Origin of the sequence: Roseovarius sp. 10, from assembly GCF_033100315.1 — a bacterium.
GTDB lineage: Bacteria > Pseudomonadota > Alphaproteobacteria > Rhodobacterales > Rhodobacteraceae > M30B80.
Genome location: NZ_JAWLVH010000002.1, coordinates 1 through 115,343 on the forward strand (window position 1 = coordinate 1; position 115,343 = coordinate 115,343).

108 protein-coding genes, 1 pseudogene and 2 riboswitches (1 of these 111 running past the window's edge) are annotated in these 115,343 nt (G+C 55.6%); of the genes and pseudogenes, 44 read left to right on the forward strand and 65 right to left on the reverse strand.

What is annotated here, in order from left to right; all coding sequences use genetic code 11:
* Positions 1–281 precede the first annotated feature (281 nt).
* The 7 genes from RYZ18_RS07245 to RYZ18_RS07275 all read left to right on the forward strand — a co-directional run bounded on the left by RYZ18_RS07245 (position 282) and on the right by RYZ18_RS07275 (position 6,378).
* Positions 282–731 (forward strand): phosphohydrolase, encoded by a 450-nt coding sequence (locus tag RYZ18_RS07245; protein ID WP_317655863.1) that lies wholly within the window; start codon positions 282–284, stop codon positions 729–731.
* 261 nt (positions 732–992) lie between these two features.
* Positions 993–1,904: a hypothetical protein gene (locus RYZ18_RS07250; RefSeq protein ID WP_317655865.1), complete on the forward strand. Its 912-nt coding sequence runs from the start codon at positions 993–995 to the stop codon at positions 1,902–1,904.
* A 1-nt stretch (position 1,905) separates the two neighbouring features.
* Positions 1,906–3,411, forward strand: coding sequence for an Hsp70 family protein (locus RYZ18_RS07255; protein WP_317655866.1), 1,506 nt, complete (start codon positions 1,906–1,908; stop codon positions 3,409–3,411).
* Complete coding sequence (locus tag RYZ18_RS07260; protein WP_317655867.1) at positions 3,412–4,656, forward strand: TerB family tellurite resistance protein; 1,245 nt, start codon at positions 3,412–3,414, stop codon at positions 4,654–4,656.
* Entirely contained in the window at positions 4,649–5,716 is a 1,068-nt protein-coding gene (locus RYZ18_RS07265; RefSeq protein WP_317655868.1) for a M48 family metalloprotease, read from the forward strand. The genes RYZ18_RS07260 and RYZ18_RS07265 overlap by 8 nt, the downstream gene beginning before the upstream one ends.
* Complete coding sequence (locus RYZ18_RS07270) at positions 5,717–5,857, forward strand: hypothetical protein (RefSeq protein ID WP_317655869.1); 141 nt, start codon at positions 5,717–5,719, stop codon at positions 5,855–5,857.
* A 50-nt stretch (positions 5,858–5,907) separates the two neighbouring features.
* Positions 5,908–6,378, forward strand: a complete 471-nt coding sequence (locus RYZ18_RS07275) for a hypothetical protein (RefSeq protein WP_317655870.1) — start codon at positions 5,908–5,910, stop codon at positions 6,376–6,378.
* On the opposite strand, the gene RYZ18_RS07280 is transcribed toward RYZ18_RS07275, so the two are convergent.
* The 4 genes and pseudogenes from RYZ18_RS07280 to RYZ18_RS14215 all read right to left on the reverse strand — a co-directional run bounded on the left by RYZ18_RS07280 (position 6,379) and on the right by RYZ18_RS14215 (position 11,965).
* Positions 6,379–6,852 (reverse strand): hypothetical protein, encoded by a 474-nt coding sequence (locus RYZ18_RS07280; protein WP_317655871.1) that lies wholly within the window; start codon positions 6,850–6,852, stop codon positions 6,379–6,381.
* A 31-nt stretch (positions 6,853–6,883) separates the two neighbouring features.
* Positions 6,884–6,984, reverse strand: a riboswitch (SAM-I-IV-variant riboswitch).
* Between the two features lie 97 nt (positions 6,985–7,081).
* Entirely contained in the window at positions 7,082–9,403 is a 2,322-nt protein-coding gene (hsdR, locus tag RYZ18_RS07285; protein ID WP_317655873.1) for an EcoAI/FtnUII family type I restriction enzme subunit R, read from the reverse strand.
* Entirely contained in the window at positions 9,400–10,521 is a 1,122-nt protein-coding gene (locus RYZ18_RS07290; RefSeq protein ID WP_317655875.1) for a restriction endonuclease subunit S, read from the reverse strand. The genes hsdR and RYZ18_RS07290 overlap by 4 nt, the downstream gene beginning before the upstream one ends.
* Positions 10,518–11,965, reverse strand: a pseudogene (locus tag RYZ18_RS14215) (N-6 DNA methylase). The gene RYZ18_RS07290 and the pseudogene RYZ18_RS14215 overlap by 4 nt, the downstream one beginning before the upstream one ends.
* 154 nt (positions 11,966–12,119) lie before the next feature.
* Here RYZ18_RS14215 and RYZ18_RS07305 point away from each other — a divergent pair.
* The 3 genes from RYZ18_RS07305 to RYZ18_RS07315 all read left to right on the forward strand — a co-directional run bounded on the left by RYZ18_RS07305 (position 12,120) and on the right by RYZ18_RS07315 (position 13,730).
* Positions 12,120–12,515 carry a hypothetical protein gene (locus tag RYZ18_RS07305; RefSeq protein WP_317655879.1) on the forward strand — a complete coding sequence of 132 codons (396 nt, stop codon included), beginning with the start codon at positions 12,120–12,122 and terminating at the stop codon, positions 12,513–12,515.
* 78 nt (positions 12,516–12,593) lie between these two features.
* A complete protein-coding gene (locus RYZ18_RS07310) occupies positions 12,594–13,196 on the forward strand; it encodes a hypothetical protein (RefSeq protein ID WP_317655881.1) in 603 nt (200 codons plus the stop codon).
* Entirely contained in the window at positions 13,197–13,730 is a 534-nt protein-coding gene (locus RYZ18_RS07315; RefSeq protein WP_317655883.1) for a hypothetical protein, read from the forward strand.
* Between the two features lie 69 nt (positions 13,731–13,799).
* Here RYZ18_RS07315 and RYZ18_RS07320 read toward each other — a convergent pair whose 3' ends face one another.
* The 9 genes from RYZ18_RS07320 to RYZ18_RS07360 all read right to left on the reverse strand — a co-directional run bounded on the left by RYZ18_RS07320 (position 13,800) and on the right by RYZ18_RS07360 (position 27,107).
* Entirely contained in the window at positions 13,800–14,042 is a 243-nt protein-coding gene (locus RYZ18_RS07320; protein WP_317655885.1) for a hypothetical protein, read from the reverse strand.
* 431 nt (positions 14,043–14,473) lie between these two features.
* Entirely contained in the window at positions 14,474–14,686 is a 213-nt protein-coding gene (locus tag RYZ18_RS07325) for a hypothetical protein (protein ID WP_317655886.1), read from the reverse strand.
* A gap of 475 nt (positions 14,687–15,161) precedes the next feature.
* Entirely contained in the window at positions 15,162–15,383 is a 222-nt protein-coding gene (locus RYZ18_RS07330) for a helix-turn-helix domain-containing protein (RefSeq protein WP_317655887.1), read from the reverse strand.
* Between the two features lie 62 nt (positions 15,384–15,445).
* Positions 15,446–16,012 (reverse strand): hypothetical protein, encoded by a 567-nt coding sequence (locus tag RYZ18_RS07335; protein WP_317655888.1) that lies wholly within the window; start codon positions 16,010–16,012, stop codon positions 15,446–15,448.
* Between the two features lie 11 nt (positions 16,013–16,023).
* Positions 16,024–17,295 carry a tyrosine-type recombinase/integrase gene (locus tag RYZ18_RS07340; RefSeq protein WP_317655890.1) on the reverse strand — a complete coding sequence of 424 codons (1,272 nt, stop codon included), beginning with the start codon at positions 17,293–17,295 and terminating at the stop codon, positions 16,024–16,026.
* Between the two features lie 244 nt (positions 17,296–17,539).
* Positions 17,540–20,530: a calcium-binding protein gene (locus RYZ18_RS07345; RefSeq protein WP_317655892.1), complete on the reverse strand. Its 2,991-nt coding sequence runs from the start codon at positions 20,528–20,530 to the stop codon at positions 17,540–17,542.
* A gap of 127 nt (positions 20,531–20,657) precedes the next feature.
* Positions 20,658–24,998 (reverse strand): autotransporter-associated beta strand repeat-containing protein, encoded by a 4,341-nt coding sequence (locus RYZ18_RS07350; protein ID WP_317655894.1) that lies wholly within the window; start codon positions 24,996–24,998, stop codon positions 20,658–20,660.
* Positions 24,999–25,267: 269 nt separating this feature from the next.
* A complete protein-coding gene (locus tag RYZ18_RS07355; protein ID WP_317655895.1) occupies positions 25,268–26,431 on the reverse strand; it encodes a glycine cleavage T C-terminal barrel domain-containing protein in 1,164 nt (387 codons plus the stop codon).
* A gap of 157 nt (positions 26,432–26,588) precedes the next feature.
* Positions 26,589–27,107 carry an Lrp/AsnC family transcriptional regulator gene (locus tag RYZ18_RS07360; protein ID WP_317655896.1) on the reverse strand — a complete coding sequence of 173 codons (519 nt, stop codon included), beginning with the start codon at positions 27,105–27,107 and terminating at the stop codon, positions 26,589–26,591.
* Positions 27,108–27,236: 129 nt separating this feature from the next.
* Here RYZ18_RS07360 and RYZ18_RS07365 point away from each other — a divergent pair, with 129 nt between their 5' ends.
* The 4 genes from RYZ18_RS07365 to RYZ18_RS07380 all read left to right on the forward strand — a co-directional run bounded on the left by RYZ18_RS07365 (position 27,237) and on the right by RYZ18_RS07380 (position 29,598).
* Positions 27,237–27,638, forward strand: coding sequence for a thiol-disulfide oxidoreductase DCC family protein (locus tag RYZ18_RS07365; protein ID WP_317655898.1), 402 nt, complete (start codon positions 27,237–27,239; stop codon positions 27,636–27,638).
* The gene (locus tag RYZ18_RS07370; protein WP_317655899.1) at positions 27,635–28,015 is read left to right on the forward strand and encodes a hypothetical protein; all 381 of its coding nucleotides are present in this window, start codon (positions 27,635–27,637) and stop codon (positions 28,013–28,015) included. Before RYZ18_RS07365 ends, RYZ18_RS07370 begins: the two co-directional genes overlap by 4 nt.
* A gap of 93 nt (positions 28,016–28,108) precedes the next feature.
* Positions 28,109–28,789 carry a phosphatidylserine decarboxylase gene (locus tag RYZ18_RS07375; RefSeq protein WP_317655900.1) on the forward strand — a complete coding sequence of 227 codons (681 nt, stop codon included), beginning with the start codon at positions 28,109–28,111 and terminating at the stop codon, positions 28,787–28,789.
* An 11-nt stretch (positions 28,790–28,800) separates the two neighbouring features.
* Positions 28,801–29,598: a phosphatidylcholine/phosphatidylserine synthase gene (locus tag RYZ18_RS07380; RefSeq protein ID WP_317655902.1), complete on the forward strand. Its 798-nt coding sequence runs from the start codon at positions 28,801–28,803 to the stop codon at positions 29,596–29,598.
* Here the strand turns inward: RYZ18_RS07380 and RYZ18_RS07385 are convergent, their stop codons facing one another.
* The 6 genes from RYZ18_RS07385 to RYZ18_RS07410 are packed head-to-tail and all read right to left on the reverse strand — an operon-like array spanning position 29,599 to position 35,509.
* On the reverse strand, positions 29,599–29,976 hold the full coding sequence (locus RYZ18_RS07385; RefSeq protein WP_411567095.1) for a Na+/H+ antiporter subunit G: 378 nt from the start codon (positions 29,974–29,976) through the stop codon (positions 29,599–29,601). It abuts the gene before it with no gap.
* Between the two features lie 9 nt (positions 29,977–29,985).
* A complete protein-coding gene (locus RYZ18_RS07390) occupies positions 29,986–30,255 on the reverse strand; it encodes a K+/H+ antiporter subunit F (protein ID WP_317655903.1) in 270 nt (89 codons plus the stop codon).
* Positions 30,252–30,743, reverse strand: coding sequence for a Na+/H+ antiporter subunit E (locus RYZ18_RS07395; RefSeq protein ID WP_317655904.1), 492 nt, complete (start codon positions 30,741–30,743; stop codon positions 30,252–30,254). The genes RYZ18_RS07390 and RYZ18_RS07395 overlap by 4 nt, the downstream gene beginning before the upstream one ends.
* A gap of 5 nt (positions 30,744–30,748) precedes the next feature.
* Positions 30,749–32,272 carry a monovalent cation/H+ antiporter subunit D gene (locus tag RYZ18_RS07400; RefSeq protein WP_317655905.1) on the reverse strand — a complete coding sequence of 508 codons (1,524 nt, stop codon included), beginning with the start codon at positions 32,270–32,272 and terminating at the stop codon, positions 30,749–30,751.
* On the reverse strand, positions 32,269–32,622 hold the full coding sequence (locus RYZ18_RS07405) for a Na+/H+ antiporter subunit C (protein ID WP_317655906.1): 354 nt from the start codon (positions 32,620–32,622) through the stop codon (positions 32,269–32,271). Before RYZ18_RS07405 ends, RYZ18_RS07400 begins: the two co-directional genes overlap by 4 nt.
* 1 nt (position 32,623) lies before the next feature.
* The gene (locus RYZ18_RS07410; protein WP_317655908.1) at positions 32,624–35,509 is read right to left on the reverse strand and encodes a monovalent cation/H+ antiporter subunit A; all 2,886 of its coding nucleotides are present in this window, start codon (positions 35,507–35,509) and stop codon (positions 32,624–32,626) included.
* 428 nt (positions 35,510–35,937) lie between these two features.
* On the opposite strand from RYZ18_RS07410, the gene RYZ18_RS07415 reads away from it, so the two are divergent.
* Positions 35,938–36,966 carry a hypothetical protein gene (locus RYZ18_RS07415; RefSeq protein WP_317655909.1) on the forward strand — a complete coding sequence of 343 codons (1,029 nt, stop codon included), beginning with the start codon at positions 35,938–35,940 and terminating at the stop codon, positions 36,964–36,966.
* Here RYZ18_RS07415 and RYZ18_RS07420 read toward each other — a convergent pair.
* From RYZ18_RS07420 to RYZ18_RS07465, 10 genes are all read right to left on the reverse strand, one after another.
* On the reverse strand, positions 36,954–37,181 hold the full coding sequence (locus tag RYZ18_RS07420) for a formate dehydrogenase subunit delta (RefSeq protein ID WP_317655910.1): 228 nt from the start codon (positions 37,179–37,181) through the stop codon (positions 36,954–36,956). The genes RYZ18_RS07415 and RYZ18_RS07420 overlap by 13 nt on opposite strands.
* Before the next feature lie 6 nt (positions 37,182–37,187).
* Positions 37,188–37,997: a formate dehydrogenase accessory sulfurtransferase FdhD gene (fdhD, locus tag RYZ18_RS07425; RefSeq protein ID WP_317655911.1), complete on the reverse strand. Its 810-nt coding sequence runs from the start codon at positions 37,995–37,997 to the stop codon at positions 37,188–37,190.
* A gap of 2 nt (positions 37,998–37,999) precedes the next feature.
* Positions 38,000–40,897 (reverse strand): formate dehydrogenase subunit alpha, encoded by a 2,898-nt coding sequence (gene fdhF / locus RYZ18_RS07430; protein WP_317655912.1) that lies wholly within the window; start codon positions 40,895–40,897, stop codon positions 38,000–38,002.
* A gap of 14 nt (positions 40,898–40,911) precedes the next feature.
* Positions 40,912–42,438, reverse strand: a complete 1,527-nt coding sequence (locus tag RYZ18_RS07435) for a formate dehydrogenase beta subunit (RefSeq protein ID WP_317655914.1) — start codon at positions 42,436–42,438, stop codon at positions 40,912–40,914.
* On the reverse strand, positions 42,435–42,911 hold the full coding sequence (locus RYZ18_RS07440) for a formate dehydrogenase subunit gamma (protein ID WP_317655915.1): 477 nt from the start codon (positions 42,909–42,911) through the stop codon (positions 42,435–42,437). Before RYZ18_RS07440 ends, RYZ18_RS07435 begins: the two co-directional genes overlap by 4 nt.
* Before the next feature lie 127 nt (positions 42,912–43,038).
* Complete coding sequence (locus RYZ18_RS07445; RefSeq protein WP_317655917.1) at positions 43,039–43,929, reverse strand: LysR family transcriptional regulator; 891 nt, start codon at positions 43,927–43,929, stop codon at positions 43,039–43,041.
* 104 nt (positions 43,930–44,033) lie between these two features.
* Positions 44,034–45,254: an ABC transporter permease gene (locus tag RYZ18_RS07450; protein WP_317655918.1), complete on the reverse strand. Its 1,221-nt coding sequence runs from the start codon at positions 45,252–45,254 to the stop codon at positions 44,034–44,036.
* A gap of 4 nt (positions 45,255–45,258) precedes the next feature.
* Entirely contained in the window at positions 45,259–46,926 is a 1,668-nt protein-coding gene (locus tag RYZ18_RS07455; protein WP_317655920.1) for an ABC transporter permease, read from the reverse strand.
* A gap of 165 nt (positions 46,927–47,091) precedes the next feature.
* Positions 47,092–48,213: an extracellular solute-binding protein gene (locus RYZ18_RS07460; RefSeq protein ID WP_317655922.1), complete on the reverse strand. Its 1,122-nt coding sequence runs from the start codon at positions 48,211–48,213 to the stop codon at positions 47,092–47,094.
* 80 nt (positions 48,214–48,293) lie between these two features.
* A complete protein-coding gene (locus RYZ18_RS07465; protein WP_317655923.1) occupies positions 48,294–49,391 on the reverse strand; it encodes an ABC transporter ATP-binding protein in 1,098 nt (365 codons plus the stop codon).
* Between the two features lie 294 nt (positions 49,392–49,685).
* Here RYZ18_RS07465 and RYZ18_RS07470 point away from each other — a divergent pair, with 294 nt between their 5' ends.
* Positions 49,686–51,482, forward strand: coding sequence for an ABC transporter ATP-binding protein (locus RYZ18_RS07470; RefSeq protein ID WP_317655924.1), 1,797 nt, complete (start codon positions 49,686–49,688; stop codon positions 51,480–51,482).
* Here RYZ18_RS07470 and RYZ18_RS07475 read toward each other — a convergent pair.
* The 4 genes from RYZ18_RS07475 to RYZ18_RS07490 all read right to left on the reverse strand — a co-directional run bounded on the left by RYZ18_RS07475 (position 51,479) and on the right by RYZ18_RS07490 (position 53,494).
* The gene (locus RYZ18_RS07475; protein ID WP_317655925.1) at positions 51,479–51,958 is read right to left on the reverse strand and encodes a periplasmic heavy metal sensor; all 480 of its coding nucleotides are present in this window, start codon (positions 51,956–51,958) and stop codon (positions 51,479–51,481) included. The two genes, RYZ18_RS07470 and RYZ18_RS07475, sit on opposite strands and share 4 nt — an antisense overlap.
* Complete coding sequence (locus RYZ18_RS07480) at positions 51,958–52,323, reverse strand: dihydroorotate dehydrogenase (RefSeq protein WP_317655926.1); 366 nt, start codon at positions 52,321–52,323, stop codon at positions 51,958–51,960. The genes RYZ18_RS07475 and RYZ18_RS07480 overlap by 1 nt, the downstream gene beginning before the upstream one ends.
* Positions 52,313–52,861 carry a sigma-70 family RNA polymerase sigma factor gene (locus RYZ18_RS07485; protein ID WP_317655928.1) on the reverse strand — a complete coding sequence of 183 codons (549 nt, stop codon included), beginning with the start codon at positions 52,859–52,861 and terminating at the stop codon, positions 52,313–52,315. The genes RYZ18_RS07480 and RYZ18_RS07485 overlap by 11 nt, the downstream gene beginning before the upstream one ends.
* A 129-nt stretch (positions 52,862–52,990) precedes the next feature.
* Positions 52,991–53,494, reverse strand: coding sequence for an EF-hand domain-containing protein (locus RYZ18_RS07490; RefSeq protein ID WP_317655929.1), 504 nt, complete (start codon positions 53,492–53,494; stop codon positions 52,991–52,993).
* A gap of 190 nt (positions 53,495–53,684) precedes the next feature.
* Between RYZ18_RS07490 and RYZ18_RS07495 the strand changes: the two genes are divergently transcribed.
* From RYZ18_RS07495 to pepN, 3 genes are all read left to right on the forward strand, one after another.
* Entirely contained in the window at positions 53,685–54,116 is a 432-nt protein-coding gene (locus RYZ18_RS07495; protein WP_317655930.1) for a DUF983 domain-containing protein, read from the forward strand.
* A complete protein-coding gene (locus RYZ18_RS07500; RefSeq protein WP_317655932.1) occupies positions 54,106–54,720 on the forward strand; it encodes an NUDIX hydrolase in 615 nt (204 codons plus the stop codon). Before RYZ18_RS07495 ends, RYZ18_RS07500 begins: the two co-directional genes overlap by 11 nt.
* Positions 54,721–54,799: 79 nt before the next feature.
* Positions 54,800–57,427 carry an aminopeptidase N gene (gene pepN / locus RYZ18_RS07505; RefSeq protein WP_317655934.1) on the forward strand — a complete coding sequence of 876 codons (2,628 nt, stop codon included), beginning with the start codon at positions 54,800–54,802 and terminating at the stop codon, positions 57,425–57,427.
* On the opposite strand, the gene RYZ18_RS07510 is transcribed toward pepN, so the two are convergent.
* Positions 57,415–58,146 (reverse strand): heparan-alpha-glucosaminide N-acetyltransferase, encoded by a 732-nt coding sequence (locus RYZ18_RS07510; RefSeq protein WP_317655935.1) that lies wholly within the window; start codon positions 58,144–58,146, stop codon positions 57,415–57,417. The two genes, pepN and RYZ18_RS07510, sit on opposite strands and share 13 nt — an antisense overlap.
* A complete protein-coding gene (locus RYZ18_RS07515) occupies positions 58,143–58,760 on the reverse strand; it encodes a transglycosylase SLT domain-containing protein (RefSeq protein ID WP_317655936.1) in 618 nt (205 codons plus the stop codon). Before RYZ18_RS07515 ends, RYZ18_RS07510 begins: the two co-directional genes overlap by 4 nt.
* Before the next feature lie 133 nt (positions 58,761–58,893).
* Here RYZ18_RS07515 and gatB point away from each other — a divergent pair, with 133 nt between their 5' ends.
* A complete protein-coding gene (gene gatB / locus RYZ18_RS07520; protein ID WP_317655937.1) occupies positions 58,894–60,408 on the forward strand; it encodes an Asp-tRNA(Asn)/Glu-tRNA(Gln) amidotransferase subunit GatB in 1,515 nt (504 codons plus the stop codon).
* A gap of 6 nt (positions 60,409–60,414) precedes the next feature.
* On the opposite strand, the gene RYZ18_RS07525 is transcribed toward gatB, so the two are convergent.
* A complete protein-coding gene (locus RYZ18_RS07525) occupies positions 60,415–60,687 on the reverse strand; it encodes a BolA family protein (protein WP_317655938.1) in 273 nt (90 codons plus the stop codon).
* A gap of 77 nt (positions 60,688–60,764) precedes the next feature.
* Between RYZ18_RS07525 and RYZ18_RS07530 the strand changes: the two genes are divergently transcribed.
* Together RYZ18_RS07530 and RYZ18_RS07535 are read left to right on the forward strand one after the other, a co-directional pair.
* On the forward strand, positions 60,765–61,400 hold the full coding sequence (locus tag RYZ18_RS07530) for a DnaJ domain-containing protein (RefSeq protein WP_317655940.1): 636 nt from the start codon (positions 60,765–60,767) through the stop codon (positions 61,398–61,400).
* A complete protein-coding gene (locus RYZ18_RS07535; RefSeq protein WP_317655941.1) occupies positions 61,401–62,615 on the forward strand; it encodes an NAD(P)/FAD-dependent oxidoreductase in 1,215 nt (404 codons plus the stop codon).
* Here the strand turns inward: RYZ18_RS07535 and RYZ18_RS07540 are convergent.
* The 3 genes from RYZ18_RS07540 to metZ form a co-directional block, all read right to left on the reverse strand.
* The gene (locus tag RYZ18_RS07540; protein ID WP_317655943.1) at positions 62,590–64,038 is read right to left on the reverse strand and encodes a TrkH family potassium uptake protein; all 1,449 of its coding nucleotides are present in this window, start codon (positions 64,036–64,038) and stop codon (positions 62,590–62,592) included. The two genes, RYZ18_RS07535 and RYZ18_RS07540, sit on opposite strands and share 26 nt — an antisense overlap.
* 227 nt (positions 64,039–64,265) lie before the next feature.
* Positions 64,266–65,363, reverse strand: a complete 1,098-nt coding sequence (gene folE2, locus RYZ18_RS07545; RefSeq protein ID WP_317655944.1) for a GTP cyclohydrolase FolE2 — start codon at positions 65,361–65,363, stop codon at positions 64,266–64,268.
* A 168-nt stretch (positions 65,364–65,531) separates the two neighbouring features.
* Positions 65,532–66,770, reverse strand: a complete 1,239-nt coding sequence (metZ, locus tag RYZ18_RS07550) for an O-succinylhomoserine sulfhydrylase (protein ID WP_411567096.1) — start codon at positions 66,768–66,770, stop codon at positions 65,532–65,534.
* A gap of 37 nt (positions 66,771–66,807) precedes the next feature.
* Positions 66,808–66,886: riboswitch (SAM riboswitch) on the reverse strand.
* A gap of 341 nt (positions 66,887–67,227) precedes the next feature.
* Between metZ and RYZ18_RS07555 the strand changes: the two genes are divergently transcribed.
* From RYZ18_RS07555 to RYZ18_RS07605, 11 genes are all read left to right on the forward strand, one after another.
* Entirely contained in the window at positions 67,228–68,100 is an 873-nt protein-coding gene (locus RYZ18_RS07555) for a 5-bromo-4-chloroindolyl phosphate hydrolysis family protein (protein ID WP_317655946.1), read from the forward strand.
* A gap of 39 nt (positions 68,101–68,139) precedes the next feature.
* A complete protein-coding gene (locus RYZ18_RS07560) occupies positions 68,140–69,303 on the forward strand; it encodes a toxic anion resistance protein (protein WP_317655947.1) in 1,164 nt (387 codons plus the stop codon).
* A 32-nt stretch (positions 69,304–69,335) separates the two neighbouring features.
* Positions 69,336–70,292: a DUF2927 domain-containing protein gene (locus RYZ18_RS07565; RefSeq protein ID WP_317655948.1), complete on the forward strand. Its 957-nt coding sequence runs from the start codon at positions 69,336–69,338 to the stop codon at positions 70,290–70,292.
* Positions 70,293–70,304: 12 nt separating this feature from the next.
* A complete protein-coding gene (locus tag RYZ18_RS07570) occupies positions 70,305–71,420 on the forward strand; it encodes an SPFH domain-containing protein (RefSeq protein WP_317655949.1) in 1,116 nt (371 codons plus the stop codon).
* A 6-nt stretch (positions 71,421–71,426) separates the two neighbouring features.
* Positions 71,427–72,533, forward strand: a complete 1,107-nt coding sequence (locus RYZ18_RS07575; protein WP_317655950.1) for a TFIIB-type zinc finger domain-containing protein — start codon at positions 71,427–71,429, stop codon at positions 72,531–72,533.
* Between the two features lie 98 nt (positions 72,534–72,631).
* The gene (locus RYZ18_RS07580; RefSeq protein WP_317656681.1) at positions 72,632–73,555 is read left to right on the forward strand and encodes a carbohydrate kinase family protein; all 924 of its coding nucleotides are present in this window, start codon (positions 72,632–72,634) and stop codon (positions 73,553–73,555) included.
* 3 nt (positions 73,556–73,558) lie between these two features.
* Positions 73,559–74,017: a D-aminoacyl-tRNA deacylase gene (gene dtd / locus RYZ18_RS07585; protein WP_317655951.1), complete on the forward strand. Its 459-nt coding sequence runs from the start codon at positions 73,559–73,561 to the stop codon at positions 74,015–74,017.
* Between the two features lie 109 nt (positions 74,018–74,126).
* A complete protein-coding gene (locus tag RYZ18_RS07590; protein ID WP_317655953.1) occupies positions 74,127–75,554 on the forward strand; it encodes a circularly permuted type 2 ATP-grasp protein in 1,428 nt (475 codons plus the stop codon).
* 22 nt (positions 75,555–75,576) lie between these two features.
* Complete coding sequence (locus RYZ18_RS07595) at positions 75,577–76,518, forward strand: alpha-E domain-containing protein (protein ID WP_317655954.1); 942 nt, start codon at positions 75,577–75,579, stop codon at positions 76,516–76,518.
* A 7-nt stretch (positions 76,519–76,525) separates the two neighbouring features.
* Positions 76,526–77,329, forward strand: coding sequence for a transglutaminase family protein (locus tag RYZ18_RS07600; RefSeq protein WP_317655956.1), 804 nt, complete (start codon positions 76,526–76,528; stop codon positions 77,327–77,329).
* A 60-nt stretch (positions 77,330–77,389) separates the two neighbouring features.
* On the forward strand, positions 77,390–78,133 hold the full coding sequence (locus RYZ18_RS07605; protein WP_317655958.1) for a proteasome-type protease: 744 nt from the start codon (positions 77,390–77,392) through the stop codon (positions 78,131–78,133).
* Here RYZ18_RS07605 and RYZ18_RS07610 read toward each other — a convergent pair.
* Both RYZ18_RS07610 and dksA read right to left on the reverse strand, forming a co-directional pair.
* Positions 78,123–79,280, reverse strand: coding sequence for an FAD-dependent monooxygenase (locus RYZ18_RS07610; RefSeq protein ID WP_317655959.1), 1,158 nt, complete (start codon positions 79,278–79,280; stop codon positions 78,123–78,125). The two genes, RYZ18_RS07605 and RYZ18_RS07610, sit on opposite strands and share 11 nt — an antisense overlap.
* 78 nt (positions 79,281–79,358) lie before the next feature.
* Positions 79,359–79,781 (reverse strand): RNA polymerase-binding protein DksA, encoded by a 423-nt coding sequence (gene dksA / locus RYZ18_RS07615; RefSeq protein WP_317656682.1) that lies wholly within the window; start codon positions 79,779–79,781, stop codon positions 79,359–79,361.
* Positions 79,782–80,137: 356 nt separating this feature from the next.
* Between dksA and RYZ18_RS07620 the strand changes: the two genes are divergently transcribed.
* From RYZ18_RS07620 to RYZ18_RS07635, 4 genes are read left to right on the forward strand one after another with little or no spacing between them, the layout of a single operon-like run.
* A complete protein-coding gene (locus RYZ18_RS07620) occupies positions 80,138–80,584 on the forward strand; it encodes a GNAT family N-acetyltransferase (protein WP_317655960.1) in 447 nt (148 codons plus the stop codon).
* Entirely contained in the window at positions 80,574–81,977 is a 1,404-nt protein-coding gene (locus RYZ18_RS07625; protein WP_317655962.1) for a DUF2927 domain-containing protein, read from the forward strand. The genes RYZ18_RS07620 and RYZ18_RS07625 overlap by 11 nt, the downstream gene beginning before the upstream one ends.
* A gap of 22 nt (positions 81,978–81,999) precedes the next feature.
* A complete protein-coding gene (locus tag RYZ18_RS07630; protein WP_317655964.1) occupies positions 82,000–82,173 on the forward strand; it encodes a hypothetical protein in 174 nt (57 codons plus the stop codon).
* A 57-nt stretch (positions 82,174–82,230) separates the two neighbouring features.
* Positions 82,231–82,929 (forward strand): M48 family metallopeptidase, encoded by a 699-nt coding sequence (locus RYZ18_RS07635; RefSeq protein WP_317655965.1) that lies wholly within the window; start codon positions 82,231–82,233, stop codon positions 82,927–82,929.
* Here the strand turns inward: RYZ18_RS07635 and RYZ18_RS07640 are convergent.
* The 11 genes from RYZ18_RS07640 to RYZ18_RS07690 form a co-directional block, all read right to left on the reverse strand.
* Positions 82,926–83,471, reverse strand: coding sequence for an RSP_2648 family PIN domain-containing protein (locus tag RYZ18_RS07640; RefSeq protein WP_317655966.1), 546 nt, complete (start codon positions 83,469–83,471; stop codon positions 82,926–82,928). The genes RYZ18_RS07635 and RYZ18_RS07640 overlap by 4 nt on opposite strands.
* Positions 83,468–84,676, reverse strand: a complete 1,209-nt coding sequence (locus tag RYZ18_RS07645; protein ID WP_317655968.1) for an RSP_2647 family RNA methyltransferase — start codon at positions 84,674–84,676, stop codon at positions 83,468–83,470. The genes RYZ18_RS07640 and RYZ18_RS07645 overlap by 4 nt, the downstream gene beginning before the upstream one ends.
* The gene (locus RYZ18_RS07650; protein WP_317655970.1) at positions 84,666–85,397 is read right to left on the reverse strand and encodes a DUF6778 family protein; all 732 of its coding nucleotides are present in this window, start codon (positions 85,395–85,397) and stop codon (positions 84,666–84,668) included. Before RYZ18_RS07650 ends, RYZ18_RS07645 begins: the two co-directional genes overlap by 11 nt.
* A 195-nt stretch (positions 85,398–85,592) precedes the next feature.
* On the reverse strand, positions 85,593–85,766 hold the full coding sequence (locus RYZ18_RS07655) for an RSP_7527 family protein (RefSeq protein ID WP_317655971.1): 174 nt from the start codon (positions 85,764–85,766) through the stop codon (positions 85,593–85,595).
* 126 nt (positions 85,767–85,892) lie between these two features.
* Positions 85,893–86,978, reverse strand: a complete 1,086-nt coding sequence (locus RYZ18_RS07660; protein WP_317655973.1) for a FliM/FliN family flagellar motor switch protein — start codon at positions 86,976–86,978, stop codon at positions 85,893–85,895.
* Between the two features lie 70 nt (positions 86,979–87,048).
* Positions 87,049–89,733, reverse strand: coding sequence for an ATP-binding protein (locus tag RYZ18_RS07665; RefSeq protein WP_317655975.1), 2,685 nt, complete (start codon positions 89,731–89,733; stop codon positions 87,049–87,051).
* Positions 89,733–90,068: a hypothetical protein gene (locus tag RYZ18_RS07670; protein ID WP_317655976.1), complete on the reverse strand. Its 336-nt coding sequence runs from the start codon at positions 90,066–90,068 to the stop codon at positions 89,733–89,735. The genes RYZ18_RS07665 and RYZ18_RS07670 overlap by 1 nt, the downstream gene beginning before the upstream one ends.
* Positions 90,069–90,473, reverse strand: a complete 405-nt coding sequence (locus RYZ18_RS07675; protein WP_317655977.1) for a response regulator transcription factor — start codon at positions 90,471–90,473, stop codon at positions 90,069–90,071. It abuts the gene before it with no gap.
* A 113-nt stretch (positions 90,474–90,586) separates the two neighbouring features.
* A complete protein-coding gene (locus RYZ18_RS07680; protein ID WP_317655978.1) occupies positions 90,587–91,942 on the reverse strand; it encodes an XRE family transcriptional regulator in 1,356 nt (451 codons plus the stop codon).
* Positions 91,943–92,006: 64 nt separating this feature from the next.
* The gene (locus RYZ18_RS07685; RefSeq protein WP_317655979.1) at positions 92,007–92,288 is read right to left on the reverse strand and encodes a hypothetical protein; all 282 of its coding nucleotides are present in this window, start codon (positions 92,286–92,288) and stop codon (positions 92,007–92,009) included.
* A gap of 77 nt (positions 92,289–92,365) precedes the next feature.
* Positions 92,366–93,691, reverse strand: coding sequence for an aspartate aminotransferase family protein (locus RYZ18_RS07690; RefSeq protein WP_317655980.1), 1,326 nt, complete (start codon positions 93,689–93,691; stop codon positions 92,366–92,368).
* Between the two features lie 330 nt (positions 93,692–94,021).
* On the opposite strand from RYZ18_RS07690, the gene accB reads away from it, so the two are divergent.
* From accB to aat, 3 genes are all read left to right on the forward strand, one after another.
* On the forward strand, positions 94,022–94,519 hold the full coding sequence (accB, locus tag RYZ18_RS07695; RefSeq protein WP_317655981.1) for an acetyl-CoA carboxylase biotin carboxyl carrier protein: 498 nt from the start codon (positions 94,022–94,024) through the stop codon (positions 94,517–94,519).
* Positions 94,520–94,532: 13 nt separating this feature from the next.
* Positions 94,533–95,885, forward strand: coding sequence for an acetyl-CoA carboxylase biotin carboxylase subunit (gene accC, locus RYZ18_RS07700; RefSeq protein ID WP_317655983.1), 1,353 nt, complete (start codon positions 94,533–94,535; stop codon positions 95,883–95,885).
* 74 nt (positions 95,886–95,959) lie between these two features.
* Positions 95,960–96,616, forward strand: a complete 657-nt coding sequence (gene aat / locus RYZ18_RS07705) for a leucyl/phenylalanyl-tRNA--protein transferase (protein WP_317655984.1) — start codon at positions 95,960–95,962, stop codon at positions 96,614–96,616.
* Here the strand turns inward: aat and RYZ18_RS07710 are convergent.
* Genes RYZ18_RS07710 through RYZ18_RS07720 form a run of 3 tightly spaced genes read right to left on the reverse strand, consistent with a single transcriptional unit; the run spans position 96,580 to position 98,128 of the window.
* Positions 96,580–97,257, reverse strand: a complete 678-nt coding sequence (locus RYZ18_RS07710) for a DUF2155 domain-containing protein (protein ID WP_317655985.1) — start codon at positions 97,255–97,257, stop codon at positions 96,580–96,582. The two genes, aat and RYZ18_RS07710, sit on opposite strands and share 37 nt — an antisense overlap.
* A gap of 1 nt (position 97,258) precedes the next feature.
* The gene (gene mlaD, locus RYZ18_RS07715; RefSeq protein WP_317655987.1) at positions 97,259–97,711 is read right to left on the reverse strand and encodes an outer membrane lipid asymmetry maintenance protein MlaD; all 453 of its coding nucleotides are present in this window, start codon (positions 97,709–97,711) and stop codon (positions 97,259–97,261) included.
* 39 nt (positions 97,712–97,750) lie between these two features.
* Entirely contained in the window at positions 97,751–98,128 is a 378-nt protein-coding gene (locus tag RYZ18_RS07720) for an NADH:ubiquinone oxidoreductase subunit NDUFA12 (protein ID WP_411567097.1), read from the reverse strand.
* 161 nt (positions 98,129–98,289) lie between these two features.
* Here RYZ18_RS07720 and RYZ18_RS07725 point away from each other — a divergent pair, with 161 nt between their 5' ends.
* The 4 genes from RYZ18_RS07725 (at position 98,290) to RYZ18_RS07740 (ending at position 102,946) form a co-directional block, all read left to right on the forward strand.
* Complete coding sequence (locus tag RYZ18_RS07725; protein WP_317655989.1) at positions 98,290–99,582, forward strand: O-acetylhomoserine aminocarboxypropyltransferase/cysteine synthase family protein; 1,293 nt, start codon at positions 98,290–98,292, stop codon at positions 99,580–99,582.
* Positions 99,583–100,033: 451 nt separating this feature from the next.
* A complete protein-coding gene (locus RYZ18_RS07730) occupies positions 100,034–100,357 on the forward strand; it encodes a hypothetical protein (RefSeq protein WP_317655991.1) in 324 nt (107 codons plus the stop codon).
* 123 nt (positions 100,358–100,480) lie between these two features.
* Positions 100,481–101,074: a hypothetical protein gene (locus tag RYZ18_RS07735; protein WP_317655993.1), complete on the forward strand. Its 594-nt coding sequence runs from the start codon at positions 100,481–100,483 to the stop codon at positions 101,072–101,074.
* A 129-nt stretch (positions 101,075–101,203) separates the two neighbouring features.
* Entirely contained in the window at positions 101,204–102,946 is a 1,743-nt protein-coding gene (locus tag RYZ18_RS07740) for a hypothetical protein (RefSeq protein WP_317655994.1), read from the forward strand.
* Here the strand turns inward: RYZ18_RS07740 and mgtE are convergent.
* The 10 genes from mgtE to RYZ18_RS07790 all read right to left on the reverse strand — a co-directional run.
* A complete protein-coding gene (mgtE, locus tag RYZ18_RS07745; protein WP_317655996.1) occupies positions 102,943–104,331 on the reverse strand; it encodes a magnesium transporter in 1,389 nt (462 codons plus the stop codon). The two genes, RYZ18_RS07740 and mgtE, sit on opposite strands and share 4 nt — an antisense overlap.
* A gap of 108 nt (positions 104,332–104,439) precedes the next feature.
* Entirely contained in the window at positions 104,440–105,783 is a 1,344-nt protein-coding gene (gene glmM, locus RYZ18_RS07750; protein ID WP_317655997.1) for a phosphoglucosamine mutase, read from the reverse strand.
* A 4-nt stretch (positions 105,784–105,787) separates the two neighbouring features.
* Positions 105,788–106,807, reverse strand: coding sequence for a dihydropteroate synthase (gene folP / locus RYZ18_RS07755; RefSeq protein WP_317655998.1), 1,020 nt, complete (start codon positions 106,805–106,807; stop codon positions 105,788–105,790).
* Positions 106,808–106,857: 50 nt separating this feature from the next.
* Positions 106,858–107,784 (reverse strand): dihydroneopterin aldolase, encoded by a 927-nt coding sequence (locus RYZ18_RS07760; RefSeq protein ID WP_317655999.1) that lies wholly within the window; start codon positions 107,782–107,784, stop codon positions 106,858–106,860.
* A gap of 115 nt (positions 107,785–107,899) precedes the next feature.
* Positions 107,900–108,604 carry a cell wall hydrolase gene (locus tag RYZ18_RS07765; protein WP_317656000.1) on the reverse strand — a complete coding sequence of 235 codons (705 nt, stop codon included), beginning with the start codon at positions 108,602–108,604 and terminating at the stop codon, positions 107,900–107,902.
* Between the two features lie 179 nt (positions 108,605–108,783).
* Complete coding sequence (locus RYZ18_RS07770) at positions 108,784–111,315, reverse strand: putative PEP-binding protein (protein WP_317656001.1); 2,532 nt, start codon at positions 111,313–111,315, stop codon at positions 108,784–108,786.
* 83 nt (positions 111,316–111,398) lie between these two features.
* Complete coding sequence (gene glyS / locus RYZ18_RS07775) at positions 111,399–113,477, reverse strand: glycine--tRNA ligase subunit beta (protein ID WP_317656003.1); 2,079 nt, start codon at positions 113,475–113,477, stop codon at positions 111,399–111,401.
* 24 nt (positions 113,478–113,501) lie between these two features.
* Positions 113,502–114,194 carry an FkbM family methyltransferase gene (locus RYZ18_RS07780; RefSeq protein ID WP_317656004.1) on the reverse strand — a complete coding sequence of 231 codons (693 nt, stop codon included), beginning with the start codon at positions 114,192–114,194 and terminating at the stop codon, positions 113,502–113,504.
* A complete protein-coding gene (locus RYZ18_RS07785; RefSeq protein WP_317656005.1) occupies positions 114,191–114,730 on the reverse strand; it encodes a DUF6446 family protein in 540 nt (179 codons plus the stop codon). Before RYZ18_RS07785 ends, RYZ18_RS07780 begins: the two co-directional genes overlap by 4 nt.
* Positions 114,727–115,343 carry the 3' portion of a glycine--tRNA ligase subunit alpha gene (locus RYZ18_RS07790; RefSeq protein ID WP_317656006.1) on the reverse strand. 322 nt of this gene lie beyond the right edge of the window, so 617 of the gene's 939 nt are visible here — the last part of the coding sequence; its start codon lies off the right edge, out of view; it ends in the stop codon at positions 114,727–114,729. Before RYZ18_RS07790 ends, RYZ18_RS07785 begins: the two co-directional genes overlap by 4 nt.

A 115,343-nucleotide genomic window follows, 5' to 3' on the forward strand; every position in this document is an offset into this window, starting at 1 on the left:
TCACACTGAATTATAAAAATAATTCCCAGCAGAAGCGAGTTGTTACCATAATGGCTCCCTAAAGAGAGATGCCATTACCCCCCCCCTCTTTTGAAGAATCTGCTTTCTGCGCTACCCCACCCCGGGGGCACCCCCAGATTTCAGGGTTTGCCTCAGGTTCACCTATGCATGATATTTTGCATTAATAACGGTATCCGATAAATTGACCGAGTGACATTTTTACGGTCGGGCTTTGGGATATCCGTCATATCAATTGGACCATAGAACCTTGGAGACGTGATATGGATTTACAGCGGGCAATTGAAATCGCGGTTGAGGCACACAAAGGTCAATTTGATAAAGCGGGCGCACCTTATATCCTGCATCCTTTGCGTGTTATGCAATCTTTGGACACTGAGAACGAGCGCATAGTAGGCGTTTTGCATGATGTCGTTGAGGATGGGCCGGGCTGGACATTCGAACGACTGGAGGCGGAAGGTTTCTCTCCTGAAGTCATTGCTGCACTAGAGCTGGTGACAAAAAGAGCGGAAGACGAGGGAGGCGACGATGAGACATACCTCCGTTTTGTGCGTCGCGCCCTGACTAACCCTATCGCGCGCCGCGTGAAGGCAGCGGATATCCGTGACAATCTTGATTTGAAGCGGCTCGGTGAGATCACCGATAGAGATGTAAAACGTTTAAAGCGTTATCGCAGGGCACTAGCGGAGCTTGAGGTCTTACAGCTGGTTTAGCGCGCATCGTTTCGTGTTTGGTTGCGCCTGCCGCGACGACTTTAGCAAAGGGAGCATTACGAATACGAGATGTATAGTCTTTCGTAGTCATGTGTACGGCTTGGCCAACCAGCCCTCTGAAGCATGTTTATACTCACGTGTTTTTTCGACAGGGATGAGAACTTTATGCGTAAACGGCCTCAACAAACAGTATAACCTTTGTAGTTGACTCGAATCTCCCGTCCGGCCCACGATTTTCTATGGAGAGATTGTGAGGTTGAGATGAAGATGAACAAGTATTTCGTTGGATTTTTAATCGTTGTGGCTACAGCGATCGCCTTAACAACATTTTACATTATTGAAGCGCGTTCCTCTCAACCAACCGCGGATAATCCATCTGACGTTTCAGCTGTAATATCAGCCGAAACCAGTGTGTCAGCGGAGCAAAGTGATGATGCCTCAGAAAATGTGCCGCAGCAGATTGTTGAGAATGCTGGTGCCACCAACTGGATGCTACTGATCCAAGCCTTGAGCATCGTTTTGTCCATCATCCTTGCGGGCATTTCATTTTTTCTATTCCGCTCCAGAATAAGCTTGGATACGACTGGTGCCCTTGTCCCAGAGCGATGGGGCCAAACCATTGTCGACCTCGCTTCAGTCATCGAGAAACAACAAGAAGCCCTCTTGGACAGCTCTAGCGCTTCGGCTCATGCGGCTCAGCGCGCGGAGGGAGCGTTGCAGCAGATTGGTGAACAAACAACGTCATTGAAAGAAATGCTGCTCAGTTTTCAAGACGCGCTTAACGCGAAGGATGCGGCTATTGCTGAGCTTGAGAAGGGGCGCGATTTTCAGGTTAACAAAAAGCTTTTGGGAGAGTTGGTAGACCTTCACTCTAAAGCGCTGAACTATTGCGCATCGGAGCCAGATAATAAGCTTTTGAACAGCTTCGCGGTGCTTTTGGAGCAGGTTTTGGAGGACAACGAAATCGAAATAGGATGGCCTGAGATCGGGACGCAGTTTCAGGATCACCCTGAGTTATTGGAAGCGATAGGTCATGTCCAGCAAGCAGAAGACGCTTTTAAAACAGGCGATATAGCGGATGTTTTGAGCCCCTACTACAGACATCAGGGCCTTAAGTTCGCAACTGTTATTCGCAAGGCAAAAATTAAATATTACTTAGGTTCGGAGGGTTGAAATGAGTAGTGTTGTTGGCATTGATCTTGGCACGACTTACTCGGCCGTCGCTACTGTCGACACTACTGGGCGGCCTGTCATCATCTCGAATGACGGTAAAAACATTACTCCGTCCTGTGTCATGAAAGAAAATGACCAATTGGTCGTTGGATACATTCCTGAGGCAAGATACGGGAACCCGGGATTTCAAGTGGGTGCACGTTTCAAGCGGCAAATGGGTAGCGAAGCCACCACTCGATTGGGGAGCACAGATTTTACTCCGACGGACTTGAGCGCGGCAGTCCTATCGGAGATGAAACGTGTTGCTTTGGCGGAGATTGGCAACATCACCGAGGCGGTAGTCACCATTCCAGCAAACTTCCAGCAGGAGGCTCGCGATGCAACTATGCTTGCTGCCAAGAAGGCGGGTTTGCCTGTCAAATATATAATCAACGAGCCCACTGCTGCAGCACTCTATTACGCGCATATCAATGGCGCCAATCTCAATGGCAACTATGCAGTGTATGACCTTGGCGGCGGCACTTTCGACGTTTCAATAATACGTGCAGTGGGAAATGACATTGAAGTGATTGCCAGTGAGGGAGTAGCAAAACTCGGAGGCGACGATTTTGATAAAGCGTTACGGGCGCTTGTAATTGAAAAGGCCAATGTTCAATTAAGTCTAAACCTTGATGCTGAAAACAACAATTTACCAGAGCTTGCTCTATCAGAGATGGCAAAACGGAAAATTACTTTGTCCACGCGCGGCAGTGCAAAGTTTTTGGTTGAAGGTGAGATTGTTGAGGTTACGAGAGCGGAATTCGAAGAGGCTATTCGGGCGCTGGTAAACCAAGCAGAGTTACTGTGTGAAACAGTAATGGATGATGCGGGCATAAAGCCGACTGATATTCAAGAAGTGTTTCTTGCTGGGGGCAGTACACGTATCCCGCTTGTGAAAGAGTCGGTGAAAAAAGTGTTTTGCAAGGAGCCAACTGCAACTGCAGATGTTGATGAAGTTGTCGCTCTTGGTGCAGCTCTTTATGCCGCACTCAAATCCGACCCGACCAGCTTAAGTGCAGCCCAAGCTGCGACCATAAGCAAAATGAAAGTGTCCGAGATATCAACGTATTATTTTGGCACCATAAGTATAAACTATAATAAAGCTCGACAGGTCGACGAAAAGCAAAATTCGATAATAATCAGCAAAGGTGAAAAACTGCCTTGCTCAATAACCAAGCAGTTTGAAACCATCGCGGATGGCCAAACATCCATACACTGCCAAGTAACCAAGTCTGGCTCCCCGGAGAGCGATCCGAGATTTGTTACTGTAATTTGGGAGGGTGACTTACAGCTCCCTCCAGATCGTCCAAGGGGGCAAAAAATCGATATTACATATGAGTTCGATGAAAATGGCATGATGAAATGCAGCTTCTTGGATGTCGCAAGCGGTGAGCAAACAAAAGTTGATTTGGATAGCCTTGGTGGAGAACCTGCATCGAGTGCTATTGATAAGTTCTTGGTGGATTAAATGGAAATTTTAGGGGCCATTATCGTCATAGTTCTGTTCAATCTGTTGTTGCGCGGGTTCTTTACGGGCGCGCGTGTTGCAGCGGCCGGAGCGAAGGCTGCAGTTACCGGTAAAGAGTTCGATCTGAACGCGGCTCTTGGCCGTATCCCTCCCTTCGATGCTCGAATAATGTCAAAAAACACCGAAACTGATGGCTCGGGTTTGGAGTATTATGCCATCGAAGTTATGGGCCTCATACCGACAGCCGTAGCACGAGAGCTGACTGTTGCAGTTTCTTTGTTTGATGTCACCGATGGTAAAGATAAGCCGGCAATGGTCTTGAGTTTGGTGGATAGAGCTCGGGAACCGCATTCTCCGGTGTTCTTTCAAAGAGCAGACCTCGGTCTAATTCAGCCAAACCAAGGCTTTACAAAATGGGTTGAAGTCGGACGAATTTTCCCATTGTTCGTTCAGCCTCCCAAATCAGGAAGAAGGACTATTGAAACCTTGGTCAGGGTGATCCCGACTGCTGAGGTTCACGACATCAAATATGGTTTCCAAAGCGGTAAGTATGACAAGCCTCTCTGGGGAAAAGCTATCGATAAAGAGTTCAATTTTATTGCTTCTGGATATGAGGAAGCGTTCGAAAACAGAAAAGAGAGTATGGCTCTGGGTGTCAAACTCGCAATGTCTGTTGCAATGTCCGATGGCACTATAGCGGATGATGAAGGGCATGCCATTAAGCACTGGATGGAATTCAAGGCCATGAGCGTGTCAGAGAAGTCGCAGCCTGAGCTTAAGGAAAAATTAAATGCTGCGATGAAAGAGGCGCACGCTGAATTGACGAGCGGCAAGTTCTCCAACTCCCAGATAATCTCAAAAATAAACGCTATTACTGAGATGCCTGAGAAATACGAAATAATGGAACTTTGCTATGATGTCATGGCTGCTGATGGAGTCGCTGACCCAGAAGAGCTGAAGATTTTGCATCGAATTGGTGAAGCACTTGAGCTTGATACAAAAGAGCTCGAGCGCATAAGGGATACGCGAATGGTGTCCCTAACGAGTGCACTTGAGAACGATGCAAGCAGTGAATCACTTTTGGGTATGGATCCAAGTTGGGATGACCAAAAAAAGCAAAACTACTTAAAAGCAGAATTCAAGAAGTGGAATGCTCGCTTGAATAACGTATCGAATGACGCAGACCGTGAGCATGCCCAAAAAATGCTCGACTTAATTGGTGAGGAACGAAAGAAATATGGCTAATGAACGCACTCTTTTAGAGGCGCGAAATAGGGCAAATATTGTTCGGTATACGGGCGATAAGCACGACAGCCATATCGATTATCAGCCGGAGCGACTCGCAGATATTGTAGCTGAGTTCTCGCGCTCTGCGCTTGAGATAAATGCTGATGTTACACCCGATCTTGATAAATGCGTTGCAATCGCTTGCTTCAGGCTCGGCGTGCCGAGAGAAGCTGTAAACGTCTTCGTCTATAGCTCCCATGAAATACAAGCAGCTTGTTATTACACCTCTACTGAGCAGTGTCTGATACGCCTGTCATCGTCACTCGTGAACTTGCTTTCTCCGGAGGAGATTTGCTTTGTGGTTGGTCATGAGCTGGGCCATTTCCTACTCCAACATTCGCCAGTGGCTACATCATCGAATTCATTCGAATATTTTGTCTTCCAGAGGGCTAAAGAGATTTCTGCGGATCGAATAGGCTATTTTGCAACAATTGATAGAAGTAGCTCACTGAAGGCTTTCATGAAAACAGCAAGTGGACTTCTCGACCATCATCTTGGTGATCTATCTGACCGCTATATCGAACAACTGAAAAATTTAAAAAATTCTAAGTTGAGAGAAAATCCGTTCAGCACCCATCCACCAATGTTGCTACGGGCACATATATTGGACAAATTCATCAGTCACGTTGGAGATTTAGATTTTCAATACATCGAAAACTCGCAAGTCATTGAAGCCAACAATGAGACAGATGCTATCGTCTCGCAATTCCTTGATCAGGATTATAATGAAAAGCTAGCTGAGCTTGATGAGAATTTTAGAATTTGGAGCGCAGCAAAAATTGTTTGTTCCGATGGACGCTTCGACCGCTGCGAGCAAGAGAAGTTCAAGGAGTTGTTTGGAGAAGAGACCCTGAAAAAGCTGATTGCGTTCATTGGAGGTCTTGGCAACGATGATGTGATGGAAAGTATCAGTAAGAAAATCAGATTAGCAGAAGATGCACTGCTGAATTTCTCTCCCGAACGCTCCAACCATTTAAAATCAGAAGCTCTGGCAGATTTGGCAAAGGCGTTTCAATGAATGCGTAATGCTTCATTTTCATCCTTTTTAACTGCGGGTGTAGCCAAGGAAGCAGCTCAAGGTCAGCCACGCATGATATTTGGCGCAGACGCATACAAGCTGCAGATGTTTCAGAACGGTCTGTTTGTATTTTTAATCTGATGGGTAGTGTATTTTCCAAATTCGTTTCGTGTCTTTTCGTGGTGGTAGGCATGTGCCTAACAACCGGCTCTTTGGCGGATGAAAGTTTCGATCCGATAGCAGAATTTGATGAGTGGGCACTATTTCAAGGTGAGGGTGCCTGCTGGGTGACGTCGAATCCAATATTCATCAGCAAGCAGGAGGAAGCAGTAGAGAACTACTATATGTTCGTGTCGTTCTTTTTCGGTTCCGCAGAACCGGAAATTTCCTACTACCTGAACGGCTCAGGCGAGGATGACCTTGTTGCATATGCTGGTGAAGAGGTCTCCGATCTCTTCTTTCACGAGGGCACGTATTACCCCCACTCAGAAGATGACATCACGTTCCTAATGGGCATGCTGAAGTCTGATCGAGTATCCATCCACCAAGTCGGATCAGATGTGCCAGAAGTGAAGTTCTCACTGGATGGCTTTAGAGAGGCATATAACGAGGCTGCACGCGTTTGTGAGTTCAATTCGTTCGATACAGACAACAAGGTATAATCACCCAGTAATGACCGTCTTAACGAGCTCCCCGCGCACGATTGACAGGAATGCCGGTAAAGAGAACCGATAGGCTAGCTTGTCGGCCTCCTGTGATGGCATGTCCCCGATAATGAAGGCATTGCCGTGAAAGTGGCAGCTGTCGCTGCGCAAGATCATCGCGATATCAAAGTTCAATCGTTGCTCTCTGCAATAGTTAGCAAATGCTAGCTCTCGTCCCTTGGCCTCCTGATCGATGAAGAAGAAGGCAGCTGCCGCACTCGTGCTCAGGTAATCGAGTTGTTTCGCGGCACCCTCAGACCACGTTCCGGGGATAATGCTATCTGCCGATCCATCCACTGAAACAGAGAGCCGTAGGCCCGCGTAATCGTCCAGAATGTTACTCATGCCCTCATCAGAGCCCAGTGCCGTTCTGACGGCACCTGCGCGGGTTCTCAGAGCCAGTTGCTGTATGATGGGGTGTAGTTTGTTCACGATGCTCTCCTTTTCCGGAGAGCTGATGCCACTTGCGACCTATAATTGCCTCTTGGCCATATCCCCCAGTGGGAACCACCTTGCCGGTCGGGCAGGTTGGTGTAAGCAACAGCTCAGCTCTTGATGCATCACACTCAATGCCATTCACATCAGGAACAAGCAACGGATTTCGCAGGGCGATTAAAAGCGCATTTGCACTTTGGATATTCCGCTAGCTCTTTTCGAGGCATCACTGTCTGTAAAGTGATGTTTGGATATCAACGAACGCCTTTTTGATCGTCGAAACGTCACCCAGCTTTCGTTTCGCATCCGCTATTGAGCCGTAGCGAGCTGTGAGGAAATGGTTCAGCTTTTGGGTGGCAAGCTCTGTCTCACCACGCTCCTGATACGCTCTCAAGACGCCAATCAGGAACTCACGCATGTCCTCTTGGATGTCCTGCGGCATACTCTCTTTGGTTGCCTCAGCCCGGTCTGTGCGTGTCTTTGGCGGTGTTGTGAAGCGGATGTAAGCAAGCACATCAAACAGGTCGCTCTCGGGAGCATCCACGAGGCGGCGCATGTCCGACAATTTCTCAGCATCATAACCGCGCTGTTCGAGCAAAGAGAGGAATTGTTCTCGGCTGTCTGGGTTGCTCCATTTTTTGCGCAGCTCGTCTTCCTGAGAGATCATTCCTGACAGGTCGCCAAACAAGCGCTCAAGGAACTCCTGAGCGGTCATCGGTTTCCCATCTGGGCCCCAGTAGGTGGTGGCAGAGATGTATCGTATGGATCGTTCTTTGCCGTCAGCCAGCTTTATTATCAGCTTGGATTTTGCGACCTCACCGCCGTCTTCTCCACCCCCATCAATTGGGGCCTCGATATCTGGTTCGTCTGGTTGTGTAGGTGGTTTGGATGGTGGATCACCCACTGGTGCTACCGGCTCTCCATCCCACTCTGGGTCATTGAATTTCTCATGAGCTTTGACAAAGTCGTAGATCGTGAAGAAGTCTTTGCCGTCATACGTGCGCGTGCCTCGCCCAATGATTTGCTTGAATTCAATCATTGAACCGATGGGTCTCATAAGGACGATATTGCGCACATTCCGTGCATCAACGCCGGTTGAAAGCTTTTGCGACGTAGTGAGTATTGTCGGAATCGCTTTTTCGTTGTCTTGGAAATCCCTGAGGTGTTGTTCCCCACGTTCTCCATCGTCAGCTGTGACGCGGTGGCAGTAGTCCGGGTTAGGATCAATTTTTGTCTGATTGATGTAGTCCCGCACCCTTCGCGCGTGGTCTTGATTGGCACAAAATACCAATGTCTTTTGCTTCTGATCAATTTGGCTCATGAACTCAGCTACTCTGCTGCGTTCGCGTTCTTCGATAATAAGGCGCGTGTTGAAATCGGACTCCGTATATTTGTCCTTTACAACCTCACCCTCAACGACCTCATCTGTTCCATCCCAAACATATTCATCGATGGTGCTTGCCATTTGGCGCACCTTGAACGGGGTTAGGAAGCCATCCTCAATACCATCCCGGAGACTGTAGGTGTAAACAGGATCGCCAAAGTAGGCGTAAGTGTCTGCGTTATGCTTACGGCGAGGGGTTGCTGTTAGGCCAAGCTGCACTGCGGGCGCAAAGTATTCCATAACAGCGCGCCAATTGCTTTCGTCGTTGGCTCCACCTCTGTGGCACTCATCGATGATGATGAAATCGAAGAAATCAGTTGGATATTCTTCGTAGCTTGGCTTTTCGTCTCCGGTCATGAATGTCTGGAAGATTGTCAGGAAGATGCTCGCGTTTTTGGGCACGCTGCCCTTCTTGCGAATGGCATCTGGTTTAATGCGCGCAACCGCATCTGATGGGAAGGCAGAGAATGAATTGAAGGCCTGATCCGCCAAAATATTCCGGTCAGCAAGGAACAGGATGCGTGGGCGCCGTGTCGGCTCTCCCGATAGGTTCCAACGCGAGTGGAATAGCTTCCAAGCGATCTGGAAGGCGATAGAGGTTTTCCCTGTGCCAGTGGCCAAGGTCAACAGAACCCGCTTCTCGCCTTTGCTAACGGCCTCCAGAGCCGCAGTAATTGCATTGTGCTGATAGTAACGCAGCTCCCATTTTCCGCCTGCGATTTCAAAGGGCACTTCTCCAAAGCGTTCACGCCAAGTGTTGGCATCACCAAAGCAACGATCCCAAAGCTGATCAGGGGTTGGGAAGGGCTCAACATCACCCTCATTACCTGTCGCCATATCAACTTCATACCAGCCAACGCCGTTGGTCGCGTAAGCCAGCCGAGTATTTAGGCGTTTGGCATATTCCTTGGCTTGAGCAAGCCCCTCAGTGGGCTCAAGTCCCGCTCTCTTCGCCTCGATGACAGCCAGTTTCTGATCGCGGTATATGAGGACGTAATCAGAGTTGAGCCGATCTCCCCGCTTTCCACCGGGCATAATGCGTCCCGGACAGATGACCTCACGGCGAATTTTAGCGCCCGGAGTCGTAGTCCAGCCCGCTGCTGCAAGGGCAGGGTCTATACGCTCGGCACGTGTATCGGCTTCGGTTTCGTCCTGAATGCTCATATGCTTCGATTATTACGTTGTGTTAATTCGCCCGTGAAGGCTTTTTGCAAAAGGGATTGGCGAAGTTCATCAAGGTCACCAATTGTTCGAACATATTGCCTTTCCAAGCGCTGCACACTCTCGGAAAGACGATCCAGTTCTGCAGCAATATTACGTTGCGACTGGATTGAAACGGGGAACACAATCTCACATTTTTTCAAATGACTGAAATGACGCGCATACCCCTTACCCTCCAGATTAATTGTTTTTAAGGCATAATAGTAATACTTGGGATCGAGTCGCTCTATGGGCGCCATTATTTGCGTGCCGTCTGCTCCAACCACAAAATCGAAGTCGACGTATTTCAGAATTCGAGTGTGATCACCAAACACTACAACGGGTCGTTTCACATGGACTACATCACTTTCGTTGTTCCAGTAGCCATTAATTAGCCCTGTTTCTTGGGAAACGATGGGGAATGTGCCCTCCGCTAAGTATGCCTTGCGTTGAATTTTCGATGGAACTTTCGTTCGTGTCATTGTTTCGGCAACTGCTAGTTTTTGCCAATCGGAGTTTCCTGACTGGAGGGCTCTGATCAGAGTGCTGGAAAACAACTCACTTGCACTCTGAAGGTTGGCTTCGGCATAAGAGCGGGCGCGGGCCAGACCCTCGAAGGCTTCGTCCAGAACCGCAACAATCCGCTGTTGTTCTTCGAACGGCGGGAGGGGAATTGAAAGGCCCTCAATACCAGCTTTGTTTATTGAGTCAAAAACCGCCCCAGAACTTCCCCTGATTGTTGGCTGTAGCCATAATAAAGCATACCAGAGAAAATCGCGAATTAGTCCTTCTTTAGCCCGGATTGCTGCCAAGCCGCGACCAATACAGATACGTTGAGTAGCCATATTGATAGGCCCAACCGGGGCACGGACAGACATAAGAATATCTCCGGGCAAGCCCTCTTTAGTGACCACAGAAGTCCATGTGGTGGGTGGGCCAATGAGACGATCACGAAACTCTTTCTTTCCTTGGTAGAATGGCAATCCAACGCCTTGGTCGTTGTATGCTGACCCACTTGGCGATTGCCCTGCAACCACAGTGCAGACATCACCAATCTGTGCTGCCTTCCATCCCACCTTCACAGCATCCCCCGAATATCTTCAAGGATTTGCGCCGTCTCGGCATCCCGCTTCAGCATTTCGGTGATGATCTCTTCAGGGCTGCGCAAGGCCTCAGCCTCAGGCGCGTTGGGGTTCTTGACCGACAGGTCATATGTGCTTTCATCCAGATCGGCGCGGCTCACTATCCAGCTTTTTGGCCCATTTGGGCGAGTGCCCTGAAGTTCGACGAACTCAGCCAGATCATCATCATTGAGCGGATTGGTTTTACCAAGGCTCCGACCGGGGTCGAGTTGATAATACCAAATATCCCGAGTGGGCGCGCCTTTCTTAAAGAACAGCACAACGGTCTTTACGCCGGCGCCCTGAAAGGTGCCCTGAGGGCAGTCGAGAATTGTATGCAGCTCAGTTGTTTCAAGAAGCTCCTTCCGCAGGGCTATGGACGCGGCATCAGTGTTGCTGAGGAAGGTATTTTTAATAACGATTGCAGCACGGCCTCCGGCCCGCAGCCGACGAATGAAATGCTGCATAAAAAGATATGCCATCTCACCCGATTTTATCGGAAAGTTTTGCTGCACTTCGGGGCGCTCACCGCTACCAAAAGGCGGGTTTGCAAGGATGATGTCGTGGCGATCCTTTTCTTGAATATCCATGACATTCTGATTGAGAGTATTGCCCCTGACGATATTAGGCGCCTCTATCCCGTGCAGCACCATATTCATGATGCCAATCACGTATGCGAGGGACTTCTTTTCCTGACCATAAAGTGTGTGGCGCTGCAGTGTCTCATAATCGCTGGCTGATAGGTCGCCGCTGCGCATGTAGTCGTATGCTTCGCACAGGAAGCCTGCCGAGCCCACAGCACCGTCATAGATCGTTTCACCAATTTTGGGTCGATCACTTTAATCATCGCGCGAATTAATGGACGCGGGGTGTAATATTCACCTCCGTTGCGCCCTGCATTACCCATCCGCCTAATACGTGTTTCGTATAGTGATGAAAGCTCGTGCTTATCCGCCTGTGTCTTGAACTCCATGCCATTCACGACTTCCAAGACATCGCGGAGGATGTAACCGGATCGAAACTTTGATCTGAGCTCAGTAAACACCTCACCGATCTTGTATTCGATTGTGTCTGGATCAGTCGCGCGATCACGGAATGATGCCAAATGCGGGAATAGCTCCTGATCCACGAAGCGAACCAGATCATCGCCGCTGAGCGCCGTGTTATAATCTATGCCACCGTTACTCTCGGGTGCGGCCCAGCGATCCCAGCTGTAACGCCCATCGATGATGGGGGCATACTGTTTACCCTCCAGCTCCGCTCGATCGCGCCTTTCGCTCTCAAGGTCATGCAAATACTTGAGGAACAGAACCCAAGAGGTCTGCTCTACGTAGTCTAATTCGTTTGCAATGCCTTCCTCAGCGCGCAGGGTCTTTTCAATCGAATTGAAGGCATTCTCATACATGCGTCGTTCCTCTCAGCAGTCATGATGATCTAAAACCAATCGCTTGGCTTCTGGAAGACTAAATGCCTCCTCAAGAGAGGATTTAATGCGAATAGCACATGCAAATTGCCGTCCGATTAAGTATGTTGGTGATAACTAATTCAGGATGTTATGCATGACACCCAAGCAAGAACTCTTCGCTTTGAGCGTGGCAGGAGGCGCTGATCAGACGGCAGCTTTCTGTGAGGCCTACAATGCCGAAGGCATGAAGCCATCTACGATCTGGTCAGAGGCATCTCGCTTACGCCGGCACCCCAAGGTTGCCGCACGGATTGATCAGCTCAAGGCTGAAGCAGAGATCAGTGCCGCAGAGAAGAGAGAGGGTGTCCGAGAGTTCGTGCTTCATGAGCTCACAGAGATGGCCTGTGAAGCATCCACCCCCTCTGCGCGCCTGAAGGCGCTTGAGCTGCTGGGTAAGTCTGTGGGGCTATTCAGTGACCGTGTGGAGGTCTCCGCGCCTGAACGGTCGATCGAGGAGCTGGAAGCTGCGATCATTTCTCGCTTGAGGTGAGACTTCGGACAATCAGATGTTGCCTTATGAGTTGAGCGTTGCAAGTCTGGGTGCAATTCATCCGTGGGAGTTCGTCCAATGCTTGTCAGAATATTTTTCATTGCCGCTTTAGCAGCGTTAACCGTGCCATCGCCGTCAGGAGCAGAAACGCTATCGGAACTGCTGCGCACGGGGAAGTTGGAAATATTGAGCATGAGCGGCAATGGGAGTTCTTCTGGAGCTGCATTGGAAGGGCAAGTATTCAATCCGACATCAGCGCCATTGTCAGTAGATGTTCACTTATTGGAGCCAATTTACTTCCGCAATCTTGGTCAGGCTCAGAATATGATAGAAACGAGAGTTTACGAGGCTGATGGTGGCTACTTTGTGCTCGGCGACAGAGCGTTCATAGAGGTGCCTGCGGGTGAAGTAATTGAGGTTTTGTTCGTTGCATATTGCGCTGATTTTGAACTGGACAATCCGGGCCGTGACAGCAGGTTTGTGATGGAAGCAATGCCGCCTGAATTACTCGATACAGCTCGAAAGGTGGCGGCTTATGAAGCAAGCCGGCCTGACGAAGATGCTATGGTTGCGTTGCAGTTAGCCGTTTGGCTGGCTCAAGGTGTGTCCCCAGCACGCATCGAGAGGCAATTCACGTTCAGCCCCGCCGACTTATCATTAGCCCGATTGATTTTGCGTTAAGTGAACCACACGTGGATAATCAGCGATTTCAGCAAAAACATGCATCTACAACAGCTCTTGGACAACCGCATTCGCACCCTAGAAAACGAGCTCGCGCTTGCTCGCTGTGGCGCGACAACAGAGAAAACAAATACAATCATTCGAGAAGTTTGCATTGATATTTGGAATATATTTGTTGCCAAAAAAGTTGGCTATCATGCCCCAAGCAAGCCAGACCACGCCTATATGTCCGAGGCCTTTTTCATGCTCTGGGAACAGTCGGGCCGACAATCGAAACTGATGACTAAAATTGGTGTTCTTGAGCATGAGACACCCATGGTGGTTCTCCGAGACAGAATGTTGAGCACGACGGATGCTCATGATTTGTGTAATCTGTTACTGCGGGATTTGAGGCTCGTATGGGTGACTAAACAGGAGGATGTGAAATTGTCACGAGCTGGTTTGGCCTTATCGCTTCCGGCTGATGGTTCCAGTCGATACACCGCTGTGGGCATCCAAATTCTTCCGGACTTGGTGCAATATAAAAACTTATAATGCGACTTGGATAAATCAGCCTTACACCCATTCGGGCTGACACCCCCTACGTCACCTCTTGGCGCCGCTTTATTCGCGCCAGCGCTCCCAACCAAGAATAACTCTCAGCCACATTCTTGAGTTATACTCATCCTGTTCCAGTAACAGGTCAGTCATCTTGGCTAGGTCTTCATCTGAACAAGCATTGACGTTGGTGCAGACGCTGTATTCCTCAGCCATACTGGAAAGGATTATGGTGCCATCATCATATAGCTTGGAGATAAAAAACAAGCATGCTGCGCAGCTCAATATGAGAGTAAGGACGGTTTTCATTGTTTCGTTCTTACTTTTCTATAGGCGGCTATTGCTAACACTAATGGCCACACCCCAGCCCAAATTAATGTGCTCAGCAATATGCCCACAAGATGCGGTCTTCGATCCTGATAAGTGTAAAAAAATGCCATATATAAAAAGAAAACGGGCCAAGCGCAGAAAAGGGCTATTCCCATGTAAAGTTGTTCAGCGTCCATCTTTATTCCATCAAATACGGCTTGGTGAGCATTTAAGCGTAAGAGCAGATTTTACTACGATCCATTAAAAAAACTATTTTGATACCAAAATTTGTTCAGCGCCCATGATGCGATTGACCAAGGCTATTGAGCGATTGATGAACAAATCATCGCAGAGCAATTGAGTGAGCAGATTCCTGATACTATGCCACAATCGAATAGTGTGTGACTGTCGCCCCGAAAGGGCGACACGATTCATTTGCAAGAATAGCGTTTTAACAATGGTTTCAAAATTATTACATCACGCGGGTCTACATCGCCACCGGCACGTAAGCCTTGCAGTTTTTTGTAAAAACTGATCAGCGTTTGCATGTCATCTTCAGCGCGCATGTCGCGCGCTTTGGAATATGCTGTCAGCAGATTTTCAAGCAGACGATCAATCTGTCCGCTCGTCATATTGTAATACATTTTAGCGCTCCTGATCTTGGGTGGAAGTTTGTCAGGAGCCCGTCTCAGCCGAACTCCAGACACACTTAGCCTGTTACGGCTAAGGCGCGTGATCTCCGGAGCCAAGCCGCCGATCACCCGTCTCACTTGGCATCACCCGGATCGGGTAGGGGGCGGTTGCGCGGTCTCCCCTTTACGTGCCGCTCTACAACGCGGAACCATCATCAAGCTAAGTGAACAACCCGATGACTATCTGTGGGTTCTGCCCCCACTCGTGAAGCGTTTGACGCAGTCAACGTCGAGGTCGCTACTTCCTCAGCCGAGATCAACACCACTCCATACGCAGATGCGTAATCTTGGCTCCCTTATACGGCCATTTGTAGAACATTTTCAGAGTAAGCAGGCATTCAAATGGAGTCAATATATGTTTTTTAATTATATACATTTTAGAATCCATTCTAATTTGAGCTGGTAGCACAAGAGCAGCCTTTTTAATTCAAGGTTGATGCGCCACGGAAGATTGTTTCTTGCTCTCCTGAGAAGGCGCGCTCAACAATTTTTTAAGACTTTCGGCCGGTATTACCGTCCGCCCACCCACGCGCACCGCATCGAGCCTTCCAGCTTTGATATGGCCATAAAGGGTGGTTTTGCCCAAGCTACTGACTTCGCAAGCTTCTTTCATGCTATAGGCCAGTCGATCGATAAAACGTTCGTTCATATGCAACCTCTTTCGATTTTGAACGAGGTTGGCTTAGCCGAGCTTCTATGAGGCTAGCCGGGCTAGCGTGAATCTTTTTCCCGTAGCCGTTTTTTTGCATTGCTAACGCGCCCGGCCAGTGCGCGCTCGTTTACAGCAGCGCGATCAGTTTTATGTATGTATTGATCGCGATCATACTCGATCTCACCGGTGCATAGGAGATATTGTCCGACCTGTTTCGCGGACACTTTTGGATTGTCTTCAACGATCTCGTTTATCAGACGCGTGATGCTGTCCTGCCGCGAGGGTCGTTCGTTGCTCGCGCGCTTACTTTGAGCGGCACTTTTGCGTTGAATTGCATCTGCTAAATACTCATAGGCATCTCTCGGGCTTACCTGCCATCGGCGCAAAAAGACCTCAGTCAGCGAAAAATCTCCGTTAAGCCGGTCAGGCGCGGCAATCGCCGCGAGAGTTCGCTTGTCCACTGCACCTGCTTCAGGGCTGCCATCTGTCACTTTGTGCCGTGCCCGCTCCATGCATAGGATAAGGTTTTGGAGACTGGCGAGCAGCTCCTCTGGTGTTTCGTCATCTCTGCCTTGTGTCTCCCACTCGCGTGCAAGACGTGCCGCAATATCCTTGAAGTCTTCCAAGAACTTTTCCCTCAGCTTTTTCTTTTCAACGGCAAGACAGTGGTTTGTTCTTTGTCATCACTTTCGCAGTGCCGAGCCCATGCATTCATGAGCTGCTTTCGTTTTTCAAAAAGGTCTCCGCGCCGATATGCAGCCTCAGTTGCGCTGGCGATCGAGTGAGCCAGTGCCATTTCGCACACTTCGTGCGGATAAGAAGTCGTTTCTGATGCCCAGTCTCTGAAGCTACTTCTGAAGCCATGGACAGTGGCTGCTACCTTCATTCGGCGCATTTGCATTGTCATAGCCATACCTGAGAGCTTATTGCCTCCGCGGCCCGGGAACAGATACGTGTCACTAATTTTTTTCGTTTCCTGCAGAATTTGCAATGCCCGCTTTGACAGTGGCACGCGATGCTCTTTACCGGCTTTCATGCGGCCTGCGGGGATTGTCCAAGTTTCAGTCTTGAAGTTCACCTCATCCCATGTGGCCCCAAGCACTTCACCTGTGCGGCAAACAGTGAGAATAGTGAATTCAAGCGCCAGTGCCGCGATAGATTGCTGCTTTCGGAGTTTTTGCACGAAAGATGGAACTTCATCATGCGGTAATGCCGAGTGATGCCCGCGAGAGAGTTTCTGGCGAGCTGCAAGGGTATGTTCAAGGTGCCCTCGCCACCGGGCGGGGTTCTCACCACTGCGATACCCTTGAACCTTTGCTGAATCCAATATCACCTCAATACGGCCTCTTACTCTGCTTGCCGTTTCTGGCTTGGCCTGCCAGATCGGTGTGAGCACTTCGAGCACTTGCTTGGTCTCAACATCTTGCACTGGCATCATCCCAAGTTTGGGATACACGTAAGTCCTGAGTGTGTTACGCCACTGTTGTCGGTGCTTTGGGTTGCGCCACTGATTACTTTTTGCCGCAACGTAAGCTTCTGCAACCTCTTGGAATGTCACACGGCTGACAGCATCCGCATGCTGCTCTTTGGCAGATTGCTGTGTAGCTTGCTGACGCTCGGTGAGAGGGTCTATGCCGAGTTGCACTTTGTGCCGATATATCGCGGCTACATCACGCGCTTGCGATAGGGTGAGTTCATGAGCCCCAGTCTTCTGCAGCAGAGCGATTGCCTCAGGGCATTTGGATATCCCTACATCACGGGATTTGCCGTTCAGCATGTAGCGAAAGACCCAAGAGCGGGTCCCGCTTTCTTTTACCAGAAGTTGCAGACCTGCGCCGTCTGTGTGTCGTCCGGGCTTGGCATTCTTCACTTGCTGGACAGTCAGAGCGTTGATCAGTTTCTTGGGCATGCTGGGTGCTCATCCACATCGTTACCAAAAACGTTACCATAAAAATACCATGGTTGTGCGCGAACGCAAGCGATCATATTGGAACACTTTTATTAGAAGGAACTCTAATTTATTGAATAAAATCGTGATTTTTTGATCGTATCTGATTGGGGGTGATCAATAGTGAGGCGGACACCTCCTCCGCCATCAGGCTCCAAGCCGCGGCTCTTGGGCCACCGCGCCGTTCTGGTTGCTGGCCTGGCCCTTAAATGATCAAATTATTGGTAAGGAACGTCAGGTCATCTTCGGCAATCACTTGGCCGATGATCACCACCAGATCACTCTGCGCATATGTGCCACCGCCTGCATCACGGTCGATTGATATGGTGGTGTTTCCTGCGCTTGATGTGAAGGTCAGATAATCCCCGATATTGCTGGCATTTTGGTTGCCATCAAGCAGCCCCGAGATGTCAAGGCGATCATCCGCGCCAAAGCCTGTGATCGTATCAAGACCATTGCCGCCCCTATTGTCATCCACGACAACTTGGAAAGAGACAACATCAGCGCCACCATCGCTGAGATTGATTGCATCATTTCCAGCACCGCCCTGAACTGTGTCATCCCCCAGACCACCGATGAGGCTATCATTGCCATCGCCGCCATCAAGCGTGTCATTGCCCAAGCCGCCATCAATCGTGTCGCGGTCAATATTGCCAAACAGGCTGTCATTGCCTGCACCGCCCACAAGGCTGTCATTGCCCGCACCGCCGTCAACGATATCGTTGCCCTCTGCGCCCGTGACAGTGTCATTGCCGATGCCCAAGATAATGCGCTCAATCTCGGTGAAGCTGGCTGTGGGTGTCCCTGCCCGCGCACTGGTGATGTTACCCGCTTCGCTGCCTGTCATGGTGATCGTGACATTCGCCGCAGCTGCATCAAGATCAAGCGTGTCCCCATTGACCTCGTCCGCTTCGCCGCCCGAAATCGTGTTATCGGTGCCAAAGTTGATACTGAGCACAAAACGATCATCGCCCGCGCCGCCCAGCAATTGATCGGTGCCGTCCCCTGCGTTCAAAACATCATTGCCTGCCCCGCCAGATAGGGTGTCATTGCCCGCCCCACCCGTTAGGGCATCGTTGCCTTGCCCCCCGTCTAGGCTGTCATTGTCATCACCCCCTTGCAGGTTATCATTGCCCACCCCGCCAAGCAGCGTGTCATTCCCCGCAGCGCCGCTGATAAAATCATCGCCCGCACCGCCATCAATATTTTCAGAACCCGTATTGCCGTTTGCCGTGTCGTTGCCGCCCCCAAGGAGAATGCGTTCTACCTCGGAAAAGGCCAATGTATCCCCGCCCGCAGCAGCCGAACCTGTTTCAGACCCACCAAAGCTGAGTGTGATTGCGCCTGTCACTGCCGACATATCAAGCGTGTCACCGCTCGTCTCGACCGCCTCACCGCCCAAAATACTGTCATTGCCAAAGCCATCTGTGACAACAAAGAGGTCATCCCCATCGCCGCCCGACACACTGTCATTGCCGATATCTGCAATGATTGTGTCATTATCCGCGCCGCCCGCAATCGTATCATTGCCAGCACCACCGATAATGCGGTCATTGCCCGCCTCGCCATCAATGAGGTCGTCCCCTAGGCCACCATCAACCGTGTCGCGGCCGCCGCCTGAGGTGATTTGGTCATTCCCCTCGCCTCCATCAATTGTATCATTCCCGATGGACGAGACGAGCGTATCATTTCCCACACCACCTGAGATCGTGTTCTGCCCACCGCCTGCATTGATCGTGTCATCTCCCGCACCGCCATCAATCAGATCATCATCTGAGGCGGCCGTGATTGTGTCATTGCCATCGCCCCCATTGACCGTATTATCTCCCAATGCGGCATTGATAAGGTCATCCCCCTCACCCCCCTCAAGACTGTCGGCACCATTGGCAACGATGATCGTATCATTGCCTGTGCCGCCTGAGATACTGTTGTCGCCAAGCGCGCCTTCGATTGAATCATCGCCCGCACCGCCATCTATCGTGTCATCCCCCACTGAGGTGGTGATGGTATCGTTGCCCGCACCGCCAAATATAACGACACTGTCCGTTGGCCCGCTTAGGATGCTGTCATTGCCAGCACCACCATCAAGGGTATCGCGTCCATCCGTCCCAATAATAGTGTCATTTCCGTCACCACCGCGAATGCTGTCAGCGCCGTCCGTGCCACGGATACTGTCATTGCCTGCGCCCGTATCAATCGTGACGGGGTCGGAGAATATATTGATCGTCACGGTATCATTGCCAGAGCCTGTGAAAAACGTCTCAATATCGGAAAAGCTCAGCGTATCCGTGCCGTCTGTCAGGCTGCCTGCGGTCGTGCTCGTGAAGCTGACGGTGATGTCACTGGTGACACCACTGGCATCAAGCGTATCGCCCGCGGTCTCGCCCCCAGAACCACCAAATATGCTATCTGCACCAAAGCCCGTGCTGATGGTGAAAACATCGTCACCATCGCCACCCACTAGACTGTCATTACCCGCTTCCCCCGCAAGCGTGTCATTGCCAGCCTCGCCATCCAAAGTGTCATTCCCTGCGCCACCGCGCAGCAGGTCATTATCGTCATCGCCCAAGATACTGTCATCGCCGCTGCCGCCCTCAATGGTGTCATTCCCCCCATCCCCAGAGAGCGTGTCATCGCCCGATGTGCCGAAAATCGTTTGATTGGGGTTAAAAGGCGCCTCTTTGGTTTCGCCTTTTCGGTCGTCAATGATATTTCCCAAAGCACCCGCCGCTATGATCCCTGAGAGGGCCGATATGGCATTGAGGCTGCCACCGACTGCGCCCTCACCGGTAAAGGCCAATGTCTGTGATGCAAGGATGCTCTGAAGCGCAGAAAACCGTGGTGTCTCAGCCAAAATCGCGGCCGCAAGATCCGCCCGCCCTCCGAAACTCAACAGCGCCGGATCATCCATAAGGCCCATGGGGGGCGCGTTTTGCGGCAGGGCTGTTGCGCCACTCACCCCCTCCAACACAAGGACGGCATCCCCCAAAAAGTAATCAGTTAAGATCACTTGCGTGCCATCGGCATAGATCAGGATGAGACTGTCACCATCGCGCAGCGCGACATAGGCCTGCTCAATCACACCGCCTTGCGCATTGACCAAAGTGAATTGGTCAAGCCCAAAGTAATCTTCCCGCAACAGGCCGATGCTTTGGCCCTGCAACACGGCAATCCGTGCGATTGATGCATCCAACATAGCTGCCCTCCCAATGATTTTGCTTTGTACTCACATCGGCCAATCAAGGAATGGCGTCCCATTAATACGCAACAGTTTCATAATTTGATGCATGAATTTAATGCCAATGAAGGCATTAAAACCCTACTTAGAACCGCATGCCTAAATTCACGCCAATCCGCCGCGTGTTTGTCTCGCCTTGGCGGGTGGTGCCCGCAGTTAGGCTGAGGGTCGCTGCATTGGGCAAGGTGATGTCATAGCCCAGACCCAGATCCACGCTTGTGTCCCGCGCGGCATCGCCCTCAATCGTAAAGGGCGTGGAATTGCCAAGGCGGTAGGTGGCCTGCGCGCCTGCGCCAAAGGATTGGGTCAGCGCAAAATTGGCCGAAAGCGTGCCGATGCCAAGCGCGCGCTCCACCTCCGCGCCAAGGCTCAGCAGGGTTTGGTTGGTGGTCTCAGCCCCCCGCGTCAGGGCGGCCGTGCCGCCCGTCTCCGCAAAGCTGTCATTTTGCAGCCATTGCTGCGTGATCCGCGCAAAGGGCGTGGCAGACCAGACCGCCCCCTCAAAGCGCCGTGCGACCTCGCCAAAGCCCGTCAGCATTCGGGTGGAATAGCGCGCCTGCAACGTCTGGTTCAGCGCCCCCACCGCCAGTGTGCGGGTCGATTGCACATCGCCCCAAGTGGCGATCAGGCCAAGGTTCACATCCATCTCGCCAAAGCTGCGCGCGGCATAGGTGCCAAGGCTGAAACTGTCGGTCTTGGACGTGGTGCGCAAGGTGGTGGTGTCGGTGCGGCTTTGCCCAAAGCCGACCATCACCCCGCCTTGCCATGCGCCGAAATCCAGATCATGGCCGATCATCACGCCGCCATTGCGCAGATCGGTGGTGATGCCATCGACATCGCGGCTGGCGCCTGTGCCATAGAGATTGGCCCAAAGCGGCGCCGCGCCACCCGTGCCACGGCTTGACGCGGTCACAATCCCGCCGCCCGCGCCGCCCATCTGGCCCGACAGCGTGTCGACCATCCCCTGACCTTCGCCCAATTGCCCCGACCCGATCGCAGCCAAACCCGCGCCCGAGAATTGATCCAGCGCATTGCGCGCGGCATCGCCTGAAAGGGTGACAAGGGTGTTATAGGGATCACTGCCCGAGATCGTGCTGATCCCCCGCGAGGTCTCGCGTTGGTTGCGGGTGCGGGCGATGCTTTCAAAGGAGACATCATTGCGCATCAGCCGCAGGTCCACGAAATTCGGCCCATAAATCGCGGTCGGGTCCAAGAAGGTATAATCCGAGGTGACCGTGCCAAATGTGCCGCTGACCGCGCCCGTGGTGGTGACGATCCGCCATGTGCGGGAGGGCACATAAGTGCCTGCCTCCCCCACATGGCGCAGCGTTGCGCCATTGATCGTGAAATCGCCCGTGACATTGATCAGATCGGCGCGGGCCGCATCGCTTGGGTCAACCTCGACCTCCAAGATCGCCCCCGCGTTCAGCGTCACGCTGCTTGTGTTCAAGGTTCCAATGGAATTGCCCGCCGCCAAGCGCCCGCCCGCGTTGACCGTGACCGCCCCTACCGTGCCCGAACCGCCAAGCGTGCCGCCCGAATTGACCGTGCTGGCCGAGGTGATCGACCCGTTCACCGCCAAGCGGCCCGCGTTGATGGTCGTCGTGCCTGTGTAGGTGTTGGTGCCCGATAGGGTCAGCGTGCCCGTGCCTTGTTTGGTCAGGTTGCCGTTGCCACCCGAAATCACGCCCGAAATCTCGGTATCGGTCGTATCGCCAAGGGTCAGGTGGCCAGCCCCCCCCAATACGCCAATGTCAACATTGCCCGCCCCCGATACATTCCCAACGGTTTCAGCCCCGTCTATGCGAAAAGTCCCGCCGCTGTTCACGCGCACCAAGACCGTATCGGCAATCGCGTTGCCATTTCGAACCCAAAGATCACCTTGGTTGATCACAACATCGCCCGTAAAGCTGTTGGTTCCAGTAAGAATAACCCGTCCCGTCCCCGATTTTGTGATGCCGCCTGTTCCAGTGGCAATGTTGCCATTCAGGGAAAAACGGCTGTTGCCGCTGAAAGACAACGTGTGACCTGCGCCTGAAATGCTACCGTTCAGATCCAGACCGCCTGTGATAAAACTTCCCGTGTTATTGTTCAGCAGTGTGTCGCCCATAAGGGTGATCGCGCCGCTCAACACATTGTTACCGCTGATGTTGCGCAGCGCGCCGCCACCGCCAACACCTGTGCCCGATAGGGTGATGTTCTCGGACGTGGTGATGCCGCCTGAGAATTCCAAGCTGGCCCCGCTGGCCACCACCGTGCCGCCCGCCGTTGTGCCAAGGGCCGCGTTATGGGTTGCGCGCAAAATGCCCGCGTTGATCGTGGTCACGCCCCTATAGGTATTGGCCCCCGAAAGGGTCAATGTGCCGCTGCCTTGTTTGGTCAGGTTGCCCTCACTACGCGTGCTATCCGAAATCACCCCCGAAAAACTTTGGTCACTGCCATCGCCGAGGGTCAGCGTGCCATTGGCCAGCTCCAACCCGCCCGCGCCAGAAAGATTGCCGATCGAATTGTTGCCAACCAAATTCAGTTGCGCGCCAGAGGCCACGGTGACAAGCCCTGTCGAGGTAAGATTGCCGCCCGCTACGAACTCAACCCTGCCTTCATTGACGGCGAATGTCCCCGAAAGACTGGTGCTGCCCAATAGATCAAGCTGCCCGCCCCCTGTTTTGATCAGCGACCCCGTGCCAAGTATGATATCGGCTTCGACAATCATCCGGCCCGTTCCGCCGAAGGTGAGGTCGTGATTATTGCCCGTGATGTTATATAGAGCACGGCCGAACGCGTCTCTGTATTCGCCTGAGAAGATCACCGTGCCCGACGCGACACTCACAATAGACGCGTTCGACCCAAGGGAGATGTTTGAGGCGATGTTGCCACCTATCCCCGAAAAGCGCAGCGCGCCGCCGCCCCCAACGCCCGTGCCGTTCAGCGTGATCGTGCCTTCCCGCAAAGGCGCGCTTCCGCCCGTTTCGACCTCAAGCGTTGCGCCATCGGAGACGACCGTATTGCCCGTTATGCCCCCAAGCGCATTGATATTCGTGACGCGCAATGTGCCTGCGGTGATCGTCGTTGCGCCCGTATAGGTGTTCGCCCCTGACAGCGTCAGTGTGCCTGTGCCCGCCTGCGTGATCCCGCCTGTGCCAGAAATCACATTGGTCACCGTCAAATCATCGCTGCGGTTAAAGGTCAGATTGGCGTTATTGACCACATTGCCCGTACCCAAACTGCCCGTTGTGCCGCCATCACCGATTTGCAACGTGCCTGCGTTGATCGTGGTTGCGCTGCCGCTTAATGTGCCGCTGACAACGACACTGCCCGTTACCGATGTGGCCCCCGCCCCGCCCAAAGTGCCCGCAATCGTGCCACCCGACAGAGTTTTCGTGCTGCCCGAATTTACCGTTGCGCCCGAATTGATGCTGCCCCCCGACATGGTGAATGTGCCTGCCGTGATCGTGGCGGTATTGCTCACGGAACCGCCGCTGAGGTTATAAGCCCCCGTAATCGTCAGGTTTTGATTGCCCGCCAATGTGCCAGTGCCACTTTGCGTCAAGCTGGCGATGGTCTGTGTTCTGCTGTTGGAGAAAGTGCCGGTATCCGAGATCGTGAGTGTGAGACCGCTCCCCAGCGTTCCGGAAAGGGTCCCGCCAGAGACGACGGCACTGGTCGATCCATTCGCTCTCAGTAACAGGCTTCCGCCGGTCACACGGACTTCCCCGGTAAAGGTATTGTCGAGACCGCTGGTACCACCAATCAGTTGATGGGTGCCGCCGGTCACCGTTATGCCGCCTGAGCCGGTGATGGCCCCGAAGTATTCGGCGTCAACCCCCGTCCCCGACGTGAGAGTCAGCCTGTGGGTGCCCAACGCGACCGTGCCCAACGCAGGAATGGCCACCTCAGAAAGTGACCCGATCGTCTCGTCCCCCGCAAGTGTGAGGGTCGCACCTGCCGAAAGTATGACCGTTGCATCATCCCGCAGCGAGGCTCCATCCACGCGGAGTTCACCGCGGAAGAGGTTGATGCGAGACGACGCGATGGACCCCGTCACGTCCAGCGTGCCCGCGTGGATCTTGGTGACACCCGTATAGGTATTCGCGCCCGAAAGCGTCAGCGTGCCGCTGCCGCGCTTGTTGACGTCACCCGCGCCCGATACCACGCCCGATTGCGTCGCGGCATCGGCGCCATTCACCGTCAGGTCAACACCGCCTGCGGTGTCCACAGTATCGGTGCGGTTTTGTCCGTCGGTATAGGTCACGCTTTGCGCCGCAGCCCCGCCGCCGATCATGACCGCCGTGCCAAGGGCGGTGATAAAGACCAGCTCGGTCGCCCGGCCAAGGCGGCAATGTTTGCGCAGGCTGCGTTGGCGGATGCCTGTCTGTTTGGCCAATGAAATCGGCGCAGCGCAGACAGCGCGTATTCTGTGTGTCATGCAATCCCAAGCCCGCATCCCCATGCACGCTTGCCCCTAGATGTAACCCCAAAAAGATTTCTGCCCGCGCGGCCAGATTGAGCCTGAGGTGCAGATCGTTTTGTATTTTAATTTAATATATAAAATATAATCAATATAATTATTGTTATCTGGGGCATATTTCTGAGGGAAGACTGCCCTGGCATGACAAAGGCGCATAGAAAAACCCCGCCAAGCGTCATGCTGGCGGGGTTGTTTTTGATAGGATCTTGCGAAAGACGCGCGGGGCTTTATGCGCTGATTGAGGCGGCCTTAGCACCCGCAGCCAATTCTTTGCGGGGATCAAAGAACGGTTTTTCCACAACACGGGCCTGCCGTGGCCCCTCATGCGTTGTGACCTCTAATTCTGTGCCAAGCTCTGCGGCGGCCAGATCGACCATGGCCAATGCGATATTGGCCTGCAACCGTGGCGAATAGACCGCAGAAGTCACTTTGCCCACGGGTTGCCCCTGATGCGACAGCGCCCAGAAACGGGTGTTTGGCGTGGCCAAGGGCGCCCCATCCAAAATCACGCCCACCTGACGGCGGGTGATCCCATTGTCACGGATGCGTTGCAGCGCGAATTTTCCGATGAAATCTGCCTCCATCTCGAGATCGACCAAGCGATCAAGGCCCAATTCGAACGGGTTGGTCTGGATATCTGCATCCGCGTGATAAGACAGCATCCCCCCTTCAATGCGGCGGATTGTGGAGGTGTGACCTGGCTTCAACCCCATCGGCAGACCCGTGGCCATGATCCGTTCCCACAGCGCATCGCCATATTCCGAATTGCGTAGATAAATTTCATAGCCAAGCTCGCTTGACCATCCTGTGCGGGACACGATCAGGGGGATGCCGTCCAACTCCATCTCACGGAACCAGTAATAGCGCAGATCGGCAATCTCATCGCCAAACAGCGCCTTCATGATCTCGCCCGATTTCGGGCCTTGCAGCTGAAGGGGCGACACATCAGGCTCGGTGATGGTGACATCCATCCCCGAATGCACCGCCACGCCCTGCGCCCATAGCAGGATATCGCTATCGGCAAGCGAGAACCAAAAATGGTTTTCACCAAGGCGCAGAAGGATGGGGTCGTTCAAAATCCCGCCCGAGGCATTGGTCATCAAAACATATTTGCACTGGCCCACCGCCATGTTGGACAAATTGCGTGGCGTCAGCATCTGCACGAATGCCGCTGCATCTGGCCCCGTGACCTCAACCTGACGCTCTACCGCCACATCGCACAAGATGGCGTCATTGACGAGGTTCCAGAAATTCGCCTCAGGATCGCCGAAATCGCGGGGGATATACATGTGGTTGTAAACCGAAAACCCCTGCGCGCCCCAGCGCACGGTTGCGTCAAAATAGGGCGATTTGCGAATTTGCGTGCCAAAGCCAAAATCCTGAACCTGCATCTGTGCCTCCCTCAGATGATATGGGCGGGGGGATACCCGTCCCTGATCAGCGGGATTTAAGGCAGGATGGTCGCGCGGCGAGACTAAAAATCGGCCCATTCAAAGACCAGTCAGACTGAAAAAATCGGCATCGCTAGTCTGGCTGGACTAGACCGGCCTAGGGGGTTTTGCGCGCTTGCGTAACAAGCTTGGCCAGATTGGGCTGTTCGGCCTTGACCAAACGCGTTGCAAAATAGGTCATGTAGCGCTCAATCAGCAGATCAGCCTGCAGCATGGTTTCCATCAAATCTTGGAATTCCGCCATGGATGTGGTGACAACTGTCATCACATAGTCAGACCCACCCCCTGTTGAGACGCAGTTGATGATTTCATCGCGGCCAAGCACATAGGCCTCGAAGCGCTCAAAATCCGTTTTGCGGTGGCGTGATAGCGAGAGGGTCACAATCACCCGTGTGGTGTCGAGCACCGCATCAAGAACGATATCTGCGTGATATCCTTTGATATATCCCGCGGCCCGCAACCGTGTGAGGCGCGCCCAACAGGGCGTAGCAGACAGGTTCACCAGTTCCGCCAGTTTTGTTTTGCTTAATTGACCATGCTTCTGCACCGCACTGAGAATGCGGATATCCGTTGCATCAAGGCCTAGTCGATCTCGCAAAACACATCCCCCACTCATCACCCTTCTCCCCTAGCATGGGCGCAGGCGCAGGCAAAGGCCGCGATGATTGCGACCCTTGGGGCGGCCGTGGCGGCAGGATTGGCGCAAAGGCGGTGACAATGCCCAAACACGCCCTATCTTTGGCCCATGACCGAGCATAGCACCCCTTCGACCCCGAAAATCGAACTGCTTTACAATGCCGATTGTCCCATCTGCAATTGGGAGATCAATCAGTATAAGAAACACGCGCCCGACCATCTGCGTTTTGTGCCCATCACCGATGAGGCCGCCGCAGATTGGGGCATCAGCCCTGATACAGCTTTGCGGGCGCTGCATTTACGCGACACAGGCAACCCTGATCTGCATCAAACGGGGGTTGCGGCCTTTTTGGCGCTTTGGCAGGCCATGCCGCGCACAAGATGGATTGCGCGTCTGGTTGGGCTATGGCCGCTGCGCCCCTTAGTGGATTGGGCCTATCGCAAAGTGGCGGCACCCGCCCTTTACCATTTGCACCAACGGCGCAGGGCAAAACGGGGGGACAGATCGTGAAGCCTATCCTTGCCGCATGGGCCCTCTTGGGTTTCACAGTCGCGGGGCTTGCTTTTGCGACCGCCACCCCACCCTATCAGCGTGAGCTGACCTGTCGCGCGGGGGATGTCACGGCCACAGTGCGGGTCGATCAACCGCGGCGCTATTTCGCGTCTCTGCGTGCCACGGCACTGCCACAGGCCGAGATTGATGATGGACGGGCGCGCTTTACCGCGCAATTTGCACATCAACACTCGGATCGGGGCGAGGAAGTTACTTTTTATCTCGAGAGCGGGGCATATTTGGGCGCTTGGACGGATGCAATCAATGAATTATGGCTCTATCGCGATGCCGCGGGCGCAGTTTATGACAACGCCCTTGTCCTGCCCTGCACATAGGGGCAGAATGACGGGCGTCTGTTATTGCCCCTTTACGCATCGGCCTTGGCAGATTAGGCAAGCGCTAACGTAATCCTTTCAGGAATTGCCAAAATGTCGGTTTCGATGCTCTCCACCTTTGTCAAACCCATGCATCCCGAAGGGCGCAAATTCGTGGCCATTGCAGCGGCAATCACGCTTGTCCTCTTCGCGCTATGGGAACCTTTGGGGTGGATTGGCACGGGTCTGACAGTGTGGGTCTATTACTTTTTTCGCGACCCCGAGCGCGTCACCCCAGATCGCGCTGGCGTGATGGTCTCGCCCGCCGATGGTGTGGTGTCCCTGCTTGAACCTGCGACCCCGCCCGCCGAACTTGGCTTGGGCGAGGCGCCGATGACGCGCATCTCGGTTTTCATGTCCGTCTTTAATTGCCATGTGAACCGTATCCCTGCGGCGGGGCGGATCACGGCCGTGGCCTATCATGAGGGCAAATTCCTCAACGCCTCGCTTGACAAAGCCTCGACCGATAATGAGCGCAACGGCATCGCCGTTGAACTGCCCGATGGCCGCAAATACGGCGTGGTGCAGATTGCGGGATTGGTTGCACGCCGCATCCTGTGTTGGAGCGTTGTGGATGAGGCGATGGAGCGCGGTCAACGCTTTGGCCTGATCCGCTTTGGCTCGCGGCTTGATATTTACCTGCCAGAGGGCGCAGAACCTTTGGTCGAGATCGGACAAACCATGGTCGCAGGCGAGACTGTGATCGCCACGCTTGACCCTGACACGCAACACTAAGGCCCGCGGCAATGAAACGTCTGTTTTCGCGCAATTCTGGAAATGAGGGGGTGCCTTTCGCCCTTCTACTGCCCAATCTTGTTACTTTGACAGGCATGTGCTTGGGCCTTACCTCGATCCGTTTTGCGATGGATGGGCGGTTCAAAACGGCGGTGGTGTTAATCCTGCTTGCGGCTGTGATGGACGGGCTGGACGGGCTGATCGCCCGCCGCCTCAACGCCACCTCTCGCCTGGGCGCAGAATTGGACAGCCTGTCAGATTTCCTTTGCTTTGGGGTCGCGCCCGCGCTGCTTGTCTATCATATGATCTTGGATGGCACTGGATCTTTAGGATGGATCGCCGTTTTGACCTTTGCGGGGGCAAGTTGCCTGCGCCTTGCGCGCTTTAACGTCATGCGGGCCGAACCTGAGAAAACCGAGGACAGCACACCTGATCTCGATGATGTCATCGAAGAGGTTGAAAACAGCAAACCCCATTTCGTAGGTGTCCCTGCCCCAGGTGGCGCAATGTTGGGGCTATTGCCGCTTTATCTCATTTTTGCAGGTTGGGATTTCCCAATCATGCACCCGTTCGCTGCCGCGCTTTGGTTGGGGATTGTGGCGATTTTGATGATCTCGACGCTAAAAACCTTTTCGCCAAAGGCGCTGAAAATCCCGCGCTGGTCAATCGCACCTTTGATGATTGTCACAGTGGTCTTTATCGGCTTGATCTTTTCGATGCCTTGGACGCTCTTCGCTGCAATCTGCGCGGGCTATGGCGCGCTGATCGCGGGCAATATCATCACGGCCCGCGGCAGGCTGTTTGGCTGATTAAGCGGTCTTATCGCCCTCAGGCTGTGCGGGTGGATCGTTATAGGCGGCCCAGCCGTAATCCCCACCTGATGGCGGCAATTCCGTTTCGCGCACCCGCCGCGCCATATAGGCCTTGGCAATGAAATGACCCGAAATCGGTGCGGTGAGGAACAAAAACAAGGTGATCAACAGCTCGTGGAAGCTCAGATGCCCCTTGATCAATAGGAAGTAGAGCATCGAGGCCAGAAGCACCCCACCCACGCCTAAAGTTGCGGCCTTGGTCGGCGCGTGCAGCCTTTGCAACGTGTCTTGCAACTTGATCATCCCGAATGACCCAACAAGGCCAAAAATCCCGCCGATGACCAAGAGCGCGCTGATGATAATCTCTGCCAACATCGCTATCCCCTATTCGATAATGTCGCCGCGCAACAAAAAGCGGCAATAAGCAACGGTTGACACAAACCCGACCATTGCAATCAGCATGGAAGCTTCGAAATAAACGCCCGTGCCCTGCCAAATGCCGTAAAGCACGACCAAGGCAATGACATTCAGCACCATTGTATCCAAGGCAAGGATGCGATCCGCAAGATCAGCGCCCGTGGCCAGAATGTAGAGATTGGCCAAGAGGCCGATGCCAAAACAGGCCATCGCGAAAATCAACGCATAGGTGATCATTGGAAAATCTCCTTCAAACGGCGCTCATAGCGGGTTTTGATCTCATCGCGCACGGCATCGGGATCATCCGTGTCCAAAGTGTGAACCAAGATCGCCTTCCCATCCGAGGACAGCATGGTCGAAACCGTGCCTGGGGTCATCGTGATGGTTCCCGCCAAAATCGTGATCGCCTCAGCCGAGGTCAGATCATGCGGCACTACCACCCATTGCGAATGGATATTGGTATTGCGCTTGAACAAGATCACCTTCGCGACTTGAATATTCGCGACAACAATATCCCACAGCACGATCAGCATAAATTCGATCGCCTTGAACGGGTGGCGTAGAATTGGCCGATGCGGCCAGTAGATCGAGGTCATCAATGGCAGAACAAGCCCAAGGAACCCGCCAAGCAAAATATTGCCAAGCGTCACCTTGTTGACGAGGCCCAACCAGACCAATGTCAGCAAAAGCGAAAGATAGGGATGTGGAAAGATGCGTCTGAGCATGGGGGTCATCCTTCGCCATGGGGTGCAAGCACCGCCTCAATATATCCCTGCGGGAAGAACAATTGATCCGCCGCAGCCGCGCCCGCGTCATAAATTGGGCCTGCGAAGAGGGTCAGCCCCACTAAGAGCGCGACAAGCGCACCCATTCCCGCCCCTTGCGATAGGGTGACAGGCGGTGCGGCCTCTACATCGGGGTCTGGTGCGACCGTAACCGATTTCCAGAACAAGATTGATCCCGCGCGCACAAAGCCCAAGATCATCACCAAAGAGCCTATCAAGATGGCCGAAAAGGCCAAAGTGATATGCGGGCCATCGGCCAAGGCCTCGAGGATCAACAACTTGCCCAAGAAGCCGCTCAATGGGGGCATACCCACCATCGCAATCCCTGCGGCAAAAAAGGCAGCCGCAAACAGCCCGTTTTGCGCCAAAGGTGCTGCAAGGATTAGCCTGCCATCTTCGCCGCGCCGTGACAGGTAAATATCTGCAAATAAGAACAGCGCAGCGGCCGCAAGGGTCGAGTTCAGCATGTAATATATCGCCGCAGAGGCCGCCGCAGGGGTCATGGCGGCAACCGCCAACATCATCGTGCCCATTGACCCGATCACCGCATAGGCGATGAGGTGCTCCAAACGTTTGGCGCCAAAGACACCAATCGCCCCAACCGCCAAAGTCAAAGCCGCCATTGGGATCAACCACGCGGTCACCATATCCCCAATCGCGCCCGCCTCAGGGCCAAAGGCGATGGTGTGAATGCGCAAGATTGCATAAGCCCCGACCTTGGTCATGATGGCGAAAAGCGCAGCAACGGGGGCGGGTGCGTTGGAATAGGTTGCAGGCAACCAAAATTGCACAGGGAACAACGCAGCTTTGACCGCAAAGACAAACAGCAACAAAATCCCTGCAACCCGCACAAGGGCTGCATCCTCTACGGGCACCTGCGCAATTTTCACGGCCATATCCGCGATATTTAGCGTGCCAGTCGAGGCGTAAAGCGTGCCAAGCGCGAACAAAAAGAGGGTCGAGCCTGCAAGGTTCATCACCACATATTGCAAGCCTGCCTTCAGACGGATCTTGCCCCCTGCATGGATCATCAACCCATAAGACGCGATCAAGAGAACCTCAAAGAACACAAAGAGGTTGAAGGCGTCCCCCGTCAGGAATGCCCCGACAATCCCCATAAGTTGGAATTGATAGAGCGCGTGGAAATGGCGGCCTCGCTTATCCCAATCGGTTGCGACAACATGATAAAGCACCACCAAGGCCAAAATCGCCGTGAGCAAGACCATCAGCGCCGAAAGGCGATCAAGCACCAAAACAATGCCAAAAGGTGCGGGCCAATCGCCGAGGCGATAGACAAATGTCTCGCCGCCCGAAGCCATTACAAAGAGGCCAATCGCAAGACCCAATAGGCCAAGAACGCCTGCGAATGACCCAACCCGCGCAAGGGTTATGTCGTGCCGCATCACATAGGCGATGATCGGTGCAAGCATCGCGGGCAGAATGACGGGGGCAATGATCCAATGCATCATTTCGTCCCCTCTTCTGCTGCGTCTTCGGCGTCAAGATTGATCTCATCACTTTCGTTCTCGAAAAATGAGCCCAAGGAGATCATCACCAAAACCGCCGTCATCCCGAAGGAAATCACAATCGCCGTCAGAACCAAGGCCTGTGGCAACGGATCCGTGTAGGGCTGATCACCATAGGGGTTGAGGATGGGCGCTGCATTTACCACAAGGCGGCCTGTTGAGAACAAAAACAGGTTCACCGCATAGGATAAAAGGGCAAGACCAAGGATCACGGGAAAGGCCCGCAACCGTAAGATCAGGTAAACGCCCCCAGCGGTCAGAATGCCGACCGCGCTGGCTACAAGAAACTCCATCTCAAACCCCCTTCGCGGTCTGCTCTTGCGCCGTGTCATCGGCGCGGGCGGGATCAAAATCCATTGGTTCGGGATTGGCACGCTCGCCGCTGGTAAAGGCAATACGAGCCAAGGAATAGAGCATCAGCATCACCGCCCCCAGCACCGTCAAGAAGACGCCCAGATCAAAAAGAGCCGCTGTTGCCAGTTCGAATTCCTCAATGGGCGGGAAATGGAAATACCCAAAGGCAGAGGTTAGGAACGGCGTGCCCGAAAGCCACGCGCCCATCCCCGTCATGCCTGCAATCACCACGCCCCAACCAATCAAGCTGTGATATTCGAATTTTTGCCGCTCCTGCGCCCAAGCAAAGCCTGACGCCATATATTGCGTCAAAAGCGCAATCGACACGATCAGCCCCGCAACAAAGCCACCACCCGGTTGGTTATGGCCGCGCAAGAACATGTAGACCCCGACCATCAACACGATAGGCAGCATCACGCGGGTTGCGACAACCATCATCAACGGGTGACGATCACGCGACAAATCCCCACGATCAGGGTTCGCGTTGCGCCGCAACCGCCGCCCCACAGGGCCAGAGAGCAGCGCCTCCATCAATGCATAGATCACCAGACCCGCAATACCCAGAACGATGATCTCGCCATAGGTGTCGTAGCCACGAAAATCGACCAAGATCACGTTTACCACATTGGTGCCGCCGCCGCCGGTTTTGGAATTGGCGAGGTGGTAATGCGAGATTGACGAAAAATCCCGCAAGAGGAACGCCATAGACAAGGCCGCAACCCCAACACCCGCCGCAATCGCAATCGCACCATCGCGCATGCGCAAAGCGGGGCTGCTTTCGGTCGGAGTGTATTTCGGCAAGAAATGTAGCGCGATCAACAACAGCAAGATCGTCACCGTCTCAACCGAGATTTGCGTCAGCGCCAGATCAGGCGCCGAGAGGTAGACAAAGGCACCAGAGACACCCAGGCCGATAATACTGATCAAAATCAGCGACAAGAACCGCTTGCGGTGGTTCAAGACAACAAGCGCCGTTGCGATCACCATGGCCACCCACCCCGCTGCGGCTATCGGGGTGATTGGCAAAGCCTCGCGCGTGACAGGGCCGATACCCGCGCCGCTATATGCGATGTAGCCTGCCGCCAAAATGGCAACCACGAAGATTGCCAAATAGCGACTGATCGCGCCATTGTGCAACGCCCCGTTAAGGGCCGACATGGCCCGCTGAACCGCGCCATAGAGAGCATCAAAAATCACTTTCGCCTCAGGGCGCGGCACCGCGTTCCAAAGACGCTCAAGCTTGTCATGCAGGGCGAGCAGGATCAAACCACCGACCACCGCGCCGATGGACATAAACAAGGCGGGCGTGAAGCCATGCCAAATCTTGAGGGCGTAATAGGGCAACTCTCCGCCGATGACCGCCTGCCCTGCCGTGGCCACCAAAGGCCCCGCAATCAGCGCAGGGAAGAGGCCGATCAAAACAACGAAAACGACCAAGAAGGCGGGCGCGGCCCACATCCCAAATCCTGGATCATGCGGCATATGCGGATAGTCATCCCGCTTTGGCCCAAAAAAGACATGAACGATCAAACGGAATGAATAGGCGACCGAGAATAATGCCCCCAAGGTTGCGAATACTGGCATCACCCAATGCGCCCCCGCCCAAGGGGTATGCACCGCCGCCTCAAGCATCATTTCCTTGGACAAGAATCCGTTGAAAAGCGGGATCCCTGCCATAGACAACGACCCAATCACCGCAATCACCGCGGTGATGGGCATCAGGTGACGCAAACCGCCAAGTCGCTTGATATCGCGGGTATGGGTTTCATGGTCGACAATCCCCACGCTCATGAACAAAGCGGCCTTAAAGGTCAGGTGGTTGAGGATATGAAACACCGCCGCAACAGCGGCAAATTTCGTGCCCATCCCCAAGAGCAAGGTCAAAAGGCCCAAATGGCTGACAGTCGAGAAAGCCAACAATGCCTTTAGGTCATCTTTGAACAGTGCGATTTTCGCGGCCATCACCATCGTGATCAAACCTGTCGTGGCCACGATGTAGAACCACTCAGGCGTGCCTGCCAAAACGGGCCACATCCGCGCCATCAGGAAAATGCCCGCCTTCACCATGGTTGCCGAATGCAGATAGGCTGACACAGGTGTGGGCGCAGCCATCGCGTGGGGCAGCCAGAAATGGAAGGGGAACTGCGCGGATTTTGTAAAGGCGCCAAGCAAGATCAAAATCAGCGCGGGCAAATACCAGTCGGAAGCGCGGATCGCATCGCCTGCCTGCAAAATATCCGTCAGGTTATAGCTGCCTGCAATCTGGCCCAAAATGACCAATCCCCCGATCATGGCCAAACCACCCGCACCCGTGACAGCCAAAGCCATACGCGCGCCTTGGCGACCTTCGGGCAGGTGTTTCCAATAGCCAATCAGCAAGAAGGAGGAGAGCGAGGTCAACTCCCAGAAAATCAGCAAAAGCAGGATATTGTCAGACAAAACGATGCCGAGCATCGCGCCTTGGAACAGCAGAAGATAGGTGTAAAACTGGCCCATCGGGTCTTTGTCCGACAGGTAGAACCGCGCATATAGCGTCATCAACAGGCCCACGCCCAAGATCATGCCCGCAAACATCAGGCCCAAACCATCAAGGAAGAATGCCATCTCCAAACCCATGGCAGGCAGCCAAGGGATGGAATAGGTCAAAACCTCGCCACGAAATACCGCAGGGGCAAGCGTGCCCAACATAATAAGCGCCAAAGCCGTGGGGATCGCGGTAAATGTGGCGCAAGCATTGCGCCCCGCGCGGATCATCAACCCCGGCACCAAGGCGCCCAAAAACGGTAAAATGGCAATGATAGGCAATATCTGGCCTGCGCTGCTCATGTTACTTCCCTGTTCTAGGCGCATCTTGGGTGATGCGCGATTATGCTGTCTCAATCTGCAAAGGCTTTGCGGGAAAGGTCAATATCTGACACCCAATTAACGGCGCATTTTCTGCGTCCGATAGAGAATGCGCGTGAAAAACGCCAAGATATCGCCCCAACCTGCGCCAACCTGCCATGAGCGCATAATGGGAAGGTCACACTGACCGCTGCCCGTTCCTTTTGCCTTCTTCGGTGGTCTCAACTTTCTGTGAGGTGATCTAGAGCCCGAGATATGGTTCTGCAAGAGGTGGGCGGCTCATTTATGTAGGATTTCGGAAGGATTGGCTGCCACAGGGCTTGAGATATTCTGTCCGATATGGTCTGACTTGCCCTGCTAAACTCGGGGATTACCAAAAGGCCAGTGCATCGACCATGCAACCTACAGCTATGAGCGCGAAACACGCAATTTTGACCTGTTGCGATGAAGCTTCGGGATGGAATGCTGCCTTTTTGATGTCGCAGTTGCGTCAGCGCACAGATACGCGCAGCTGCGTCTATTATGTGTTTACCGACCGCGCCCTCTCGGCCAGCACATCCGCTATGATCAAGCGTTACGCCACCTTGATCCGCTGCGAAGATGTCTTTGATTTGGACGAATTTGCCCCCGATGGCCCCGATGGCGCCCCAAACCCCGCGCGGGAAAGTTTCCTTGTTCTCTTCGCGCTTGAGACGTTGACGCGGATTCACAGCAAGGTGCTGTTTGTCGATAAGTTCAGCTTTGCCTCAGGGGATGGGTTTGATGCGCTGTTCTCTTATCCCTTCACCGCCCCAGCGGCAGCTGTGCGCCATATCTCATCATGGACATTGGCAGAGAGCGACAAAATCCCTGCCCCGTTCAAAGATCGCATGCCTGCGGGGTGTGAACGGGCGCTCAGCCCTGCTTTGCTGCTTGTGGATGCCGCGCAATTTTCAGAAACGGGCATCGGGCAAGCCGCAATTGCCGATTTACGCAGCGAGGGCGGCACAAGTTTCAGCGCCTTGAACGTGGCCTTCGCGGATCGTTGGCAAGAGCTTGCGCCAAGATGGAATTGGCCGATGACGGAACAAATGGCCATTATTGGTGCGATGCGACCCTTACAGCTTGTGAATTTCTTGGGCGGGCGGAAACCCGGGCGGAAACCATGGTCAGATAATATCGGCTTTTTTGATGTGAAATATCTGACCGAAATCACCGCCTTTCTCACCTATGAAGAACGCGAACAAGATTTGCAGATGATCCGCAATAATGGGTTTCAACCGCATAGAGAGCGGCGCCGCCTGCGCTTTCTTGAAGGGTGGTCAAGCAATCTGGTGCAAAGCTATGACCAGATCAAAGACTATATTGACCGCGAAGATTTCATTGATGGCGGCTTTTCGCCCGCATCAAAACTTGATCTTACCTCTGACCTCGCAGCAGAGGATGATCAAACGTCTTGAGGCAGACGCAACAATGCCACAGCATCGCGTGCCAACGGATGCAATCGGCCAGCCTGTGACGGGTCACTCACCAGATGCGCGAAATCAGCGCGCATCTCTGGCCCCCAAAAATCGTTCAGATGGGCCGCAACACGTTCGGCCAAGTCATCGCCTTTTTGGCTTTCGAAAAATGTGGCGATCTGGTTCGCCATCGTAATCAGCTTATCCGATGCCATAGTGATCTATCCTTGTTCTATCCGCTCGGGATGCGTGAAAATTTCAAATTGACCTTTGCGCGCCAATGCCGCCACGCACAGACCCGCCTGATCTGCAACATCCAAGGCCAACGCGGTTGGTGCGGAAACCGCGATCAGCACGGGCGCGCCTGCGATAACGGTTTTTTGCACCATCTCAACCGAGACGCGGCTGGTGATCACAATCGCGCCCGCAGTCGGATCAATATGTGCCGCCCCCATCGCGCCGATCAGCTTATCAAGCGCATTGTGCCGCCCGACATCCTCGCGCGCCAAGACAATGCCCTGTGAGGGCTGAAAAAACCCCGCCGCGTGAACCGCATGGGTTTCATCGTGCAAAGGTTGGTGCCCCCGCAAGGCCTCCGCCGCGCCCAAAAGCGGGGTGAGGGGCAAAGGGGCTATATCGTGCGGTAAGGGCGCGATATCCCGCATCGCTTGCGCAAGGCTGTCAATACCACACAGCCCACATCCCACAGGGCCCATCATCGAGCGCCGCCGCGCCTGCAAGGCCTGCGATTGCGCGGCATCAAGCCAAAGCCGCGCTTCAATGCCTTCACCCGCCTCGTGGCGGACAATCTCAATCTCGCGAATATCGGCATCGCTTGCGATAAAGCCTTCGGTCTTGGCAAAGCCCCGCGCGAAATCTTCGAGATCACGCGGGGTGGCCATCATGACCGCTTGCGTGCCCCCATCAAAGACCATGGCCACAGGGCATTCTTCGGCCAAGGCACGATCTTCGGACGTCAGGCCGTCACGGGTGGCTTTTACCACCGCGCGCGCCAAGGGGGCCGCAGCCATGGCTATTCCGCCGCTGGCAGGATACGCCGCGCCGCCTTGGCCTGCGCCTCATAGCTTTCTTGCCATTCAGTCGGGCCATTTGATTGCGACACTTGTACCGCTGTCACCTTATATTCAGGGCAATTCGTGGCCCAATCCGAGAAATCGGTGGTGATCACATTGGCCTGCGTCTGCGGGTGGTGGAAGGTTGTATAGACCACACCTGGGCTGACGCGATCAGTGATCTTGGCGCGCAGGGATGTCTCGCCTGACCGCGAGGCCAGCTTGACGTAATCGCCCTCCTTGATCCCGCGTGTTTCTGCGTCATGGGGATGGATTTCCAACACATCCTCCTCATGCCAGACGGTGTTTTCCGTGCGCCGTGTCTGCGCCCCCACATTATACTGGCTCAAGATACGCCCTGTGGTCAGCAAAAGCGGGAAGCGCGGCCCTGTGCGCTCATCGGTGGCAACATATTCAGTCAGAATAAAGCGCCCCTTGCCACGCACAAACCCATCGACATGCATCAATGGCGTGCCCTCTGGGTTTGCCTCATTGCACGGCCATTGCACGCTGCCTTTTTCCTCAAGCACCGCATAATCAACGCCAGCAAAGCTTGGGGTGGTGGCGGCAATTTCCTCCATGATTTGAGACGGGTGCGTATAGTTCCACCCAGCCCCCATGGCATTGGCCAAGGCTTGCGTTACTTCCCAATCAGCCATCCCTGCCTTTGGCGCCATGACTTCGCGCACGCGGTTGATGCGGCGCTCAGCATTGGTGAAGGTGCCATCTTTCTCAAGGAAGGTTGAGCCAGGCAAGAAAACATGGGCGTAATTCGCAGTTTCGTTCAAGAAAAGATCATGCACGATCACGCAGTCCATCGCGGCCAAGCCTGCCGCGACATGTTTGGTATCTGGGTCAGACTGAAGGATATCTTCGCCTTGGCAGTAAAGCCCTTTAAACTTACCCGCCACTGCCGCATCCAACATATTGGGAATGCGCAGGCCCGGCTCTGGGTCAATCTCAACACCCCAAGCTTGTTCAAAAATAGCGCGCACATCGGCGTTTTTGACATGGCGATAGCCCGGCAATTCATGCGGGAAAGACCCCATATCACACGAGCCTTGCACGTTATTTTGCCCACGCAGCGGGTTCACACCCACCCCTTCGCGGCCCACATTGCCCGTAAGCATCGCCAAATTGGCGATCCCCATCACTGTGGTCGAGCCTTGGGAATGCTCCGTGACACCCAAGCCGTAATAAATCGCCCCATTACCGCCCGTTGCATATAGGCGCGCTGCGGCGCGCAGTTCCGCAGCAGGCACACCCGTCAAGGCCTCAACCGCCTCGGGGCTATGGCGCGGGTCAGAAATAAATTCTGCGTAATCCTCGAACTCATCCCAATCGCAGCGCTCGCGGATATAGGCCTCGTTCGCAAGACCTTCGGTGACAATCACATGGGCCATGGCCGTAACAACCGCCACATTGGTGCCTGGTTTCAACGGCAGGTGATGCGCGGCCTTGATATGGGCGGATTTCACCAGATCAATGCGGCGTGGGTCGATCACGATCAGCTTTGCCCCTTGGCGCAGGCGCTTTTTCAGACGGCTTGCGAAAACGGGGTGGCCATCGGTTGGGTTGGCCCCAATCACGACAACCACATCCGCATGTGCGACCGAGTCAAAATCTTGCGTCCCTGCCGATGTGCCAAAGGTCTGGCCCAAGCCATAACCGGTTGGCGAATGACAGACCCGCGCACAAGTGTCGGTGTTGTTATTGCCGAACACCGCACGCGCCAATTTTTGCACAAGGAAGGTTTCTTCGTTCGTGCAACGGCTTGAGGTGATCACGCCGATGGATTTCTGGCCATACTTCGCCTGAATGCCCCGCAGTTTTTGCGCGGCGAAGCCAAGCGCCTCCTCCCATGACACTTCACGCCATGGCTCGGAGATGTCATCGCGGATCATCGGGTTCAAAATGCGGTCTTTATGGGTGGCATAGCCATAGGCAAAGCGCCCCTTCACGCAAGAATGCCCGCGATTGGCCTTGCCGTGTTTATAGGGCACCATCCGCACCAATTGATCGCCATTCAATTCTGCTTTGAACGAACAGCCCACACCGCAATAGGCGCATGTGGTCACGACCGAGCGTTGCGGCGTGCCCAATTCGATGACAGATTTTTCCTGCAAGGTTGCCGTTGGACAGGCCTGCACGCAAGCACCGCATGACACGCAATCCGAACTGAGGAAATCATCCAACGGGCCGCCCGCAGATACACGGCTGTCAAACCCGCGCCCTTCGATGGTCAGGGCAAACGTGCCTTGCACTTCCTCGCAGGCCCGAACACAGCGGTTGCAAACGATACATTTGGAGGGGTCATAGGTGAAATAAGGATTGCTTTCATCCTTGGGTAAATATTCGGGGTTGAGATCCCCATTGGTGTCACGCGCGGTGAAATGGTTGGCGATAGTCGCCCCTTCGGTCGCACTATAGCGCACATCGCGCAATCCAACCGCGCCCGCCATGTCCTGCAATTCGCAATCGCCATTGGCGGCACATGTCAAACAATCAAGCGGGTGATCGCTGATATACAATTCCATCACCCCGCGGCGCAGTTTGTGCAGCTTGGCGTTTTGGGTATGAACCACCATACCTTCGGCCACGGGTGTCGTGCAGGAGGCGGGCGTGCCGCGCCGCCCCTCAATTTCGACAACGCATAAACGGCAAGAGCCAAAGGCCTCAAGGCTGTCTGTGGCGCAGAGCTTGGGGATCGACAACCCCGCCTCGGCTGCGGCGCGCATAACGCTTGTGCCCTCTGGCACAGTAACCGCCACACCATCAATCGTCAGACTGACAGGCGCGCCCGTCTTAGCGGGCGTTCCCATGTCGCGGTCATCCCAAGGAATGATAAAATCTTTCATGGATCAAAACCCTCCTATTCCGCGGCCTGATTGGCGGGGGTGGCCCCAAATTCATCTGGAAAATTCTGAAGCGCCGACATGACCGGGTAAGGCGTGAACCCGCCAAGCGCGCAGAGCGAGCCGTCTTTCATCGTCTCGCATAGATCGGTCAACAAGGGGATTGCGGTCGCATCCCCCGCGGCAATGCGCTCGATGGTTTCCACCCCGCGTCTTGCCCCAATGCGGCAGGGCGTGCATTTCCCGCAAGATTCCACCGCGCAGAATTCCATCGCAAACCGCGCCATCTGAACCATGTCGGCGCTGTCGTCAAAGACGACCACGCCCGCATGCCCGATTAGCCCACCTTGCCCATCAAATTCCTCATAGGCAAAAGGCGTGTCGAATTTGGACGGGGGCATATAGGCACCCAAGGGGCCGCCCACCTGAACCGCTTTGACGGGCCGCCCCGTAGCGGTGCCGCCTGCAATCTCGTTGACCAATTCGCCCAAAGGCATCCCAAAGGCGGTTTCAAACAACCCGCCACGGGCAACGTTGCCTGCAATCTGGATTGGCATCGTCCCTTTAGATCGACCAAGGCCGAAACTGGCATAATGCGCCGCACCTTTTTCGAAAATCACGGGGATCGTTGCCAAGGACAGGACGTTATTCACAACGGTTGGCCGCCCTAGAAAACCCTCTAAGGCGGGCAGCGGCGGCTTGGCGCGCACAACACCGCGTTTGCCCTCAAGGCTATTCAAAAGCGATGTCTCTTCGCCGCAAACATAGGCCCCTGCCCCCACACGGATCTCAAGATCAAAGGCTTTGCCTGATCCCAACACATCGTCACCCAAAACGCCTTCGGCACGGGCGATGGTGACCGCCTGTTCCATCACTTCAATCGCATCGGGATATTCGGAACGGATATATACAAACCCGCGCGTGGCCCCTGTGGCCAGACCTGCAATCGCCATGCCTTCAATCAAGCAGAAAGGATCCCCTTCCATGATCATCCGATCCGCGAAGGTTCCGCTATCCCCCTCGTCTGCGTTGCAAACGATGTATTTCTGAGGGCCTGCCGCCTCTGAGACAGTTTTCCACTTGATCCCAGTCGGGAAGCCTGCACCACCACGCCCGCGCAATCCAGAGGCGATCACCTCTGCGACAATGTCAGCGGCACACATGGCAGAGGCACGAGACAGTCCCACAAGGCCACCGTGAGCGCGGTAATCCGACAAGCTGAGCGGATCAATCAAACCGCAGCGCGCAAAAGTCAGACGGTTTTGCTTGGCAAAAAACGGAATATCTTCGACAGGGCCGAGCGTCTCGATCTTGCCTGCCAGAAGATCCTCGACTTGATCCGCGGCAATCGGGCCGTAAGCCAAACGGGTGCCATTTTCTTCGATCTCGACCAGAGGTTCTAGCCAGATCATCCCGCGACTTCCGTTGCGGATGATCTGCGCCTCTTCCCCACGCGCCATAAGCGCATCGGCCAAAGCAGCCGCAACCTCATCAGACCCAAGCGCCTTGGCGGCGGCATCGCGGGGGATGTAAATCTTTTTCATAGGCCCGCCTCCGACAAGGTTTTGCTGATTTTTTCTTCGGTGGCGCGACCGATCAATTTGCCATCCAGCATAGCCGCAGGCGCACAGGCGCATAGGCCCAGACAATAGACAGGCTCAACCACCAATTTCCCATCGGCGCGCGCCTGCCCCCAATCCAGTCCAAGCATCGCCAGAATGCGATCAGACAGCGCCTTGCCGCCAACAGCCTGACAGGCCTCAGCGCGGCAGATTTTCAAGCTGTGCCGCGCGGACGGCGCTGTGCGAAAATCATGATAAAAGCTGATCACCCCGTGCAATTCCGCGCCTGTGATGTTGAGCGCATCGCAAATGATCGGGCGGGCCGCTTCAGGAATATACCCAAATTCCTCTTGTAAGGCATGCAGCATGGGCAGCAGAGGCCCCTCCATCCCCATATGGCGCATCACAATCGCCGTGATGTCTTGATCATTCGCATCAGCATGGTCGCGGGGCATGGCCGTCATCCTTTGGTCGTGAGGATCGCGCACATCCACGCTTAAGCGCGCGCGCGATGCCCGACCAATGCCCGAGGTATAATTCCGATTCAATATCAGTATTTCGTCAAACGATAGGCAAAATCTATCAATTAGCCTCGCCCGCCATCTCGCGCGCAACGCGTAAAAGGCTTCGGAAAACGGGGGTATAAGGCTCTTGATGGGGGGCGATCAAACCCACCTCAGGGCGCAGCGCCCCATCTTCCAACGGGATCACCCGCAGATCATGGCCAATGGCAAGGAACTGCGCCATGGGTTGCGGCAAAACTGTCAGCGCACCTGCCTCGATCACATGGCTCACCAGAACAATGGTCGAATTGCTTTCGACAACCGATTTTGGCTCGAGACCATGCGCCGCGAAATTGCGGTTCAAGATCCGCCGATTTTGCATATCAGGGGTCAGGAGGCTCAGGCTCATCCCCTCGAGCGCGGCCCATGCCACTCGGGTCTGTGCCGCAAAAGGGTGATCTGATCGGCACAGAACCGCGTAATTTTCACGATAGAGCCCCGTGCTCACCATGCGTCCCAAAGGCTCATTGTCCAAATAGGTCACACCCGCATCTGCATCGAGATTTTCCAACAGCTTGAGGATTTCGGCGGACGAACGGGACAGAATAGAAAAACTGACATTGGGATGCGCGCGCGAAAAGCGGCTGACCAGACGCGCGGCTTCGGTCAATGCGGTCGGGATCACCGCAAGGCGCAAATGGCCCGATAACCCCTCGCGGCTATAACGCATTTCTTCACGCAATTGGCGGCTATCGCCCACGATACGCCGCGCCCACTCCAATGCGCGTTGCCCCTCAGGGGTCAGACCGCCAAAGCGTGACCCGCGCTGCACCAGCTTCACCCCAAGCTGGTCTTCCAGTTGCTTGATCCCTGAGGACAGGCTTGGCTGAGTAACCCCCAACAATTCAGCCGCACGGCCAAAGTGTTGGGTTTTGGCCAAAGCAAGCAGCATTTCCAATTTTTGGATCATAGGCACGTCCTATCAATTTCCACAAATTCTATCGCAATATCAGATCAAAAAAAAGGCCGCATCGGCATATCCAATGCGGCCTTAATGATGTGATCTTGCGCCAATCAGCTTGGGCTGAGGCCCCTCAGGCGCTCTGATCTGCGGCGCAAAAGTTCGACTGTGGTCAAAAGCAGGATAGAGATGGTCACAAGGATCGTGGCCGCCGCCAAAATCGTTGGCGAGATTTGTTCGCGGAGGCCCGTGAACATCTGCCAAGGCAGGGTCTGCTGCTGCGCTGAACCAACAAACAGCACCACGACAACCTCGTCAAACGAGGTGATAAAGGCGAACAGACCGCCTGAGATAACACCCGGCAAAATCAGCGGCATCTGCACACGGAAGAAGGTGGTCACAGGGTTGGCGCCCATATTCGCCGCCGCCCGCGTCAGCGACCGATCGAAGCCAACAAGCGTGGCGGTCACTGTGATGATCACAAAGGGCACGCCCAAAACGGCATGCGCCAAGATCACTTTCACATATCCCACGAAGGACTTGTTCAGACCCAAGGTCAGTTCCAACCAATTACCAAGAGGGGCGTAGAAAAAGAACATCCCTGTCGCTGAGATGATCAAAGGCACGATCATGGGCGAGATCAAAACCGCCATGATGGTTTGACGCCCAGGCACATGTGATTGCGACAAACCGATGGCCGCCAATGTGCCAAGACTAACCGAGATAACAGTCGCAATCGGCGCAATGATCAGCGAGTTTTTCAGCGGCTGCATCCACTCATCCGTGGTCAGGAAATCGCGGTAATGCTTCAGCGAATACCCCTCGGGGTCAAAGGCCAGCATTTCGGGCGTGAAGGTAAAGAAATCCTGCGCGTTAAACGACAGCCACATCACGGGGAAAAGCGGGGCGATCAGAAAGAAGAAGATCAGCCCACAGATAAACAGGAAACTGTTATGCCAAAGGGTCTGCCCGCCTGTGTAATAAATCGGCACGCCTTTGCGATAATCGCCTGTGTCGATCCAGAAGACGAACCATGACAGAACCGCGCCCACAAGGCCTGCTGCGATCCCGCCTCCCAAATTGGTGGCGAAAAGACCCGCGGCAAAGAAGATCGCAATCACACCAAGGCGCGCCATCATCCGCTTTTCAGCCATAGGGTGCAGCAAGGCTGCCAATACGGCCCCAATGACAGCGCCCGCAACAATTCCCATGAGCGGATTTCCAAAGGATGTGCCTGCGATATAGCCAAAGGCCGCTGACACAGCCGCAGTCAGGGGTGCCGTGAACCCCCAAAGGGAGGGGCGCTTGAGCGTAAGTTTCAGCGATTGAGCCATAATCTCAGCCCCCCAATTTCACGTTATCAATGCCGACAATGCGGTCATAAAGCCAATACAGCGCCAAGACCAAGGCCAGAAGGATCGACCCCAAAGCCGCCGCCAAGCCCCAGTTGAGCGAGGATGAAATATGATAGGCAATGCGGTTTGAGATAAAGACACCATCTGTGCCACCCACGATTTCAGGCGTGATGTAATAGCCAATCGCCAAGATGAACACGAGGATCGACCCCGCCCCAATCCCTGGAACAGATTGTGGGAAATAGACCCGCCAGAACGCTGTCCAATTGGTCGCGCCAAGACTTTTGGCCGCGCGAAGATAAGACGGCGGAATGGTTTTCATCACCGAATAAAGCGGCAAAATCATAAAGGGCAGCAAAATATGCGTCATCGCAATGATCGTGCCTGTCGAGTTATTCATCAAAATCAGGCGGTTTGCATCATCGACAAATCCAAGCCAGACAAGGATTTCATTGATCACGCCTTGCTGTTGCAGCAGCACTTTCCACGCACTGGTGCGCACCAAGAGCGATGTCCAGAACGGCAGAAGAACAAGGATCATCAATACATTGGCGCTGCGCACGGGCAGGTTGGCCAAAAGCCACGCCACGGGATAGCCCAAAAGGATACAGGAACCCGTGATGATCAAGGACATGATCATCGTACGAATGAACAGTTTGATATAAAGCTGCTGGCTTTCAGGGCGGGCATTCACACCCTCAAGCCCCTTTTCCATATCAATCGCGTTGAGGAAATAGCCTGTGGTGTAATCAGGGCTGTAAATCTTGATCGTTTGCCAGTTTTCCGTATCGCCCCATCCATCATTTTCTTCGATGAATGCGGCGCGGAAATCAATTTGCGGCAAGCTTGGCAGGGCTGCAATCGCATTGGCCAATGGGCCTGCGCCCGCCCCTGTGTATGAGGCCAGCGCGGACACTGTATCAGCGCGCGCCAGATCAAGCGCCAAGGCCGCATATACTGCCTCCCATGGGTCTTCTTCGGAAACCACATCCTCATCCGCAATGGCGGTATAGATGGCCCAGTCACTATAGGCGGCGGCGGTTTGGGGCAGAAGTGCTGCCATCTCACCCGATAGGGTAAACCCAATATCGCCTGCAAACCCCTCGCCCACCATATTCGCCCAGAGGGCCCGGCGGGCTTCGATCACATCTTCGCCGCCTGTGCCAGACAGCATCTCATACCATGTGATCCCATCCTTGAAGGCAGGATCTGCATCTTCAAGCCAATCTTGAAAAACCTCGCCAATATCATCAACGCCCCGCCCTGTGGTGCGGAACATCGAGGATAGGCCCGTGCGTTCATAATTTAGGCGCGAGCCAAGTTTGGTATGTTCCTTGGCCTCGGCAGCGCGGAAAATGTCGAAAAATAAGGCTTGGAACACGGTCTCATCTGGCAAGGTGCCGTCTTGGCCGTCCCAAGAGTCAAGCGCTTCAACCGTTTCGGGAAGCGTGCCAGATACAATTTGGTTTTCTACCGATCGAAACAACATCGAGCCGATCGGGACAACAAATGTCAAAACAACAAAGGCCAAAAGGGGCGCAATCAATATCAGCGCACGCAGCTTTTGACGTCTGAGGGCACGGGCGAGGCTCGTCTTGAGGGGGGTTCCATCCGCCGCCAGCATCGGGCCTGAATTGGTGGTGTCGCTCATCCTGTCCCCGTCAGTCGTTTCTATCTTCAATCGTCATGAATTTGGTCGGGCCGTGTCGCGGTTTCACGCGCGTTAGGTCTGACTAGACCCTTGCCCTCATGGGGCTACCCGATGGTTGAGTGGGGGCCGCGTTTGATCGCGGCCCCGCCCCAAATTCAGCTCAGATTACTGAGCCAGCCATGCTTGGAATTTCGCGTCAATATCATCGCGATAATCCGCCCAGAACTCGTAGTTATAGAGGAACGTGTTCTGTGCATTGTTTGGATCGGTTGGCATATGTGGTGCCATTTCGATGCCAAGCTCTGCATGGTTGCCAACCAGTGGCGCAGAGGACAGACGTGCAGGGCCATAGGAGATGTAGGCGGCCTGATCTGCCAGACGCTGCGTGTCGGTTGCGAAATAGACGAAGTCCATCACGCGGGCCAGACGATCTTCGGGCAGACCTGCTGGGATGATCCAACCATCAAGGTCGAATACCTGTGCGTCCCACATCATGCCGATTGGCTGGTTCTGCTCAACGATGGCCGAGAATAGACGGCCATTATAGGTCGAACCGATAAAGACTTCGCCATCCGCCAAAAGCTGTGGCGTATCGGCGCCTGCGTTCCACCAGATCACGCTGTCGCGGATGGTGTCGAGCTTGGCCAATGCCCGCTCTTGACCTTCATCAGTGGCCAGAACGTCATAGACGTCTGCCTTTGCAACGCCGTCACAAAGCAAGGCCCATTCCATGTTGTTGATTGGGCGGCTCTCAAGCGAACGCATGCCAGGATATGTTTCGAGATCGAACACATCACAGATGTCATTTGGAGGCTCTACACCATCAGGCACCATGTCGGTGCGATAGCCGAAGGTGGTGGAGTAAACGATCTGTGGGATGAAGCAATCGCCAACCAAAAGGTCACCGAAATCTTCGCTTGCGGGTGTGCCATCGGGCGCAGGTGCAAGCATCTCATCAGGATCGATTTCCATGGCGAGGCCTTCGTCACACAGACGCAGCGCGTCCGATGCCACAACGTCAACCAAGTCCCATGTCAGGTTGCCCGCTTCGTTCATCGCGCGCAGTTTTGCCACCGCTTCGTTCGAGCTTTCGTCCCAAACGACCTGAACATCAGGGTTATTCGCGGTGTATGGATCCGTGTAAGCGTTGGTTTGGCTGGCCTGATAGGCACCGCCCCAGCTTACGAAGGTAAATGTGCCAGTGGCCATATGGCCGCCCGCATAGGCCAAACCTGCTGCGGCGACGCCGAGTGCAGAAGTTGCCAGAAGTGTTTTTGACAGTTTCATGTCAGTCTCCCGTGTTGTTACCTGGTATAGTCTTATGCATGGCCACCCTCCAGGCGAAGGTGGCAGCTTAGGCCATGCGCTTAAGCATCAAGCGCGCGGCAATCGTCAGGCAGCCATCCTATTTCAATCTGGGTGCCAGGTGTGAGTCGTTTTTGATCGGGGGCGTTGCGGGTCTTGATGATGAAGTCATCCGACCCGGCCACGCGCAGGCGCGTGCGGAAAATATCGCCCATGTAAATAAATTCGAGAACCTCGCCTTTCAGCGTATGCGCGTCAGGCGAAAGGCGGCGCTTGTCCATTTCCACCCGCTCGGGACGGATGGAAACAGTGGTGCGATCCCCCACGGCCGAGACGTTTACAGGACGCGCGTCAATTTCGTCACCGCTGTCCAGCTTCACAACGCAGCGATCGCCTGAGATTTTCGTCACCACACCCGAAAGCGTATTATTTTCGCCAATAAACTGCGCCACAAAGCTGTTTTGCGGCTGTTCATAGAGAACATCAGGCGGATCAAGCTGTTGGATACGGCCATCATCAAACACCGCGACACGATCCGACATGGTCAGGGCTTCGGTCTGGTCATGGGTCACATAAACTGTGGTGATGCCCAACTGATGCGCCAGATTGGTGATTTCAAATTGCATATGTTCGCGCAATTGCTTGTCGAGCGCCCCCAAAGGTTCGTCCATCAAAACAAGCTCAGGCTCGAACACCAAGGCCCGCGCCAAGGCGATACGCTGTTGCTGCCCGCCCGAAAGCTGCGCGGGGCGGCGACCGCCGAAATCCCCCATCTGCACCATATCAAGCGCGCGTTTGATCTTTCCTTCGCGCTCTGATTTGCCCATGCCGCGCACTTCCAAAGGGAAGGCAAGGTTTTCTGCAACCGACATATGCGGGAACAAAGCGTAATTCTGGAACACCATCCCAATGCCGCGCTTATGGGGCGGAATGTTGTTGATCGGACGACCCTGCAACAGAATCTCGCCATGGGTGGCTGTCTCGAAACCTGCAAGCATCATCAGGCAGGTCGTTTTGCCCGATCCCGAAGGCCCAAGCATCGTTAGAAATTCGCCCTGACCGATCTGAAGATTAAGATCTTTTACGACCAGCGTTTCGCCATCGTAACTTTTCTGGACATGCTCAAAAGCGACAAACGCGTCTTTTGCTGTGTCGAACAAAGTGTCGAACTCCCGTTGTGGTTGCGGTGTAGCCCCGCATTCAATTGCCCTAAGCTAAACAGCCTGAGCCTTAGATGACAACCAATTAACAGAAATTAGTGCAAAACCGTCCTGAAAACGCCGCTTTGCACCTCAGAAAAGACATCGGCCCGAAAACAATGGCGGATTCAGGAAATATGACCCCATACATAGCGGGTGCTTGTTTGCAGGGGCGGCATAGCCTAATCAGGGCGGATGATGATTTGCTAAGCATTCTTTAGCAGAATGCGTAATTTTTCGCAGATTTGGAGACGCATGTCAGACCCAAGCCCCGCATCAGATTCGCAGACCAAGGCCCCAAATGGGGTTGACCTGCGCTCGTCTCGACTTGTGATCCGCCTGTGGCGCGAGCATGTCCTCAAATATTGGCCCGCCCTGACATTCGCACTGATCTTGATGAGCCTTGAAGGCGCCGCACTTGGTGCATTTGCATGGATGGTGCGCCCTCTCTTCGATGAACTTTTTGCCGCACAATCCTTGGATGGGCTTTGGAAAGTGGTAACGGTCATCGGGTTTTTGTTCCTGTTCCGCGCCGTTGCGGGCTTTGTGCAGCGCGTCATTATGTCGGCGCTTGGCCTGAAAGTGACAACCGCATTGCAAACACGCCTGGTCGAGCATCTTTTGACGCTTGATGGTGCCGTCTTTACGCGACACCCCCCAGGTGAATTGATCGAACGCGTGCGCGGGGACAGCCAGACGCTGCAATCTGCGGCGACAAGTGTCCTTCTCTCCTTTGGGCGTGATTTAGTTTCGCTTGTGGCTTTGTCCTTTGTGATGTTCTCAAATGATTGGCAATGGTCACTGGTGGCCTTGGTTGGGCTGCCTTTGATGATCGTGCCCATGACCCTGCTGCTCAAGCAAATCCGCCGCACCGCATTTGCCGCGCGCGAGGCTGCCGCGACCCTGACCACGCGGCTGGACGAAATGTTTCACGGCATTCAATCCATCAAGGTCAACCGCCTTGAGGCGCATGAGCGCGGGCGGTTTGAGCGCAGCGTCAAGCAATACCTCAAGCAACAGATCCGCTCGAGTGCAGGCCAATCCGCGAACCCCTCGTTGATCGACCTCATGTCGGGCATTGGGTTTGTTTCGGTCACATTGTTTGGGGCCACCGCCATTGTGACAGGCGATAAATCGGTGGGGGATTTCATGTCCTTTATCACCGCGCTTTCGCTGATGTTCGACCCGCTCAAACGTCTGTCAAATATCGCAGGCAGCCTTCAGGCCGCCGCAGCCTCGCTAGAGCGGATCTATTCCATGCTTGATCTGCGCCCCACCGTTCTTAGCCCTGCCCACCCTGCCCCGCTGAGTTCTGGCGATATCTGCTTTGAGAATGTCGAATTCTCCTATGGCGACATGCCCGTTCTGCATGATCTGACCTTCACCGCCAAAGAGGGGCAGACAACCGCGATTGTGGGGCCATCAGGCGCGGGGAAAACCACGCTGTTTGCCTTGCTAACACGCTTGATTGATCCAGTGGCAGGCAAAGTGCGCATTGGCAGTGTTGCGACCACCGAGGCTGATCTGGCCGCCTTGCGTGACATGATCGCGGTTGTAGGCCAAGACACGGCGCTGTTCGATGAAAGCATCGAAGATAATATCCGCATGGGGCGGCTTAATGCTGACAGCGCCGATGTGGCCAAAGCCGCAGAAAACGCCGCTGTGATGGAATTTGCCAAATCCCTGCCCGCAGGGTTGGAAACGGCTGTTGGCCCGCGCGGCTCGTCCCTGTCGGGCGGCCAACGTCAGCGCGTGGCCATCGCCCGCGCGATGCTGAAAGATGCGCCGATTTTGCTGTTGGATGAACCCACATCGGCCCTCGACACGCAATCTGAAAAATTGGTGCAAACTGCCCTATCGCGCCTGTCGCAAGGGCGCACGACAATTGTAATTGCGCATCGGCTGTCCACCATTCGCGATGCCGATAAGATTGTGGTCATGGATAAAGGCCATGTTGTCGAAGAAGGCACCCATGACAGCCTGATGCAAAGGGGCGGCATTTACGCGCGTCTTGTTGAATTGCAATCCGCAGGGATGAGTGCCGATCTCTAGCGCCTGCGCCCTTCGGCCAATTCATCGGCCAAGGCCGCACGGCGTTCAGGCGGCATATCCGCGATCAAATCAACCAAGGCACGATGCCCGCTTTCCTGCATGGCGCCAAGATAGCCGCGCTGCTCAGACAGGGCCTGCATCAACGCATCAGGCACAAAGGGGGTTGCGCGCAACGCAGCCTCAACCTGCAGATTGGCCGCCCCGATCCCACGGCGCGCGGCGCCCATCCCTTCGCGCCCACCCATGCGCCCGATCAACATCCGCATTTCATCGCGGTTCAATTCACCCGCCAATGGCCCCAAACTGCGCACGGCGTTGATCCGCTCACGCGGGCCTTCGCCGTCTGGGCCGCGATGCAAGACCACCGCCCCTAGAACCGCGCCCGCAATCGCCAAATTAATCGCCAGAGAGACACCAAGAACGATCTTCATGCCCCGCGGCGCTTGGGGTTTCGGGGTTGTCATCATCTCATCCATCACTCACCTCCCAAATCGGCCAAAGCCCAAGGATCCCCAAAATCAGAAACCGATGTGCTGGCCCATCCGCTGGCCTCTTGCAAACTTAAGGTCATATCGGGGTTCAAGGTCGAAAGACCCACCCCAAACAGCAGCCCCGCGATTCCCGCCATCGCCGCACCTGAGACAACCGACCAGCCCCCAAATAGGCGGTCAATCAGATTGGATAGACGCGAGAGCGTATCCTCACGGACGTGGTGGGTTTGTCTTTGCACGTTCTGTGCATCCGCCAAGACCCGCGCCATGAGCGCATCACTTGGCGCATCAGCCGCGCGCGCTTCGGCGAAAAGATCATCCAGATCTAGGTCTGCCTGTTCATTGCGCATAACCCAATGCCTCCTTTTCCTTGGCCAAATGGGCGCTCAATGCCCTTTTGCCGCGTGCGGTCAAACTTTCGACCGCCTCAATCGTAATATCCAGAATTTGGGCAATCTCACCATTTGATAACCCTTCGATGTGGCGCAATACCACCGCCTGCCTTTGGCGCTCGGGCAAAGTGGCAAGCGCCGCATCCAGCGCATCAAGCCGCGCCCTTTGCATCATTTGCGCGGGCACTGACGCCGCATGATCCTCGATTTGTTCAACCGCATCCGTATCAAGGGTGGGCGCGGCGCGGCGGGTCTGCTTGCGCAAGCGATCAATACATAGGTTCGCTGTCACCTGATGCGCCCAAGTGCTCAGTTTTGCGCGGCCTGCGTCCCAGTCAGGGGCAATGCGCCAGATGCGCATCATCACCTCTTGCGCGACATCTTCGGCCTCGGCCTGATCCCCCAAAACACGGCGCGCATGCGACAGAATGCGGGGCAGATGCCGCGCGGCCAAATCCCGCGCCGCTGCCGCATCGCCCTTGGCGAAGCGGGCCATCAGATGATCATCTTCTGATGCTGCCTTTGGTGGTCTTTGCACGCTGCCCTCGCCGCCGCAATCTACTGCAACTATTGCATTCAAGCACGCGACTGCCAAGGGAGAGGGGCAGCCGCGTCTGATTGCGCCTTAGCCGCGATGGCCACGCCCTTCACGGGCACCTGCACCGCGCTCATGGCCGCCGCGCATTTGGGACATGGCCGAGAATTCCTCAAGGCTGATGCTGCCATCCCCATTGCTGTCCATGCGCGACAACATCCGATTAAAATTTGGCTCACCGCGCCCCTCATGTTGGTCGCGGCCACCCATCATTTCAGATTGCGACAAAAGCCCATCGCCATCCAAATCGAGATCGCCAATCATACGATCCACGCGATCCGCCATGCGGGCCTGAAGGGAGGCACTCAATTCTTGGGCGTCCAACATGCCATCCCCGTTGGTGTCTTGGGCCGCAAATCGCGCCTCTGGCATACGCGCCAATTCCTCAGCCGTGACCTGACCATTGCGATCCGCATCTAGGGCGGCAAATATCGCGTCTGCATCGGCCTGCGCCATTGGGGCGGCGGTTACCATTTGCGCAGCAAGACCCAAAGGCAGGGCCAAGCCCAAAGTGAAAAGTTTGAATGTGCTCATCTCAATAACTCCTGATCTTGTGGCAAATGGCCCATCCATCCGCCGATCTATTCCTTTCACGCGCTCGCCCGCAGTTTCCGTCACATTTTTTTGCAGCTCTCTTTTGACCCGCGTCAAAACGGCCCGCCCCTTTGCCAATGATTGCGCTTTGCGCTAGGGCTAGGGTCGAGACAAGAAAAGGATGCGCGCCATGGCAAACCCCAGCACCGAAGCGGCTGAAATCGATCCAATCACTGCCTTGGCGGATGGTGTTTTCGATCATGTCCCGCAGGAACGCCCAACATGGCCCGCGATTGCCAAAGCCATGCGCGGCCGCTGCCCGTGCTGTGGTGAGGGCGCACTGTTTAGCGGCTATCTGAACCTTGTAAAAACCTGTGGCAGCTGTGGCGAAGATCTGAGCCACGCCCGCGCGGATGATGGGCCTGCCTATTTGACGATCCTCGTCACAGCGAAAATCTTGGGCACCTTAATGCTCTGGGTTTATACGGCCTATCAACCAAGCCCATGGGTTATGGCAGGCGGGTTTTCGCTTGGGGCCTTTGTGGTGGCACTGTTCCTCTTGCCCCGCTTTAAAGGGCTGATTGTGGGCATCCAATGGGCCAAGCGGATGCATGGTTTCTGATCCTCCCATTCGGGATGCCGCAAGCATCATCTTGTTGCGCGACAGCACAAAAGGCGCGCAGGTCTTAATGGGCCAACGCGGGGCATCTGCCGCGTTCATGCCGCAAAAATTTGTATTCCCTGGCGGGGCGGTGGATGCGGTGGATCACGACACCCCGCTTGCTCACGCAATCCCTGATGCGCTTGCAGCGCGCCTCAGCCATGACAGCGCCTGTTCACCCGAGGCCTTAATCAACGCAGCCTTTCGCGAGTTGCACGAAGAAACAGGGCTCAGCCTTGGCCCACACGACCCGCGAAGGGTTGATTTCTTTTTCCGTGCCGTCACCCCCACAGGCCGCCCACGCCGCTTTGACGCGCGCTTCTTTTTGGCGCGTGCTGACGATCTGAGGGGCGTTGCGCAGGATTTCACCAAAGGCGATGGCGAGTTGTCTCATCTGACATGGCTTGATCTGGCAGAGGCGCAACGCTTGGACATCCCCTTTATCACCCATGTGATCCTCGCGGAATTGTCCCAAGCGGTGGCGCGCCACGGCTATGGATTTCGGCCTGAGGCGGTGGCGTTCTTCGACAATCGCACAGATATATCGCGGTTTTACTGGCTCTAACCCACCTATCTGGTTGCAGCCTGTCACCGCCGCGCATAGCCTAAGGCCAACCCTTCCCCGATATAATGAGGCCTGCCCCGTGTCCGTCCTGCCCCTTGATGCAACATCCGCCACTGCCACGCCCCGCACCATTTGGCTCAGTGACTACACCCCGCCCGAGTATTTGATTGACCATGTGCATCTTACCTTTCGCCTTGCACCAAAGGCCACGCGGGTCATTTCACGGATCACCTTTCGCCCCAACCCCGAGGCGCAAGGTTTGGGCGAAGGCGCGCTTGTGCTTGATGGCGAGGATCTGCGCCTGATCTGGGCAAAGATAGATGGAACAGCGTTAGGTGAGGCCGATTATCGCCTCAGTGAGGCTGCCCTGACTGTGCCTGCCGCACGCCTGCCAGAGGGCGGCTTTGTTTGGGAGGCCGAAGTCGAAATCGCACCACAGGATAACACAGCCCTTGAGGGGCTTTATATGTCCAAGGGCATGTATTGCACCCAATGCGAGGCGGAAGGGTTTCGCAAAATAACCTATTACCCCGACCGCCCCGATGTCATGGCGCCTTTTGATGTGCGCATTGAGGGGGATGCACCGATCCTACTGTCCAATGGTAATCGGGGCGAGACAGGCGCAGGCTATGCAGAATGGCATGACCCTTGGCCCAAACCTACTTATCTCTTTGCTTTGGTGGCAGGCGATTTGCGCGCCTATAGCGATCAGTTCACCACGGCCTCGGGACGCGAGGTTGATCTCAATATCTATGTCCGCCCCGGTGATGAGGGGTATTGCGCCTATGCGATGGACGCGCTCAAGCGGTCAATGATCTGGGATGAACAGGTGTATGGCCGCGAATATGACCTTGATCTGTTTAACATCGTGGCGGTCGATGATTTCAACATGGGCGCGATGGAGAATAAGGGCCTGAACATCTTCAACTCCAAATATGTATTGGCCAGCCCTGAAACCGCAACGGATCAAGATTATGCCTTTATCGAGCGGATCATCGCCCATGAATATTTCCACAATTGGACAGGCAATCGCATCACCTGCCGCGATTGGTTTCAACTCTGCCTCAAAGAGGGCTTAACCGTCTTTCGCGATCAACAGTTCAGCGCAGATGCCCGATCCGCGCCTGTGCAGCGAATTGGTGATGTGCTGAATCTGCGCGCGCGCCAATTCCGCGAGGATGCAGGCCCATTGGCGCATCCCGTGCGCCCTGCAAGTTTTGTCGAGATCAACAATTTCTACACGGCCACTGTTTACGAAAAAGGGGCGGAGCTGATCCGCATGCTGCGGCTTTTGGTGGGCGAAGGGGCCTATCGCGCGGCGCTTGATCTCTATTTCGACCGCCATGATGGGCAGGCCTGCACCATCGAGGATTGGTTGCAGGTGTTCGAGGACACCACTTTGCGCGATCTGTCGCAATTCAAACGGTGGTATGAACAGGCAGGCACGCCGCGTTTGACGGTCACCTCCACCTATCAAGATGGGCGCTTGGTGCTGAAATTGGCACAGCGCACCGACCCTACCCCCAACCAACCGCTGAAAGAGCCCTTGTTGTTCCCCGTGGCGCTTGGCCTATTGGGTCAGGACGGGCGCGAATTGCGGCCCACGCAGATTGTCGAAATGGCGGATCCTGAAATGGAATTGGTGTTTGACGATCTGCCTGAAGCCCCTGTGCTGTCGGTCTTGCGCGAATTCTCGGCCCCTGTGATTTTAGAAATCGAGCAAGATTTTGCTGCGCGCGCGACCCTCTTTGCCCATGACACAGACCCGTTCAACCGATGGGAAGCGGGCCGCAGTCTATCGCGTGAGGTTCTGTGCGCAATGATCACCGATGGGACAGCCCCGAACCCTGACTATATCTCAGCCCTCGCTGCGGTGGTGCAGGATGACACGCTCGACCACGAGTTTAGGGCGCTATGCGCAAGCCTGCCAAGCGAAGATGCGCTGGCCAATGATTTGGCCGAAGCAGGCGTGGTGCCTGATCCAAGCAGCATCCACGAAAAGCGCCGCGCTTTGGAACAGTCCATCGCAGCTGCACTTGCGCCGATTTACACGCGGCTGTTCGAAACACTGACCGATAAAGACGGCTATAGCCCTGATGCGGCCTCCGCGGGCCGGAGCAGTTTGCGCAACGTGGCCCTGCGCGCCTTGACCCGTGTGCATGGCCCAGAGCTCGCGCAGACGCAATTCGAGACGGCCACCAATATGACCGATCAATTGGCCGCTTTCGGTGCGCTGTTGGATCACGGGGGTGATGTTGCACAGCAGGCCAGCATGGCCTTCTACGACCAATGGCATGAAAACCGCATCGTGATGGATAAATGGTTCATGCTGCAAATCGCCCATGCCGCCCCTGATGAGGCCGCGCAAGTTGCACATCGCCTGACCGAGCACGCAGATTTTGATTGGAAAAACCCCAATCGCTTCCGCGCGGTGATTGCAGGTCTGACCTCAGCCAACCCTGCGGGCTTTCATGCGCCCTCAGGCGCGGGCTATCAGTTCCTCGCGGATTGGTTGATCCGCATGGATGGCAAAAACCCGCAAACCGCGGCGCGGATGTCCACCGCCTTTGAGACATGGGCGCGCTATGATGTTGATCGTCAGGCCCTGATCCAAGAGGCGCTAAAGCGTATTTCTGACACCCCGAACCTCAGCCGCGATATGAGCGAGATGGTGGCAAGAATGCGTGCGGGTTATCAAGGCGCATAATCCAGCAGCCAAACATATCCACCGACCAATGCCAGCAGCACGGGTTGGTGGATGAGATAAAACGCAAGGGAATTGCGCCCCAAAAGGGCCAAACCCGCCCCAAGCGCACCACCGCATATCTTTTGTGGCATGATCGGCCTGCCCAGATCACGGGCAAATTGCGCCCAAGCCATGCCCAAAAGATAGGGGCCGATCCATGGCAAGATTGGCAAATAATCCACTGTCACAGGCCGCGCCGCCTGTGCGCCTGTGATCCAAAATATCGGGTGCTCAAGCGCAGGCAGGCGCAGCCAAACCCCTGCAGCAAGGGCCAAGACACCAAGCACGGCCAAGCCCCAAGCGGGCACCCGCCCCAAAAGGACAATCCCCACTAGGCTTGCAGCCGCCATCATGTGCAAAATGCCCCAAAAGACAAATTGCGCCCCAAAGGCAAAATAGGTCGCAAGGCTGACCGCCGCCGCAGCAGCGACCAAAATGCCCCATCGCCGCCAAAAAGCGGGCCACCGCCGCCCCACCCCATGGGCCAAGACCATGCTGAGGCCCGACAGGAACAGAAAGCTGCCCGCAATCGCGATAGCATAGCCGCGCATATAGGGGGACAGGGCTGTCCCCGAAGGCACAAGCCCGAATAAATCAAGATCAAAAATGAAATGATAACTTGCCATGGCCACAAGCGCGACACCGCGCGCCTGATCCAAACCCGACAAGCGCGCCGTCATGACTGGCAGTAATCCTGCTCCGACACCCAACCGCGAATATCATTGCGCAAGGCTTCGCGTTGCAACGGCCCCCAATCGGCCGCAACCCCGCCTTGATCTTCGGCAATGACCCCATCGCGCACGACAGTTGATGACCAAATGCGCAAAGCACAACGCAAATTCGCCTCGCCCTCGCGCAAAGCCTCGCTTGTGCCAGCAGCACAGCCATAGCCGCGCGCAGTTGCGGGCGAGATTTGCAAAAGACCATGCCACTTACCATTTGACGAAATCGCATCTTCGCGGAAGGTGCTTTCACGATAGGCCAAACTGGACAACAGCCCGTTCCAGAACGCAGCACGCTGTTCTGGGTTCGCCTCATCATAGGCGGGACACCATGCCTCGATATCCGCAGGGGTTGTCTCAACCAAAACGGCTGCGTCCTCCTCCAACATCGAGAGGCTTGCCTTTGTCCAATCTTGGGCCTGTGGGGTTTCATCCCAACGTGCGGCGGGCAAATCAGCCTGCGCGCCGACACATCCCATCAGAACCGCCGCGCCCAAAAAGGTTGCAGCACATTTGCCGAATTTACACGCATAATGCGCCAGATCGCGTTCATTCCTTTTGAATGAAAACATGCAATTCCCTCAGGTGGCCAATAGATGCCCGCCCTTTGCCCTTATTTTGCCTCAAAATGCAAGTCCTGCCCTTGCCGCGCCCTACGCGCTGGCCTAGTAAACGGCGGGAAACCGCCTGTTGGAGAGATGCGCCATGCTTGACCTCAGCTATGAAGCCCCAAAACCCAAAGTGATCGCGGGTGCCAAATCCGATTGGGAACTTGTGATCGGGATGGAAGTGCACGCGCAGGTCGCAACCCGTGCGAAACTCTTTTCGGGGGCCTCAACGAAATTTGGGGCAGAGCCCAATTCTAACGTGGCCTTTGTGGATGCTGGCATGCCAGGAATGCTGCCTGTGATCAACGAGGCCTGCGTGGCCCAAGCGGTGCGCACAGGATTGGGCCTGAAGGCGGAAATCAATTTGTTTTCGGCCTTTGATCGCAAAAACTATTTCTACCCTGACCTTCCGCAAGGTTATCAGATCAGCCAATTGTATCACCCGATCGTGGGCGAAGGTGAGGTTTTGGTCGAGCTTGGCGATGGCACGGCGAGGATTGTGCGCATTGAGCGTATCCACTTGGAGCAAGACGCAGGCAAATCCATCCATGATATGGATCCCGCCCTGTCTTTCGTGGATCTCAACCGCACGGGTGTCGCGTTGATGGAGATTGTCTCGCGCCCCGATATTCGCGGCCCAGAGGAGGCAGCGGCCTATGTCTCTAAATTGCGCCAAATCATGCTCTATCTGGGCACGTGTGACGGGAATATGCAAAACGGCAATCTACGTGCGGATGTAAACGTGTCTGTCTGCGCACCGGGTGCCTATGAAAAATTCCGTGAAACGGGTGATTTCAGCCATCTTGGCACGCGCTGCGAGATCAAGAACATGAATTCGCTGCGGTTCATTCAACAGGCCATCGAATATGAGGCACGCCGCCAAATCGCCATTATCGAAAATGGCGGCACTGTGGATCAGGAAACACGGCTCTATGATCCTGATAAGGGCGAAACGCGTTCGATGCGGTCGAAAGAAGAGGCGCATGATTATCGCTACTTCCCAGATCCCGACCTCTTGCCGCTTGAGATTGAGCAGGCATGGGTGGACGACATTCGCGCGAACCTGCCCGAATTGCCCGATGCCAAAAAGGCGCGCTTTATCGGCGATTTTGGCCTTTCAGATTATGATGCCAGCGTTTTGACCGCCGATGTCACCGCCAGCGCGTTTTTCGAAGAGGTCGCTGCCACCGCCAAAGACGGGAAACTGGCCGCGAATTGGGTCATCAACGAACTCTTTGGTCGCCTAAAGAAAGACGAGCGCGAGATCAGTGACAGCCCTGTCTCACCTGCACAGCTTGCGGGCATCATAGCGCTGATTAAGGCGGGGGATATTTCGGGCAAAATCGCAAAAGACCTGTTCGAAATCGTCTATACCGAAGGCGGCGACCCCGCGCAGATTGTCGAAGCGCGCGGCATGAAACAGGTCACGGATACAGGCGCGATTGAAGCAGCGGTAGACGAGATCATTGCCGCCAATCCCGCCCAAGTGGAGAAGGCCAAGCAGAACCCGAAACTTGCGGGGTGGTTCGTGGGTCAGGTGATGAAGGCCACAGGCGGCAAGGCAAACCCTGCCGCTGTGAACCAGTTGGTCAGCCAGAAACTAGGACTGTAACCCTTCTCAGGCGGGCCGCTCAGGCCCGTCTGCATCAATGGCCAAAGCGTGAATTTCGCCCATCAAAGGCTTGCCGATGGCGTCATGCACGGCACGATGGCGCGCAATGCGCGACAATCCCGCCAATCCATCGGCGCGGATCACCACGCGAAAATGACTTTCGCCCCCCTCTTGATAGCCGCTATGACCACGATGGGCCTCACTTTCATCGTGAACATCCAACACTTTGGGATTGAATGCTTTTTCTAATGCGTCACGAATTTTTTCGGTTCTTGTCATGAAAATCTTCACCCTAGCCCTTCACCTTCGCCACCAATAGCTTAGACTGCCCGTTCCGAGTCGAGAAGGACAGGCCCATGACCGACAAAGATCCATTTAATTTTGACCTTCGCGTTTCGACCGACAAGAAGAAACGCAAGACGGGCCGGCGTGGCATGTCTGGGGCATTTGAAACCTCGCAGCGCAAATGCGAGCATCCCGCCTGCGAAGAGGCGGGGCAGTATCGTGCGCCCAAATCCCCCGACAATCTTGAAGATTTCTTCTGGTTCTGTCGCGAACATGTGCGCGAATATAACCTCAAATGGAATTTCTTTGAGGGCACGACCGAGGCCGAGATGGAAGCGCAGCTTGACCGCGATCGCGTCTGGGACAGGCCGACCAAACCCTTCAAAAAATCGGTTGAAGAAAAAGCATGGGCACGGCTAGGCGTGGATGACCCGCATCAGGTTTTGGGCGGCAATGCCACCCGTAATCCAGGGCAGGCAGGTGGGGCACAATCGGGGCGCAAACTGCCGCCAACAGAACGGCGTGCGCTTGAGATTTTGGAAGCCCGCGACACGATGAACAAGACCGAAATTCGCAAATGCTACAAGGCGCTGATCAAGGTTCTGCATCCCGATATGAATGGCGGTGACCGTTCGGATGAGGAACGCCTCCAAGAGGTGGTCTGGGCTTGGGATCAGATCAAGATCAGCCGCAATTTCGTGGACTAAATGGCACAGCTGCCGCAGCATCATGTCAGCACCCTAATACTTGGCGCGGGTGCGGCGGGGATGATGGCCGCGGCCCATTCGGGCGCGGGCGTTTTGGTGATAGACCACGCAAAAGCCGCGGGTGAGAAAATCCGCATCTCAGGCGGCGGGCGATGTAACTTTACCAATATTTACTGTGACTCTTCCGCGTTTTTGTCCGAAAATCCGCATTTCGCCAAATCTGCTCTGTCGCGATACGGCCCCTATGATTTTCTCGATTTGGTCAATCGCCACCGCATTTCATGGCATGAGAAAACCTTGGGGCAGCTGTTCTGTGACACATCTGCGAAAGAGATCATCGCAATGCTGCGGGCCGAGATGACGGCGGTCGGTGCCGAACTTTGGCTAGAAACAAGCATTTCTTCGGTGCGGCAGAGCGGGGATAAATTTTGCGCATTAGTCGAAAAACAGGGCCAAGCGCGCGAGATATATGCCGATCATCTCATCGTGGCCACGGGCGGAAAATCCATCCCCAAAATGGGTGCTACAGGCTTGGCCTATCAGATTGCAGAAACCTTCGGTCACCGCGTCACCGACACCCGCCCTGCCCTTGTGCCCTTTACGTTTGACGAGGGGCAACGCGCGCGGTTCGCGGCGCTGGCTGGGCTCTCCCTGCCTGTGCGCGCCAAGGCGGCCGATGCAGAATTTGACGAAGCCATGCTTTTCACCCATCGCGGCCTGTCTGGCCCCGCGATTTTGCAAATTTCATCCTATTGGCGCGAAGGGCAAGAGATCACGCTGCATATCGACCCCGAAACGGATTTTTTCGCTGTCCTGCGCGGAGCGCGGGGTGAATCAGGCAAGCGCAGCCTGCACGGGGTGTTGTCCGATTATCTGCCTAAAGCCTTTGTTGCGGATTTTGGGCAAACCCAAAGCCTTGCCGGCAATATCGCCGATTGCAGCGATGCGCGCCTGCGCGAGATTGTCGAGGCATTGCAGGATTGGCGACTGCGGCCCACAGCCACCGAAGGGTATCGCACCGCCGAAGTGACCTTGGGCGGTGTCGCGACCGATGGCTTGAGTTCCAAAACTATGCAATCCACGCATATCCCCAACCTCTATTTCATTGGTGAAGCCGTGGATGTCACGGGTTGGTTGGGTGGATATAATTTTCAATGGGCATGGGCCTCGGCCGTTGCGGCAGGGGCGGCTATCCGCGCCAAAAGGCAGGCATGAACAGCACCAAAACCGCCAACAATTCAAGGCGGCCAAGCAACATGCCCAGCGTCAAAATCCACTTCGCCGCATCATTGAGCGGGGCAAAATTGCCAGAGGGGCCAATCACATCCCCCAATCCTGGCCCGATATTTGCCAAGGCGGTGGCAGCCCCAGACACAGAGGTGACGAAATCTAGCCCCGTCAATCCCAAAGCCACCGCGAAAATCCCCAACAACACAAAGAACAACACAAAGAACCCCATGACGGAGGAGAGGACATCTGCCGAAACAGGCCGCCCCTCAAAGCGAGGTTCGAACACACCATGGGGGGCCGACAAGCGGCGCACTTGGGTGGAGATGGATTCGAGCAAAATCTGGTAGCGGAATATTTTGATTGAACAGGAGGTCGAACCCGCACATCCCCCAATCAAGCCGACAAAGAAGAACACCACCACGGGCAAAGGCCCCCAAAGTTGGTAATCCACCGAAGAATAGCCTGTGCCAGATATGATGGAGGTGACGTTGAACAGCCCTTCGCGGATCCCATGCTCGAGATGGTCGCCATTCGCGACAATCCGATACACTGTCATGATCAGCACAAGGGCCGTGATGACCCCAAGATACGCGCGCACTTGGCTGTCACGATAAAGCGGTTCTGCCGTGCCCGCCAAAAGTTGCACAAAGCGCACAAAGGGCAGGCTTGCCAAAATCATGAACACCGCCGCGACATATTCAAGTGGGCCTTGATACACCCCAAAAGAGGCATCTGTGTTCGAAAACCCACCCGTGGACAGCGTGGTAAAGGCGTGGAAGATCGCGTTGTAAAAGGTCATGCCTAAGGCCCAATAAGCCAGAAAGCACAGGAAAGTCAGCGCCACATAGATCACCGAAATACGCGCCGCAATTTCAGTTGCGCGGGGCAAGATTTTTCCCATTGTTTCAAATGCCTCGGAGCGGAAGATTTGCATCCCCCCCACCCGCAATTCAGGCAAAAACACCATCGCGACCACGATGATACCCACCCCGCCAAACCATTGGATCATCGCCCGCCAAAGGTTCAGCCCGTGGGGTAAATATTCCAAGCCTGTGAAAACAGTTGAGCCTGTTGTCGTCAGCCCTGACATCGCCTCAAACACTGCATCAACAATCCGTGCATCTGTTGCGCCGAACACAAAGGGAAGCGCCGCAAAGATCGGCAAAATCGCCCAAATTGCGGTTGTCAGAAGAAAGGTCTGTTGTAGGCTCAGGCCCTGCTGCACCCCATTGGCGCAGGAAAACACCAAAGCAAGGCCGATAAACACCGAGATTGCGGCAGACTCGGCAAAGACACCCCATTCGCCATTGGCCAAGGCAAGATCCACCCCCATAGGCACAAGCATCGATACCCCAAGAAAGGTAACGATCAGGCCAATGACATATCCAACGGGGCGTATATCAAACATGAGGCAGAGCGTTGGCCCCTGACTTAGGCAGTGTCAAGCGTGGAAGGGCCTAAAACCCCGCCAAAGCCTTGATCTGGGGCTTCATTTCATTTGCAAACACCACGCCCGCAGTTTACTGTGTTCGTTAGAATACGACCGGACTGCTTCGTCAGACCGAGCAAAGCCTCAAGACAGCGTCACATCCGTGACCCGCGTCTTGGGGCTTTTTTCGTATAGGGTCTTGGCCCTTAGCCGATATGGAACAGGCTTTGGAAAAGGCGGGGGTCAAGGCTGGCCTGCTCAAACGTGGCGCCTTCGGTCAAGAGGCTAACTGCGTCATGACTGTGCAGGCTTTCTTGGTGGCTTGCCAAAACACGGAAATCGCCCACCCGTGGATCGGCTTGCAACTCGCCTGCGAAAAGGCGGGCCGCATCTTCCACAAAGATCGGGTTTGCCGCGTTTAATTCTGCGAAGGCTTGTTCATCCTCGCGTTTCACCATGACCTGCGTTTCTGTTGGCACAGCGCGGCGCGCCATCTCAATCAGGTCTTCAAACCACAAACACCCTGCGTCAGGGGCAATCTCGACCGAAATCCGCGCAACAGATCGCTGCGAATGCGGGGTGGCCAATTGCCCACGCGTGGCGCGCGCATGTTCGCTCAATTCAAGCGAGCAGGGGCAGGTCGAAGAATAAACGTAATCCAGATGCACCAATTTCTGGCGCACCCCATCGCGCTCGACCAGTTCCAGCGCAATGTCATAATATTGATACCCCGAAAGACCAGACCGCAGGCTCTGCACCTTCATTGGGAAGGAAAGGCGCATTTGGATACGCGCATCAAAACTTTCGAGGTCGGATTTGTAATCATCAAGCGCAGCTTCGATCACCTCAAAGCTGAACGTCTTTTCGGTATGGGCATAGAAGCTGCGCATGATGCGGCTCATATTGATGCCCTTTTTGCCCGCCTCTAGGCTGACGGTGCCCGTCACCGAAGTTTCCAGCATCACATCGCCATTGTCGCGGGTGTGATAGCGGATAGGCAGGCGGAAATTGGAAATCCCCACATGTTGGATTTGACGCTTGGCCCCTTTAATCAGCGAGGCAGGGCCATTTTGAAGATCAGGAAGACCCGCCTTATAGGCTGCATCCACTGTAAAATCCTGCGGATAGCTGCGCGAAAATTCGGGGTAATCTTGGGAGGGGGTCAAAAGTTTGGAGACCGCAGGATCAAGGGCGGCACGCTCCGCCATGCTTGCGCTTTCCGCCCACTGTTTCAAAAGCGCCAAGGCCGCACGGGCCTCGTCTTGGGTTGGTTCACTCGCAACTGCACCAATATGGACGTTCATCTCATCACCCCTTCGGCCACGCGACCTTACCATCATATGGGTGTTGGTGCGCGGAATCCAAACTTGTTTTATGAATAGTTTACGATTGTGAACGCCCAACGGATCAATATTGGCCCGACAAATATCGACCAATTCCTTGAGTTTCCGACAAAATCCCAAAAATAAGGGTTAATTTTCAGCACGCGCAGCACCGAGCGCGTGTTTCAAATCCCTTAACAGGTCGTTAACGTCCTCAAGCCCCACCGACAGGCGCACGAGACCAGATGTGATGCCCAGATGTTGCTTTTGATCCTCAGGCAAACGCTGGTGGGTCGTTGTGGCAGGATGGGTGATAATAGATTTTGCATCGCCCAAATTATTTGAGATTGTAATGATCTCTAACGCGTTGAGGAACCGAAACGCCGCATCGCGCCCGCCCTCCAGTTCAATCGCGATCACTGTGCCGCCTTTTTGCATTTGCGTGCGGGCAAGCATGGCTTGCGGGTGGCTGTCGAGATGAGGATAGAGCACCCGCGCCACACCCGCCTCCCCCTCTAGCCCTTGCGCAATGGCAAGAGCAGTGTCGGCTTGGGCGTTAACCCGCAGGTGGAGTGTTTCCAACCCCTTGAGCATAACCCATGCGTTAAACGGCGACATCGCCGCGCCTGTATGTTTCAGATAGGGTTCCACGGTCTTGCGAATGAACTCGCGGGTGCCACAAATCACCCCGCCCAAACACCGCCCCTGCCCGTCAATATGCTTGGTCGTGGAATAGATCACGACATCAACGCCCAGTTTGCGGTTGTCTTGGAACAAGGGAGAGGCAAACACGTTATCGACCACCACCAAAGCGCCTGCATCATGGGCCAGACGCGCAACGGCGGCGATATCGACAACCTGCAACGTGGGGTTCGAAACACTTTCAAAGAATACAGCGCGGGTTTTGCCCTTGATGATTGCGGCTTCCCATTGGGTCAGGTCATCGCCATCCACAAACGTGACCTCAACCCCGTAACGGGTCAAAATCTCCTCAAGAATGTAGAGACAAGACCCGAACAAGGCGCGCGCAGACACCACATGATCCCCCGCGCGCAATATGGACATCAGCGCGCCATTCACCGCCGCCATTCCAGAGGCGGTTGCAAAAGCATCTTCTGTGCCCTCAATCGCCGCGATCCGATCCTCGAACATTGCGACAGTCGGGTTGCCATAGCGGGCATAGATAAATTCCTCACGCCCCGCTTCGATAAAGCGGGCCTCGGCCGCCTCGGCGCTGTCATAGACAAAACCTTGGGTCATAAAGATTGCCTCAGACACTTCGCCATATTGGCTGCGGCGGGTGCCTGAATGCACTGCGCGTGTCTGCGCGGAAACAGTATCGGGCAAGGATTTCAAACCTACGGATTTCTTGGCGCCTGTGTCTGACATTTCATATCCCTTCCATCTGAACGGTCGGGCATCATGCGGCAAGCAGGCCTCGACCTCTTTAGCGGCATTTTTTTTGTGGCCCGCAATCCGGTAAACAAATCGCCACGCGACAGGGCATTACGCCTTGACCCTGATCGGGTCAAGGGGCCGCAAGCCAAAGCACCGCGCCAAGCGGCGGGATTGCAACCCCGACAAAGACACCCCACATCTTTGCCAGTCACACCACCGCAAAGCAGCCGCAGGGCGCAATATATGTATGAATTTTATGTTCTTTAGGTTGACACATTGGGCTGCTAAAGGTGAAACCTAAAACAGGGGTAAGGGAATGACCAATCCCATCTGTGGTATTGTAAAAGGATTTGGCCATGTCGGCTAAACCCATCGGGGCAATTACATTTGCGATCTTGGTGATCGTCATCCTAACGGCCGCTTTTGGCGGCTTTGGGGAATTCTAGACATGGCCACACGCTACACCGCTCAATTCAGCCCCAATGCCTCCTCTGGCACACGAGACGCCACCCTCCCCTTCAAGGGCCGCCGTCCCATGCGATTTGGGGCGCGCCTGAATATTTACGCGGCCTTGCCTGTCATCGCGGCCTTTCCCAGTTTCTTCCAGCCCGTCTCAACGATGTTGGTTGATATGGCAGGCGCGGCCCTGCTCGGCTTTGCTGCATGGTTGACGCGGGAGGGGATCAAGGCAGAAGACGCGTATTCCGTGCGCATTGTGGCGCGCCGCCCCATGATCCCGCGCAAAATTATGGCTGCCCTCATTTGCGGTCTGGCGGTGGGTCTGTTGGTTTGGGGCGGGACATGGGCCATCTTGAACGCTACTGCAATTGCGGTTTTTGCAGGGGTTTTGCACCTTGCGGCTTTCGGCATTGATCCGCTGCAGGATAAGGGCATTTCGGATATAGACAGCACCGCTGAGCGCCGCCTCGCCGATAAAATCGAAGCGGCCGAGGCCCTATTGCAGGAGATGCGCGATGCGGTCACCCAGACGGGGCAGCGCGATCTAGAGGCGCGGGTTATCGCCTTCCAACAGACAGCGCAGGCGATGTTCCGCCAAATCGAAAGCGACCCGCGTGATCTGAATGCCGCGCGGCGCTTTTTGGGGGTTTACCTTGAAGGCGCGCGCGATGCCGCGGTTAAGTTCCAAAGCCTATATGCGGCACGTCCTGATGCGGCGCTTAAAACCCGCTTTGAGGGGCTTTTGAACGATCTTGAGCGCGACTTTGCCGCGCGCACCACCAAACTGGCCCAAAACGACACGGAAGACTTGGATCTAGATATCGAGCTTTTGCGCGAAAGATTGGCGCGCGAGGCTGTTTAAAACCACCCCTCGGTGCAGGGGTTTACATTGGGGGATAGAATGACCGACACAAAAACTGCTGCGCGTGACGCAAGTAAATTGGTCGATGAAATTAACGCCGTGGTCTTGACTGACCCAAGCGACCTGCTGCCAGACCCGAAGGCCGCAGACAAACCGACCGCCGAGGCCATCGCCAAAGCAATTGCAGAAATTGATATGCATGACACAAATTCAATCGTGTCTTTCGGTTCCGCTGCGCAGGCAGAATTGCAGGTCATTTCACAGGCAATGCTCGATGGCGTCCGCAACAAGGATGTCGGCCCCGCAGGTGCCTCGTTGCGCGATATTGTTGGCACGATCCGCGGCTTTTCCGTGGAGGAGCTTGACCCCACCCGCAAAATCAGTTGGTGGGATCGCCTGCTTGGCCGCGCCAAGCCCGTGCATGATTTCCTTGCGCGTTACGAAACCGTGCAAGGGCAAATCGACAAGATCACGGATGATCTGTTGCGGCATGAACATCAGCTCATGCGTGACATTAAGTCATTAGATCAACTTTATGAAAAGACGTTACAATTTTATGATGCACTTGCCATTTATATTGCCGCAGGCGAGGCCAAATTGGCTGCGTTGGACAATAATGACATCCCTGCAAAGGAGGCGGAGGTGGCCGCCGCACCCGAAGCCGATCAAGTGATCCGCGCGCAAGAATTGCGCGACCTGCGCGCTGCTCGCGATGATCTTGAGCGGCGTGTGCATGACCTTAAGCTGACACGCCAAGTCACCATGCAATCTCTGCCCTCTATCCGCTTGGTGCAAGAGAATGACAAATCCTTGGTCACCAAGATCAACTCAACCTTGGTCAATACCGTGCCGCTGTGGGAAACCCAATTGGCACAGGCCGTGACCATCCAACGCTCGACCGAAGCGGCCGAAGCGGTGCGCGCAGCCAATGATCTGACCAATGAACTATTGGAAAAGAATGCCTCGAATTTGCGCACATCCAATCGTATGATCCGCGAAGAAATGGAGCGTGGCGTTTTTGATATTGAGGCGGTGAAACGTGCCAATGCAGAATTGGTTGCAACCATCGAAGATAGCCTTGCGATTGCAGATGAGGGGCGGATGCGCCGCGCCAAAGCAGAAGAAGACATGATCAAAATGGAGGCGGAATTGCGCGATACTCTGGCCGCCGCCAAGGCAAAATCCACAAGCACCGCGTCCTAAGCGCGGAGAGATAAGGCGTCATTGTGCGGATTATGAGTAAAGTGAGGGGTTCGGGGCGGAAGGCTAGGCGCGGTCTATGGGTTGGGGCGGCGCTTGGCCTTTTGGCGGGGTGTCAGGCCCTCGGGCCTGGTGCCATGGGCCAGAACGGGGTGGCAAGCAGCATAGCTGCCACCACCCCTTCGGCTGAGAGCGCGCTTTACGCGCAATATTACGCCCAAACCGAGGCGCGGCTTCTGCGTGAGGGGTTATTGCGCCAATCCACCACCCCCTCGGATGCCCCCGTCTCGCGCCGTGCTTTGGCGCGCAATTTCGAGGCCATTGCGCTTTATGATGAATATGCTCTGGAAAACGGGCGCTTTGTCGCCCGTCAAACCCCCTCGCGGCTAAGACGTTGGATTGATCCTGTCCGTATCGAAGCCCATTTTGGGCCAGCAACCGCCCCACAGAAAATGGCACGGGATCGCCAGATTCTGACCAATTACACCCGACAACTCAGCCGCGCCGCGCGGCATCCGATTGATTTGGTTGGATCGGGTGGAAATTTCCATGTGCTGTTCATCAGCCGCGATGAGCAAGCAGAAATCGGCCCCTATCTGCGCAGCATCGCGCCCAATATTGATGCCTCAATCATCCGCGAAATTGAGAACCTGCCGCGCTATACGTTCTGCTCTGTCTATGCTTTTGCGCGTTCAAATGCGCGGCCAGAATATCGCAGCGCCATTGCCGTAATCCGCACCGAGCATCCCGATTTGATGCGCACCTCCTGCATCCATGAGGAAATCGCCCAAGGGTTGGGATTGCCCAATGACAGCCCAACGGCGCGTCCCTCGATTTTTAATGATGATGAAGAATTTGCACTTTTGACCGCGCATGACGAATTGCTTTTGCGCGTGCTGTATGACCCGCGCCTAGACATTGGCATGACCCCTGATGAAGCGCGCCCGATTGTCGAAGCGATTGCCGCAGAATTGATTGACGCGTCTAGCTAAGGAAGGCTGCTCATGCCCATTTTCGATTTCCTCTCAGGTCAATTCATTGATGTCATTGAATGGACGGACGACACCCGTGACACATTGGTTTATCGCTTTGAGCGCGAAGGGCATGAAATCAAATACGGGGCCAAGCTGACTGTGCGCGAAGGCCAAGTTGCGGTGTTCATCCATGAAGGCCAGTTGGCGGACGTCTTTACGCCCGGTCTCTACATGCTTGAGACTAACAATATGCCGATTATGACCAGCCTTCAGCATTGGGATCATGGGTTCAAATCGCCTTTCAAATCCGAAATTTATTTCGTCTCGACACAGCGGTTCACCGATTTGAAATGGGGCACGAAAAACCCTGTGATGCTACGTGATCCCGAATTTGGGCCAATCCGCCTGCGTGCCTTTGGCACCTACACTATTCGCGTCAGCGATGCGGCACGGTTCATGACCGAAATCGTGGGAACAGATGGCGAGTTCACCACGGATGAGATCAGCTTCCAAATCCGCAACATCATCGTGCAGCAATTCAGCCAAACTGTAGCCAATAGCGCCATTCCCGTTTTGGACATGGCCGCGAATACGGCAGAATTCGCCAAGCTGATCGCCGCGCGGATTTCTGACACCATAACCCAATATGGCCTGAGCCTACCCGAGCTTTATATCGAGAATATATCGCTGCCCGAGGCGGTTGAAGCCGCACTTGATAAGCGGTCTTCGATGGGCATCTTGGGCGATATGAAGACCTATACCCAATTTGCCGCCGCGGAGGCCATGCAGGCGGCAGCACAAAACCCTCAGGGGGATGGCGGCATGGGCGCGGGTCTGGGTATGGGCTTGGGTATGGGGGCCGCACAGGCCGCGTTTCAAGCAGGGCCTTGGGGTGCAGCCCCTGTTGCACCTGCCGCACCACCCCCGCCACCAGTCGAACATGTGTGGCACATTGCCGAGAACGGCGCGACCAAAGGGCCATTTTCCAAGGCCAGCCTTGGCCGCATGGCGGCCGATGGCACCTTGACCCGCGACACGCTTGTATGGACGGCGGGGCAAGACGGGTGGATGCGCGCCGAGGATGTGCGCGAATTGGCGCAGCTCTTCACCATCCTACCACCGCCACCGCCGCCACCCGCGCCCTAAGTCGTGATGCCAAAGGCAAAGACAGATCAACCCCATCGCCGCTTTCCCTGCACCGCCTGCGGGGGCGATATGCGTTGGACCCCTCAAGCAGGCGCGATGGTCTGCGCGCATTGCGGCGCGCAAAGCAGCGTGGAGATGCCCGCTCAAGGCCCTTGGGATGTCACGGCAATCCGCGAACAGGATTATCGCACCGCTTTACGCGCATCACGCGAGACAGCGCAGGAGGTTGAAACCCGCGTCTCAACCTGCCCAAATTGCGCTGCCCGTGTTGAAGTGTCAGACACAGATCACGCGCTAGAATGCCCGTTTTGCGCCACGCCTGTTGTGGTTGGATCTGGCGCCCACAGACAGATCAAACCACAAGCCGTGCTTCCCTTTACCTTGACCGAGCGCGAAGCGCATCGCGCGATGGAACATTGGCTTAAGGGGCTGTGGTTCGCCCCCAATGGCCTGAAGAAATACGCCAGCGCCTCGCGGCAGATGGAGGGGATATACACCCCCTATTGGACATATGACGCCAAAACCGCCAGCCAATATCGCGGGCAGCGCGGCACCGATCACACCACCAGCGTCTCGGATGGCAAGGGGGGCCGGCGCAGCAGCACCACAACAACTTGGCGCCGCGTCACGGGGCAGGTGCGATTGGCGTTTGACGATCTCTTGGTCTTAGCTTCAGAAAGCCTGCCCAAGCGATTTACCGACACGCTCGCACCGTGGGATTTGACCGCCCTTGCCCCCTATCAGCCAGAATTCCTGTCAGGTTTTCGGGCCGAAGCCTATAGCATCGACCTAGAGACGGGGATGGAGGAGGCCCGGGCGCGGATGGATCAAGCAATCCGTGCCGCAATCCGCCGCGATATTGGCGGCGATCATCAGCGCATTGACCATGTCGACACGGAAATTTGGGATGTGACCTTCAAGCATATCCTGTTGCCTGTCTGGGTATCGGCCTATCGCTATGGCGGAAAGTCCTATCGCTTTGTTGTCAATGGGCAGACGGGCAAAGTAATGGGAGAGCGACCCTATTCCGCGATCAAAATCGCTATCGCGCTGATCCTGGCGGCTCTGTTGGCGCTTGGCCTTGGTTATGTCTATGACGGATACATCCGTTAAGGCGCTGCATTCTTGTTTGCGCTAACATCAATCTCTTGCTAGACCACGCGGGCCGCAAAGCGCGGCGGGGATACGTCACATTTGGAAAGGCCTACGCCATGCTGCTGTGCTGTGGTGAATCTTTGATTGATATGTTGCCACGCGAAACCAGTGCAGGCGAAGCCGCTTTTGCACCTTACTCAGGCGGCGCAGTTCTCAACACAGCGATTGCCGCAGCGCGCTTGGGACAAAAGACTGCGATGCTGACGGGCCTATCCCGTGATCTTTTTGGGCAGATTTTAGAAGGGCATTTGGCGAGCAATCATGTGGACACAAGCCTGTGCTTGCGAAGCGACCGCCCTACGACCTTGGCCTTTGTGACCCTGAAAGATGGCCACGCAACCTATGCGTTTTACGATGAAAACACTGCAGGGCGCATGATCTCTCCCGTTGACCTGCCCGCCTCTTTGGAGGGGATCACGGCGCTGTTCTTTGGGGGCATATCCTTGGCCGTAGAGCCCTGCGCAGATACCTATGAGACACTCTGCCTCCGCGAGGCGACCCGTCTGCCTGTCATGATCGACCCAAATATTCGACCAAGCTTTATCACGGACGCGGCCCGCTATCGCGCGCGACTAGCGCGGATGTTGGCCGTGGCCGACATCATAAAGCTGTCAGATGAGGATCTTGCATGGCTGAGCAATAACAGCTCCGAGGCAGAGGCCGTGGGTGATCTTTTAACGGCGGGCGCGAAACTTGTGCTGATCACAAAAGGGGCCGATGGGGTTACCGCTTATTCTGCAGATGGGCAGTTGACCCATCCCGTGATCCCCGCCACGGTTGTGGATACTGTGGGCGCGGGCGATACGTTTAACGCGGGCATCCTGACGGGCTTGGCCGAAGCAGGATATCTGAGCAAAGCGGCGCTTGCAGCCCCCTTGCCGCAAGATATTCTAAAAACCGCGCTTGATCTGGGCGTGCGGGCCGCCGCCGTAACTGTTGCACGGGCAGGCGCGAACCCGCCACTGCGCGCCGAGATTTAACCGATGCGCGCCTTGGTTCAACGGGTGAGTGAGGCTGCCGTCCGTGTGGATGGGGAAACGATTGGGCAATGTGGCGCAGGCCTTTTGATATTGATCTGCGCAATGCGCGGTGACACGGCAGCGCAGGCCGAACATTTGGCCCAAAAGATCGCCAAAATGCGCATCTTCAAGGATGAGGCGGGCAAGATGAACCGCGCACTTTTGGACATAGGCGGCGAAGCACTGGTGGTGAGCCAATTTACCCTTGCCGCAGATACGCGCACAGGCAACAGGCCAGGGTTTTCGCAGGCCGCAGACCCTGAGACGGGGCGTGCCCTATACGAACATTTCGCGCAAAGCCTTGCCGCGCTTGGCCCCAAAGTTGAGACGGGACAGTTTGGTGCAGATATGAAAGTTTCGCTGATCAATGACGGCCCCGTTACCATTTGGCTCGATACTGAGGCATCTACGCCTAAAAATTAGGCATTTGAGCCAAAGTTAACCATTGCCCCCCAAGCTGCAAGGCGATGCGCCCTAGCCCAGCCCCCGATATCGCGCCACCGATAGAGGAACTGGTATTGGGTAAGCGTAGATGGAAAACCCCACCCCCTTTTTTGATGAAATGCTCGGCCCTGATAACGGGGCGCGCCCGCCTTACGAGGCCTATCATAGATGGTTCGAGGGCGAAGATCGCCGCGACCTAATCCGCAAATCGGGCGAGGCTGAGCGGTTCTTTCGCCGCACGGGCATCACCTTCAACGTTTATGGTGCCGCTGATGCAGATGAACGTCTGATCCCGTTTGACATCGTGCCGCGTATTATCTCTGGCCGAGAATGGGCCCGTCTGACGCGCGGCATCGAACAGCGCGTTCGCGCCATCAACGCCTTTTTGCACGATATTTATCATCGCCAGGAAATCATCCGCGCGGGCCGCATTCCGATTGAGCTGATTGCCAAAAACGATGCGTTCCTCAAGGCTATGATCGGGCTAGAACCACCGGGCGGCGTTTACACGCATATCGTGGGAATTGATCTGGTGCGCGTGGCCGAGGATCAATTCTATGTGCTTGAGGACAATGCACGCACCCCATCGGGCGTGTCCTATATGCTCGAAAACCGCGAAACCATGCTCCAGATGTTCCCCGAACTGTTCGGGCGCATAAAGGTGTGCGGCGTTGGGGATTATCCACTTGCTTTGCGGCGCTCGCTTGGCGCTTCGATGCCGCGCCATGCCTCAGGCGATGGGGCTGTGGCCGTGCTGACACCGGGCATTCATAATTCCGCTTATTTTGAACATGCGTTTTTGGCCGACCATATGGGGGTCGAATTGGTCGAGGGCAGCGATTTGCGCGTTGTGGATGGTAAAATCGCCATGCGCACCACGCGCGGCTACAAACCGATTGATGTCCTTTATCGGCGTGTCGATGATGATTTCCTTGATCCGCTCAGCTTTAACCCTGACAGCTTGCTTGGTGTGCCAGGGATTATGGATGTCTATCGCGCAGGCGGCATCACTATTGCCAACGCGCCTGGAACAGGGATTGCCGATGATAAGGCGATCTATTCCTACATGCCCGAGATTGTCGAATTCTATACGGGCGAAAAGCCGCTTTTGGAAAATGTGCCGACTTGGCGGTGCTCTGAGGCGGACGCATTGGCCTATGTGCTAGACCATCTCGATGAATTGGTGGTCAAAGAGGTGCATGGGTCGGGCGGCTATGGAATGCTTGTTGGGCCTGCCGCCTCGAAAAAGGAATTGGCGGCGTTTCGGGCCAAGCTGAAATCACGGCCTGCGAATTACATCGCACAACCGACCTTGGCTCTTTCGACAGTGCCCATCCTGACCAAAGCGGGGCTTGCCCCTCGCCATGTCGATCTGCGCCCCTTCGTCTTGGTCAGCCCCAATGGCATCGAAATCACCCCCGGCGGACTGACGCGCGTGGCGCTGAAGAAAGGCTCACTCGTGGTGAATTCCAGCCAAGGGGGCGGGACGAAAGACACATGGGTTCTGGAAGAATGAGCGCGCATAGGGGGCAAAGGCCATGTTAGGCAAAACCGCGGGCGGATTGTTTTGGATGTTCCGCCATTTAGAGCGCGCCGAGAACACGACCCGTCTGATTGAGACGGGCCTGCGCATTGCGCTGACACGGCCAGATCGTTCCAATGACGAATGGCAAAGCCTGCTGAAAACAGCCGCCGCCGAGCAGTTGTTTTTCACCAAATACGAGACGGCTGATGCAGCCAATGTTGTGGATTTTCTATTGCGGGATGCGACCAATCCGTCATCTGTGCAATCAAGCATGGCCCAAGCCCGCCAAAACGCCCGCATGGTGCGCACCGCCCTCACCCGCGAGGTCTGGGAAGCGGTCAATGACACCTATATGCAATTGCGCAGCACCCTTGCCCGCCCTGCCACAGATAAAAACCTACCCGATACGATTGCCTTGGTGCGACAGCAATCCGCACTGGTGCGCGGTGCCTTGCACGGGTCGATGCTGCGCAATGATGTTTTCGATTTTGCGCGGCTTGGCACATTCCTAGAACGCGCCGATAACACCGCACGTATTTTGGATGTGAAATACTATGTCCTGCTGCCCTCTATCAGCCAAATCGGGTCAAACCTTGATAATGTGCAATGGGAAACGATCCTGCGCGCGGTGGCGGGTCAACGCGCCTATTCTTGGTTGACCCAAGGGGCGGTCACACCCAAAGGCATCGCAGACTTTCTCATCTTTGACGGGCGCATGCCCCGCAGCCTGAAATTCGCGCTTGGTAAATTGCAAAGCAATCTAGGCTACCTTGAGGCGGAATATGGCAGCACCCTGCCCTGCCACGCGATGGCAGCACGGCTCAATGCGCGGCTTTGCACAAGCAGCATCGACCAAGTCTTTGAGGAAGGATTGCACGAGTTCATCCTGACCTTCTTGCAGGACTTAGCGGCACTTGGCCGCCAGATCGAAACCGATTACCGTTTTATCGGATGAGGTGCTTATGCGATTAAAACTGTCCCACCGCACAAGCTATGGTTTTGACACTGCGCCCTCTTACGGGCTTCAGCAATTGCGACTGACGCCGCAAAACACGCCTGCGCAATCTGTGCAGGATTGGCAAATGCAGGTCGCGGGTGGCACAGTGGAATGCAGCTATCTTGACCATAACCAAAACCTTGTAACGCTGATTTCTTTTTCCCCTGATGCACAGGCCGTTGAGGTCACTTGCACGGGCGAGATGGAAACAAACGAGGTTGCGGGCGTGCATGGGGCCCATCGTGGACTTGTCCCCCTATGGGTGTTTTTGCAGCCCTCCGATCTGACCCGCGCGGGCAATGGGACACGCAAACTGACCGCGGGGCTTAGGGATGCCAAACTCAGCGATATTGAACGACTGCACACCCTGTCTGCCCGTATCCTAGAGGCTGTGCCCTATGCCATAGGCCCCACCCACGCAGGCAGCAGCGCCGAAGAAGCCATAGAGGCAGGCAGCGGTGTCTGTCAGGATCACGCCCATATTTTCATCTCAGCCGCCCGCCTTTTGGGATACCCCGCGCGCTATGTTTCGGGCTATTTGATGATGGAAGACCGTATCCACCAAGACGCAAGCCATGCTTGGGCAGAGGCCCATATTGAGGGGTTGGGATGGGTTGGTTTTGACGTCTCAAACGGCATCAGCCCAGATACGCGTTATGTGCGCGTTGCCTCAGGTGTCGATTACCGCGAAGCGGCCCCCATCATTGGCCTGCGCTACGGCGCGGGAGACGAGCGGCTTTCAGTAGATATTCAGGTTCAACAGCAATAATAAAGACAAGGCGCGATTCTTGACCGCGCGCAAAAATACAGGTGAAAGACAGCCCCCGAGATGACCTATTGCGTTGGTTTGAAACTGAATTCTGGCCTTGTATTCATGTCAGACACGCGCACGAATGCGGGCGTAGATAACATATCGACCTTCCGCAAAATGTTCACATGGGAAGGCCCGGGCGAGCGTAGCATCACCGTGATGACCGCGGGCAATTTGGCGACAACACAGGCGGTGATCAGCCTCTTGAATGAACGCGCCAAACCCGCCGAAGATCGGGGGAACCCCTCGATCCTCGAAGCGCCTTCGATGTTTCAGGTCGCCAAATTGGTCGGGGAAACCTTGCGCGAGGTGATCAAAACACAATCAGGCCAAGATGGGCCTGAGGCAGAGGCGACCTTTTCCGCAACCATAATATTGGGCGGCCAGATCAAAGGCGCCCCCCCGCGCCTGTTCCTGATTTATCCTGAGGGCAATTTCATCGAGGCCAGCGATGACACGCCGTTCTTTCAGATTGGCGAGACGAAATATGGCCGCCCCATTTTGGTGCGTGCCTTTGATCCCGAAATGAGTTTTGAGGATGCGGTCAAGCTTTTGATGGTGAGTTTTGACTCGACCATTAAGGCCAATCTTTCGGTCAACCTGCCGCTTGATCTTCATGTTTATACTGCAGATAGCTTGAAGCATGGAACAATGACACGGATCGAAAAAGATGATCCGTATTTCAACGTAATTTCAATGGGTTGGGGGGATGCGCTAAAGCATGCGTTTAACAGCCTGCCCCCCTATAGCTTTACGACTTAGTCGGATCAAATCCGTAAATCCACTCAAAGCGTTGCGCCAACAGATGCGGCGCGTAGCGCGTTACCATGCGTAGCCCTGTATGCGCGGCCACCCGCAACAGGCTTGGCCGCATATGATAATGGTCTGCATTGTCCGAGGCCGCCTGAACAATCCGCGCGGTGCGGGGGCGGCGCAGCGCCTCATATTCAGCCAAGGCCCCAGTTAGATCATGCGTATCGGACAGGCGCGCGGCCAAAATCCAAGCATCCTCCAACGCCATATTGGCCCCTTGCGCGAGGAAGGGAAGCGTTGGATGCGCTGCATCCCCCAAAAGCACCATCTGGCCATTTTGCCAGTTGCGCGCGACCGGATGGCGAAACAACCCCCATTGATAGCATTCCGTCACGCGGCCTAAATAGGCACGCGCCTCGGGGCAAAAATCACCAAATCGGCCCGTCAGCTGTGCAGGATCGCCCCGCTCCGACCACGAGTCCTTAACCCACTGGTCATGTTCTTCAACCGCCACAATATTGATCAATGTGCCGCCCCGAAGCGGATAGATCACCATATGGCGGGCAGGCCCCATAAACACCTGCACATCGCGCAACGCATCGCTCTGTTGCGCCTCAATCACGGCGCGCCACGCAACTTGGCCCGTGAAAAACGGATGCCCGCGCGGCTCAAGATGGGTGCGGATGCGGGAATGCAATCCGTCTGCCCCGACAATCACATCCGCAGTTTCGCGCTGACCATCGGCCAAAATCACATCACGCCCCTCGACCCCTGTCACAGCCGCGCCAAGGGTAATCTCAACCCCAAGATCACGGGCACGATTGGCCAAAATCTCGATCAAATCCGCCCGATGGACATAGTGATATGGGCGTCCGTGACGGGATAAGGGCACACGCGCCACCGCCGCCCCTTTGCGAAAATCGCGCAGATATACGGCATTGGCGCGGGGGGATATCGCGCTGATCTCTTCGGCCAGACCAAGGCCTGCTAACGTGGCCATCCCATTGGGGCTAAGTTGAAGCCCTGCCCCAAAGGCGCGGATTTCCTCGGCCTGTTCTAGCACGCGCACCGAAGCGCCGCGTTGCGCAAGGCAGCAGGCCGCAGCCAAGCCACCAATACCTGCCCCAATCACCAAAATATTGCGCCCGATAAGCATGCTCAGCCTCGCACCCGTCAAAGAAAAAAGGCATCCGAAAAGATGCCTTTTTTAATCTTATAAACTCGCTGCGCGCAATCAATCGTCCCGATGGACTTTTTCGCGGCGCTCATGGCGCTCTTGTGCTTCAAGCGTCATGGTCGCAATCGGGCGCGCATCCAGACGTTTAAGGCTGATCGGGTCGCCTGTGACCTCGCAATAGCCATATTCGCCCTCTTCGATACGGCGCAAAGCAGCGTCAATCTTGGTGATCAGCTTGCGCTGACGATCGCGGGTGCGCAATTCAAGCGCACGGTCTGTTTCCTCACTCGCACGATCCGCAACATCAGGGATGCTGCGCGTGCCATCTTGCAGCGCGGTGACAGTTGTGCGGCTTTCATCAAGCAGATCAGCTTTCCAGTTGAGCAGTTTCCTGCGGAAATACTCTAACTGTCGCTCATTCATAAACGGCTCGTCCTCGGCGGGACGATAGTCTTCTGGAAGAAAGGTCTCAGCTTTCATCTCGTTCCCCTCAGCGGCGGCTGACCCGATTTTTGATTTTACATCAGACGTCATTTGACCACCTCGGGCTCCGCTTACAGGATGGCGTGGGTAATGTCACCCACCTAAAGACGGTTTTTCCGCTCAAAATCACCTGAACGGAGCGGCGCGCGCCTAGGCCCCATAGAGAACCCCGTTTCTGACTGCGCCTCAAATCGCTTTGGACTGGCGAATGGCCCCAATTCGGCTTGGCCCGCGCAATTTGTCGCGGCTATAATGCCTCAGGGGTTATCACCCAGAACAACACCAGTTTTCGCCAAATTTGCGACAGAATCTGTGGATACATCCGCAACAGCAATTGGTAGTCGGAGTAACATATGCCCAGATCAATCGATATTTTGCCCTTGCGCCCTGAAGACCGGGGCGCGTGGGAGGGGCTGTGGAAGGCCTATCTTGCATTCTACGAAACCACCCTCGCCGAGGCGGTGATTGATCTCAGCTTTACCCGCTACAGCACCCCTGCGTATAGCGATATGATGGCATGGTTGGCATGGCAGGATGGGCGCGCGATTGGTTTGGTTCATGTCATCTCTCACGCTCACGGGTGGAAGGCCGAACCCGTAACATATCTGCAAGATCTGTTTGTCGCTCCTGATGCACGTGGGCAGGGTATAGGGGCCGCTTTGATTGATCATGTCTGCGCCGATGCCGCAGCGGCAGGGCGGCCTTCGGTATATTGGCTGACACAAAGCCACAATGCGACCGCGCGGCGGCTTTATGATCGCGTGGCAACGGATACGGGCTTTGTTAAATATGCGAAATAAATTACACCGCGCTTTTGGCCTTTTGGCGCTGCTTACGCTGTGCGCCTGCATGACCAATATGCCGCACGATGATGCGGCGGCGCGTCTTGCGCCTGCGATGGACACATCCACATCTGATCTGCCAAGTTTTGGTGCGCCAAACCCAATCCGTTTTTCGCGCAGCAACCAATCCTTAGCTGAAGATTTCATGGCCCTCAGTTTTGTTTTGGAATCGGGTCGGCAAATCCCACGGATCAGCCGTTTTGAAGGGCCGATTACGGTGGCCCCTGCCCCTTCCGCCCCACCTGCATTGGAGGGGGAGCTGTCGCACCTACTGACCCGTCTGCGCACCGAAGCGGGGATTGCGATCAGCGCAACCGCGTATCGGACAAACAGCCCCGCAAAAATCACAATCGAGGCCCTGCCCTCCGAACGCATTGCGGCTGCCGTGCCTCAAGCGGCCTGTTTTGTCGTGCCCAATGCCAGCACATGGCAAGAATTCATCCGCCAAAGAGGGCGCGTGACCTCCGATTGGGCGAGCCTCACCACCCGAAGCCGCGCGGCTATTTTCCTGCCCGCCGATGCCAGCCTGCAAGAAATGCGTGATTGCCTCCACGAAGAATTGGGGCAGGCTTTGGGGCCATTGAACGACCTATATGACCTGACCGACAGTGTCTTTAACGATGACAATTTCCATGCGGTGCTCACCACGACCGATATGATGTTTCTGCGGATTTTCAATGACCCGTCCTTGCAAAGCGGCATGGGTCAGGCCGATGTCGCCGCGCGCCTGCCCGCGATTTTGGGGCGGATCAACCCGACAGGTGGCGTTGTTTCCAGCATCAATCTGGCCAACCGCGACAATCGGGCATGGTCAAATGCCATTGGCCGCGCGCTTGGCCCGAATATGCCCGAGGGACAGCGCCTTGAACACGCGCAAGCGGCGCTCAACATTGCGCAACGCTCAAACATGCGCGATGCGCGTCTGGGATTTAGCTATTATGCCTTGGGTCGGATTGCCTTGGCCCGCGACCCTGATCGTGCCGCAGCGGCCTTTGCATCGGCGCAAGATATATATCAACGCCTGCCCAATACCGATGTGCAGCGCGCCCATATCGCGATGCAAATCGGGGCCTTGGCCCTTGCGCGTGGGGATATGACCGCAGCACTTTTGCAAAGCACAATCGCCCTTCCCATTGCGCGGCGCAGTGAAAATGCCCATCTCTTGGCAAGCCTTTCAATGCTGCGCGCAACAGCACTCGAAGGATTGGGGCGCGGGTCTGAGGCACAGAGATCACGGCTTGAAGCCTACGCATGGGGCCGCTATGGGTTTGCGGATCGCAGCCTGATGCAAATTCGTTTGGGCGAAATCGCAAATCTCGCTCCAAACGCAACTCAAGCCGCGCGCAATTAAGACGAGAAAAGGACAGCTTCGCATGATCCCCTTGCCCGCACTTCTTGGCCTTTTGGGCGGCATTGCCCTCGGCCTCTTTATGGCCTTTCGCAAAAAGGGCAATAAGCTAGACCTGTTGCATTATGGCGCGGTTTGCGGGCTGATCGGGTTCACTTTGGGCTATTTTGTGATGTTGGTCGTGCCTGCCCCCGTTTAGGCAGCCCTTGCATAAGCACCCCTTGTCCGAGGCGCAGGGCCGCGCCATATCAGCCTTATGTTGAAGCTGACCCCGATCCTTTTGGCCATTGGCTATGCGCTGCTCAGTTACCAGTTCTCAAGCTGGCGACTGAAGCGAGAGCTTGACGAACGCTCAACCCGTTTGGCCGATCCACGACTGCGCGAAATCTCTAAGCGGATGGCCAAGGTGCTCGACCTTGAGGATATTCCTGTCCATCTCTACGAGGTTGATGCCATCAATGGGCTTGCAGCACCGGATGGGCGCATTTTCATTACCCGTGGTTTTTATCAAAAATATCGCGCGGGCGAAGTCACCGCCGAAGAGCTGGCCTCGGTGATCGCGCATGAATTGGGCCATATCTCACTGGGTCACACCAAGCGGCGGATGATTGATTTTTCGGGTCAAAATGCAATCCGTGTTGCCCTCAGCAGCCTTTTGGGGCGGTTGATCCCCGTTGCGGCGGTGGGGATTTGGGTGGCCAATATCCTGACCTCTCTTTTGGCCGCGCGCCTAAGCCGTGCCGATGAATACGAGGCGGATGCCTATGCCGCCTCATTATTGACGGCAAGCGGCATCGGGACAGAGCCGCAAAAATCGCTCTTTCGGAAACTTGAAGCCCTTTCTGGCGGAGGATTGCGCGGGGGGGCGGCGTGGCTGATGAGCCATCCAAGCACGGCTGATCGGATCAAAGCCATCGAAACCCTCGAAGATAAATGGCGCGGGCAAATCCGCTAATCTGCAAGGCGTTTCGCCAATTTTGGCAGGCGCGCACGCTTTAGCATTTTGCGCAGATCAGATGGCGCCTCGCGCAAATCATTCATGCGCGCCAGCACGCCCGCGCAAATTTTGGCCACCAAGTCAGGTTCCTGCGCCCAGATATCGCACAGGTAGCTGTCAGGATGGAGGGCCACGATATCATGGCCCGCCAATTCAGCCCGCGGAAAATCGCGTAGGTTGAAGGTCAAAATGGCTTCGGCCTTTCCCGTGATAGCGGTGGCCAACACATGAATATCAGCACGATCAGGCAGGTAAAGCCGCGCTTCTATCTCAGAATCCGCCTCGATGACGGCAGCGGGGAAATTGGCCCGCAGCAGCGCAATTTCGCCGCGTGCAATCATACCCCCCTCAGGCCCTAGATTACGCTCTGCGGCACGGGCCCATTCCTCGAGAATGCGATCAGACCAAATCGGCGTCACCTGCCCTGCCTGCGCAAGCCCCATCAAACAGTCCCGCAGAACCGTGGGGTATAGCACACAGGCATCCAGACAAAGCCTCATGGCATCAGGCGGAAGGCCAAAGCCTTCAGATAGCCTGTTGCAGTCAAACTTGGATGTTGCGGATGATCAGGCCCCGCGAAGCCCGTATAGATCAATCGCGCCTCACGCCCCGCGCGCCCGATGCCGCGCAAACACGCGGCGCGGAATTTTTCGAGATCGGCCGCGTGCGAACAAGAGCATAGGATGAGCACACCCCCCTCAGCCACCAAGGGGGCTGACAAACGTGCAACGCGTTCATAGGCGCGCAGGCCTTTTTCCAAAGCGGGCTTGGATGGCACAAATGCGGGTGGATCGGCCACGACAAGATCAAACTGCGCAGCCTCGCCTGCCAAGGCCTCAAGAACGTCAAAAGCATCCCCTTGGCGGGTGGAAAATCGCGCCTCGGCCCCCATGGCCTTGGCCCCTTGCGTTGCCAGATCAAGCGCCGCTTGCGAGGCATCAACCGATAGGGCCGAGCGCGCACCCGCAGCCAGACTTGCCAAGGCAAACCCGCCGACATGCGAGAATACATCCAAAACCCGCGCATCCTTGGCCAATTGCGCAGCAAAGGCATGGTTGGGGCGTTGGTCGTAAAAGAGACCAGTCTTTTGTCCCCCCATCACATCGGCCATATAAGTGGCCCCGTTCATGACCACGGGCAATGGCCCAGAAATCGGCGCGCCAGAAAGCTGCACCATCTCCTCGGGGAGGTTTTCCGCGGCGCGCGCGCGGGACGTGCCGTTCTTGATCAGCGTTTCAGCGCCGGTCACATTGTGCAAAGCGGTGGCGATCTCCTCAATCCGATCTTCTAGCCAAATCGCATTGGGTTGGATCACCAAACAGTCGCCAAAGCGGTCAACGATCAGACCTGGCAACCCATCCCCCTCGGCATGGATCAGGCGGTAATAGGGGTCGGGATAGATCTTGTGGCGCAGGTCATGGGCTGCTTGGATCTTTGCCTGCAGCCACGCAGAATCTATCACGACATCCACGCGGCGCTCCAAAACCCGAAAAGCAATCTTCGCCTCAGGTGTCGCGATGCCAAGGGCCAGCGGATTGCGCTCGGCATCCTCTAGAATGGCAAGACTGCCTGCCGCAATCGCGCGGCTGCGGCGATCGAGCACCAGATCATCGGCCCAAGCCCAAGGATGACCAAAGCGGATGGCACGCGCATCGGCCTTGGGACGCAGACGCAAAACGGGAAGGGGCGAAGGATTATGTGTCATGCCCCGCCTTTAGCTCAGAATACCGCGCCCTGAAAGAGGGCGCGAGATCAGAATGTGACGCCTGATGGGGCCAAGGTAGTCGGAATTCGGAAATCATCCAATCATGCATCCGCGCCTCGATGCGCGCACGCTGGGTCAGACCCATCGCTTCGGCTTCCACGGCGCGCCGTCCGCCATAAGCGGCAAAGGTCAGATCCCGTGATGCGGGGCCATAGACCAAGGCACCCGTTGTCGCGTCATAAAGCGAAAAGGTGAATTCGATCTCATGCTCACCGCCAAAGGTGCTGCGCACCAAGGGTGTCTGGGCGTGAAAGAACGACACGTTGAGTTGCAAAACCACTTCACGGCTGCCCTCAAAGGCAGGCAGAAGCCCGCGCATAGGCCGCTCTAGAATGTCACGCACTTGGGCATAGCGATCCCCATAGGGCTCATCCTGCCACAAAAGTTCGACATTGGGTTTCATGGTATTTGCTTCAGAGGTACTAAGGCTGCGCGGCACATTCACGCGCACATCTGTGATCCTCCAGCCCCGCTCACGCATCAACGCCGCAAGGGTGGGTTGGGTTTGTGCCGATGGGTTTGAAACATTTCCGGCAACATCGAAAAAGGTGGATGTGTCAAAGGCGTTGGTCGCTTCGCGGGTTACTGTCCCGTTCGAGACACAGGCCGAAGCCGAGAGCGCCACGGCAACAAGGCCTAATGCGGTTTTCAATCGTGACATATCTTCCCCCATTCTGGGTTTCTTCTCTATCGCAGTGGCCAAGATAGGCGCAGATGCGCCTCAAGAATTGTGCTCGTTTTCAGCACCAATGACCCATAAATGAGGCGGAAATAAGAAAGCCTCGGCACATTGCCGAGGCTATTCTTGATCTCAAACCCCTGCGCGCAGAGGCCCCGCGAGGCGAGGGCCGTAAAATTAGGCCAAATGCGCCGCTTGTTTGCCGCCCAATTTTGCAACAGCGCGGAAGGGGGCGCCAAGTGCGTTAAAGAGTGCGCCAAAGATTTCTTTCATCGCTTCAGCGCGCAAACGGCGGGCTTCAAGCTCTACACGGCGAACATCAGCGAAAGAATAAACAGAAGCAGTTGTCATTTCATTTCTCCTATATGGCTGTCACATCAGCCTTTCTGCTATGCAGCATATGGGACAGCATGGGTGACTTACCACTGCCGATTTGATCATCCCGCCATGCGCCAGGCGCATAGCTCATTAAAAAGCCTATGCGCCTGGCGGCAAAGGTGCGGCTTCCATCGGAAGCGGTGTGGGCATCTCAGGCAGGTCAACCACAGGCGGTGCTGCTACAGGCGGCGGCGCAAGCCCTCCAGTCGCGCGCATCGTAATTTCTTTGCCAAGGCGCACGGCGCGCATGCCTGACTTTTGTCCCAACCGACCGCGCAACACGGCCCGCCCTGTCACATCCTCAAGCCGTATTTCGGTCAATGTTGCATCTGTAAACGGCAGCACAGTGCCGACAGACAGCCCCTCAACCTCAACAAAAGGCAGTTTGCGGCGCATCAAAATGGCCTCAAGCGAAACGCTAGCCTCGCCAATTGCAGCGCCCCATGCCGCGCGCCATTTCTGCCGCTCTGCCTCGGTGAATTTGCGCAGCTTTTTAGGCGCTTGGGCCACGGCATCGGCGCGCCCAATGACAGGCAGGATCAACGCGATCTGCCCCGATTTCACCCCGCCGCCCAACTCAAGGCTTAATTTCCACATGTGATAATCCCGCTCCTCCAAAATCAAAGGCAAGCGATGACGTTCTTCTACAGGTTCCCCCAAAGACAGACGCAACGGCCAATCGCGGGCTTGAAAATCGCCGAATTCCCGCGCGCAGCCGGCCAAAAGTAGGTCGATAAAATCGCGCACCAACACGATATCAACCCGCGTCACGGGGCGGGCGGGGCCTGTTTGTGCCTCAACCCGACCCGTTGTCTGAACCTCGACCATGGCATCGACAATGCCCGAGGACAGCGCCACCGCGCCGTAAATCATAGCTTCTCCTGCACCAGTTTGATCGGGCACTTGCCCCTCGAGAAGGGCGACAAACCCGTCTGTGGGCATGACCATGCCCAAATCCCCCAGATCGCGACCCCAATGAAAGGTCGAGTCTAATGCATTCGGGGAAAGTGTGCCGTAACTGTCACCTGCTGCAATCAAGGCCCGCTGCACCCCACGGATCACCCGCGCCTCTTGCCGCGGATCTGGCGGGGTCGTGGCACTGGCCTGCCGCGGCAGATCACGGCCCAGCATTTTGGACAGGATCCGCGTGTGATCGGATCGATTTTTTGAAATGCCTTCTGTCATCCTGCGCGCTTTCTGCCCCCAAACTCATCGGCCTTTCGGGGATCATAGCCGCGCAAAGGTTGAGCAAAGTTTAAGCCGCGCGCGCCTCCGCTTTGGGAAGGCGCACCAAAAACACGGCTCCGCCTTCTGACGGCACATAGTGCAGCCCCCCGCCAAGGCGCTGCATGATCTCGCGGCTGATGGCCAGACCCAACCCCGCGCCTTGTGCGGGGCGCGTGCCATCAAGGCGCACGAATTTCTCGAAAATCAAACTTCTCTGGCGCTCAGGAATGCCTGCACCATTATCGGCAAATTCCACCTCAAGATGTCGCGCTGTCTCGCGCAGGGTGATGGTGAGGCGCGGGGCCTCTGCCTCGCAATATTTCTGGGCGTTCGAAATCAAATTGATAAAGACCTGCGCCAAACGATCTGCGTCCGTGTTCAGACGAAAGCCCGCCTCCTCCGTCCCATTGTAAATGATCTCAAGGCGATGGCTTTCCTCAAGGGCGGCGGTGGCATTAATCGCCCGCTCTAACACCCGCGCGAGATGCACCTCACTGGGGTTCAGAGAGACATGGCCATTCTCGAGAACGGATAAATCCAGCAAATCATCCAGAAGCCGTGTCAGACGGCGGCTTTCATCATGGATGATCTTCGAGAACCGCGCCCGCGCCGCGTCATCCAAACCGTCAGATTGCATCAGGATTTCAGAAAACGCGCGAATAGAGGTCATAGGCGTGCGCAATTCATGGCTGATCTGCGATAGAAACGCATCTTTTTGCACAGAGAGTTCCGTCAGCTTTTGGTTCACCTCACGCAAGCGCGCCGCGGTGCGGGCCAATTCCGCCGATTGCGCCTCAAGTTTCGATGAATATTCCATGATCTGCGCGGTCTCATCGGCCACAGCCAGAAGGTCTTGCACCGACACGCCTGCGCCGCCCGTAATTTGCCCGACCATCGCATGGGCTGTTGCAGCACCGACAGACCCCGCCAGTTCCCGTTCAAGGCGCTCTAGAAAATCGGGGGTTGGATCGGGCAATTCACTGTCCCGCCCCTGCGCGCGGGCCGCCTGCCCAAACAGACGCGCCGCGCGCCCCGCCCCTAAAATACGCCGCGCCATGATCAAAAGATCATCAGCCGTGCCCTGCGCCGCCTGCCACCCCGATGGGGCATGGGTGTAGTCAAACACTTTGACAAATTGCGCGCCCTGCAAGCGCTCTAGCGGGGACGGGAAGCTTGCCAAAGATACCACGATAAACACAACCGTGTTCAGCCCCAAAGACAGCACCATCGCCGTCAAGAGCGGGTCTGTTCCAGCCATGCCAAGGAAATTATTGGGGCGCAGCCATTGCACTCCCATTGGCCCCAAGGTCAGCACATCATGCAGCAATTCACCCGCAAAGGCATTTGGCAGCAATAGAAGCCACGCCCATACGGCAAAGCCCGTCAAAATGCCCGCCCCTGCCCCAAGCCGCGTGGCCCCGCGCCAGAATATGCCCCCTGCAAGCGCAGGCAAAACCTGCGCCACGCCCAAAAAGGCAATCAACCCCATTGCGGCCAAAGCCTCGGTTCCGCCAGAAAGGCGGTAATAGGCAAGGCCCAGCGCCATGATCCCGAGGATCGAAAACCGCCGCGCCATCAGCGCCACGCGGCGCATATCGCCAGACATCGGATCATCGTGGCGCGTGGCGCGCAGCCAGACAGGCATAATAATATGGTTCGACAACATCGTAGCCAAGGCCAAGGCCGCCACAATGACCATTGAGGTGGCAGCAGAAAACCCGCCCAAAAACGCAAGCAGGGCTAGGAATTCGCGCCCTTGCGACAAAGGCAGGGTCAGAACGAACAAATCAGGGTTCGCGCCTTGCGGCATTTCTTGCAGGCCAGCCACAGCAATTGGCACCACGAAAATCGAAATCAGCAGCATATAAAGCGGGAAGGCCCAAGCCGCCGTTGCCAGATGCCGCTCGTCAGAGTTTTCTACGACCAAGACCTGAAACATCCGCGGCAGGCACAAAATCGCGGCCCCCGATAACAGTGTTAAACCGACCCAACGCGCGCCATTGGACGAGATCGAGGCAAGCGGGCTTGCATCTATCCGCGCCAACATATCCATCGGGCCAGAAGCCACGCCCCAGACCACGAAGACGCCCACAGCGATCAGGGCGAATAACTTGACGATGGCCTCTAGGGCAATAGCGGAAACCAGACCCGGGTGACGCTCGTTCACATCCAAAGAGCGCGTCCCAAACACGATGGTAAAGAGCGCAAGCCCCCCCGCAACCCATATGGCCATCAGGCCTGTATCCATCTCGCGCCCTGAATTTGGCGTGATAAAGGCAGAGAAAGACAGCGTCACTGATTGCATCTGCAAGGCGATATAGGGCGTGGCCCCGATCACCATGAGGATGGTCACGATCGCAGCCAATCCCCCCGATTTCCCATATCGAGACGAGATCATATCCGCGATAGATGTGATCCTTTGCGTGCGCCCAATGCGCACCAATTTTCGCAAGATCCAGAACCATCCGATGAAGACCAAGGTCGGGCCAAGATAGATCGTGATAAACTCAAGTCCTGATCGCGCGGCAGACCCGACCGCGCCGTAAAATGTCCATGCGGTGGTGTAGATCGACAATGACAGCGTATAGGTCACAGGGGATTGCAGCCAACGTGCCTTGCCCTCGGCTGCGCGTTTCTCCGCCCAAAAAGCCGCGCCAAAAAGCCCCACCACATACAGAACCGCAACCGCGACCAACCCGTCAAAGGACAGCATCACCCCTCCCCCGATGCTGGATCGGCCGCAGGGTCTGGGAGGTCTGCGGAGGCATCTTCGCGCTCAATCTGGCGCAGCGCGCGCGACAGAATATAGGTGATTACAATCAAGATTGTCCAAACCGCGAAAAAATAGACAAGCCAGAATGATATCCCCCCTGCCAGTTGCTCGCGCGGGGTGAGGATGAAGGCGGGGCCAAAGAACAACAATCCCCCAAAGACAGGCATCAAAGCAGCCGCATCACGCAGGCGATTCTTGCGATAGCTTTCGCGTTCAAGAAACAAATGCCTGCGCGCAGGTGGCGCCGCGCGGGACGTGTCGCGTGGGGGGCTCATTTAGGCCGATCCTTTTTGCACGGCTGATTTTGCCCCGCGTTCGTCCAAAATTTGGGTCAAAAGTTGCAACATTTCGGAATTGGAAAAGGGTTTGGTCAAATAGGCATCCGCCCCCAACCCAAGCGCCGTCTCGCGATCCTTGGCTTGACCCTTTGCGGTCAGCATGACCACAGGCAATGCCTCCGTGCTTGGATCAGCGCGCAGGTCACGCAGAATATCCAAGCCCGATCTGCCAGGCAGCATGACATCTAATACGATCAGATCAGGGCCATAGCGTTTGACCTCCTCCACGGCGGTGGCCCCATTGCCGTGGCTGCGCACCTCCATTCCAGCACGCGAGAGGATGAACGTGATGGCCTCAAGAATATTGGCCTCATCCTCAACCAGCAAAATGCGGTTCGTCATGATGTCCCTCCCCACAGCAGATATGGGCTTGGCGTTTGCGCCTTCTGTCCCACGCTGCTTTTCCTATGGAATCCCCGCGACACCGCTTTTGTCAATCTTTCTGCATCAAGACCCTAGGCCAGAACAGAAGGCACGCGGCGCGCGGCACAGGCGTCACGCGGGCAAACATGACAACCAGACCCAATGGGAAGCGCGGTTTGCGGCAGGGCATTCTCAGCGTTCTGCAAAGGACGTAGAAGCATCGTTGCATTCAAAATTGGCGCGGCTGCAAACCCCGCACCGCCGCGTGGTTGCGCCACTGCCCATGCATGATAGGCCAAACCGTTGGGCAATTCCAAAACCCCATCCGTTGGCATCATTGGGCGCGACAGCACGGTATATAGCGGCCATAAGGGGCAGCCCGCCCCAAAGCGCGGGATAGAAAACCCCGTAATACGTTTGCGGAACATCAGCGCGCCCGAAGCATCGCAAATCGCAAGTCCGAATTCAGGCATATCAGGGTCAGGCGGCAGCGTGGCCAAGCGGCGCAAGATCAAGGCCACATCCCCCTGCCCTAGATGCAGCAATTGAGACGGGCTATAGCCCACGGATTTGGCGGCAGATTGAAACTGCGCCAAGGGCAATCGCGCAGCATCTTGCGCATAGGCCTGCAACATAGCACGCGCCAAATCCCGCGCTGTGCGATCCTCCATCCCAGCGGCGCGCGCAATCACCGCGTCTATCGCGTCCACCCCATGCGTCTCAATCGCCGCAAAATGATGCCCTGCCGCGTCAAACATGGCCTCAACCGTTTCTTGCGCTGTTGAACTTGCGCCCTCATTTGTGTCGCCTTGTTGCTCAAAATGGCTGAGCATTTGCGTGGCCCGCAACGAGAGGCGTTCTGCTTCCTCGTTGAGGTTGCGATGAAAGCGGGCACGCCATTGCGTTTCGAGATCAGGCTCGCGCACCAAAATATCAGCGGTCGAACGGATTGCCGCAACGCTTGAGAGGATCTCATGCATGGCTTCAGCCAAAACAGGATCATTGGCCAAACGATCCTGCAAACTATCAATCATCGCCTCAAGCGCGGTGATCCTTTTCTGCTGCAAGGTCAAAACCCCCGACCATCCTGGAAAGCGGCCAGACAATTCATCAATGCGATCCAATTCTGGCTCAGCCAAAAGGTTCGGGCGCAAATCTGTCGCGGCCTTGTGCAGCGCGTCAAAAACCGTTGCGTCCGCGCCTGATGACAGGGCGGTCGGCTCGACCGATAGGGCGCGGGCAATATCGACCAATAATTTACCGCCAATTCGGCGGCGGCCATGCTCAATCAGATTGAGATAACTGGGCGAAATCTCGACCGCTTTCGCCAAATCAGCCTGCCGCATCCCCAAAGCACTGCGGCGTTGACGGATACGACTGCCTGTTAGCGCGCTGCTTGAAGGCAGGGCGGCGGTTTTCGTTGTAGGGGGCAGGTCAGCATGGCTCATACTCCCTGCTTATCGCAAGTTGGGCGGCCTTGTAAAAGAATTTACTAACCGCCTCTCGCCTGCCCTACTGGTTGCAGATCATGCGCCCTTCCTCGGTGAGGATTGGCAGCAAAGTGGTTTCGACCACGCCATTATAGAGATACCAGTAACAGTTATCTTCCATCAGGCGCACGCGGCCAATATCTTGCCCATCCGCTGCCAACTCGACCAAAGCCTCTGGCAATTCAACCAAATAGCCCTCGTCATCCACAGGCGGGCTTGTGACGCAACCCGTCAAAAACGCGGCCATCGCCACGGCCCCTGCTGCAAATCGCAGATTTGATCCAGTGAAGTTCAGTATCATCACGACAGAGGCCCCCTATGGCGCATTTGGTTTTTATATGGGCAAGCACACAGCCGCACCCCGCTGTTCGTCAAATCAGATCAATGCAGTTTTTTCAACACATCTGCCAATGTTCCGATCAATTGATCAATATGCGATTTCTCAATGATCAACGGCGGGGACATGGCGATAATATCGCCCGTGGTGCGGATCAAGATGCCTTTTTCATAGGCGTCAAGGAAGGCTGCAAAGGCGCGCTTGGCTGGCTCGCCTGCAATCGGCTCCAGCTCGATCGCACCAATCAAACCCATATTGCGGATGTCTTTGACATGCGGCAGGCCTTTCAGGCTATGCAGCGCCTCTTGCCAATACGGGGCAAGTTGGGCTGCACGCTCGAAAAGGCCCTCTTCCGTATAGGTTTCGAGCGTAGCAATCCCTGCCGCAGAGGCAATCGGGCTGCCTGAATAGGTATAGCCGTGGAAGAGCTCAATCATATGTTCTGGGCCTTGCATAAAGGCATCGTGAATTTCCTTTGTGGCCAGAACCGCCCCCATGGGGATCACACCATTGGTCAAGCCTTTGGCACAGGTGATCAGATCAGGCATGACCCCGAAATGTTCCGCAGCAAAGGACGAGCCCAGACGACCAAACCCTGTGATCACCTCGTCAAAAATCAGCAAAATGCCATGTTTCCGGGTGATCTCGCGCAGGCGCTCAAGATATCCTTTGGGCGGCAGAAGCACACCCGTTGAGCCCGCCATAGGCTCGACAATCACGGCGGCAATGGTTTCAGGCCCGTGCAGCGCCACGATCCGCTCGAGATCATCGGCAAGATGCGCGCCATGCTCAGGCTGACCTTTGCTATAAGCGTTTTCAGCCAGATGCGTATGTGGCAGGTGATCGACACCTGTCAGCAAACTGCCGAAGAATTTGCGGTTATTGACGATGCCGCCCACAGAAATCCCGCCGAAATTTACACCATGATAGCCGCGCTCGCGTCCAATCAGGCGGGTGCGGCTGCCTTGGCCGATGGCCCGCTGATAGGCCAGCGCAATTTTCAAAGCTGTTTCAACGGACTCAGAGCCCGAATTCGTAAAGAACACATGCTCAAAAGGCGCAGGCGCCATATCCCGCAGGCGAGAGGCCAATTCAAACGCCACAGGATGCCCCATCTGGAACGCAGGCGCATAATCCAATTCGCCTGCCTGTTTGCGGATGGCTTCGACAATTTTGGGTCGATTATGACCTGCATTGCAGCACCACAATCCCGCCGTCCCATCCAAAACATCGCGCCCATCCGCTGTTTTGTAGAACATCCCATCGGCTGAGACGAGCATCCGAGGCGCTTTCTTGAACTGCCGATTGGCGGTAAACGGCATCCAAAATGCCGAAAGATCATTGGGTGTGTTCGACCGATCCAAAGCCATGATGCATCTCTCCCGTGGCAAAAGCGCCCTAGTTCCGTTTCCAAGAATATGAACGCCTTTATTGGCTGTGGCGCAAGAGGGAACGGGGCAAATCTATGCGCATATCCTCAATCATTGCATGCGCAATCGTTCTGGCCTATCACAGAAGATGCAAATACAGATAAGGAAAGAAATGCGCATTCGTTGCAAAAGAAGCATAATTTTTTGACCATCTGGTGCTTTCCACTCTGGCCGAGGTGGCATATAGAACTTCTGATTTTGCGGCAATTTAGGGCGCAAACATAAGCGAAGGGCTCAGCCAAAGGCGGGCGAATAATCTGCGAGGGATCCATGAGCAAGAATACGCATGACGGTGACGTTGGCTTTATCAAAGCCTTGGCGGAGTTGCTGCGCGAAAACGATCTGACCGAATTGGAAGTTATCCGCGAGTATGGCGAAGATGACAGCCTGAATGTGCGCGTGGCGCGGCAAATCCATGCGGCCCCCGTTGCAATGGCCCCTGCCCCAGTTGCAGCAGCCCCATCTGCAGCGGCCCCCGTTGCCGCCGCCGCACCCGCAGCGGCCCCTGCCGCCGCCGAAGACCCAACCCAAAGCCCAAATGCGCTGACCTCTCCAATGGTGGGCACCGCATATCTCGCACCAGAACCTGGCGCGGCGGCCTTTGTCTCGGTGGGCGATAAAGTCGCCGAAGGTCAGCCTGTCTTGATCATCGAAGCAATGAAAACCATGAACCAAATCCCAAGCCCGCGCGCAGGCACGGTGAAACGGATTTTGGTGGAAGATGGCTCACCCGTGGAATTCGGCGCGCCATTGATGATCATCGAATAAGATGGCTGCCCGCATGTTCAAAAAAATTCTCATCGCCAATCGCGGGGAAATCGCGCTGCGCGTGATCCGTGCCGCGCGCGAAATGGGTATTGAGACAGTCGCTGTGCATTCCACCGCCGATGCTGATGCGATGCATGTGCGCATGGCCGATGAAAGTGTGTGTATCGGCCCCCCCGCCAGCACCAACAGCTATCTGTCGATCCCCTCTATCATCTCGGCATGCGAGATCACGGGGGCCGAAGCGATTCACCCTGGCTATGGGTTTCTCTCCGAGAACGCGAATTTCGTGCAAATCGTAGAGGATCACGGGATCAAATTCATTGGCCCCTCTGCCGAGCATATCCGCATCATGGGCGATAAAATCACCGCGAAAGAAACGGCAAAGGCGCTTGGTATTCCTTGCGTCCCCGGCTCTGAGGGGGGCGTTCCCGATCTGGACGCGGCCAAGAAAGTCGCCGCCGATATGGGCTACCCCGTCATTATCAAAGCCACTGCAGGGGGCGGCGGTCGCGGCATGAAAGTGGCGCAAAGCGCCAAGGACTTGGAAAACGCATTCCGCACGGCGCGCAGCGAGGCGAAATCTGCCTTTGGCAATGACGCAGTTTATATTGAGAAATACCTCACCACGCCGCGCCATATTGAGGTGCAGGTATTTGGCGATGGTAAGGGCAATGCGGTTCATTTGGGCGAGCGGGATTGTTCGCTGCAGCGCCGTCACCAAAAGGTCTTCGAAGAGGCCCCAGGCCCCTGCATAAGCGAAAAGGAACGCGCCGAGATCGGGGCGATCTGTGCCAATGCGATTGCCAAAATGGGATATGAGGGTGCTGGCACCATTGAATTTCTCTACGAGAAAGGCGCGTTTTATTTCATTGAAATGAACACCCGCTTGCAGGTGGAGCATCCCGTGACCGAAGGGATTTTCGGGGTGGATTTGGTGCGCGAGCAAATTCGCGTGGCAGCGGGCCTGCCGCTCAGCTTTGCGCAGGAAGATTTGCAGATCAACGGCCATGCCATTGAGGTGCGGATCAACGCGGAAAAAGTGCCACAATTCTCCCCCTGCCCCGGCAAGATCACGCAATATCACGCCCCAGGTGGCTTGGGTGTAAGGATGGATAGCGCGCTTTATGATGGCTACCGCATCCCGCCTTATTATGACAGCTTGATTGCCAAGCTGATCGTTCATGGCCGTGACCGACCCGAGGCGCTTGCCCGCCTAAAGCGCGCCTTGTCGGAATTGATTGTGGATGGTGTCGACACCACGGTGCCCTTGTTCCACGATTTGCTCGACCAAGAGGCGGTGCAAACAGGCCAATATAACATCCACTGGCTGGAACATTGGCTGGAAGAAACCTTCGGCAAGGCCTAATTCTAGCACGAAATCAAAGATCACAGGCCAAAATGCGTGCAGCATTTTGGCCTTTATCATGCTAAATTTCATTCATGCCCGACACCCAAGCCGCCCTTGAAATTACCCCGCAACTTCTGTTGCAAGCCTATGCAGCGGGCATATTTCCAATGTCCGAGGGCCGCGATGACCCAAACCTATTTTGGGTTGAGCCAAAACGGCGCGGGATCATTCCTCTAGATGGCTTTCACATATCCCGCAGCCTTGCGCGCAAGATCCGCCAAAACCCGTTTGAGATTAGGATCAATAGTGATTTTGCAGGTGTTGTGGCGGCCTGTGCGGATCGGGATGAAACATGGATCAACGCAGAAATAACCGCTTTATACAGCGCGCTGCATGAGGAAGGCTTCGCCCATTCCCTTGAGCTGTGGCAAGGGCGTGATCTGGTGGGTGGTGTCTATGGGGTGGCGCTTGGGGCTGCGTTTTTTGGGGAAAGTATGTTTTCGCGGGTGCGTGATGCCTCGAAAATTGCGCTCGCCTATTTGGTCGCGCGCCTCAATGCAGGCGGGTTCACGCTCTTTGATGTGCAATTTACCACGCCCCATTTGATCCGTTTAGGTGCTATCGAGATCTCGCGCATCGACTATCGCAAGCGGCTTGATGCGGCGCTTGAGAAACAGGCAGATTTCATGGCGGGCGGGGCCCTATTCACCCCTCAGGATGTGCTACAGCGCAACACCCATACATCATAGCGCGGGTGATCAAAGGCGATCAGCGCGGGGCTAGAGGCCACCATCCATCCATCAAACAAGGCCCGCCCATCGGTGTCGGTGATGCGCATATGGGCGAAAGCATCTGAATTGGCGTCACCCTCAGGATAACGGCATTCAACCATTTCAACCGTGATACGGCCAAGCCGCGCCGCGGCCCCAGTCGCCAATTCCAAATCACGCGACTGCGCCAAGGTTTTGTCCAAGGCGCGCAACAGCGCCCCTGACCCCGTTTCTGTTGCGATTTCTGTGATAGACGTCACGCCGCCCAAATCAGGTTCAGCGGGGCTTGTTTCCAAGAGGACGCCCGATTGCCCCGCATCGCCATTATCGGTCAGGGTCACATCCCCGTTTTCCTCTTGCGGCACGATCACAGGCGCCACCTCCCCCATAGCGGGGGCAGGCGCGATAACTGTGCCGCTGCCAAGAGGAAGGCTGCCTTCACCAAAGGTTTGCGGGCGGCTTGTCTCTGCACCAGTATCAAGCGGCAAAGGATCAATCGGGATCACAACAATGCCATCGGCGGACACTTGCCCATTCAAACCCAAGGATTGATCTTGCGCGCTCACAGGGCCTACGCAAATGGCTGATATCAACGCCAATCCCGCCAGACGCGCCCGCATGTTACTGCCCAGATCCCGAGAAGGCGCGCATCAGCAAGGTCACAAGGCTGACCGAACTTTGTGTGTTTAACACCTCATCCCCAGCGGCCAAGTTAAACGGCGAACCACCCGGTTGGATGTCAACAAATGACCCACCCAAAAGCCCCTCTGAGGCGATGCTAACAATGCTGTCATCAGGCAAAAGAATATCGTCACGGATATTCAAGGTCGCTTCTGCGCGGAAGGTGGCAGGGTCAAGATTGAGGCTACTGACAGTGCCAACCCGAACGCCCGCAAGGCGCACATCTGTGCCAATCCCGATCCCTTCTGCAGAGCGGAACAGCGCCGATACCTCGTAGCTTGACCCCGTGCTGCGCCCGATCCCGCCGATTTCAGCGGCATAGAGCAGAAACCCCGCAGCTACGGCCAAGACCGCACCGCCGACCAAAATTTCGCTCAATCTATTTTCGGCCATCACGGAACCCCTCTCATGCTGCCAAAAAAGCGCACAGGCTTATTCGGGGCTCCATGCCTCGTAATCCTTGCGCGCGACTGGTGCGGCCTGACGCAACGAACCCGCAGGCGCATAGGCCGCTTCTGATCCCGTCAGGTTCATTTCGTGCTCTTTTTCCCACGCTTTACGCGCAAGCGGCGCATCGGCAGGGGATTTATCCCATGTGTGATGCAACCAGCCATGCCAATCAGGGCTGATGCGGCTGGCTTCGGCCTCGCCATTGAAAATCACCCAACGGCGTTTGCCATCGCGGGATTGGTAGAACACATTGCCCTGCGCATCCTCACCCACCTTCTGGCCCTTCCGCCAAGTGTAGAGTTGCGTTCCAACCGTCTGACCATTCCACCAAGTCACAAGGCGCAGCAGGAATGAGAGCATGACAATCTCCAAACTAAATCGCGTGTCGTTTTGTCTTCTAATGCCGCAACACGCCGCTAAGGTCTAGGGGCAATGCCAATAACAACTGCGACAGATGTTGTTTTGCACACGCCAGCGCCCTAAACATAACCCTCAGGGAAACACGCGAGGAGAAAAACGCCATGTCCGACCCCAAAAGCCTAAAATTTGACACGCTGCAGATCCATGCAGGTGCGCATCCAGACCCTGCAACCGGCGCACGCCAAACGCCGATCTATCAAACCACGGCCTATGTGTTCAAAGATGCTGATCACGCGGCGCGTCTGTTTAACTTGCAAGAGGTCGGCTTTATTTACTCGCGCCTGACCAACCCCACAGTCGCTGTGCTACAAGAGCGGATCGCGACCCTAGAGGGAGGTGTTGGTGCGGTTTGTTGCTCGTCTGGTCATGCGGCGCAGATCATGGCCCTGTTTCCGCTCATGGGCCCAGGCTGCAACATCGTGGCCTCTACGCGCCTTTATGGCGGCACAGTCACCCAATTCAGCCAGACCATCAAACGCTTTGGGTGGTCTGCAAAATTTGTTGATTTCGATGATCTTGACGCGGTGAAAGCGGCGATTGACGATAACACGCGCGCCGTGTTCTGCGAGGCCATCGCAAACCCGGGTGGCTATATCACCGATCTGCGCAGCATTGCGAATATCGCAGATGGCGCAGGCATCCCCTTGATCGTGGATAACACCTCTGCAACCCCCTATCTCTGCCGCCCAATTGAACATGGCGCGACATTGGTTGTGCATTCCACCACAAAATATCTCACAGGCAATGGCACTGTCACAGGCGGCTGTGTGGTTGATAGCGGCAAATTTGACTGGTCAGCCAGTGATAAATTTCCTTCGCTCTCGGCACCGGAACCTGCCTATCATGGCCTAAAATTCCACGAGGCGTTGGGGCCGATGGCCTTTACCTTCCACTCAATCGCGATTGGCTTGCGCGATTTGGGGATGACCATGAACCCGCAAGCGGCGCATTACACGCTGATGGGGATTGAGACCTTGTCGCTGCGGATGCAGCGCCATGTTGAGAATGCCGCGAAAATCGCTGCATGGCTTGAAAAGGATCCCCGCGTTGATTTCGTGACCTATGCGGGTCTGCCATCCTCGCCATATCATGGGCGGGTCAAGGATATCTGCCCCAAAGGTGCGGGCGCATTATTCACCTTTGCCGTGAAAGGCGGATATGAGGCCTGTGTGAAACTGGTAGATAGTCTTGAGCTGTTCAGCCATGTCGCCAATTTGGGCGATACGCGTTCGCTGATCATTCATTCAGCATCAACCACCCACCGCCAGCTGACCCCAGAACAGCAACAAGCAGCGGGGGCAGCACCTAATGTGGTGCGTGTCTCCATTGGGATTGAAGATGCAGATGATCTGATTGCCGATCTTGATCAGGCCTTGGCCAAAGCAACCGCGTAAACCTTGCGCCACTGAAAAAGAAAAACCCCCGTCCAAACAGATTTGGATGGGGGTTTTTGATAGGTTCGGGCAGAGGCCAGTGTCGGCTGCTAAACTGGGGACTGGCCTCTGCCCCGGGCTACGATGGGGTTACGGAGTAGCCCGCACCCAACCTGCAAGATTGGCCAGCTGCAGGAGGGGTGTTCGAATATCTGCGGAAAAGTCCCAAATTGATACACCCGACTAAGGTGCTTGCATCAAGAATTCAGGTCTGAGATTTCCCCGTGAATCGCATGTGACACATCGGGCGCTCGTTTTCAATCATTTTGATTATTTTTTATGAATTTCAATGCAGAGAAGGCGTTGCATTTGGGAAACATATATGAATTATAGTTACATATAGATATGAGATATGAGCGGCTTAGCGGCGAGATTGGTATAACCGCGCGGTCAGTTATTACGGAGTTTAAGCGTGGATCAAAGCTCGCTCAATGTGTTGTCGCGCATGCGCCAGCTTTTGGCGTCGCTTGAGCGGGACTTGGGTCTCGTCTCGCTGCCCAAAGTAGAACTTGATCTTCTATACGCGACCGACCTTTTAGCTGAAAATCCGGACGAGATTTTAACATCTGCAGAAATCCACAATCATCCGTTGATGCGAGACGTCCCCACAGCCACATTCAATCGTGCGCTGAAATCTCTTATGAAAAAGGGGTTTATACAGTTGAATTCTGACAGTCGCGCCAAACATTATCGCAAGACAGAGCATTGGCCCCGTCTTTTGCAGCGTGACGATTGACAACAGTCAAATATAAGCACTTGCAATCTTTAGGCATGAGTAATAGGTCTTGATTCACAACAAGACCTTAAGATTGATTATCGTAGTTCGGAGCGGGCTCTCACCTCCAAAGGAGTCAACCGCGTGGTTAAATGGTTTAAATGTCTTGCGGGACCTGCGTTCCTGCGCGCTGTTTCACATCTGAAAACCGCTTTTTTCGTGTCCTCAGCCCTGTTGGGTGCCGCGCTGATCAATCATGGCTTGATGAGCCAAACCAATGCGACCCTCCATTATGCCACGGGGTCCGTTTTGATCTTCTTTGGCTTTGCAACCATCGCCAAAGTTCTGACCGCTTGGCTTTATTCACATTCTGGGCTTCTCTACGGCCTGCCAGGTATCGCGCTGACTGTATATATCTACGACACCGAAAATGATGCCCATCTTTTCTTACTGGGCATGATCGGGCTCACGGTGCCCGTTCTCGCGTTCAAACTGCTGGCCTTCTTGGGGCACTATATCACAGTGGCACAGCGCCAGTCATGGCGGGTGTTACCACCCGTTACTATCGCAAGTAGTGCAATTTTGATGATCTGTGCATGGGTGATAGCGCCCAACGCAGAATTTGGGCTTTCAGCACTTTTTGAATTGGCGGCTGTCGCACTGTTTGATGCATGCCTGCTGATGAGTGTGCTGTTGATCGCCCTGGCCCTGACACGCGCCTACGAGCAATGGCGCTGATCTCGTTCAAATTTTTATAAATATAGCGCTTATCTGGTTTATGCCCCCTGCAACTATCGTATAGAGTTGGGCGCAAGGAGGGAAAAATACCTCCCCTTTGGCCCACTTAACGAGAAGCGCATCGGTATTTTGAGCACGGAGTTCACGCTACACCTGTCGCCCGAGGCCATTAGCCTTGCTTCACGCCGCTCTGATGATGCGTGGGAGGTAGTCGTTCGCACCGCGCCAGATGCAGAGGATCTCAGCGCCGCTTTCGCGCAGATGAAATCTCTGATTGAGGCCAAAGACAACGCCCAAGTTTTGGTGATTGTCCCGCGCGAGCAAGTTCTGTTTACAAGCTGCGAAGCCCCTGATGAGGCCACCCCCGCCGCTGAGCGGCGCGCAGTCGAGGCTAAACTGGATGGCCTCACCCCCTATGAATTGTCGGAATTGCAATATGATTGGCTGCGCACGGATTCCGTGATCCAAATCGCCGCCATTGCAGCGGAAACCATCCAAGCCGCGCAAGAGTTTATAAAATCCTACGGGATCACGGCTGTGGCATTGACCGTGGAAACACTGCCAGATGATTATGATGGAACGCCCATCTTTCGTTTGGCAAAGCGCCCCAAACCGACACCGCATGTGCAAAACCTTGCGACCATTCCTGCCCCCAAGCGCAAAATTCGCCTGGAGGACATCGCGCTCTTCGTGCCGCGTTTTCGCAAAGGAATGGCCCTTGGTCTTGGCGGGGGGCTTGCCGTGATTGTTGCGGCATTTCTCCTGATGCCTTCTGTCCCAGAGCAGGATGTGACGCCTGAAGCCCCCGCTGTTGTCGCAGCAACGCCCACAGTTACCGAACCAGCCCCAAGCGCGCCTGCGGCAAGCGGCCTGCCTGCGCCCGATGTGGCACTTATGGCGACAGCGCCTACCCTGACTGCGCCAAGGCCACGGCGTGACGGCACCATCCTTGCCGCGATTGACCCGATCTTGACCCAACAAGATGCACTGGCCCTACGCCCCCCCTTGGGCGGTATCGGCGATGATGCCCCGCCGCCAATCCTCTCGCCGATCCCCTTTGGCGCGGGCAGCGTTTTGAACAGCGCGGGTCTTGTCGATCCAACCCCTGAGGGGGCGTTGAACCCCGATGGTGTATTGGTCTTTGATGCGGCGCCCCCCGTTGCGGCAATCCCGCGCCCCGATGCCATCCTAGAGGCGGCCCGTGCAGCACGGCTTGAACAAATCGAAACATTGGCAGCCACACTGCCGCGCCTCAGACCTGAGAATTTCGCAGAAATCCTTGAGCGCCAGCAATTAAACGGCTTTACGCGCAGCGAATTAAGCAGCATCACGCCGCAACTGCGCCCTGCATCGCTTCAAGAAATTGCCGAAGCGGCCCGCGCCGCCGAGGCAGCAGCCCTCGCCGTCAGTGAAGGACGCAGCGCCAATCAGGCCTTGATCAGCAATTTGGCTGTCGCACGTTCGCTTTTGCCACAGGCCCGCCCCTCGGGCTTTGAGGCGGTGGTGGCCGCTGCAACACCTGCAAGCGCCGCTGCACCAAATGGTGTTGCTGCAGAGGCTGCGGCACAATCAGGCGCAGATGAGGAAATTGAGGCGGAAATTGCCGCCGTCAGCACCGACACCCCATCCGGCGAACGGGTGACCCGCGCCGCGACCAATCGCAATGCCATAAATTTGCGCGACACGAATTTGATTGGTGTCACTGGCCCTTCGAGCAGCCGCCGCGCCTTGGTGCGCCTGCCATCGGGTCGGTTTGTTACGGTCGAAGTTGGAGATCGTCTTGACGGGGGGCGGGTCGCCGCGATTGGCGATGACAGCCTTCAATACATCAAGGACGGCGAAAACATCACGCTAGAGGTGCCAAACGGCTAAATCAGGACAAGTGCTGCGAGGCCAAGAAAGGCGAAGAAGCCCACAACATCGGTGACCGTGGTCACGAATGTGCCAGAGGCGAGCGCAGGATCCGCGCCAAAGCGTTCTAACGCAACGGGGATCAATATCCCCGCCAATCCCGCCACAACAAGATTAACCACCATTGCGCCTGCAATCACGCCGCCCAAGAGAACGGAATCGAACCAAACATAACCCACAATGCCCATCACAAGGGCAAAGGCGAAACCGTTCAAAGCCCCCACGCCCGCCTCACGCATTACAACCCGCCACAGGTTGGCGGAGGTGAGGTCGCGTGTTGCAAGCCCACGCACAGCCAAGGCAAGGCTTTGCGTTCCGGCATTGCCGCCCATAGAGGCGACAATCGGCATCAACACGGCCAAGGCCACCAATTGCGCAATCACCGCTTCGAATTGTGCAATCACCACCGAGGCCAAAATCGCCGTGCCCAAATTGACAAACAACCAAGGAAAACGTTGACGCACAGTTTCAAAGGTCGTGTCGCTAAGGCTTTCATCCACGCCCAAACCTGCAAGGCGGCGCAAATCCTCTTCATTGACCTCATCAAGAACGCTCATCGCGTCATCAATGGTGATCACGCCCACCAATCGCCCATCATCATCGACAACGGGCGCAGAGATCAGGTGATACTGGTTAAAGGCGTAGGCGACATCATCCTCATCCTGCTTGGCAGGGATGGTGCGAAAGCTGTCTTCCAGAATGTCCTTCAATGATGTTGCCCGCGCACTCGACAACAACCGCCCAAGCGAGACATAACCCACAGGTTTCATCGCAGGGGTCACGAGGATGATGTGATAGAATTGTTCGGGCAATTCCGCTTTTTCGGAACGCAGATAGTCAATCATCTGCCCGACATTCCAATGTTCGGGCGCGCGCACCACCTCGCGCTGCATAAGACGCCCAGCAGACCCTTCTGGAAAACTCAGCGCCTGTTCAACCGCGACCCGATCCGCATCGTCAAGCGCGCCAAGAATGGCCCCTTGCTGATCTTCTTCTAGGTCTTCGACCAGATCAACAACATCATCCGAGTCCAACTCGCGCACAGCATCGGCCAGAACATCGCTTGGCAAAAGCGGCAAAATGTCTTCGCGGATTGACCAATCAAGTTCAGAGAGAACCTCACCATCAATCCCTCGCGACCAAAGCGCCAGAAGGGCTGCGCGCTCACCGCTGGAGATTTGTTCAAGAATATCAGCGATGTCAGCAGGGTGTAGCGGCTCCATCAACGCATCGATGGCGTCTACATCCTCGGCACTAACCGCACGCCGCAATTGCGCGCGCAAACTATCGTCCAACGCATAAGCGTCACGATCATCATCTAGATGGAGGTCTTGTTCGTCCAACATGATCCACCTCGCGCAACAAGATCAGGCGTTGCGCGGGGTATGACATTGCAAAGCCGATCTGAAAAGGTGGTTTTGCGAAAAATCCCAAAAGGGACAGTCAGCGCGGGGTTACAGCTCGGCGCGAATGGCCGCTGCAATATCCCCCACCACAGCCGCCATTAGCCCCTCATCCTCGGCTTCGGCCATAACGCGAATAAGGGGTTCTGTGCCTGATTTACGGATCAAAATACGCCCCGCCTGCCCCAATCGGGCTTCTGCCTCGGCGATGGCGGCCTTGACGGATGCTGCCTCTAACGGGGCTTTGTCGGGTGAAAAGCGCAGATTCTCTAACATCTGCGGAACGGGATCAAAGCTGCGGGCAAGCGCGCTTGCAGGTTTGTTCTGGCGCACCATTTCAGCCAAGAATTGCAAACCTGCCATCAACCCATCACCCGTGGTGGCATGGTCGCTCATGACGATATGGCCTGATTGCTCACCGCCAAGATTGTAGCCACCTGCGCGCATCGCCTCGACAACATAGCGATCCCCAACAGCCGTGCGGTGTAGGCCAATCCCGCGCCCGCCCAAAAACCGTTCCAATCCCAAATTTGACATCACAGTGCTCACCAATGCACCACCTTTGAGACGGTTCTCATCCGCCCATCGCGCCGCCAACAGCGCCATGATCTGATCCCCATCCGCAACTTGGCCCGCCTCATCAATGATCACAATGCGATCAGCATCGCCATCAAGGCACAAGGCCACATCGGCCCCTGTTTCCTTGATCTTGGCAATCGCGGCTTGCGGCTTTGTTGACCCGACATTTTCGTTGATATTGAACCCATCAGGGCTCACGCCAATCGCCACGACTTCGGCGCCCAATTCCCAAAGCACTTCGGGGGCGGCGCGATATGCGGCACCATTGGCGCAGTCGATGACAACCTTCAAACCTTCAAGGCTTAGACCGTGGGGGAATGTGCCTTTGACGCGTTCGACATAGCGGAAACGACCATCATCAATGCGCCGCGCGCGCCCGATATTGCCCGCTTGTGCAGGTTGAATATCCCCAAACACAAGGGCTTCGATCTCGGCCTCTGCCTCGTCTGACAGTTTGAATCCATCAGGGCCAAAAAACTTAATCCCATTATCTGAGGCGGGGTTGTGGCTTGCGGATATCATCACACCAACATCCGCCCGCATGGAGGGGGTCAAAAGGCCCACAGCAGGGGTTGGCACAGGCCCCAGCAACAGAACATCCATGCCCGTGGAGGTGAAGCCCGCCGTCAGCGCATTTTCCAACATATAGCCCGACAGGCGCGTGTCTTTCCCGATCACAACACGATGGCCGCGCTCCATATCGCGGCGGAAATAGCGCCCCGCCGCCGCCCCCAATTTCAGCGCCATATCGGCGGTCATGGGATAGCTGTTTGCCTGACCCCGCACCCCATCTGTGCCAAATAATTTTCGTGCCATTTTATTACCCCTCCCCAAGGGTCAAACCGCTTGCTGCCATATAGGCAGAAATCATCGCTTGATGCACGGCTATATCATGGACACGCAGCATCTGAACCCCCTGCGATATGGCCCATAGGCCGATTGCCGCCGATGCGGCATCACGCTGATCTGCCTGTTTGATCCCCGTCACATGGCCCACAAACCCTTTGCGCGATACGCCCAAAAGCAACCCACAGCCAAGCCCGTGGAACAGGCTGATGTCACGCAACAACGCGCGGGTTTGCGCAAAGGTCTTGCCAAAGCCCGCCCCAATATCAAGCAGGATTTGGTCATGCGTCAGCCCCACAGAAAGCGCCTGATCGCGCATCGCAGCAAGCCCATCGTAGATATCGAGAACGACATCTTGATAGGCATCGGAGGCCAAATCTTGCATGGTCTCAGGCGTGCCAAGCGAATGCATCAGGATCACGGGCGCGCGGCTCTCGCGCAGAACCTCAATCATATTTGTATCAAAGCGCAGCCCCGAAACATCGTTGATCACCTGCGCGCCCGCAGCAAGGCCCGCACGCGCCACATCGGCCTTGCGTGTGTCAAGCGAGATCACGCCAGAGCCGCGCAAGGCCTCCAGCGCAGGCATCAGGCGCGCGATTTCTTGTTGTTGCGGCACTTCTTTGGCGCCTGGCCGGGTGCTTTCTGCGCCCAAATCCAAAATATCTGCGCCTTCCGCCACAAGACGATGGGCTTGCTCCAGCGCGGCTTGGATGTCCTCATGCCGCCCGCCATCGGAAAAGCTGTCTGGGGTGAGGTTCAAAATCCCCATAAGGCTTGGGCGCCCCATAGGCACAGTCGCAAAATCACCACGCGCTGCCGTCAAAGGCGCGCGCCATGCCGCGGGCAAGTCTGCGGCGGGCAAAATCTCGCGCGCGCCCGTGCGGTTTAACCGCTCAACATGCGTGAAATGGCACCAACCCCCTGCAAGGGGCACGGCCTCAGGCCCGATCGCGGGGCCCGTAACGGGTATGGGGCGATAATAATCAGTCATAGGATTAGCCCTACCCTGTGGCTCAGCGTCCATCAAGGTCACCGCCCAGATTAGAGATCAGGCATCACGTCAAACGGCCATGCCTGCACTGGGATAGACGATTTCAACGGCGGGTGGCCGCCCAAATAAACAATACGCTGCGCCTCAAATTGCTCGGCCAACCACAGCGCCAATTGCTCCCCCGTCACTTTTGCCCCTTTGGGTGGTTCGGCACTGTCCAAAACCAGTTTTGAGGGGGCCCAAACCGAAATTTGCCCTTGCCGCATGGCCCAGTCTAATTCTGTGCGACTGTCCACCACCACACAGCGATCATCGCAAGAGGCCAAGACCCAAGCGTTCTTTTCCATATCCAACAGATCAATCCGCCGCTGCGGCAGGCCGTGGCGGGCTTGAGGCTGCGCCAAGCCCGTGCTGCCCACGCACAGAATGACAGGGGCACCTGCCTGCTCAAGGTGATCCAGAAGCTGCGCCAAATCAGGGCGCGCAATTGCATCATTGGCCAAATACACGATCAAAGGATGCGGGCCATCATCCGCAAGAAGACTAAGGCGCTGATTGGCCTCTGCTTCGCGCATAATCTCGACCCCCAAAACATAGGGCCCGCGATCCAATTTCTCAATTCGCACGAAACAGCGCGCAGCCAATGGGTGGCTCAAGACCCGCTCTGCAATTCGCACCGAGAGCGTTTCCAGCAAATTGACACGGCCCTGCGCAAGCTCGGCATCAATCGCCTCGACAATGCGGTCATAGGACAAAATGCGATCCACATCATCCTCGGCGCTTTCCGCCTGAGAGCGCACCTCTACGACCACATTAAAACGGATACGCTGCAAAATCCCGCGCTCGGCCTGAAAGGCGCCGATTTCAACATCCCGCTCATGATTGGACATCGAAATACGATCAAGCGGGGCATCTGTGGCGGTCGCCTTGGCCCGCTCGGACGGGTGGGCAAAAGCAAGTCGAATATCATCCGTCATAGGCGTAGGCTTTCGTGATCGTCTTTTTGCAGGTTGCATAGCCCAAAACACAGCAAAAGACAGGCGTCAAAACCGCCGCAACCCGCGCTATCAGCGACCCGTTCTTGCGCTGCGATTAATATTGCTGACGATAGAACAGATGCTGCCCAATCGTGGCAGTGCGCGGATAAACCCGCGCCCAGTCAGGATGGACATAATCCGCATGATAATGCGTAGCCCCCGAGGTGAGGGTGCGCGGCGCGCCATCCATCATCAAACGGGCGATGCGCGACAGGCGGTCCCATGTGGCACGATCCGTCACATTTTCGGGGATGCCATCACAGGCATAGGTGAATTGGCAGGCCAAGTGCCGATGTGCGTTTTGATAGACGACATCGCAAATGTTATCTGGATAATTGTCGTTATCCACGCGGTTCAAAATCACTTCGGCCACGGCATATTGACCGCGGATCGGCTCGCCGCGCGCCTCGAAATAAAGCGCCTCGGTGAGGCATCGATGCTGCGCGTTACTGCGTGGACGGGGCAAGGACATCAATTGGGCTTCGTTATAAATCTGACGCGGCGCCCCATTTCGACCAAAGGGGGAGCGCACAGCCGCACCCAAACGGGCAACTTGTGAGGGGCTGATGCCGCGCAACGCAGCGCGCTCATCAAACATCAAAGACGATAGGCGCAATTCCATCGAACCCGCTTGCGGCTGCGAAGATGACATAACAACGGGATAATCCCCATCATAGATTGAGGACGTTTCCGCCAAGGCGGCATGTGACATAAATAACAAGGAGGCCGCAATCGCAGCGCATGCCTGTTTGAAACCCATTACCTCTGCTCCTTGGGGTTGATCCCCAATGTCGCAATCCGTTGATCAGAATGCGACAGAGCCATTAGCACGGTTTTCTAAAACCGACAACTTGACCCGCGTTTTTGTGTTTGACGCGCAGCACACCGCATCATTTAGACGTAGGCCTTGGCAAATCAGATGGCAGACTCAACGCAATATCAACGCTTTGCGGGGAGAGTCTCATCCTCCAACACCCATTGTGCCGCCGACAGCTTGGCCAAGGGAACACGGAAAGGTGAACAAGACACATAGTCGAAACCAGCTATCCGCGAAAAGCGGATCGAATCTGGATCACCGCCATGCTCCCCACAGATGGAGAGGGTCACTTCGGGGCGGACAGCGCGCCCACGTTCTGCGCCGATGAGCAGCAATTCACCCACCCCTTCCGTGTCCAAGCGGGTGAACGGGTCTTCCACAAACACACCTTGCTGAACATAGGCCGACATAAAGCGCCCCGCATCATCGCGCGACAAACCATAGGTCATTTGGGTTAAGTCGTTGGTTCCAAATGACAAAAAGGACGACGATTCCGCGATCTCACCCGCCCGCAACGCTGCGCGCGGCGTCTCAACCATCACCCCAAGGCGATAGGTGAAACTTTTGCCGTTTTGCGCGGCAACGGCGGCGGCGACCGCATCCACCCGTGATTTTACCAACTCAACCTCGCGCTTGGCCGAAACAAGCGGGATCATGATTTCGGGAACAACGGGGTTTTTCCCCTCGCTTGCAGCAATGGTTGCCTCAAAAATCGCACGGGCCTGCATGTCATAAATCTCAGGCACGGTGATCCCAAGACGCACGCCGCGCATCCCCAGCATTGGGTTATATTCTTGCAACGATTCAATGCGCGCGGCCACGCGGCTTACGGGCAAATCCAACGCTTCGGCCAAGGCGCGAATGCCATCGCGATCTGAGGGCAAGAATTCGTGCAAAGGCGGATCAAACAGTCGGATACACACGGGCTTGCCCTGCATCCGTTTAAACAGCTCGGTGAAATCGCCCCGTTGCATCGGCAATAATCGATCCAAGGCTGCCGCGCGGTCACTTTCGGTTTCGGCAAAAATCATTTCGCGCATCAAAGTCAGGCGATTTGGATCAAAGAACATATGCTCTGTGCGGCACAATCCGATCCCGTCAACACCGAATTGCTGCGCAGTTTCCACATCCTCAACTGTGTCCGCATTGACGCGAATGCCGATATCGCGAATTTCATCGGCCCATTGGATCAGCGTGGCAAAGGCCCCGCCAACAGCAGGCTCGATCATCTTGGCCGCCCCCACCAAAATATCACCAGAGGAGCCATCAACAGTAATCACATCCCCCTCATGGAACACGCGCCGCCCTGCGGTGGTGAGCGTTTTCTTGCGCATATCCAGTTGCAGGCTGCTTGCGCCTGTTACACAGGGCAAACCAAGCCCGCGTGCAATCACGGCGGCATGGCTGGTCATACCACCCCGCTCGGTCAAAACGGCCTGCGCGGCGTGCATCCCACGCACATCTTCGGAACTGGTTTCGCGCTTGACCAAAATTGTGGCTTCGCCTTGCGCGGCCAAGGCCTGGGCCGCGGTGGAGGAAAAGACAATCTTGCCGGTCGCAGCCCCAGGTGCGGCGGCAATACCACGCCCCAAAACATCACGCGGGGCCTCGGCATCCACCTGACGGTGCAACAATTGCCCCAAGGAAAAGGGCGGTATCCGCGACAAAGCCTCACCGCGCGAAATAACGCCATCATTGGCCAAATTGACCACCGTTGCGACTGCCGCGCGTGCAGACCGGGGCGCGCGCACCGCGTCAAGAATGTTCAGCTGACCATTCATCAAGGTGAATTCAATCTGCATTTCTTCGCGCAATTTCTCGCGCATCAAAGCGCCCGCAGCGATCAAATCATGATAGGCCTCTGGCGCCGCATCTTGAAGGGAATGGCCACGCGCATCACTGCGGATGTAGAGCGCATCATCATCACGCAATGCCACCCGGCCCTGCGCCTGCGGCACGAAACGACCGATCACATCGGCGTCTCCCGTGTCGGGGTCAATCATCTGAACGATACCAGAGCCCGAAACGCCCTCACCGACACCCAGTGCCATACGCTGCACCACAAGACCAAGCCCCGCATCAGCAGGTGCGCCTTGCGCCTGCCGCAACAGCCGCGCGGTTGTCCCCTCCCACGCCCGCGCCATAGAGCGCAGAACCTCGCGCAACTGCACGGCGGGGTCTTGGGGAAAGGCCTCCTCCGCTTCATCCTCGAAATGCTCTTTGGCAATCCGTGGGGTCAGCGGCCCCTCAAATTCATCGGCATCCAGACGCAAGACATCCACCGCATAGGCGCGGATGAAATTGACATAAAGCTGATCTGCCGCGCTGCGCCCATGAACCTTGGCCAAATGCTCAGCCAATTCGTCATTCATCCCGATATTTAGCACCGTGCCCGGCCCGCCCCAATCCGCAGCTTGGCTGCTGGAGCGCACAGAAACCAAGGCATGAGGGCCAAACTCGGCCCAAAGCGGGGCCAGATCAGGAACCACCCCTTGCGCGATTTGGCGCACAGCATCAAAGGACAAGGCCGCTGTCAAAGGCACGGGCAAACCCAAGCGCACCAAACGCTGCAAGCATTTGGCGCGATTGCCATGAGTGGCTGTGTGCATATCCGCCGTGGCGGTGATCAGCGTATAGTCGGGGCGATTTTTCATTTGCAATTCTTACTCTTAGCCGAAACTGGCCAAGACACTAAGATACAATCATAACGCGATCTGTAAAGCGCCGCGATGCAGCATTACCCCTCGATGCGCGACAAATCGGCGACCTTGCCACAAGTTTCCACGATTTCATGCAGCAAGTTCAGACGATTGCGCCGCACTATTTCACTATCCGCATTGACCTGCACCTTTTCAAAGAAGGCATCAATCGGGCCGCGCAGCGCGGCCAAAGCGGCCATGGCGGTCGCAAAATCCTCAGAAGCTAGGGCGGGGTTGGCCGCGTCCCGCGCCGCGGCAAGGGCCGCGAAAAGCGCGCGTTCTTCCTCGGTTTCTGCAAATTTCATATCTGCACCAAACCGATATTCCACCCCATCCTTAGCCTCTGCTTGCGTCAGGATGTTGTTGGCACGGCGATAGCCTTGGATCAGATTTTCACCATCATCGGTCGACAGCACCGCCTGCACCGCGCGCGCCCGCGCCACGACCAAGGCCAAATCATCATTGCCCGCCATCGACAGGCAGGCATCAATCACATCATGGCGAATGCCCTCATCGCGCAAATGCACCTTGAGGCGGTCGTGGAAGAACGAAAGGAGGTCTGCGGCCGCAGCCTCAGGTGCATCAGACCCAAAACCCGCACCACGCGAAACGAAGGGGACGGATAGGTTCAAGCGCACACCATTGTCCAAGATCAGGCGGATCACCCCCAAGGCCGCTCGGCGCAGCGCGTAGGGGTCTTTGCTGCCTGTTGGTTTCTCATCAATCGCCCAGAAGCCCGTCAGCGTGTCGATCTTATCGGCCAAGGCCACGGCAACGGACAAAGGCGCGTTTGGCACATCATCTGACGGGCCAAGGGGTTGGTAATGTTCCTGCGCAACCGCTGCAATTTCAGGCGCACAGCCTGCCTCAGCGGCGTAATAGCGCCCCATCAGACCTTGCAATTCAGGGAATTCGTAGACCATCTCAGAGGACAAATCCGCTTTGGCGATTTTGGCCGCTTGGCGCGCCTGATCTGCGTCCGCCCCCACAATTGGCGCCAGCTCCGCCGCCAACTCCGCAATCCGTTCGATCCGCGCGGCCTGCGAACCAAGTTTCGCCTGAAAGGTCACATTCTCAAGGCTTTGCGTCCATTGGGTGATATCCGATTTGGCAACGCGCAAATCATTTTCCCAAAAGAATTTCGCATCTGACAAACGCGCAGAAAGCACCTTTTGATTGCCCGCCAAAATGGTCGCACCCTCATCTGCGGTGATGCGGTTGGCCACAGTCACAAAGCGCTCAATCCGCCCTGTTTTGGGGTTCTTCACAGAAAAGAATTTCTGATGCTCTTTCATCGAGGTCTGCAAAACCTCTGGTGGCAGGTTCAAGAAATCCGCGCCAATCTCGCCCATCAAAACAACGGGCCATTCCACAAGGCCCGCCACCTCGGCCAAAAGACCGCGATCTTCGACCAATTCCAACCCCGCGGCGAAGGCCATTTGACTGGCCTCGTGCCAAATGGCATCTGCGCGTTCATTAGCGCGCAAGATCACATGGGCACGTTTCAGCTTGGCTTCATAATCCTCAAAACTGCTGACAGCAAAGGCATCAGGGGCCATGAAGCGATGGCCGCGTGTTTTGTCACCCGCCACAATATCATCAACCTCGAAGGGCACAACGCCTGCGCCCGCCTCATCGGTCAAGAGGCATAGGATAGAATGCAAAGGCCGCACCCACCGCAAAGACCCTGCCCCCCAGCGCATGGATTTCGGCCATGGGAAATTGCGAATGACTGATGGCACCAATTCCGAAATAATATCCGCAGCGTCACGCCCCTGATGGGTGATACGGGCGACATAAATCTCGCCCTTTTTATCTTCGCGTGTCTCAAGCGCATCGCGTGACACGCCTGCGCCGCGCAAGAACCCTTCGATCGCGGCCTCTGGCGCATCCACGCGTGGGCCTTTGCGTTCTTCTGTTGTGGTTGGGGAATTGGCGCTCAGCCCGTCCACCACCAAACACAGGCGGCGGGGGGTCGCGAAACTAGCCGCGGACGCATAGGTCAGCCCCGCCTCAACCAGACCATTGGTGACAAGCGATTTCAAATCCTCGGCCGCTTTGGCTTGCATACGGGCAGGGATTTCTTCGGAAAACAGTTCCAGCAGAAGATCGGGCATAGATTTCGTCCTATTGCGGTCGCGTTAGATCCAATCAAGGTTGACGCGGGTGATCGGATAGGCCTCGCTCAGGCGTTCGCGCAAAGCGCGGAAACGGGGGCGAAGCTCTTTGAATTTATTTTCATGGGTTTCAGCCACGGTCAGGCGGATTTTGTCAAACAGGCCCGCCGCCTCCATCGCTTCGAGAAGGTCAAGCTCAGCGCCCTCGACATCCATTTTGACAAAGGCAATTTCGCCATGCTCTGCGATGAGATCACGCAAAAAGGCCGGGAAATCCAACAGGCGCACATCTATCGCGTGCCCCAGATCCTGATCAATCATCCGCCCGCCCTCCAAGACAGTGGATTTAACGGATGCACCTTTTGGGTTTTCGTCAAAATTGACAGCCCGCATCAATTGGATCGTGCCTTCGCGCGTGCCGAGTGCCGCTTCGTGAATGTTTACGTTTGGCGCATCGGCAAAGCGTTTCTTCAACATATCAATACAATAGGGGTCAGGATCAAATGCGTGGACATGGGCGCCTGACGCGGCAAGCTGTGCGGTCACATCCCCAACATTCGCCCCACAATCGCAGACCACATCACGCGGGGTCAGCATCGACACAACCCCCATCAACAGCCCATCCGCCTGCGTCTTGCGCGCATTACGGCGCGCGCGGCGGCGGAACCGATCAAACTCGGCTTGCAGCTGTTCAAGTTCGGTGAGGGTTTCGGTCATTGCATCCACTCAGGGACAGGGGGGCACCCTTCTGGCACAGGATCCCCGTTAAAGGCCGCTTCGCCGCACGGGTTGATCTGCCGCCAAGCATGGCCCTGCCCTACGTCATCCAAGGCAACCACGATATCGACCCCATAGACAAAATCGCGCGCGCCCAAATAGGCGGTTGCGCGTCCCGCCTCTAAGGCGGCACCAATCGCCTCGGCGTCAAAACATTGGAACCAAGATGGCGCGATCAAGGGCGTTGCCCCCTCGTAAGGTTCCGCTGCCGAAATCAGCGCCTCTTGGCCTGTCTCAAGATCAAAACAAGCGCGGAACCGAATGGGCGAGCTGTTGCTGTCAATGCCATCGAAGTTGGAAATAGCCAAAGACATGGGCGTGCCATCAACGCTGAGCGTGATCTGCCCGCGCGGATCATCGGGCATGACAGGGGCATAATAGGCGCGGGTCTGCGCATACCACATTCCCGCCCCTGCCGCCAAAGCGGACAGGGCAATCGCCGCCACCACAAAACGACCCACACGTTTATTGCTCATGCGTGCTGCCCCGCCTCAAATCCGCCCGCCTCAGTTTGCACGAAAGCGTCAGCGCAAAGTTTCGCCAATGCACGCACGCGACCGATGTAACCTTGCCGCTCCGTCACCGAAATGACCCCACGGGCATCCAACAGGTTGAACATGTGGCTTGCCTTGATGCATTGATCATAGGCAGGATGCGCCATGATGATCCGCTTGCCTGTTTTGGGATCAATATTTTCTGCGGCAAGGATGCGCTGGCATTCCGCTTCGGCCTCTTCGAACTGACGCAAAAGAATTTCTGTATTGGCCGTGTCAAAGTTAAAACGGGAATATTCTTCCTCGGTCTGACGGAACACATCCCCATATTTCAACGCAATCGGTGCATCTGGATCATTAAACGGCATCTCCATCACATGATCCACGCCCAGAACATACATCGCCAGACGCTCAAGACCATAGGTCAACTCGCCCGACACAGGGTGGCAATCATGCCCGCCCACCTGTTGGAAATAGGTGAATTGGCTGACCTCCATGCCATCACACCAAACTTCCCAACCAAGGCCCCAAGCGCCCAAAGTCGGACTTTCCCAGTCGTCTTCCACAAAGCGAATGTCATGCATCGCCATATCAA

Bases quoted from the DNA above. Each gene is read 5' to 3' on its own strand.
- RYZ18_RS07245 (WP_317655863.1), top strand. From the start codon at position 282: ATGGATTTACAGCGGGCAATTGAAATCGCGGTTGAGGCACACAAAGGT.
- RYZ18_RS07250 (WP_317655865.1), top strand. From the start codon at position 993: ATGAAGATGAACAAGTATTTCGTTGGATTTTTAATCGTTGTGGCTACA.
- RYZ18_RS07255 (WP_317655866.1), top strand. From the start codon at position 1,906: ATGAGTAGTGTTGTTGGCATTGATCTTGGCACGACTTACTCGGCCGTC.
- RYZ18_RS07260 (WP_317655867.1), top strand. From the start codon at position 3,412: ATGGAAATTTTAGGGGCCATTATCGTCATAGTTCTGTTCAATCTGTTG.
- RYZ18_RS07265 (WP_317655868.1), top strand. From the start codon at position 4,649: ATGGCTAATGAACGCACTCTTTTAGAGGCGCGAAATAGGGCAAATATT.
- RYZ18_RS07270 (WP_317655869.1), top strand. From the start codon at position 5,717: ATGCGTAATGCTTCATTTTCATCCTTTTTAACTGCGGGTGTAGCCAAG.
- RYZ18_RS07275 (WP_317655870.1), top strand. From the start codon at position 5,908: ATGTGCCTAACAACCGGCTCTTTGGCGGATGAAAGTTTCGATCCGATA.
- hsdR (WP_317655873.1), bottom strand. From the start codon at position 9,403: ATGAGCATTCAGGACGAAACCGAAGCCGATACACGTGCCGAGCGTATA.
- RYZ18_RS07305 (WP_317655879.1), top strand. From the start codon at position 12,120: ATGACACCCAAGCAAGAACTCTTCGCTTTGAGCGTGGCAGGAGGCGCT.
- RYZ18_RS07310 (WP_317655881.1), top strand. From the start codon at position 12,594: ATGCTTGTCAGAATATTTTTCATTGCCGCTTTAGCAGCGTTAACCGTG.
- RYZ18_RS07320 (WP_317655885.1), bottom strand. From the start codon at position 14,042: ATGAAAACCGTCCTTACTCTCATATTGAGCTGCGCAGCATGCTTGTTT.
- RYZ18_RS07325 (WP_317655886.1), bottom strand. From the start codon at position 14,686: ATGTATTACAATATGACGAGCGGACAGATTGATCGTCTGCTTGAAAAT.
- RYZ18_RS07330 (WP_317655887.1), bottom strand. From the start codon at position 15,383: ATGAACGAACGTTTTATCGATCGACTGGCCTATAGCATGAAAGAAGCT.
- RYZ18_RS07340 (WP_317655890.1), bottom strand. From the start codon at position 17,295: ATGCCCAAGAAACTGATCAACGCTCTGACTGTCCAGCAAGTGAAGAAT.
- RYZ18_RS07345 (WP_317655892.1), bottom strand. From the start codon at position 20,530: ATGTTGGATGCATCAATCGCACGGATTGCCGTGTTGCAGGGCCAAAGC.
- RYZ18_RS07350 (WP_317655894.1), bottom strand. From the start codon at position 24,998: ATGACACACAGAATACGCGCTGTCTGCGCTGCGCCGATTTCATTGGCC.
- RYZ18_RS07355 (WP_317655895.1), bottom strand. From the start codon at position 26,431: ATGCAGGTTCAGGATTTTGGCTTTGGCACGCAAATTCGCAAATCGCCC.
- RYZ18_RS07360 (WP_317655896.1), bottom strand. From the start codon at position 27,107: ATGAGTGGGGGATGTGTTTTGCGAGATCGACTAGGCCTTGATGCAACG.
- RYZ18_RS07365 (WP_317655898.1), top strand. From the start codon at position 27,237: ATGACCGAGCATAGCACCCCTTCGACCCCGAAAATCGAACTGCTTTAC.
- RYZ18_RS07375 (WP_317655900.1), top strand. From the start codon at position 28,109: ATGTCGGTTTCGATGCTCTCCACCTTTGTCAAACCCATGCATCCCGAA.
- RYZ18_RS07380 (WP_317655902.1), top strand. From the start codon at position 28,801: ATGAAACGTCTGTTTTCGCGCAATTCTGGAAATGAGGGGGTGCCTTTC.
- RYZ18_RS07385 (WP_411567095.1), bottom strand. From the start codon at position 29,976: ATGTTGGCAGAGATTATCATCAGCGCGCTCTTGGTCATCGGCGGGATT.
- RYZ18_RS07390 (WP_317655903.1), bottom strand. From the start codon at position 30,255: ATGATCACCTATGCGTTGATTTTCGCGATGGCCTGTTTTGGCATCGGC.
- RYZ18_RS07395 (WP_317655904.1), bottom strand. From the start codon at position 30,743: ATGCTCAGACGCATCTTTCCACATCCCTATCTTTCGCTTTTGCTGACA.
- RYZ18_RS07400 (WP_317655905.1), bottom strand. From the start codon at position 32,272: ATGATGCATTGGATCATTGCCCCCGTCATTCTGCCCGCGATGCTTGCA.
- RYZ18_RS07405 (WP_317655906.1), bottom strand. From the start codon at position 32,622: ATGGAGTTTCTTGTAGCCAGCGCGGTCGGCATTCTGACCGCTGGGGGC.
- RYZ18_RS07410 (WP_317655908.1), bottom strand. From the start codon at position 35,509: ATGAGCAGCGCAGGCCAGATATTGCCTATCATTGCCATTTTACCGTTT.
- RYZ18_RS07415 (WP_317655909.1), top strand. From the start codon at position 35,938: ATGAGCGCGAAACACGCAATTTTGACCTGTTGCGATGAAGCTTCGGGA.
- RYZ18_RS07420 (WP_317655910.1), bottom strand. From the start codon at position 37,181: ATGGCATCGGATAAGCTGATTACGATGGCGAACCAGATCGCCACATTT.
- fdhD (WP_317655911.1), bottom strand. From the start codon at position 37,997: ATGGCTGCGGCCCCCTTGGCGCGCGCGGTGGTAAAAGCCACCCGTGAC.
- fdhF (WP_317655912.1), bottom strand. From the start codon at position 40,897: ATGAAAGATTTTATCATTCCTTGGGATGACCGCGACATGGGAACGCCC.
- RYZ18_RS07435 (WP_317655914.1), bottom strand. From the start codon at position 42,438: ATGAAAAAGATTTACATCCCCCGCGATGCCGCCGCCAAGGCGCTTGGG.
- RYZ18_RS07440 (WP_317655915.1), bottom strand. From the start codon at position 42,911: ATGCCCCGCGACCATGCTGATGCGAATGATCAAGACATCACGGCGATT.
- RYZ18_RS07445 (WP_317655917.1), bottom strand. From the start codon at position 43,929: ATGATCCAAAAATTGGAAATGCTGCTTGCTTTGGCCAAAACCCAACAC.
- RYZ18_RS07450 (WP_317655918.1), bottom strand. From the start codon at position 45,254: ATGGCTCAATCGCTGAAACTTACGCTCAAGCGCCCCTCCCTTTGGGGG.
- RYZ18_RS07455 (WP_317655920.1), bottom strand. From the start codon at position 46,926: ATGAGCGACACCACCAATTCAGGCCCGATGCTGGCGGCGGATGGAACC.
- RYZ18_RS07460 (WP_317655922.1), bottom strand. From the start codon at position 48,213: ATGAAACTGTCAAAAACACTTCTGGCAACTTCTGCACTCGGCGTCGCC.
- RYZ18_RS07470 (WP_317655924.1), top strand. From the start codon at position 49,686: ATGTCAGACCCAAGCCCCGCATCAGATTCGCAGACCAAGGCCCCAAAT.
- RYZ18_RS07475 (WP_317655925.1), bottom strand. From the start codon at position 51,958: ATGGATGAGATGATGACAACCCCGAAACCCCAAGCGCCGCGGGGCATG.
- RYZ18_RS07480 (WP_317655926.1), bottom strand. From the start codon at position 52,323: ATGCGCAATGAACAGGCAGACCTAGATCTGGATGATCTTTTCGCCGAA.
- RYZ18_RS07485 (WP_317655928.1), bottom strand. From the start codon at position 52,861: ATGGCCCGCTTCGCCAAGGGCGATGCGGCAGCGGCGCGGGATTTGGCC.
- RYZ18_RS07490 (WP_317655929.1), bottom strand. From the start codon at position 53,494: ATGAGCACATTCAAACTTTTCACTTTGGGCTTGGCCCTGCCTTTGGGT.
- RYZ18_RS07495 (WP_317655930.1), top strand. From the start codon at position 53,685: ATGGCAAACCCCAGCACCGAAGCGGCTGAAATCGATCCAATCACTGCC.
- RYZ18_RS07500 (WP_317655932.1), top strand. From the start codon at position 54,106: ATGGTTTCTGATCCTCCCATTCGGGATGCCGCAAGCATCATCTTGTTG.
- RYZ18_RS07510 (WP_317655935.1), bottom strand. From the start codon at position 58,146: ATGACGGCGCGCTTGTCGGGTTTGGATCAGGCGCGCGGTGTCGCGCTT.
- RYZ18_RS07515 (WP_317655936.1), bottom strand. From the start codon at position 58,760: ATGTTTTCATTCAAAAGGAATGAACGCGATCTGGCGCATTATGCGTGT.
- gatB (WP_317655937.1), top strand. From the start codon at position 58,894: ATGCTTGACCTCAGCTATGAAGCCCCAAAACCCAAAGTGATCGCGGGT.
- RYZ18_RS07525 (WP_317655938.1), bottom strand. From the start codon at position 60,687: ATGACAAGAACCGAAAAAATTCGTGACGCATTAGAAAAAGCATTCAAT.
- RYZ18_RS07530 (WP_317655940.1), top strand. From the start codon at position 60,765: ATGACCGACAAAGATCCATTTAATTTTGACCTTCGCGTTTCGACCGAC.
- RYZ18_RS07535 (WP_317655941.1), top strand. From the start codon at position 61,401: ATGGCACAGCTGCCGCAGCATCATGTCAGCACCCTAATACTTGGCGCG.
- RYZ18_RS07540 (WP_317655943.1), bottom strand. From the start codon at position 64,038: ATGTTTGATATACGCCCCGTTGGATATGTCATTGGCCTGATCGTTACC.
- folE2 (WP_317655944.1), bottom strand. From the start codon at position 65,363: ATGAACGTCCATATTGGTGCAGTTGCGAGTGAACCAACCCAAGACGAG.
- metZ (WP_411567096.1), bottom strand. From the start codon at position 66,770: ATGTCAGACACAGGCGCCAAGAAATCCGTAGGTTTGAAATCCTTGCCC.
- RYZ18_RS07555 (WP_317655946.1), top strand. From the start codon at position 67,228: ATGGCCACACGCTACACCGCTCAATTCAGCCCCAATGCCTCCTCTGGC.
- RYZ18_RS07560 (WP_317655947.1), top strand. From the start codon at position 68,140: ATGACCGACACAAAAACTGCTGCGCGTGACGCAAGTAAATTGGTCGAT.
- RYZ18_RS07565 (WP_317655948.1), top strand. From the start codon at position 69,336: ATGAGTAAAGTGAGGGGTTCGGGGCGGAAGGCTAGGCGCGGTCTATGG.
- RYZ18_RS07570 (WP_317655949.1), top strand. From the start codon at position 70,305: ATGCCCATTTTCGATTTCCTCTCAGGTCAATTCATTGATGTCATTGAA.
- RYZ18_RS07575 (WP_317655950.1), top strand. From the start codon at position 71,427: ATGCCAAAGGCAAAGACAGATCAACCCCATCGCCGCTTTCCCTGCACC.
- RYZ18_RS07580 (WP_317656681.1), top strand. From the start codon at position 72,632: ATGCTGCTGTGCTGTGGTGAATCTTTGATTGATATGTTGCCACGCGAA.
- dtd (WP_317655951.1), top strand. From the start codon at position 73,559: ATGCGCGCCTTGGTTCAACGGGTGAGTGAGGCTGCCGTCCGTGTGGAT.
- RYZ18_RS07590 (WP_317655953.1), top strand. From the start codon at position 74,127: ATGGAAAACCCCACCCCCTTTTTTGATGAAATGCTCGGCCCTGATAAC.
- RYZ18_RS07595 (WP_317655954.1), top strand. From the start codon at position 75,577: ATGTTAGGCAAAACCGCGGGCGGATTGTTTTGGATGTTCCGCCATTTA.
- RYZ18_RS07600 (WP_317655956.1), top strand. From the start codon at position 76,526: ATGCGATTAAAACTGTCCCACCGCACAAGCTATGGTTTTGACACTGCG.
- RYZ18_RS07605 (WP_317655958.1), top strand. From the start codon at position 77,390: ATGACCTATTGCGTTGGTTTGAAACTGAATTCTGGCCTTGTATTCATG.
- RYZ18_RS07610 (WP_317655959.1), bottom strand. From the start codon at position 79,280: ATGCTTATCGGGCGCAATATTTTGGTGATTGGGGCAGGTATTGGTGGC.
- dksA (WP_317656682.1), bottom strand. From the start codon at position 79,781: ATGAAAGCTGAGACCTTTCTTCCAGAAGACTATCGTCCCGCCGAGGAC.
- RYZ18_RS07620 (WP_317655960.1), top strand. From the start codon at position 80,138: ATGCCCAGATCAATCGATATTTTGCCCTTGCGCCCTGAAGACCGGGGC.
- RYZ18_RS07625 (WP_317655962.1), top strand. From the start codon at position 80,574: ATGCGAAATAAATTACACCGCGCTTTTGGCCTTTTGGCGCTGCTTACG.
- RYZ18_RS07630 (WP_317655964.1), top strand. From the start codon at position 82,000: ATGATCCCCTTGCCCGCACTTCTTGGCCTTTTGGGCGGCATTGCCCTC.
- RYZ18_RS07635 (WP_317655965.1), top strand. From the start codon at position 82,231: ATGTTGAAGCTGACCCCGATCCTTTTGGCCATTGGCTATGCGCTGCTC.
- RYZ18_RS07640 (WP_317655966.1), bottom strand. From the start codon at position 83,471: ATGAGGCTTTGTCTGGATGCCTGTGTGCTATACCCCACGGTTCTGCGG.
- RYZ18_RS07645 (WP_317655968.1), bottom strand. From the start codon at position 84,676: ATGACACATAATCCTTCGCCCCTTCCCGTTTTGCGTCTGCGTCCCAAG.
- RYZ18_RS07650 (WP_317655970.1), bottom strand. From the start codon at position 85,397: ATGTCACGATTGAAAACCGCATTAGGCCTTGTTGCCGTGGCGCTCTCG.
- RYZ18_RS07655 (WP_317655971.1), bottom strand. From the start codon at position 85,766: ATGACAACTGCTTCTGTTTATTCTTTCGCTGATGTTCGCCGTGTAGAG.
- RYZ18_RS07660 (WP_317655973.1), bottom strand. From the start codon at position 86,978: ATGACAGAAGGCATTTCAAAAAATCGATCCGATCACACGCGGATCCTG.
- RYZ18_RS07665 (WP_317655975.1), bottom strand. From the start codon at position 89,733: ATGCTGTCCTTTGACGGGTTGGTCGCGGTTGCGGTTCTGTATGTGGTG.
- RYZ18_RS07670 (WP_317655976.1), bottom strand. From the start codon at position 90,068: ATGAGCCCCCCACGCGACACGTCCCGCGCGGCGCCACCTGCGCGCAGG.
- RYZ18_RS07675 (WP_317655977.1), bottom strand. From the start codon at position 90,473: ATGACGAACCGCATTTTGCTGGTTGAGGATGAGGCCAATATTCTTGAG.
- RYZ18_RS07680 (WP_317655978.1), bottom strand. From the start codon at position 91,942: ATGAGCCATGCTGACCTGCCCCCTACAACGAAAACCGCCGCCCTGCCT.
- RYZ18_RS07690 (WP_317655980.1), bottom strand. From the start codon at position 93,691: ATGGCTTTGGATCGGTCGAACACACCCAATGATCTTTCGGCATTTTGG.
- accB (WP_317655981.1), top strand. From the start codon at position 94,022: ATGAGCAAGAATACGCATGACGGTGACGTTGGCTTTATCAAAGCCTTG.
- accC (WP_317655983.1), top strand. From the start codon at position 94,533: ATGTTCAAAAAAATTCTCATCGCCAATCGCGGGGAAATCGCGCTGCGC.
- aat (WP_317655984.1), top strand. From the start codon at position 95,960: ATGCCCGACACCCAAGCCGCCCTTGAAATTACCCCGCAACTTCTGTTG.
- RYZ18_RS07710 (WP_317655985.1), bottom strand. From the start codon at position 97,257: ATGCGGGCGCGTCTGGCGGGATTGGCGTTGATATCAGCCATTTGCGTA.
- mlaD (WP_317655987.1), bottom strand. From the start codon at position 97,711: ATGGCCGAAAATAGATTGAGCGAAATTTTGGTCGGCGGTGCGGTCTTG.
- RYZ18_RS07720 (WP_411567097.1), bottom strand. From the start codon at position 98,128: ATGCTCTCATTCCTGCTGCGCCTTGTGACTTGGTGGAATGGTCAGACG.
- RYZ18_RS07725 (WP_317655989.1), top strand. From the start codon at position 98,290: ATGTCCGACCCCAAAAGCCTAAAATTTGACACGCTGCAGATCCATGCA.
- mgtE (WP_317655996.1), bottom strand. From the start codon at position 104,331: ATGTTGGACGAACAAGACCTCCATCTAGATGATGATCGTGACGCTTAT.
- glmM (WP_317655997.1), bottom strand. From the start codon at position 105,783: ATGGCACGAAAATTATTTGGCACAGATGGGGTGCGGGGTCAGGCAAAC.
- folP (WP_317655998.1), bottom strand. From the start codon at position 106,807: ATGACTGATTATTATCGCCCCATACCCGTTACGGGCCCCGCGATCGGG.
- RYZ18_RS07760 (WP_317655999.1), bottom strand. From the start codon at position 107,784: ATGACGGATGATATTCGACTTGCTTTTGCCCACCCGTCCGAGCGGGCC.
- RYZ18_RS07765 (WP_317656000.1), bottom strand. From the start codon at position 108,604: ATGGGTTTCAAACAGGCATGCGCTGCGATTGCGGCCTCCTTGTTATTT.
- RYZ18_RS07770 (WP_317656001.1), bottom strand. From the start codon at position 111,315: ATGAAAAATCGCCCCGACTATACGCTGATCACCGCCACGGCGGATATG.
- glyS (WP_317656003.1), bottom strand. From the start codon at position 113,477: ATGCCCGATCTTCTGCTGGAACTGTTTTCCGAAGAAATCCCTGCCCGT.
- RYZ18_RS07780 (WP_317656004.1), bottom strand. From the start codon at position 114,194: ATGACCGAAACCCTCACCGAACTTGAACAGCTGCAAGCCGAGTTTGAT.
- RYZ18_RS07785 (WP_317656005.1), bottom strand. From the start codon at position 114,730: ATGAGCAATAAACGTGTGGGTCGTTTTGTGGTGGCGGCGATTGCCCTG.